This is a genomic window from Brevibacillus parabrevis (assembly GCF_003710905.1).
Taxonomy (GTDB): domain Bacteria; phylum Bacillota; class Bacilli; order Brevibacillales; family Brevibacillaceae; genus Brevibacillus; species Brevibacillus parabrevis.
Genome location: NZ_RHHV01000010.1, coordinates 1 through 112674 on the forward strand (window position 1 = coordinate 1; position 112674 = coordinate 112674).

General features: G+C 53.6%; 114 protein-coding genes and 1 riboswitch (1 of these 115 only partly in view). Of the genes, 88 read left to right on the forward strand and 26 right to left on the reverse strand.

Annotated features, from left to right (window positions below):
* Positions 1 to 73: 73 nt before the first annotated feature.
* A complete protein-coding gene (locus EDM60_RS12660) occupies positions 74 to 1207 on the reverse strand; it encodes an ABC transporter permease (protein ID WP_217365106.1) in 1134 nt (377 codons plus the stop codon).
* A 2-nt stretch (positions 1208 to 1209) separates the two neighbouring features.
* Positions 1210 to 1953 (reverse strand): ABC transporter ATP-binding protein, encoded by a 744-nt coding sequence (locus tag EDM60_RS12665; RefSeq protein WP_063230827.1) that lies wholly within the window; start codon positions 1951 to 1953, stop codon positions 1210 to 1212.
* A 224-nt stretch (positions 1954 to 2177) separates the two neighbouring features.
* Between EDM60_RS12665 and EDM60_RS12670 the strand changes: the two genes are divergently transcribed.
* The 6 genes from EDM60_RS12670 (at position 2178) to EDM60_RS12695 (ending at position 6862) form a co-directional block, all read left to right on the forward strand.
* Positions 2178 to 2564: a hypothetical protein gene (locus EDM60_RS12670; RefSeq protein WP_229049749.1), complete on the forward strand. Its 387-nt coding sequence runs from the start codon at positions 2178 to 2180 to the stop codon at positions 2562 to 2564.
* 144 nt (positions 2565 to 2708) lie between these two features.
* Positions 2709 to 3338 carry a SurA N-terminal domain-containing protein gene (locus EDM60_RS12675; protein WP_122964305.1) on the forward strand — a complete coding sequence of 210 codons (630 nt, stop codon included), beginning with the start codon at positions 2709 to 2711 and terminating at the stop codon, positions 3336 to 3338.
* A 127-nt stretch (positions 3339 to 3465) separates the two neighbouring features.
* Positions 3466 to 4974: a spore germination protein gene (locus tag EDM60_RS12680; RefSeq protein ID WP_122964306.1), complete on the forward strand. Its 1509-nt coding sequence runs from the start codon at positions 3466 to 3468 to the stop codon at positions 4972 to 4974.
* A gap of 26 nt (positions 4975 to 5000) precedes the next feature.
* On the forward strand, positions 5001 to 6182 hold the full coding sequence (locus EDM60_RS12685; RefSeq protein ID WP_122964307.1) for a Ger(x)C family spore germination protein: 1182 nt from the start codon (positions 5001 to 5003) through the stop codon (positions 6180 to 6182).
* A gap of 19 nt (positions 6183 to 6201) precedes the next feature.
* Positions 6202 to 6429, forward strand: a complete 228-nt coding sequence (locus EDM60_RS12690) for a hypothetical protein (RefSeq protein WP_122964308.1) — start codon at positions 6202 to 6204, stop codon at positions 6427 to 6429.
* Positions 6430 to 6511: 82 nt separating this feature from the next.
* Complete coding sequence (locus EDM60_RS12695; RefSeq protein WP_063230832.1) at positions 6512 to 6862, forward strand: DUF2512 family protein; 351 nt, start codon at positions 6512 to 6514, stop codon at positions 6860 to 6862.
* Here the strand turns inward: EDM60_RS12695 and EDM60_RS29135 are convergent.
* A complete protein-coding gene (locus EDM60_RS29135; protein ID WP_233454089.1) occupies positions 6796 to 7302 on the reverse strand; it encodes an SDR family NAD(P)-dependent oxidoreductase in 507 nt (168 codons plus the stop codon). The two genes, EDM60_RS12695 and EDM60_RS29135, sit on opposite strands and share 67 nt — an antisense overlap.
* Positions 7303 to 7641: 339 nt before the next feature.
* Here EDM60_RS29135 and coxB point away from each other — a divergent pair, with 339 nt between their 5' ends.
* The 32 genes from coxB (at position 7642) to EDM60_RS12860 (ending at position 36061) form a co-directional block, all read left to right on the forward strand.
* Positions 7642 to 8661, forward strand: coding sequence for a cytochrome c oxidase subunit II (gene coxB, locus EDM60_RS12705; protein WP_122964309.1), 1020 nt, complete (start codon positions 7642 to 7644; stop codon positions 8659 to 8661).
* Positions 8662 to 8720: 59 nt separating this feature from the next.
* A complete protein-coding gene (gene ctaD, locus EDM60_RS12710; RefSeq protein ID WP_122964310.1) occupies positions 8721 to 10568 on the forward strand; it encodes a cytochrome c oxidase subunit I in 1848 nt (615 codons plus the stop codon).
* Positions 10568 to 11194, forward strand: coding sequence for a cytochrome (ubi)quinol oxidase subunit III (locus EDM60_RS12715; protein ID WP_122964311.1), 627 nt, complete (start codon positions 10568 to 10570; stop codon positions 11192 to 11194). The genes ctaD and EDM60_RS12715 overlap by 1 nt, the downstream gene beginning before the upstream one ends.
* Positions 11195 to 11197: 3 nt before the next feature.
* Positions 11198 to 11515, forward strand: coding sequence for a cytochrome C oxidase subunit IV family protein (locus tag EDM60_RS12720; RefSeq protein ID WP_122964312.1), 318 nt, complete (start codon positions 11198 to 11200; stop codon positions 11513 to 11515).
* Between the two features lie 298 nt (positions 11516 to 11813).
* Positions 11814 to 12113: an EthD family reductase gene (locus EDM60_RS12725; RefSeq protein WP_122964313.1), complete on the forward strand. Its 300-nt coding sequence runs from the start codon at positions 11814 to 11816 to the stop codon at positions 12111 to 12113.
* 3 nt (positions 12114 to 12116) lie between these two features.
* Positions 12117 to 12578 carry a hotdog fold thioesterase gene (locus EDM60_RS12730; protein WP_063230839.1) on the forward strand — a complete coding sequence of 154 codons (462 nt, stop codon included), beginning with the start codon at positions 12117 to 12119 and terminating at the stop codon, positions 12576 to 12578.
* Positions 12579 to 12674: 96 nt separating this feature from the next.
* The gene (locus EDM60_RS12735; protein ID WP_063230840.1) at positions 12675 to 13067 is read left to right on the forward strand and encodes a PaaI family thioesterase; all 393 of its coding nucleotides are present in this window, start codon (positions 12675 to 12677) and stop codon (positions 13065 to 13067) included.
* 30 nt (positions 13068 to 13097) lie between these two features.
* Positions 13098 to 13880 (forward strand): enoyl-CoA hydratase-related protein, encoded by a 783-nt coding sequence (locus tag EDM60_RS12740; protein ID WP_063230841.1) that lies wholly within the window; start codon positions 13098 to 13100, stop codon positions 13878 to 13880.
* A gap of 44 nt (positions 13881 to 13924) precedes the next feature.
* Positions 13925 to 15253 carry a phenylacetate--CoA ligase PaaK gene (gene paaK / locus EDM60_RS12745; RefSeq protein WP_122964314.1) on the forward strand — a complete coding sequence of 443 codons (1329 nt, stop codon included), beginning with the start codon at positions 13925 to 13927 and terminating at the stop codon, positions 15251 to 15253.
* Between the two features lie 53 nt (positions 15254 to 15306).
* Positions 15307 to 16080 (forward strand): enoyl-CoA hydratase-related protein, encoded by a 774-nt coding sequence (locus EDM60_RS12750; RefSeq protein ID WP_122964315.1) that lies wholly within the window; start codon positions 15307 to 15309, stop codon positions 16078 to 16080.
* A gap of 9 nt (positions 16081 to 16089) precedes the next feature.
* A complete protein-coding gene (locus EDM60_RS12755; RefSeq protein WP_122964316.1) occupies positions 16090 to 16866 on the forward strand; it encodes an enoyl-CoA hydratase-related protein in 777 nt (258 codons plus the stop codon).
* A 21-nt stretch (positions 16867 to 16887) separates the two neighbouring features.
* Entirely contained in the window at positions 16888 to 17745 is an 858-nt protein-coding gene (locus EDM60_RS12760; protein WP_122964317.1) for a 3-hydroxyacyl-CoA dehydrogenase family protein, read from the forward strand.
* Positions 17729 to 18484, forward strand: a complete 756-nt coding sequence (locus EDM60_RS12765; protein WP_122964318.1) for a 3-hydroxyacyl-CoA dehydrogenase family protein — start codon at positions 17729 to 17731, stop codon at positions 18482 to 18484. Before EDM60_RS12760 ends, EDM60_RS12765 begins: the two co-directional genes overlap by 17 nt.
* The gene (locus tag EDM60_RS12770) at positions 18481 to 19680 is read left to right on the forward strand and encodes a thiolase family protein (RefSeq protein WP_122964319.1); all 1200 of its coding nucleotides are present in this window, start codon (positions 18481 to 18483) and stop codon (positions 19678 to 19680) included. Before EDM60_RS12765 ends, EDM60_RS12770 begins: the two co-directional genes overlap by 4 nt.
* A gap of 38 nt (positions 19681 to 19718) precedes the next feature.
* A complete protein-coding gene (locus EDM60_RS12775; RefSeq protein ID WP_122964320.1) occupies positions 19719 to 20918 on the forward strand; it encodes a thiolase family protein in 1200 nt (399 codons plus the stop codon).
* A gap of 33 nt (positions 20919 to 20951) precedes the next feature.
* Positions 20952 to 21377, forward strand: coding sequence for a thioesterase family protein (locus EDM60_RS12780; protein WP_122964321.1), 426 nt, complete (start codon positions 20952 to 20954; stop codon positions 21375 to 21377).
* 150 nt (positions 21378 to 21527) lie between these two features.
* On the forward strand, positions 21528 to 22355 hold the full coding sequence (paaX, locus tag EDM60_RS12785; RefSeq protein WP_122964322.1) for a phenylacetic acid degradation operon negative regulatory protein PaaX: 828 nt from the start codon (positions 21528 to 21530) through the stop codon (positions 22353 to 22355).
* 134 nt (positions 22356 to 22489) lie between these two features.
* Positions 22490 to 23368 carry a branched-chain amino acid ABC transporter permease gene (locus EDM60_RS12790; RefSeq protein ID WP_063230851.1) on the forward strand — a complete coding sequence of 293 codons (879 nt, stop codon included), beginning with the start codon at positions 22490 to 22492 and terminating at the stop codon, positions 23366 to 23368.
* Positions 23369 to 24397 (forward strand): branched-chain amino acid ABC transporter permease, encoded by a 1029-nt coding sequence (locus tag EDM60_RS12795; protein ID WP_122964323.1) that lies wholly within the window; start codon positions 23369 to 23371, stop codon positions 24395 to 24397. It abuts the gene before it with no gap.
* Positions 24394 to 25161 carry an ABC transporter ATP-binding protein gene (locus tag EDM60_RS12800; protein ID WP_122964324.1) on the forward strand — a complete coding sequence of 256 codons (768 nt, stop codon included), beginning with the start codon at positions 24394 to 24396 and terminating at the stop codon, positions 25159 to 25161. Before EDM60_RS12795 ends, EDM60_RS12800 begins: the two co-directional genes overlap by 4 nt.
* A gap of 11 nt (positions 25162 to 25172) precedes the next feature.
* Positions 25173 to 25916: an ABC transporter ATP-binding protein gene (locus EDM60_RS12805; protein ID WP_122964325.1), complete on the forward strand. Its 744-nt coding sequence runs from the start codon at positions 25173 to 25175 to the stop codon at positions 25914 to 25916.
* A gap of 37 nt (positions 25917 to 25953) precedes the next feature.
* Positions 25954 to 27159, forward strand: a complete 1206-nt coding sequence (locus tag EDM60_RS12810; RefSeq protein WP_122964326.1) for an ABC transporter substrate-binding protein — start codon at positions 25954 to 25956, stop codon at positions 27157 to 27159.
* A gap of 101 nt (positions 27160 to 27260) precedes the next feature.
* On the forward strand, positions 27261 to 28088 hold the full coding sequence (locus EDM60_RS12815) for a methyl-accepting chemotaxis protein (RefSeq protein WP_122964327.1): 828 nt from the start codon (positions 27261 to 27263) through the stop codon (positions 28086 to 28088).
* Positions 28089 to 28206: 118 nt separating this feature from the next.
* Positions 28207 to 29175 (forward strand): 1,2-phenylacetyl-CoA epoxidase subunit PaaA, encoded by a 969-nt coding sequence (paaA, locus tag EDM60_RS12820; RefSeq protein WP_122964328.1) that lies wholly within the window; start codon positions 28207 to 28209, stop codon positions 29173 to 29175.
* A 10-nt stretch (positions 29176 to 29185) separates the two neighbouring features.
* Positions 29186 to 29533: a 1,2-phenylacetyl-CoA epoxidase subunit PaaB gene (paaB, locus tag EDM60_RS12825; protein ID WP_063230858.1), complete on the forward strand. Its 348-nt coding sequence runs from the start codon at positions 29186 to 29188 to the stop codon at positions 29531 to 29533.
* Positions 29534 to 29551: 18 nt separating this feature from the next.
* Positions 29552 to 30385, forward strand: a complete 834-nt coding sequence (paaC, locus tag EDM60_RS12830) for a 1,2-phenylacetyl-CoA epoxidase subunit PaaC (RefSeq protein ID WP_122964329.1) — start codon at positions 29552 to 29554, stop codon at positions 30383 to 30385.
* Between the two features lie 14 nt (positions 30386 to 30399).
* Positions 30400 to 30903: a 1,2-phenylacetyl-CoA epoxidase subunit PaaD gene (gene paaD / locus EDM60_RS12835; protein WP_063230860.1), complete on the forward strand. Its 504-nt coding sequence runs from the start codon at positions 30400 to 30402 to the stop codon at positions 30901 to 30903.
* Positions 30904 to 30926: 23 nt separating this feature from the next.
* Positions 30927 to 32369 carry an NAD-dependent succinate-semialdehyde dehydrogenase gene (locus EDM60_RS12840; protein WP_122964330.1) on the forward strand — a complete coding sequence of 481 codons (1443 nt, stop codon included), beginning with the start codon at positions 30927 to 30929 and terminating at the stop codon, positions 32367 to 32369.
* A 208-nt stretch (positions 32370 to 32577) separates the two neighbouring features.
* Complete coding sequence (locus EDM60_RS12845; RefSeq protein ID WP_122964331.1) at positions 32578 to 33471, forward strand: cytochrome c oxidase assembly protein; 894 nt, start codon at positions 32578 to 32580, stop codon at positions 33469 to 33471.
* 34 nt (positions 33472 to 33505) lie between these two features.
* Entirely contained in the window at positions 33506 to 33964 is a 459-nt protein-coding gene (locus EDM60_RS12850) for a DUF420 domain-containing protein (protein ID WP_122964332.1), read from the forward strand.
* 110 nt (positions 33965 to 34074) lie between these two features.
* On the forward strand, positions 34075 to 35010 hold the full coding sequence (gene cyoE / locus EDM60_RS12855; protein ID WP_122964333.1) for a heme o synthase: 936 nt from the start codon (positions 34075 to 34077) through the stop codon (positions 35008 to 35010).
* Positions 35011 to 35146: 136 nt separating this feature from the next.
* Positions 35147 to 36061 (forward strand): COX15/CtaA family protein, encoded by a 915-nt coding sequence (locus EDM60_RS12860; protein ID WP_122964334.1) that lies wholly within the window; start codon positions 35147 to 35149, stop codon positions 36059 to 36061.
* A gap of 77 nt (positions 36062 to 36138) precedes the next feature.
* On the opposite strand, the gene EDM60_RS12865 is transcribed toward EDM60_RS12860, so the two are convergent.
* The gene (locus tag EDM60_RS12865) at positions 36139 to 36870 is read right to left on the reverse strand and encodes a hypothetical protein (RefSeq protein WP_122964335.1); all 732 of its coding nucleotides are present in this window, start codon (positions 36868 to 36870) and stop codon (positions 36139 to 36141) included.
* 169 nt (positions 36871 to 37039) lie between these two features.
* Between EDM60_RS12865 and EDM60_RS12870 the strand changes: the two genes are divergently transcribed.
* The 14 genes from EDM60_RS12870 to purU all read left to right on the forward strand — a co-directional run bounded on the left by EDM60_RS12870 (position 37040) and on the right by purU (position 60532).
* Complete coding sequence (locus tag EDM60_RS12870; RefSeq protein WP_122964336.1) at positions 37040 to 38281, forward strand: exonuclease SbcCD subunit D; 1242 nt, start codon at positions 37040 to 37042, stop codon at positions 38279 to 38281.
* Positions 38278 to 41928: an AAA family ATPase gene (locus EDM60_RS12875; RefSeq protein WP_122964337.1), complete on the forward strand. Its 3651-nt coding sequence runs from the start codon at positions 38278 to 38280 to the stop codon at positions 41926 to 41928. The genes EDM60_RS12870 and EDM60_RS12875 overlap by 4 nt, the downstream gene beginning before the upstream one ends.
* Before the next feature lie 15 nt (positions 41929 to 41943).
* Positions 41944 to 45441, forward strand: a complete 3498-nt coding sequence (gene addB / locus EDM60_RS12880; protein ID WP_122964338.1) for a helicase-exonuclease AddAB subunit AddB — start codon at positions 41944 to 41946, stop codon at positions 45439 to 45441.
* Positions 45410 to 49222, forward strand: coding sequence for a helicase-exonuclease AddAB subunit AddA (addA, locus tag EDM60_RS12885; protein ID WP_122964339.1), 3813 nt, complete (start codon positions 45410 to 45412; stop codon positions 49220 to 49222). The genes addB and addA overlap by 32 nt, the downstream gene beginning before the upstream one ends.
* Before the next feature lie 170 nt (positions 49223 to 49392).
* Positions 49393 to 49866, forward strand: a complete 474-nt coding sequence (locus EDM60_RS12890; protein WP_122964340.1) for a DinB family protein — start codon at positions 49393 to 49395, stop codon at positions 49864 to 49866.
* A gap of 110 nt (positions 49867 to 49976) precedes the next feature.
* Complete coding sequence (bcaP, locus tag EDM60_RS12895) at positions 49977 to 51383, forward strand: branched-chain amino acid transporter BcaP (RefSeq protein ID WP_122964341.1); 1407 nt, start codon at positions 49977 to 49979, stop codon at positions 51381 to 51383.
* 107 nt (positions 51384 to 51490) lie between these two features.
* Positions 51491 to 52009: a ribonuclease FAU-1 family protein gene (locus EDM60_RS12900; RefSeq protein WP_122964342.1), complete on the forward strand. Its 519-nt coding sequence runs from the start codon at positions 51491 to 51493 to the stop codon at positions 52007 to 52009.
* A gap of 249 nt (positions 52010 to 52258) precedes the next feature.
* The gene (gene pyrH / locus EDM60_RS12905) at positions 52259 to 52993 is read left to right on the forward strand and encodes a UMP kinase (protein ID WP_122964343.1); all 735 of its coding nucleotides are present in this window, start codon (positions 52259 to 52261) and stop codon (positions 52991 to 52993) included.
* A gap of 286 nt (positions 52994 to 53279) precedes the next feature.
* Positions 53280 to 55478, forward strand: coding sequence for a DNA topoisomerase III (locus tag EDM60_RS12910; protein ID WP_122964344.1), 2199 nt, complete (start codon positions 53280 to 53282; stop codon positions 55476 to 55478).
* Between the two features lie 274 nt (positions 55479 to 55752).
* Positions 55753 to 56943: an HlyD family secretion protein gene (locus EDM60_RS12915; protein ID WP_122964345.1), complete on the forward strand. Its 1191-nt coding sequence runs from the start codon at positions 55753 to 55755 to the stop codon at positions 56941 to 56943.
* A complete protein-coding gene (locus tag EDM60_RS12920; RefSeq protein ID WP_122964346.1) occupies positions 56940 to 57698 on the forward strand; it encodes an ABC transporter ATP-binding protein in 759 nt (252 codons plus the stop codon). Before EDM60_RS12915 ends, EDM60_RS12920 begins: the two co-directional genes overlap by 4 nt.
* Complete coding sequence (locus EDM60_RS12925; protein WP_122964347.1) at positions 57695 to 58834, forward strand: ABC transporter permease; 1140 nt, start codon at positions 57695 to 57697, stop codon at positions 58832 to 58834. The genes EDM60_RS12920 and EDM60_RS12925 overlap by 4 nt, the downstream gene beginning before the upstream one ends.
* Positions 58835 to 58851: 17 nt before the next feature.
* On the forward strand, positions 58852 to 59523 hold the full coding sequence (locus tag EDM60_RS12930) for a TetR/AcrR family transcriptional regulator (protein ID WP_122964348.1): 672 nt from the start codon (positions 58852 to 58854) through the stop codon (positions 59521 to 59523).
* 112 nt (positions 59524 to 59635) lie between these two features.
* Positions 59636 to 60532, forward strand: coding sequence for a formyltetrahydrofolate deformylase (gene purU, locus EDM60_RS12935; RefSeq protein ID WP_122964349.1), 897 nt, complete (start codon positions 59636 to 59638; stop codon positions 60530 to 60532).
* Positions 60533 to 60681: 149 nt separating this feature from the next.
* Here the strand turns inward: purU and EDM60_RS12940 are convergent, their stop codons facing one another.
* The 3 genes from EDM60_RS12940 to EDM60_RS12950 form a co-directional block, all read right to left on the reverse strand.
* Positions 60682 to 60996: a DMT family transporter gene (locus EDM60_RS12940; protein WP_122964350.1), complete on the reverse strand. Its 315-nt coding sequence runs from the start codon at positions 60994 to 60996 to the stop codon at positions 60682 to 60684.
* A complete protein-coding gene (locus EDM60_RS12945) occupies positions 60996 to 61334 on the reverse strand; it encodes a DMT family transporter (RefSeq protein ID WP_063230881.1) in 339 nt (112 codons plus the stop codon). Before EDM60_RS12945 ends, EDM60_RS12940 begins: the two co-directional genes overlap by 1 nt.
* A gap of 61 nt (positions 61335 to 61395) precedes the next feature.
* Positions 61396 to 61965 carry a TetR/AcrR family transcriptional regulator gene (locus tag EDM60_RS12950; RefSeq protein WP_122964351.1) on the reverse strand — a complete coding sequence of 190 codons (570 nt, stop codon included), beginning with the start codon at positions 61963 to 61965 and terminating at the stop codon, positions 61396 to 61398.
* Positions 61966 to 62286: 321 nt separating this feature from the next.
* Here EDM60_RS12950 and EDM60_RS12955 point away from each other — a divergent pair, with 321 nt between their 5' ends.
* Together EDM60_RS12955 and EDM60_RS12960 are read left to right on the forward strand one after the other, a co-directional pair.
* Positions 62287 to 62676 carry a hypothetical protein gene (locus EDM60_RS12955; protein WP_122964352.1) on the forward strand — a complete coding sequence of 130 codons (390 nt, stop codon included), beginning with the start codon at positions 62287 to 62289 and terminating at the stop codon, positions 62674 to 62676.
* A gap of 30 nt (positions 62677 to 62706) precedes the next feature.
* Positions 62707 to 63219 carry a hypothetical protein gene (locus EDM60_RS12960; protein WP_122964353.1) on the forward strand — a complete coding sequence of 171 codons (513 nt, stop codon included), beginning with the start codon at positions 62707 to 62709 and terminating at the stop codon, positions 63217 to 63219.
* A gap of 81 nt (positions 63220 to 63300) precedes the next feature.
* Here EDM60_RS12960 and EDM60_RS12965 read toward each other — a convergent pair whose 3' ends face one another.
* Positions 63301 to 64221 carry a LysR family transcriptional regulator gene (locus tag EDM60_RS12965; protein ID WP_122964354.1) on the reverse strand — a complete coding sequence of 307 codons (921 nt, stop codon included), beginning with the start codon at positions 64219 to 64221 and terminating at the stop codon, positions 63301 to 63303.
* A 125-nt stretch (positions 64222 to 64346) separates the two neighbouring features.
* On the opposite strand from EDM60_RS12965, the gene EDM60_RS12970 reads away from it, so the two are divergent.
* Positions 64347 to 65567: an MFS transporter gene (locus EDM60_RS12970; RefSeq protein WP_122964355.1), complete on the forward strand. Its 1221-nt coding sequence runs from the start codon at positions 64347 to 64349 to the stop codon at positions 65565 to 65567.
* Here EDM60_RS12970 and EDM60_RS12975 read toward each other — a convergent pair.
* The 3 genes from EDM60_RS12975 to EDM60_RS12985 form a co-directional block, all read right to left on the reverse strand.
* Positions 65530 to 66225 (reverse strand): alpha/beta hydrolase, encoded by a 696-nt coding sequence (locus EDM60_RS12975; RefSeq protein WP_122964356.1) that lies wholly within the window; start codon positions 66223 to 66225, stop codon positions 65530 to 65532. The two genes, EDM60_RS12970 and EDM60_RS12975, sit on opposite strands and share 38 nt — an antisense overlap.
* A 190-nt stretch (positions 66226 to 66415) precedes the next feature.
* Entirely contained in the window at positions 66416 to 67072 is a 657-nt protein-coding gene (locus tag EDM60_RS12980) for a CoA transferase subunit B (protein WP_063230888.1), read from the reverse strand.
* Positions 67073 to 67120: 48 nt separating this feature from the next.
* Entirely contained in the window at positions 67121 to 67813 is a 693-nt protein-coding gene (locus tag EDM60_RS12985; protein WP_122964357.1) for a CoA transferase subunit A, read from the reverse strand.
* A gap of 326 nt (positions 67814 to 68139) precedes the next feature.
* On the opposite strand from EDM60_RS12985, the gene EDM60_RS12990 reads away from it, so the two are divergent.
* From EDM60_RS12990 to EDM60_RS13010, 5 genes are all read left to right on the forward strand, one after another.
* Positions 68140 to 69378, forward strand: coding sequence for an efflux RND transporter periplasmic adaptor subunit (locus EDM60_RS12990; protein ID WP_122964358.1), 1239 nt, complete (start codon positions 68140 to 68142; stop codon positions 69376 to 69378).
* Positions 69371 to 72628 (forward strand): efflux RND transporter permease subunit, encoded by a 3258-nt coding sequence (locus tag EDM60_RS12995; RefSeq protein WP_122964359.1) that lies wholly within the window; start codon positions 69371 to 69373, stop codon positions 72626 to 72628. Before EDM60_RS12990 ends, EDM60_RS12995 begins: the two co-directional genes overlap by 8 nt.
* A gap of 245 nt (positions 72629 to 72873) precedes the next feature.
* Positions 72874 to 73380: a VanZ family protein gene (locus EDM60_RS13000; protein ID WP_122964360.1), complete on the forward strand. Its 507-nt coding sequence runs from the start codon at positions 72874 to 72876 to the stop codon at positions 73378 to 73380.
* 60 nt (positions 73381 to 73440) lie between these two features.
* On the forward strand, positions 73441 to 74559 hold the full coding sequence (locus tag EDM60_RS13005) for an acetate/propionate family kinase (protein ID WP_122964361.1): 1119 nt from the start codon (positions 73441 to 73443) through the stop codon (positions 74557 to 74559).
* A 128-nt stretch (positions 74560 to 74687) separates the two neighbouring features.
* Positions 74688 to 75101 (forward strand): S1 RNA-binding domain-containing protein, encoded by a 414-nt coding sequence (locus EDM60_RS13010; protein WP_063230894.1) that lies wholly within the window; start codon positions 74688 to 74690, stop codon positions 75099 to 75101.
* Between the two features lie 264 nt (positions 75102 to 75365).
* On the opposite strand, the gene EDM60_RS13015 is transcribed toward EDM60_RS13010, so the two are convergent.
* On the reverse strand, positions 75366 to 76400 hold the full coding sequence (locus EDM60_RS13015) for an aliphatic sulfonate ABC transporter substrate-binding protein (protein WP_233454090.1): 1035 nt from the start codon (positions 76398 to 76400) through the stop codon (positions 75366 to 75368).
* 41 nt (positions 76401 to 76441) lie between these two features.
* Positions 76442 to 77785 (reverse strand): LLM class flavin-dependent oxidoreductase, encoded by a 1344-nt coding sequence (locus EDM60_RS13020; protein WP_122964363.1) that lies wholly within the window; start codon positions 77783 to 77785, stop codon positions 76442 to 76444.
* A gap of 367 nt (positions 77786 to 78152) precedes the next feature.
* On the opposite strand from EDM60_RS13020, the gene EDM60_RS13025 reads away from it, so the two are divergent.
* From EDM60_RS13025 to ssuE, 5 genes are read left to right on the forward strand one after another with little or no spacing between them, the layout of a single operon-like run.
* On the forward strand, positions 78153 to 79331 hold the full coding sequence (locus tag EDM60_RS13025) for an LLM class flavin-dependent oxidoreductase (protein WP_122964364.1): 1179 nt from the start codon (positions 78153 to 78155) through the stop codon (positions 79329 to 79331).
* A complete protein-coding gene (locus tag EDM60_RS13030; RefSeq protein WP_122964365.1) occupies positions 79328 to 80101 on the forward strand; it encodes an ABC transporter ATP-binding protein in 774 nt (257 codons plus the stop codon). Before EDM60_RS13025 ends, EDM60_RS13030 begins: the two co-directional genes overlap by 4 nt.
* 15 nt (positions 80102 to 80116) lie before the next feature.
* Positions 80117 to 80971, forward strand: coding sequence for an ABC transporter permease (locus EDM60_RS13035; protein ID WP_122964366.1), 855 nt, complete (start codon positions 80117 to 80119; stop codon positions 80969 to 80971).
* Positions 80972 to 80988: 17 nt separating this feature from the next.
* Positions 80989 to 81147, forward strand: coding sequence for a hypothetical protein (locus EDM60_RS28590; RefSeq protein WP_167470291.1), 159 nt, complete (start codon positions 80989 to 80991; stop codon positions 81145 to 81147).
* A complete protein-coding gene (gene ssuE / locus EDM60_RS13045; RefSeq protein ID WP_122964368.1) occupies positions 81132 to 81704 on the forward strand; it encodes an NADPH-dependent FMN reductase in 573 nt (190 codons plus the stop codon). Before EDM60_RS28590 ends, ssuE begins: the two co-directional genes overlap by 16 nt.
* Before the next feature lie 155 nt (positions 81705 to 81859).
* Here the strand turns inward: ssuE and EDM60_RS13050 are convergent, their stop codons facing one another.
* Positions 81860 to 82294, reverse strand: a complete 435-nt coding sequence (locus EDM60_RS13050) for a rhodanese-like domain-containing protein (RefSeq protein ID WP_122964369.1) — start codon at positions 82292 to 82294, stop codon at positions 81860 to 81862.
* A gap of 118 nt (positions 82295 to 82412) precedes the next feature.
* Between EDM60_RS13050 and EDM60_RS13055 the strand changes: the two genes are divergently transcribed.
* Together EDM60_RS13055 and EDM60_RS13060 are read left to right on the forward strand one after the other, a co-directional pair.
* Positions 82413 to 83303, forward strand: a complete 891-nt coding sequence (locus EDM60_RS13055; RefSeq protein ID WP_122964370.1) for a LysR family transcriptional regulator — start codon at positions 82413 to 82415, stop codon at positions 83301 to 83303.
* Between the two features lie 5 nt (positions 83304 to 83308).
* On the forward strand, positions 83309 to 84136 hold the full coding sequence (locus tag EDM60_RS13060) for an alpha/beta hydrolase family protein (RefSeq protein ID WP_122964371.1): 828 nt from the start codon (positions 83309 to 83311) through the stop codon (positions 84134 to 84136).
* A 10-nt stretch (positions 84137 to 84146) separates the two neighbouring features.
* On the opposite strand, the gene EDM60_RS13065 is transcribed toward EDM60_RS13060, so the two are convergent.
* Positions 84147 to 85970 (reverse strand): sensor histidine kinase, encoded by a 1824-nt coding sequence (locus EDM60_RS13065; protein ID WP_122964372.1) that lies wholly within the window; start codon positions 85968 to 85970, stop codon positions 84147 to 84149.
* 5 nt (positions 85971 to 85975) lie between these two features.
* Entirely contained in the window at positions 85976 to 86986 is a 1011-nt protein-coding gene (locus EDM60_RS13070) for a BMP family ABC transporter substrate-binding protein (RefSeq protein WP_122964373.1), read from the reverse strand.
* A gap of 189 nt (positions 86987 to 87175) precedes the next feature.
* Here EDM60_RS13070 and EDM60_RS13075 point away from each other — a divergent pair, with 189 nt between their 5' ends.
* Positions 87176 to 87370 carry a hypothetical protein gene (locus EDM60_RS13075; protein WP_122964374.1) on the forward strand — a complete coding sequence of 65 codons (195 nt, stop codon included), beginning with the start codon at positions 87176 to 87178 and terminating at the stop codon, positions 87368 to 87370.
* 122 nt (positions 87371 to 87492) lie between these two features.
* Positions 87493 to 87846, forward strand: coding sequence for a response regulator (locus EDM60_RS13080; RefSeq protein ID WP_122964375.1), 354 nt, complete (start codon positions 87493 to 87495; stop codon positions 87844 to 87846).
* 48 nt (positions 87847 to 87894) lie between these two features.
* Here the strand turns inward: EDM60_RS13080 and EDM60_RS13085 are convergent, their stop codons facing one another.
* The gene (locus EDM60_RS13085) at positions 87895 to 88881 is read right to left on the reverse strand and encodes an ornithine cyclodeaminase family protein (protein ID WP_122964376.1); all 987 of its coding nucleotides are present in this window, start codon (positions 88879 to 88881) and stop codon (positions 87895 to 87897) included.
* Between the two features lie 505 nt (positions 88882 to 89386).
* On the opposite strand from EDM60_RS13085, the gene EDM60_RS13090 reads away from it, so the two are divergent.
* From EDM60_RS13090 to ald, 3 genes are all read left to right on the forward strand, one after another.
* Positions 89387 to 89941 carry a helix-turn-helix domain-containing protein gene (locus EDM60_RS13090; RefSeq protein ID WP_122964377.1) on the forward strand — a complete coding sequence of 185 codons (555 nt, stop codon included), beginning with the start codon at positions 89387 to 89389 and terminating at the stop codon, positions 89939 to 89941.
* A 94-nt stretch (positions 89942 to 90035) separates the two neighbouring features.
* Entirely contained in the window at positions 90036 to 91280 is a 1245-nt protein-coding gene (locus EDM60_RS13095; protein WP_122964378.1) for a PucR family transcriptional regulator, read from the forward strand.
* A 129-nt stretch (positions 91281 to 91409) separates the two neighbouring features.
* Positions 91410 to 92534 carry an alanine dehydrogenase gene (gene ald, locus EDM60_RS13100; RefSeq protein WP_122964379.1) on the forward strand — a complete coding sequence of 375 codons (1125 nt, stop codon included), beginning with the start codon at positions 91410 to 91412 and terminating at the stop codon, positions 92532 to 92534.
* Positions 92535 to 92604: 70 nt separating this feature from the next.
* On the opposite strand, the gene EDM60_RS13105 is transcribed toward ald, so the two are convergent.
* Genes EDM60_RS13105 through EDM60_RS13115 form a run of 3 tightly spaced genes read right to left on the reverse strand, consistent with a single transcriptional unit; the run spans position 92605 to position 96249 of the window.
* Positions 92605 to 93780, reverse strand: coding sequence for a Ger(x)C family spore germination protein (locus EDM60_RS13105; RefSeq protein ID WP_122964380.1), 1176 nt, complete (start codon positions 93778 to 93780; stop codon positions 92605 to 92607).
* Complete coding sequence (locus tag EDM60_RS13110) at positions 93777 to 95159, reverse strand: spore germination protein (RefSeq protein WP_122964381.1); 1383 nt, start codon at positions 95157 to 95159, stop codon at positions 93777 to 93779. The genes EDM60_RS13105 and EDM60_RS13110 overlap by 4 nt, the downstream gene beginning before the upstream one ends.
* Positions 95149 to 96249 carry a GerAB/ArcD/ProY family transporter gene (locus EDM60_RS13115; protein WP_122964382.1) on the reverse strand — a complete coding sequence of 367 codons (1101 nt, stop codon included), beginning with the start codon at positions 96247 to 96249 and terminating at the stop codon, positions 95149 to 95151. The genes EDM60_RS13110 and EDM60_RS13115 overlap by 11 nt, the downstream gene beginning before the upstream one ends.
* A gap of 147 nt (positions 96250 to 96396) precedes the next feature.
* On the opposite strand from EDM60_RS13115, the gene EDM60_RS13120 reads away from it, so the two are divergent.
* From EDM60_RS13120 to EDM60_RS28595, 6 genes are all read left to right on the forward strand, one after another.
* Positions 96397 to 97488 carry a quinone-dependent dihydroorotate dehydrogenase gene (locus EDM60_RS13120; protein WP_122964383.1) on the forward strand — a complete coding sequence of 364 codons (1092 nt, stop codon included), beginning with the start codon at positions 96397 to 96399 and terminating at the stop codon, positions 97486 to 97488.
* Between the two features lie 151 nt (positions 97489 to 97639).
* Positions 97640 to 97835: riboswitch (cobalamin riboswitch) on the forward strand.
* A gap of 148 nt (positions 97836 to 97983) precedes the next feature.
* Complete coding sequence (locus tag EDM60_RS13125) at positions 97984 to 98748, forward strand: energy-coupling factor ABC transporter permease (RefSeq protein WP_063230911.1); 765 nt, start codon at positions 97984 to 97986, stop codon at positions 98746 to 98748.
* Positions 98745 to 99029, forward strand: a complete 285-nt coding sequence (locus EDM60_RS13130) for an energy-coupling factor ABC transporter substrate-binding protein (RefSeq protein ID WP_063230912.1) — start codon at positions 98745 to 98747, stop codon at positions 99027 to 99029. The genes EDM60_RS13125 and EDM60_RS13130 overlap by 4 nt, the downstream gene beginning before the upstream one ends.
* Positions 99026 to 99817, forward strand: coding sequence for a cobalt ECF transporter T component CbiQ (gene cbiQ, locus EDM60_RS13135; RefSeq protein WP_122964384.1), 792 nt, complete (start codon positions 99026 to 99028; stop codon positions 99815 to 99817). The genes EDM60_RS13130 and cbiQ overlap by 4 nt, the downstream gene beginning before the upstream one ends.
* 4 nt (positions 99818 to 99821) lie before the next feature.
* The gene (locus EDM60_RS13140) at positions 99822 to 100676 is read left to right on the forward strand and encodes an energy-coupling factor ABC transporter ATP-binding protein (protein WP_122964385.1); all 855 of its coding nucleotides are present in this window, start codon (positions 99822 to 99824) and stop codon (positions 100674 to 100676) included.
* 114 nt (positions 100677 to 100790) lie between these two features.
* Positions 100791 to 100955, forward strand: coding sequence for a hypothetical protein (locus EDM60_RS28595; protein WP_167470292.1), 165 nt, complete (start codon positions 100791 to 100793; stop codon positions 100953 to 100955).
* A gap of 52 nt (positions 100956 to 101007) precedes the next feature.
* Here the strand turns inward: EDM60_RS28595 and EDM60_RS28600 are convergent, their stop codons facing one another.
* Positions 101008 to 101145, reverse strand: coding sequence for a hypothetical protein (locus EDM60_RS28600; RefSeq protein ID WP_167470293.1), 138 nt, complete (start codon positions 101143 to 101145; stop codon positions 101008 to 101010).
* Positions 101146 to 101328: 183 nt separating this feature from the next.
* Between EDM60_RS28600 and EDM60_RS13145 the strand changes: the two genes are divergently transcribed.
* Together EDM60_RS13145 and EDM60_RS28605 are read left to right on the forward strand one after the other, a co-directional pair.
* Positions 101329 to 101823 carry a hypothetical protein gene (locus EDM60_RS13145; protein ID WP_122964386.1) on the forward strand — a complete coding sequence of 165 codons (495 nt, stop codon included), beginning with the start codon at positions 101329 to 101331 and terminating at the stop codon, positions 101821 to 101823.
* Positions 101824 to 101835: 12 nt separating this feature from the next.
* Positions 101836 to 102018: a hypothetical protein gene (locus EDM60_RS28605; protein ID WP_167470294.1), complete on the forward strand. Its 183-nt coding sequence runs from the start codon at positions 101836 to 101838 to the stop codon at positions 102016 to 102018.
* 424 nt (positions 102019 to 102442) lie between these two features.
* Here EDM60_RS28605 and EDM60_RS13150 read toward each other — a convergent pair whose 3' ends face one another.
* The gene (locus EDM60_RS13150) at positions 102443 to 102643 is read right to left on the reverse strand and encodes a hypothetical protein (RefSeq protein WP_122964387.1); all 201 of its coding nucleotides are present in this window, start codon (positions 102641 to 102643) and stop codon (positions 102443 to 102445) included.
* Positions 102644 to 102979: 336 nt separating this feature from the next.
* Between EDM60_RS13150 and EDM60_RS13155 the strand changes: the two genes are divergently transcribed.
* Positions 102980 to 103708 (forward strand): helix-turn-helix domain-containing protein, encoded by a 729-nt coding sequence (locus EDM60_RS13155; protein ID WP_122964388.1) that lies wholly within the window; start codon positions 102980 to 102982, stop codon positions 103706 to 103708.
* On the forward strand, positions 103692 to 104141 hold the full coding sequence (locus tag EDM60_RS13160) for a toxin-antitoxin system TumE family protein (RefSeq protein ID WP_122964389.1): 450 nt from the start codon (positions 103692 to 103694) through the stop codon (positions 104139 to 104141). Before EDM60_RS13155 ends, EDM60_RS13160 begins: the two co-directional genes overlap by 17 nt.
* Before the next feature lie 221 nt (positions 104142 to 104362).
* Here EDM60_RS13160 and glnA read toward each other — a convergent pair whose 3' ends face one another.
* The gene (glnA, locus tag EDM60_RS13165) at positions 104363 to 105781 is read right to left on the reverse strand and encodes a type I glutamate--ammonia ligase (protein WP_063227267.1); all 1419 of its coding nucleotides are present in this window, start codon (positions 105779 to 105781) and stop codon (positions 104363 to 104365) included.
* Between the two features lie 224 nt (positions 105782 to 106005).
* Here glnA and panE point away from each other — a divergent pair, with 224 nt between their 5' ends.
* From panE to EDM60_RS13180, 3 genes are read left to right on the forward strand one after another with little or no spacing between them, the layout of a single operon-like run.
* Positions 106006 to 106935, forward strand: coding sequence for a 2-dehydropantoate 2-reductase (panE, locus tag EDM60_RS13170; protein WP_122964390.1), 930 nt, complete (start codon positions 106006 to 106008; stop codon positions 106933 to 106935).
* A 47-nt stretch (positions 106936 to 106982) separates the two neighbouring features.
* Complete coding sequence (locus tag EDM60_RS13175) at positions 106983 to 107918, forward strand: 4-hydroxy-3-methylbut-2-enyl diphosphate reductase (protein ID WP_122964391.1); 936 nt, start codon at positions 106983 to 106985, stop codon at positions 107916 to 107918.
* 9 nt (positions 107919 to 107927) lie between these two features.
* The gene (locus tag EDM60_RS13180; RefSeq protein ID WP_122964392.1) at positions 107928 to 109148 is read left to right on the forward strand and encodes an MFS transporter; all 1221 of its coding nucleotides are present in this window, start codon (positions 107928 to 107930) and stop codon (positions 109146 to 109148) included.
* Here the strand turns inward: EDM60_RS13180 and EDM60_RS13185 are convergent.
* On the reverse strand, positions 109138 to 109527 hold the full coding sequence (locus EDM60_RS13185) for a cupredoxin domain-containing protein (protein ID WP_122964393.1): 390 nt from the start codon (positions 109525 to 109527) through the stop codon (positions 109138 to 109140). The two genes, EDM60_RS13180 and EDM60_RS13185, sit on opposite strands and share 11 nt — an antisense overlap.
* Positions 109528 to 109813: 286 nt before the next feature.
* Here EDM60_RS13185 and EDM60_RS13190 point away from each other — a divergent pair, with 286 nt between their 5' ends.
* Genes EDM60_RS13190 through EDM60_RS13200 form a run of 3 tightly spaced genes read left to right on the forward strand, consistent with a single transcriptional unit; the run spans position 109814 to position 111394 of the window.
* The gene (locus EDM60_RS13190) at positions 109814 to 110161 is read left to right on the forward strand and encodes a PadR family transcriptional regulator (RefSeq protein ID WP_122964394.1); all 348 of its coding nucleotides are present in this window, start codon (positions 109814 to 109816) and stop codon (positions 110159 to 110161) included.
* Positions 110161 to 110838, forward strand: coding sequence for a permease prefix domain 1-containing protein (locus EDM60_RS13195; protein ID WP_122964395.1), 678 nt, complete (start codon positions 110161 to 110163; stop codon positions 110836 to 110838). Before EDM60_RS13190 ends, EDM60_RS13195 begins: the two co-directional genes overlap by 1 nt.
* Before the next feature lies 1 nt (position 110839).
* A complete protein-coding gene (locus EDM60_RS13200) occupies positions 110840 to 111394 on the forward strand; it encodes a DUF4825 domain-containing protein (RefSeq protein ID WP_122964396.1) in 555 nt (184 codons plus the stop codon).
* A 117-nt stretch (positions 111395 to 111511) separates the two neighbouring features.
* Here the strand turns inward: EDM60_RS13200 and EDM60_RS13205 are convergent, their stop codons facing one another.
* Complete coding sequence (locus EDM60_RS13205; RefSeq protein ID WP_122964397.1) at positions 111512 to 112039, reverse strand: GNAT family N-acetyltransferase; 528 nt, start codon at positions 112037 to 112039, stop codon at positions 111512 to 111514.
* A gap of 104 nt (positions 112040 to 112143) precedes the next feature.
* Positions 112144 to 112674, reverse strand: the 3' portion of a protein-coding gene (locus tag EDM60_RS13210; RefSeq protein WP_122964398.1) for an inorganic phosphate transporter. 477 nt of this gene lie beyond the right edge of the window; the window shows 531 of its 1008 coding nt (coding positions 478-1008); its start codon lies beyond the right edge, outside the window — the gene reads right to left on this strand; the stop codon is at positions 112144 to 112146.

Consider the following 112674-nt stretch of genomic DNA (forward strand, 5'->3'; position numbering starts at 1 on the left):
CTACGGACGGGGGTCAGTCCCGGCTTTCTTGCCAAGCGAAGGGCTGTTTTTGTTGGCAGCGAAAAGGTGCTGGTTACCACAAAAGTACGGCGATGTGCACGACGCCCTGAAACAGCAGCAAGGTCGAGCGCAGCCAGACAAATGCGCGCTTTTGCTCGGAAGGCGGAACAGGGAAAAGCTGGTGGCTGGCTCGCTTGCCTTGTTGTCGCCAGATGCCGCCGAGCTGACTTGCTGTCATCAGCAGCAAGAGAGCGGCAGCAATCGCTTTGGCGTACAGGTTCGGCAGGACGAGAATGACGATGATGCCCAGGCAGACGAGGCGGGCGTAAATCCCGGCGTAATCCCCGGAGCGAATGAACGTCCGGGCGTACAAATGACGCGCCGTATGAGCCGGACTGTAAGGCAGAAGCTGCGCCAGGCGGGTCAGCCAAAAGCGCGGCTTCACCTGATGCTGCAAGGCAGGAACGTCCCGGAAGTTGTTCATGATCTGATAAAACCGCTGACGCAACCCGTTTTCCATCGCCAGCAGCCGATACCATTTGAGCGGATGCTGGGCCTGCACTTTGCGCATTTGCCGATGGAGCCAGACAAGCAAAAGGGCGCTAAGGACGGCTCCGCAAGGCACATATCCAAAAGTGAGAAATTGCCCCGCGCTGAAAATCCAGGCAAGAATCAGATAGGACAGCAAAAAGCGGGCGGCAAAGAACAGGCGCTGTGCTTGGACGGCAGGCAGGCGCAAAAAAATCCAGCTGCTGTGAACATTCCAGCCCTTCAGCAAAAACGGAATCAGCCAGTACAGCCAGAGCTGTATTTTGTCCGCTCCCGCAGCATTTGTGTACATAGGGAAGAGCAAGAGAACCAGCACAAACAGTCCCACGCTTTGGACGAAAAAGTTATAGACCTGCGCCCGGCGAAAATAGCCAGCGAGCCGCGTCTCGTGCGGAGTGAGGAAAATCAGGTCTGCTTCCAGCAAAAAGGTGCGGTGCGGACTGCGCGTCACCACGATGGCCATAACCAGTGCCAGCGCGTGGACGAGTGGAAACCAGGCCGGAATCAGTTCGATTATGCTGCGGTAGTACATGGAGATCAATCCGGCAAGGAAAACGGCGACAAACAAGACACCGCCATTGGCCATGTATTGCGCGTATTTGATGAACTCTGTGGAAAAGGCGTGCAATCTTTTTTGAAACAGCTGCTCCATATCCATCTTCACTGTTTTTCATCCTCTACGATATGTAAGTAGATGTCATCCAACGAATGGTTGGTCAGACCTGTGAACTGGCGAAGCTCTGCAAGCGTGCCCTGGGCCTTGATTTGTCCTTTGTGGAGCAGGATAAAACGATCGCAATACTTCTCTGCGGTCGCCAAGATGTGTGTAGACATGAGGATGCCTGCCCCTTGCTCCTTGCAGCGCTCCAGCCAGGTGAGCAAAGAGCGTATCCCGAGCGGATCAAGACCAAGGATCGGTTCGTCGACGATATACAGAGGCGGCTGGACGAGAAGCGCCATCATGATCATCAATTTTTGCCGCATCCCTTTGGAGAACTGCTGCGGAAAACGGTTTTTCATTTCCTCCATGCGAAATTCTTTGAGCAGGACGGAAGCTCGCTGGTCAAGCTGCTCTTTTGTCAAACCGTGGCTCATCGCCATCAGCTCGATATGCTCCCAAAGTGTCAGTTCCTCGTAATAGATGGGAGATTCCGGGATGTAGCCGTAAGAGAGCCGATAGTGGTCGGGATCGGATTGAAAGGTTTGGCCTGCAATGTGGATAGAGCCTTCCAGCGGCTGCAAAAGACCCAAAATATGCTTAATCGTCGTGCTTTTCCCTGCTCCGTTCAGTCCGATCAAAGCGACGATTTCGTGAGCATGAATATCAAAGGAAATATTTTGGATGACGGCACGGCTCGGGGAGTAGCCGCCCGTTACGTTGTTGACTTCCAGCAAGGCTTTCATAAGTTCCTCCTTCTCGCCAAAGCAAATGGCAATCGGTCATCCCCCTATTGTAGCCGAAAACCCAGCTTTTTGGAAAAACGCTGTACACAGCCTTTTTTGCTTGCGGGTGAAGAGGAAAGGGATAACCGTACAAGCAATGGCTGACTGCTCAACATAAACCATTATTACAAAGGACGGAGGAGGTGGAACCTATGACGCCGGGGCAACAGGACAACCAAAGAGACATGGACTTGCAAATGCAGCGCATCTACCAGAAACTGGACAAATTCGAAGAGAGGATCGACCAGCTTGAGGGACAAATGACAGTCGCAACAAAGTGGTTGGAACGCATAGAACACAGATTAGAACGCATGGAAGACGTACGCATAGATTTGTTGCAAGCGATCGCGAAGCTACAGACGGAGCTGAAATTGAGAGAAGAAAAAGCAAACAAAGAGAAAGATATCATCATGCAGCTACTGAACAACGACAATCGGGACAAAGAAAATTTGGCACAGATGATCGAAGGAGACAGAAGCAGAAAGCAAGAGCGCTTTTTACAAATATGGGCGGTTTTAGGTCCCGTCCTTGCCTCCGTTCTCACCTCTCTTTTTGCACGGTTTTTCATGTAAGGTGACACTTTCCGTGAATGACGATCGCCAAATCGGCACATGATGATATAAAATGTGGAAAAGTTGTGTAAAGGCTTTTCCATTTTTCTACCGCATCTCCTGGCTATACTTGATGGGCAGAACATTGAAAGAGAGGATATCCACGTGAAGAAGTTTGATGTTTCCATACTCTCAGTTGCCATTTTACTGACCGGACTGGCTGTACTCGGTGTCTATCAGGCAGGAGAAGCGAAGAAAGATCCGGTTCTGGTAAAGGCCGGTGATACCTCGATTACGCAATACCAGCTGTACGATGAAATGAAAAGCACGTACGGCAAGCAAATGATACATGAGATGGTCGCTCAATCTTTGATTTCGCAGGAAGCCAAGGCACAGAAGATCCAGGTCACCAAAGAGGAAATGGACAAGGAAATCGCCTCGATGAAACAGCAAGTCGGCTCCGAGGAAGCTTTTCAAAGCTATCTTCAGGGAATGGGGCTAGACGAAAAGAAGCTTCGTGAAAAGATGTCTGTCCTGATGACCCGCGACAAGCTGCTCGACAAGGCATTCCCTGTCACAGATGAGCAAGTGAAACAATATTACGATGAAAACAAACAGCAGATGGGATCGCCAGCGCCGGAATTTGAAAAGGTGCGGGATCAGATCAAATCTGTTTTGGCCGATAAAAACCGCAGCGAGAACTACAACAACTGGCTGAATGACATCCAGAAAAACCACAAGGTAGAATGGTACGATCCGTCTTTTGACGAGCCGAACAAGCCCGCTGCCGGATAAACCAACTGAAAAGGCGTCTCTTCCCGATTGAACGGGGGAGGGCGCCTTTTCTTTTTGATGTTTTCGTTTAGTAACAGACTCGGGTGGAAAAACTGGATAAATAATTGCCAATGTAAGGAGCAATGAGATGGCTCAGATTGGCCCTCGCCTGGATGAGAATGTTCATTTTGTGAAAGAGTCGCTTGGGTACAGCAATGATATTGTAATTCGCGAACTGGTGCTGGATAGCCGGGAGCCTGTACGTGCTGCGATCCTCTACACGGATGGGATGGTCGACTCGCACATGGTACAGGGCGTTTTGATTAACAGTCTGCTCTACAAGACCCGGTTCAAAGAAATAGAGCTGGAACGAGAGGAAGATCTCGTCCCTTTTTTAAAGGATGCGGTTCTGACCGTTGGAGATATCGGAGACGTCAACAATTTTCCCGAGCTGTTTACAGCCATGCTTTCCGGCTGTGTCATCATCCTCATAGACGGCTATGAAAAAGCAATGGCCATCGGCTTGCAGGAGTGGAAAGACAGGGGAGTGACCGAGCCTACAGCGCAAACGGTCATTCGCGGGCCGAGGGAAGGCTTTACGGAAAGTTTGCGGACGAACATCACTCTTTTGCGCAGAAGGATCGCCAGCGAAAAGATGTGGGTGGAAACTAGGCGAATCGGGGAAGTGACGAAGACCGAGATCGCCGTCGTGTACATCAAAGGTCTGGTCGAGGAAGGCGTAATCGAGGAGGTTCGCAACAGGCTGGATCGGATTGATGTGGACGGCCTGATGGAGAGCGGGATGATCGAGGAACTGATACAGGATGCGGCGTACACTCCTTTTCCCACGATTTCCAATTCCGAGCGTCCCGATGTGGTTGCGGCGAATTTGCTGGAGGGGAGAGTTGCCATCATAGTCGATGGGACTCCGTTCGTTTTGACTGTCCCTTCTTTGTTTGTCGAGTTTTTTCATTCGGCTGAAGACTACTACCAGCGGGCTGATTTCAGTACGTTGATTCGGATGCTGCGCTTTGTCAGCTTTTTTATCGCCTTGCTCGCGCCGTCGCTCTATATTGCGATCACGACCTTCCATCAGGAGATGTTGCCGACACAGCTTTTGATCAGCTTGGCCGCGCAGCGTGAGGGCGTGCCTTTTCCCGCGCTGGTAGAGGCGCTGTTGATGGAGATCGCGTTCGAAATTTTGCGAGAGGCGGGCATCCGCATGCCGCGTGCGGTCGGTCAAGCGATCTCCGTTGTCGGAACGCTGGTCATCGGACAGGCGGCGGTAGAGGCGGGAATCGTCTCGGCAGCGATGGTTATCGTCGTGTCGATTACGGCGATCTCCAGCTTTATTTTTCCCGCGATCAACATGTCGATTCCCGTGCGGATTCTCCGGTTTCCGTTGATGATTTTGGCAGCTTCCTTTGGGATTTACGGGATTATCGTCGGAGTGCTTGGGCTGGTTCTGCATTTGTGCAGCCTGCGTTCGTTTGGCGTACCCTACATGAGTACATTCGCCCCGTTTTCCTTCAAAGAACAGCGTGATGCGATCTTGCGCGCGCCGCGCTGGATGATGGACAAACGCCCAGAGTCGATCACCAAACGAAACATGCGCCGTCAATCTCCGAATTTGAAGCCGAAGCCGCCAGAGCATTAAGGTAAAAAGGCAAGGAGTGAACTTCTATGAAAGTCATCAAAGTGCTTCTCTGCTTGACACTTGTCTTCCTGCTGGGCGGTTGCTGGAATCGCAAGGAGCTGAACGATCTGGCGATTTGCGTCGGCATCGGAATTGACAAGGTAAAGACCGGGTATAGCGTGTCTGTCCAGGTCGTGGACCCGGCTGAGGTGGTAGCCAACAAAGGCAAACCGGGGAGGGCTCCTGTTACGCTGTTTACGATGAGCGGTGCCACTGTATTTGAAGCTCTCCGCAAAATGACGACGATATCGCCGCGGAAAATTTATATGTCGCACACGAGGATGCTGATTTTGGGGGAGGAACTGGCGCGGGAGGGGATTGCGCCTGTGCTTGATTTTGTTTCGCGCGATCACGAGTTTCGGACGGATTTTTACATTGCTGTGGCTCGCGGTACGACAGCTCACAACATCTTGAAGGTCATTACGCCGTTGGAGCAGATTCCCGCCAATGAGCTGTTCGCTTCCTTGGAGACGTCGTCCAAAGCGTGGGCGCCAACCGCCGCGATTACCCTTGATCAACTGATTGCGGACTTGACGAATAAGGGCAAACAGGCGGTACTGACGGGCATAAAGCTGACAGGCTCGCCGGAGGAAGGGGATCAGCGCGAAAATGTGGAGCAGATTGATTCCAACGTGCTTTTGCAGTACACGACACTCGCTGCCTTTCGGGGAGACAAGCTGATTGGCTGGCTCAACGAGAAGGACAGCAAGGCGTACAACTACATAACCGGAAATGTCAAAAGTACGGCTGGCAGCCTTCCGTGTAAAGGGGGAGGGCGCCTGACGATGGAAATTATGAAGTCGAACTCCAAGGTGAAAGCCATCCTGAAAAATGGCAAGCCGGAAATCATGGTCGATATTCACCTAGAAAATGACATCGGCGAAGTGCAGTGCAAAATCGATCTGACCAAAATGGAGACGATCGAAGAAATCCAAAAAGAAGCCGAAAAAGGCATGGTTGCTACAGGAATGCGGGCGGTCACTTATGCGAAGCAGCATGAAGTGGACATTTTCGGATTCGGAGATGTCATCCACCGCCAGTATCCGAAGGTGTGGAAACAACTCGAAAAAAACTGGAACAAGGAATTTGCCAAGCTCCCGGTTCACATCAAGGCAGAAGTGAAAATCAGGCGACTGGGAACGATCAACAACGCTTTCAAGGAAAAATGAGTGATCAGGAGGGGGAGTCATGTCGGTATTGACGGTAGTCTTCATCTCCATCGTCGTCAGTCTGTACGAGCTGCCCAGGCTGATCCGCAAGAAACAGCGAAAAGAAACGATTGTGTTTATCGTCATGCTCGTGATCAGTGTCGGGATGTATGCCGCTACGCAATTTGGTCTTGTGCCCAACCCTGTCTATGCGATGGAAATCATCTACAAGCCGATGGATGACTGGATCAAGCAGTGGCTGCATTGAGGACGGAGGCTTGTTGCCGCGAGGATTGCCGCTGGAAAGCGGGGCATACTGAGAAGACCTCAGCAAAGGAGTGGAAACACACGTGGACGGTCTTTTGATGAAGCTTCTGGTAAGCCCGATCTTGGTTGTTTTGGCTGATGCCCTCTTTCCCGAGGTGAATTTTGCGAACCTGTACCAGTCTGTCGGTGTCGGCTTTGTCCTTGCTCTTGCCGGATTTTTTCTGGACAGGGCCATTCTGGCTCCAGGCAGTCTGTGGCTTACAACCGCCATTGATTTTATCATCGGTTTTCTGATTGTATACGGCAGCATCGTCTTTTTGCCTGATGCCCAAATCTCGGCAATGGGAGCGGGATTTGTCGCCATCTTTTACGGTGTGGCCGAATACTTGCAGCATACATGGCTGCTTCGTGCGATCCGCTCGGAAAACACATAGAGGTGCCATTGTTGCCGGGACAGCCCCGTCCATTTGCGAAAAGACGGGGGCTGTCCTTTTTGCTGCGCACGCGTCAATCGTTTTTCGAAGGAGCCAGCTTTTGGGTTGCGATCCGTTCGATCCAGCTCCAGGCGCAACGATTCGCTGAAGCCTCCGTATGCGCATCCGGCATTGTTGAGCAACAGGTCGATTCGCCCGTGTCGATCCACGATGTCGGCGATCGCCTGTTCGATCTGGGGAGGGCTGGTGACATCCAAGGAAATCACTTCCATATGTTCGGTTGCTATATGCAAGTTTGCGAGTTTGTCAAGTGGGCCTCTTTTTTGCGGGTCGCGCATGGAAGCAATTACGTAAAATCCAGCCTTGACTAATGCCACAGAAGCGTGCATGCCGAAGCCGCTGGAGGAGCCAGTGATTAGTGCAATTGGTCTTTTTTTCATATATTTCTCCTTTAAGTTGCCTAAACTGGTTACATTTATCTTAAAAGTTCACAAATTTGTTCATAAATTTGTTAACAAAATGATAACAAATAGCCTTTAGATTAAGGAAAATTTATGTATACTTAAATGGTTACCACGCATTGGCAGGAGTCTGCAATCTCGGCCCTTTTGCTCCTTCTGTTTGTTTTTGGGATGACTGCTAATACTTTTCCTGATTGGGTATGATAGTTGGGGAAGGAATAGATAGCCATCCTTGTGCAAAATTGAAAGAGCAAAAAGCTTCTAGTTTGTATGCGTGGCTAGAACGTTACCAACACGAAGAAAGAGGGGTTCATTGGTATGAAGGGTTGGCAACAGTTTTGGCGTCAGCTTTCTCTGTTTGGTCTGCTGGCGCTGGTGTTAACCGGGTGTGGCAAAGATGAGCTCTCAGCGCTCAAGCCTTCCGGCCCGGTTGCTTCGATGCAGTATGACCTGATGAAGCTGTCCTCCGCTATCATGATCGGCGTCTTCATTGTCGTTATGCTGATCTTTACGTACGTCCTTATCCGATACCGTAAGCGTCCAGGACAGCAAGGCGTTCCAAAGCAGGTCGAAGGCAATCATGCACTTGAGATTCTTTGGACAGTAATTCCTTTCCTGCTCCTGATTGTGATGGCGATTCCAACCGTTACAACCGGTTTCGCCCTGCACAAGGAATTTCCAAAAGAGGAAGCGCTTCAAGTGAAGGTAACCGCTCACCAGTTCTGGTGGGAGTTCGAGTATCCGGATCTGGGAGTAGCAACCGCACAAGACCTGGTTCTGCCAGTTGGCAAAAAGGTTCAGTTCCAAGTGACCTCTGCTGACGTTATGCACGCATTCTGGATTCCTGCTCTGGGCGGTAAAATCGATACCAACCCGGGACAAGAAAACAAGATTTGGCTGCAAGCAGACAAAACAGGTATTTTCTACGGAAAATGCGCGGAGCTCTGTGGAGCGTCCCATGCCTTGATGGACTTCAAGGTAGAAGTAATGGACCAGACTGCATTTGACAGCTGGGCAAACGGCATGAAGGGCGTTCAGTCCAAAGAGCCGGTAGCCGCTACAGCTCCAAGTGCTGCACAAGGTCAAGAAATCTTCAACAAAAGCTGTCTCGGCTGTCACGCCATCGCTGGAAAAGGCGGAAAACTGGGTCCAAACCTGACCAACTTCGCAGATCGCGAACGCGTAGCAGGTATTCTTGCCCACACGCCTGAAAATCTGGCAGAGTGGCTCAAAGATCCGCAAAAGGTAAAACCGGGCAACAACATGCCTAACCTCAACCTCGACGATGCACAAGTGAAAGCGCTTGTAGAGTACATGTCTACACTCAGCGTGAAGTAACTACCGTAATGAAATGACATTTCGTCATAGGCAGTGACGCTTAAAAAGGAGGTAAACCTGTGTCTGCACATGCTTCTCACGCACCCGCACCAAAACGTTCAGGGCTGTGGGACTGGCTCACGACAGTGGATCACAAGAAGATCGCGATCCTGTACTTGATTGCCGGTGGTATTTTCTTTCTCGCCGGTGGTTATGAGGCCCTGTTGATCCGTTTGCAGTTGATGTATCCAGAAGCTTCTGTAGTTGGTGCCAAGACGTTTAACGAATTGATTACCATGCACGGCACGACGATGATTTTCTTGGCGGTCATGCCAGTCATTTTCGCGCTGATGAACGCAGTCGTTCCGCTTCAAATCGGAGCGCGCGACGTAGCATTCCCTTTTGTTAACGCTCTCGGCTTCTGGTTGTTCTTCTTCGGAGGAGTGCTCCTGAACACCAGCTGGTTCCTTGGCGGAGCACCAGATGCCGGATGGACATCTTATACCACTTTGGCTTTGAACCAATATAGCGGCCGCGGAGTAGACTTCTATGTTCTCGGTTTGCAAATTGCCGGTCTCGGTACGCTGATCGGTGGTATCAACTTCCTTGTTACCATCATCAACATGCGTGCTCCAGGGATGACATTCATGCGCATGCCAATGTTCACCTGGGCGTCTTTTATTACATCCGGTCTGATTCTGTTCGCTTTCCCGGCGATTACAGTAGGTCTGGTTCTCTTGATGTTCGACCGTTTGTTTGGCGGTAACTTCTTCAACCCGGATGCGGGTGGTAACGTTGTCATTTGGGAGCACTTGTTCTGGATCTTCGGTCACCCCGAAGTATACATCCTGATTCTCCCGGCATTCGGTGTTATTTCTGAAATTATCTCCACCTTTGCAAGAAAGCGCCTGTTCGGTTACAGCTCCATGGTATTCGCAACTGCGCTGATCGGCTTCCTCGGCTTCATGGTGTGGGCTCACCACATGTTCACAACTGGTTTGGGCGCCATTGCCAACACGCTGTTCGGTCTGGCTACGATGCTGATTGCGGTACCTACGGGTATTAAAATCTTTAACTGGCTTTTGACCATGTGGGGCGGACAAATTCGCTTCCCTACCGCAAACTTGTTTGCAGTAGGCTTCATTCCGACATTTACGATCGGTGGTATGACAGGGGTTATGCTCGCGGTTCCGCCAGCTGACTACCAATACCATGACAGCTACTTCGTAGTAGCTCACTTCCACTACGTTATCGTAGGGGGTCTCGTCTTCGGTCTGTTCGCCGGTCTTTACTACTGGTGGCCGAAAATGTTCGGTAAAATGCTGAATGAAACAATCGGTAAATGGAACTTCTGGACGTTCTTCATCGGTTTCCATCTTACCTTCTTCCCGCAACACTTCCTTGGTCTGATGGGGATGCCGCGCCGCGTCTTCACATACCTGAAAGGTCAGGACCTGGATGTAGGGAACTTTATCAGTACCATCGGTGTATTCGGTATGACGATCGGTACAATCCTGTTCCTCATCAACGTTGTCGTTGCAGCAAAAGGCAAACGCGCACCTGCGGACCCGTGGGATGGACGCTCGCTGGAGTGGACAATTCCGTCGCCGCCGCCTGAGTACAACTTTGCCCAAACACCTCTGGTGCGTGGTCTGGATGCATTCTGGATCGAGAAAATGGCTGGCAACAAAGGCATGACACCTGCTGAACCGCTCGGTGACATCCACATGCCATCGCCATCGTTCCTGCCGTTCCTGATGTCCGTCGGTCTGTTCATTGCAGGCTATGGCTTCATGTACCACAACTACGTTGTAGTAGCGATCGGCTTGATTTTGACTTTCGGATGTATGTTCGCACGTTCTGTAAAAGACGATCCTGGTTATCATATTCATGAGGATGAAATCGAAGAGAAAGGGGTTAAGGCTTAATGGCTACACATCACGCAAATGCAGTTTTACCTGATGAACCGGAAAAAGCCACCCTTGAAGGCAAGAACAAGATTCTTGGCTTCTGGCTCTTCCTTGGTGGAGAGACTGTTCTTTTCGGTTCGTTGTTCGCAACTTTTATCGCGCTGCGTGATCAAGCAAACGGCGGACCGACGTCCCAGCAACTGTTTGACATGCCGCTGGTTGCAGCTGCAACACTTCTTTTGCTTACCAGTTCGATGACAAGTGTTATGGCTACACTCGCTCTGCACAAGAAAAACTTGAAAATGATTCAAGTTTGGCTGACCATCACTGTATTGCTCGGTCTCGGATTCCTTGCCCTGGAGATTTATGAGTTTGTGCATTATGTGCATGAAGGACATAAAATCTCGACAAGTGCGTTCGGCTCTGCGTTCTACACATTGGTTGGCTTCCACGGGGGTCACGTAGCGTTCGGGATTCTCTGGATCACTTTGTTGCAGTTGTCGGCAGTGAAGAAAGGCTTGACGGTAGTAACGGCTCCTAAGTTCTACCTGGCCTGCTTGTACTGGCACTTTATCGACGTAGTATGGGTATTCATCTTTACCGTGGTATATCTCATGGGTATGATCGGTGGAAAGGTGGGATAATCTATGGGAGCACACGCTCATAATGAAGAGGTACGCAAGCCGAAAGTAAAACACGACGGTCCAAAAAGACACGTTGTAGCTTTCATCGGATCTCTCGTATTGACCGCACTTGCATTTATTGCTGTTGCGTATGAAGTGATTCCGGTAGGTTTTACCGTACCGTTCATCGTCGTCTTGGCTTTCATCCAGGCGTTCTTCCAACTGTTTGTTTGGATGCACATGGATCAAAAAGGCCACGAGTTCGCACGGATCAGCATTTTCGCCGGGCTGTTCGTGATCCTGCTTGCAGTAATCGTCTTCGTTTACTGGGTGTGGATCTAGAACGCTTGGCAAGGGCAAGAGGGCAGACCAAAAGTCTGTCCTCTTTTTTTCGGGCTGTCAGAAGTCATTTCTGGCAGCCATTTTTTTGTACTATCGAGCGGGAATTGAGATAAGCATGGGATAGGAGCGGCTTTTCGGGAAGGGAGGGAGCAGACAGAGTTTTCTCGCTTTTTGAAAAATACTTGCACCTATCTACAAGGCTTTATATAATAAAAATATCAACATGCGTTAAAATAACGTTATATTATTAAGTCGTCACATATTTTGTGAAAATAAATGAATGAAAGCAGGGATCGCAATGGTGAAATTGGTGGCAATTTATCGCAAGCCGGAAGATATCGAGGCTTTTGACAAGCACTATTTTGAAGTGCACGCTGCACTCGCTGAGAAAATGCCTGGCTTGATCAAGATGGAGGTAAGCAAAGTATACGGCACGCCGATGGGCGAATCCGATCTGCATCTGCTCGCAGAAATGTACTTTGAAACGAAGGAAGCCTTGTTGGAAGCGTTGTCATCTCCAGAGGGGCGTGCAGCAGGAAAAGACTTGCGCGGTTTTGCAGGCCAAGTAGTGTCCATGCATTTTGCCGAAGTGGTTTAACGTATGGGAACAAAATCGTTTGTTGACGAGCGCGAGCTGCATCATAAACATTACGACGAGATTTGCGAAAAGCTGAAACAAGACCAGTTCGCCCAGTTTTTGGGAGTCAAGCTGATCGAGCTTGGCGAGGGGACTGCGACAGCAGAGGTGACGGTGGCCGATCATATGTTGAATGCGCACGGTACAGCGCACGGCGCCATCATTTTCTCCCTGGCTGATTTTGTTTTTGCCGCAGCCTGTAACTCCTACGGAAAAACATCTGTTGCGCTCTCGATGAACATCGGATTTTTGGCCGCAGCAATGAAAGGAAACCGGCTTGTGGCAACGGCTACGGAAGAGAAGAAGAACAACCGGACAGCCTGGTACCGCATCCGCGTAGAATCCGAGCACGGCCTGGTAGCGACATTGGACGCACTGGCTTATCGGAAAAATGAATACTTCATTTCGCTGGACGACAAGGAATAACCAAATGCACACACAAAACGGAGAAAGGAAGCCGAATGCCGCGTGCACAGGCTCCTTTCCCTGTTTCACGAGGATACCAGACACGGGGGCGAGAGGATGACAGTGGAAATCCGCAATCGATTCAATCACTACCTGGGCATAGAAGTCGTACACCGAGATGAGCAGGGCTGCAAGGTAGCACTGAAAATTCGCCCTGAACTGTTCAACAGCATAGATGGGGTCGTACATGGTGGCGTGACGGCGACGTTGGCTGACGTAGCGATGGGACATGGAGCTGCGCCACATGTAGACGGCGTGCAGCAATGCGTTACGGTAGAGAGCAAAATTCAATATTTGTACCCTGCCCGCGGGGAGAGGCTGGAAGCTGAGTCTCGCGTTTTGAAGCAGGGCAAGAGCCTGATCATTATGGAGGCGCGCGTCACCTGTGACGGCAAGCTCGTTGCTTTTGCCACGGGAACGTATGCGCGGGTCAATCCGAATCGAAGCTAAAGAGAATGGTTGCACGAGGAGGGGATAGAAGTGGAAGAAACGGTTCGCTTTGAACGAGACGGCCATGTGGCGATCATCACGCTCAACCGTCCGGATGAGCTGAATGCACTGAACTACGCTACATTGGAGCGGCTGGGTGATCTGATTGAACAAGTGCGGCTTGATTCAAAAGACATTCGGGTGCTGCTGATAAAAGGCGAAGGCCGGGCGTTTTGCGCAGGAGCTGATTTGAAAGAGCGGCGCACGCTGAACGAACAGCAAGTCCGCAGAAACGTCCGCAAAATTCGCGATGTGTTCACTGCGCTGGAACGATTGCCGCAGCCGACGATCGCGTTGATCAACGGCTTCGCTTTCGGTGGTGGATTTGAACTAGCGCTCGCTTGTGATTTCCGCTACGCCGTGGAGGAAGCGAAAATGGGGCTGACCGAGGTCAGTCTGGGCATCATTCCCGGAGCGGGCGGAACGCAGCGTCTGTCGCGTTTGATCAGTCCGGCGAAGGCGAAGGAACTGATTTTGACAGCCCGGCGCATTCAGGCGAACGAAGCTTGCCGCTTGGGGATATTGAATGGAGTTGCGCAAGACGGGGAACAATTGCTGGAGCTGGCAATGGGGCTGGCCCAAGAGATTCTCGGCAACGCACCGCTCGCCGTCTATCAGGCAAAGGCGGCCATCGACCGCGGAAGCAGCGTCGATTTGCAAACAGGGCTGGACGTGGAAACGATGTGCTATGAAGTCATTATCCCAACGAAAGACCGCCTGGAAGCGCTGGAAGCTTTCCGCGAAAAAAGAAAGCCTGTATTCAAGGGAGAATAGGCGATAGCTACAAAGACATAACGTGACGGAATGAGGGAAACGGCATGATCTTTAATACAGAAATGGAAACGTTGTCAAGAGAAGAGCTGACAAAGCTTCAAGTGGAGCGTTTGAAAGAAACGGTGGCGCGCGTCTACGAACGAGTGCCTTTTCATCAAAAAGCTTTTGACGAAGCAGGCGTAAAACCGGAAGATATCCAGTCCATCGAAGACATTCAGAAGCTGCCGTTCATGAAAAAAACCGATCTGCGAGAAAATTATCCGTTCAAGCTGTTCGCTGTGGACATGAAGGAAGTAGCGCGCATTCACGGTTCGTCCGGCACAAAAGGCAAGCCGACTGTTGTAGGCTACACGAAGAAAGACCTGGAAAACTGGGCGGAAATCGTCGCTCGCGCCATTTGCTGTGCGGGCGGCCAGCCAGGGGATATTTTCCACAACGCTTACGGTTATGGCCTGTTTACGGGCGGTCTTGGCCTGCATAACGGAATCGAGCACATGGGCGCGGTAGCGGTTCCTGTATCCGGGGGCAATACTTCCCGGCAAATTACACTAATTGAGGACTTCCAGCCACGCGGGATTGCAGCCACTCCGTCTTACGTGCTCAACATCGTCGAAGAAATGAAAAAGCAAGGCATAAACCCGCGGGAGACAAGCGTGAAGTACGGCATTTTCGGGGCCGAGCCATGGTCGGAGGAAATGCGCGTTCAGCTCGAAGAAGCGCTCGACATCAAGGCGGTGGACATTTACGGATTGAGCGAGGTCATGGGACCGGGCGTATCGATCGAATGCCACGAGGCCCAGGATGGCTTGCACATTGCGGAAGATCATTTCTACGCAGAAATCATCGACCCGAATACAGGTGAAGTGCTGCCGCATGGACAAGAAGGTGAGCTTGTCTTCACTTCCCTGACGAAAGAAGCATTCCCTGTCATTCGTTATCGCACAGGAGATATCGCATCGCTCAACCCGGAACCCTGTAAGTGTGGCCGCACCACCATGCGCATGTCCCGCATCAAAGGCCGTGTAGACGATATGCTCATCATTCGCGGCGTCAATGTGTTCCCGACCGAGATCGAGTCTGTTTTGCTGACCTTCAACCAGTTGGCTCCGCACTATCAGGTAGTGATCGAGCGCGATGGTGCATTGGATCGCTTTGAGGTGCACTGCGAGCTGACCGAGAAGTACGCCAGTGAAATCAACGGAAATGAAAGCGCTGCGTTGTCGCATCTTGTAAAAGAGATCGGGCATATGATCAAAAATACATTGGGTGTGTCTGTCGTGCTGCGGATTCAACAACCAAATTCCTTGACGCGCAGCGAAGGAAAGGCGATTCGCATTGTGGACAATCGGGGCAAAGCCCAGGCAGCGATCTAGCTGGCGAGTTTCCTAACGACTCGACTACCTGCGAAAAAGGGTGTGAACAGCGCATGGCTTACGAATATATCAAAACGGCCAGCGAAGACGGTATCGGTATTATTACCTTGAATCGACCGAAGATTCTTAACGCACTGAATTTGCAGTTGATTGATGAGCTGGTCGCCGAGCTGGAACGGCTGGATCGGGACCCGGACATTCGCGTGATCGTGCTCACTGGCAATGACAAAGCGTTCGCAGCGGGAGCGGACATCAACGAAATGGCAGAGGCATCGGCAATCGAGATCATGAAGCGCGACCAGTTTGCCGTCTGGGATCGCATGTCGCTTATTTCCAAGCCGATCATCGGCGCTGTCAGCGGCTTCGTGCTGGGCGGCGGCTGTGAACTGATGATGAACTGCGATATCGTCATCGCTTCGGAGACAGCCGTCATCGGCCAGCCGGAAATCAAGCTTGGCGTCATGCCGGGAGCGGGCGGAACGCAGCGGCTGACCCGTGCGGTGGGAATGCGCAAGGCAATGGAAATGCTGCTGACGGGAGAACCGATATCGGCCAAAGAAGCGTTGCGCTACGGGCTGGTCAATCGCGTCGTGCCAGTGGAGGCGTATTTTCAGGAAGCGCTCAAGCTGGCGAAGCAAATTGCCGTCCAGCCTCCGCTCGCTGTACAGGTGATCAAAAAGGCGGTGCACAAAGCCGAGGATTTGCCGCTTGCCGAGGGCATGGACTATGAACGCAACGGCTTTTATTTGCTGCTCGCCAGCGAGGATCGCAAGGAAGGAATGCAAGCTTTCCTGAACAAGCGCAAACCCCGGTTTACGGGTAATTAGGAGGCGGCCATGTACGAAACGATTCTGTATGAAGTGTCAGAAGGCGTAGCGATTGTCACCTTGAATCGACCGGATAAATTCAACGCTTTTACAGAAGTCATGCACAAGGAAATCATTGCGGCGCTTAAACAGGCGCAAAAGGATGACGCTGTTCGCTGCATTTTGCTCACAGGCGCAGGCCGGGCTTTCAATGCCGGACAGGACCTGAGCGAAGTTTCTGGCGGAGACGTGGATTTCGGCGGATTTTTACGCGAGCGTTACAATCCGATGATTTTGCAGATGCACAAAACGGAGAAGCCGATTGTTGCGGCAGTTAACGGCGTGGCAGCAGGAGCGGGCATGAGTGTGGCGCTCGCTTGCGATATTCGCTTGGCTTCGGAAAAAGCATCTTTTGTCAATGCGTTCGTGGGCATCGGACTTGTTCCAGACTCGGGCGGTTGCTACTTCCTGCCGCGCATCGTCGGAATCGGCAAGGCGCTGGAACTGGCGATGACCGGAGAAAAAGTATCGGCACAAGAGGCTCTCGGCATCGGACTCGTCAATCAGGTGTATCCGGCAGAGAGCTTTATGGAAGATGCCCTCGCCTATGCGCGCAAGCTGGCTGCCTTGCCGACGAGAGCCATCGGGCTGATCAAGCGCGCGATGTACAAAGGGCTGGAAATGGGACTGGAAGAGACGTTGGCCTACGAAGCCTACGCACAAGAGGCTGCGGGCAGCACAGCCGATCACAAGGAAGGGGTAGCGGCCTTCATGGAAAAACGCGCTCCCCGTTTTACGGGTCGTTAGGCGAAGGGAGGCACAAGTCTAGTGAATACAAAAACAGTAGGCGTTATCGGTGCGGGCACGATGGGAGCGGGGATCGCTCTCGTCTGCATTCGCAAAGGACATCAGGTCGTGCTTTTGGATGCCAATCAGGCGGTTTTGGACAAAGCGCTGACCTACTTGCAATCGATCACGGGAAAAGATGTGGAAAAAGGCAAAATCAGCGAGCAGGAAAAAGCGGACATGCTGGACAGGGCAAAGCTCGTATCAGAGATGGAACAACTGGCGGCGTGCGATATTGTCATCGAAGCCGTGCCGGAGCGGCTCGATTTGAAAAAGGGCATTTTCAGCGAGCTAAGCCGCATTTGCAGACCGGACGCGCTTTTGCTGACCAATACTTCCTCCATTTCCATTACGCAAATTGCTGGAGGGCTTCCTCATCCCGAGCGCATTCTCGGGTTTCATTTTTTCAATCCTGCGCCAGTCATGCCGCTCGTCGAAGTAATCCGCGGCAAAAAATCGAGCGAAGACAACGTGCAGGCGGCGTATCGCTTCGCAACAGAACTGGGCAAGGTGCCCGTGCTGGTGACAGACACGCCCGGATTTATCGTCAATCGCATCGCGCGTCCGTACTATAACGAGGCGTTGCGCATTTTGGGCGACCATGTGGCAGAGGTAGAGCAGATCGACCGAATCATGAAACGCGCAGGCGGCTTCAAAATGGGTCCGTTTGAGTTGCAGGACATGATCGGCATCGACATCAATTTTGCCACAACGGAATCGGTGTACACCGACTTCTTCCATGAAGGACGATTTAAGCCCAGCCGGATTCAGCAGCGGATGGTTCAGGCCGGCAGCTTGGGCAGAAAGACGGGGGAAGGCTTCTATGACTATGACAAATAAGGCGGTCGTGCTGACGGGCACAAGCCCGCTTTTTGCAGAGCTGCACCAACTTTTTGCAGAAAAAGGATATCAAGTGCTGTCCCTGGCGCAAGCCGCCACAAATTCTGCGGCGGTGGCGTTCGCAGTGGAGGTCAGCAATCTCGATTTAGAGCAAAAGGCTGAGGAGATTCGCCAGTTGGACAGCTTGCTTGCCCCTGATGTGCCGATTCTCACGACTTCGCTTGCGATCACGGCGACAGAGGTCGCTTCCTGGACGAAGCATCCCGAGCGGGTGTGCGGGTTCGGCACGCTGGTTCCGCTGGTGGAGCGGGAGCTGATTGAGCTTGCTCCGGCGCTGCAAACAGAAGCGAAGACGCTGCAAGCAGCGGAAGCTTTTTTCCAGTCGCTTGGCAAAGAAACGGAAGCCGTCAACGACGAGGTCGGGCTGGTTTTCCCGCGCATTCTTTCCCTGATTATTAATGAAGCGGCTTTTACGCTGATGGAAAAGGCGGCGACTGCCCGCGATATTGATATTGCCATGAAAAAAGGCACCAACTATCCGTATGGTCCGCTGGAATGGGCGGATCGCATCGGATTGGACGAGATTTATGCGATTTCCAGAGGCTTGCAGCGCGACCTCGCGGAAGAGCGCTACCGTACAGCTCCGCTGCTGCGCAAGCTCGTGCTGGCGGGGCGAGTCGGCGTACGCAGCGGGCAAGGTTTTTACGCATACGAAAGCAAGGCGGAGGCGAAGGCATGACGATGAACAGAAACGACGTATACGTAGCTGCCGCCGTTCGCACGCCGATCGGCAAGCTCGGGGGCAGTCTGAAGCATACGCCTATGGATGATTTGACTGCGCTCGTGCTGAATGGCGCCTTGGCGCAGGCAGGGCAAACAGGCGATGCTATCGACGGAGTCATTATGGGGAACGTCATTTCCGCGGGGCCGTTCATCAATATCGCGCGCGTAGGTCTGTTGAAAGCAGGGTTGCCGGAGAGCGTGCCGGGACTGACAGTGAACCGGGTCTGCGCCTCCGGATTGGAAGCGCTCAATCTGGCTGCACAGTCCATCCAGACCGGACACAGCCAGGCGATGCTTGCGGGCGGAGTAGAAAATTTGACGCGCTCGCCGTACATCATGGAGAAATTCGAGCAGCCGTACCAGCGCGGGGCACAGACGCTGATGGAATCGTTCGGCGGCCCGCGCTCTGCGCCTGTGTCGCTCTACGGAGATTTGACCATGGGCGATACGGCGGAAAACGTTGCCGAAAAGTTCGGCATCAGCCGCGAGGATCAAGATTTGTTTGCTGCCGAAAGCCAGAGACGTGCTATCGCGGCGATCGATGCCGGCTTGTTCAAGGAAGAAATCATCCCGGTAGTTTTGCGAGGAAAAAAAGGCGAAGAAACGCTGTTTGATACAGATGAGTTCCCGCGCCGCGATTCCAGTGTGGAGTCGCTTGCCAAGCTGCGCCCTGCTTTTCGCAAAAACGGCAGCGTGACCGCAGGCAACTCCTCCGGGATCAACGATGGCGCGGCGGCTCTTTTGCTCATGAATGAGGAAATGTTGAAGCGTTCGGGTACCGCGCCTTTGGGACGCATCGTGCATTTTGCTTGCGCTGGCGTCGACCCGCGCATTATGGGCATAGGACCAGTCGCAGCCATCCGCAAGCTGCTCGCCGAGGTCAAGCTGTCTGTCGAAGACATTGATCTGTTTGAACTGAATGAAGCTTTTGCCTCCCAGTCGCTCGCCTGCATGCGCGAGCTGGGGCTTGACCCAGAGAAGACCAATGTGAACGGCGGTGCCATCGCCTTGGGCCACCCGCTCGGCATGAGCGGCGCTCGTCTGGCAGGCACGCTCCTGTACGAGCTGCGCCGCCGCAAAAAGAAATACGGAATCGTTTCGCTGTGCATCGGGGGCGGACAGGGACTGGCTACGCTGGTCGAAGCGTTGTAGATGAATCGGGATGTCCTACTGTACTGGAGGAGTGGAAGATGAATACACCTGTCATTATCGATGCGATACGCACACCGATCGGACGGATTGGCGGAGCATTGAAAGAGGTGCGCCCGGATGATCTGGGCGCTTTGGTTATCCAAAAATTGCTGGAACGAAATCCGCTTGATGTAGGAACGATTGACGATGTCATGATGGGGTGCGCCAATCAGGCGGGCGAGGATAACCGCAACGTGGCGCGGATGTCGCTGCTTTTGGCTGGCTTGCCTGTCGAAGTGTCTGGCGTGACTGTCAACCGTTTGTGCGGCTCTGGGCTGGAAGCCGTGAACCAAAGCGCGAACGCGATCAAGGCAGGCGCTGGCGAAGTGTACATTGCCGGCGGACTGGAGAGCATGACGCGCGCACCTTTGGTCATGATGAAGCCTGGAGCGGCTTTTCAGCGCGGAAATCAGCAACTGGTGGACACGACGCTCGGCTGGCGGCTGGTGAACGATAAAATGAACGAGCTGTATCCGCCGATCAGCTTGGGCGAAACAGCCGAAAAGGTTGCCGAGCAATACGGGATCAGCCGCGAAGCGCAGGACGAGTTTGCGCTGCGAAGCCAGCAAAACTACGCGAGAGCACTGGCGGAAGGAAAATGGGCAGCAGAGATTGTGCCTGTCGAGCTGAGAGGGCGCAAAGGGGATGTCACGCTGTTTGACCGCGACGAACACGCTCGCCCGGAGACGACGATAGAGCAACTGCAAAAGCTCAAGCCAGCTTTTCAGGCAAACGGCACCGTTACGGCGGGCAATTCCAGCGGTTTGAACGATGGGGCAAGCGCCCTGCTTATCATGGAGCAAAAGGCGGCTTTGGCTGCTGGGCTTAAACCGCGCGCCCGCATCGTCGCTTCCGCAGTGGCAGGCGTTGATCCTTCTGTCATGGGGATTGGGCCGATTCCGGCTACGCACAAGGCGTTGAAGCAGGCGGGACTGTCGCTTGCCGATATCGACCTGTTTGAATTTAACGAAGCTTTTGCCGCACAAGCGGTAGCTTGCGTGCAAGAGCTGGGAGTCAATCCTGATCTGGTCAATGTCAATGGCGGCGCGATTGCTTTGGGGCATCCGCTCGGAGCTAGTGGCGCACGTATCCTGACCACGCTTTTGTACGAGATGGAGCGCAGGGAAGCTCGCTATGGTCTGGCTGCCATGTGTATCGGCGTGGGCCAGGGAATCGCGACGATTATTGAGCGCGTGTAGAAAGCAATCACGCGTGACGAGAGGTGCATGTGCGTGAAGGAAGGACTGAAGCCAGGGACGACTGCCGAATTTACGGTGGTCGTCACAGAGGACATGCTGCCCAAGTTTGCAGGGGAGGTTGTGCATCCGGTCATGTCGACGGTCAGCATGATCTACTACATGGAATGGGCAGGGCGTCAGGTGATTTTGCCTTATTTGGAAGCGGATGAGGAAGGCTCCGGCTTCGCTGTGGATATCCGCCATGTCGGTCCGGCGGTAGCGGGTCAAGTGGTGACCTTCAAAGCCGTGTGCCAGGAAGTCACGAAAAATCGGGTGGTGTGCGAGGTGACAGCCGACACCGCCCGGAATCGCGTCGGGGTCGGTTCGTTTACCCAGGCGATTTTCAACAAGCACGAAATCAGGCGGCGCTTTGAAGCGCTCCAGGCAGAAATCGCTGCGGAAAATAATTGTACAGAATAAATTGACTCTTTTAAAATGTTTTAATATAATAACGTTAAAATTACGTTATACGATTTTATCGTCATACTCTCAAACGATTCACGCACCTTCTAGAGAATATGGTACAATTTCACAGCATAAAGGTATGAATCGATTTGGGGGTTGAAGAACGTGAAGCCACAATCCATGCTTTTTACGATTTATGGAGAATATGTTCGCCATTACGGGAGCGAGATCTGGATCGGCAGCCTGACACGGCTCATGGGAGAATTTGGTCTGTCCGAACCGGCTGTTCGCGCCGCCATTTCCAGGATGCTCCGCCAAGGCTGGCTGGAATCCAGGAAAGTAGGAAACAAGAGCTACTACTCGGTATCCGAACGTGGGAAAAAACGGCTGGAGGAAGCGGCAGCCCGCATTTATAAAGTCGAGACAGATGTCTGGGACGGAAAATGGTGCATCGCCAGCTACAACATACCGGAGGAACGCCGCGCGTTGCGGGATCAGCTGCGCAAGGAACTGGGGTGGATGGGCTTCGGGATGCTGACGACGAGCACGTGGATCAGCCCGAACAATCTCGCAGACCGGGTGAAAGAGTTGACCGAGGCGCATGAAATCACCGACCATGTAGAAATTTTCAGCGCGCAGCATCTGGGCTGGAGCGATCCGAAGCAATTGGTGCAAAAGTGCTGGAACATCGCTGAAATCAACGAGAAGTACAAAGAGTTCATTGACAACTACCGCGAACAATTCGAGCAGCTATCCGCGAAAATAGACAGTGGCGAGGAAGTGCCAGACAGCCACTGCTTTGTGGAAAAGACGAAGCTCGTCCATGAATATCGCAAGTTTTTGTTTATCGACCCGGACTTGCCGCAGGAGCTGCTTCCGGAACTGTGGCTAGGCAAAGAGGCGGATCAATTGTTCCAAAACTATTATCAACGATTAAATCCAGGGGCAGTTCGATTCTTCGAGACGGTGTATGAAGTTGCACCTGTGCATTAAGCGGTTGCTACGAAGAAAGCGCCCTAGTGACAAGCTAGGGCATTTCTTCTTCAATAATATTTCCATTAATTAAAATGTAAGCGTTTTAGATGGTAGCGGTTAAGGCGCGAAACAAGAGGGGGTACAGCACGAATATGACGGAACTGTTGCAGTATGTCGCAAACGGCCTCGTCAGTGGCGGCATTTATGCGATTGTTGCCGTAGGCTTCATCACGATTTACAACGTGAGCAAGGTCATCAATCTCGCACAGGGTGAGTTTTTGATGCTCGGCGGAATGGTTACGGTAGCTTTGATCGGGATGAATTTGCCTTACGGACTCGCAGCATTGCTTGCCATTCTGGCAGTAACGGCAATCGGAATCATCATGCAGAAATATGTCATTGATTATGTGAAAAAAGCTAGTCCTATTAGTTTGATAATTTTGACAATAGGAATTTCCACCTTAATCCGCGGGATCGCCAGCTTTATTTGGGGCAAGGATGCTTTTGCGCTGGAGCCGATTACAAGCAACGAACCCCTCTCGTTCGGGGGCGTGACGATCGCGACGCAAAGCGTTTGGATTTTGGCTGCTGTCCTTATCATTTTGTTTCTCCTCTGGTATTTGATGGAAAAGACGATTCTCGGGAAAAAAATCAACGCCTGTTCGGTCAATCCGATGGCAGCCCGCCTGATGGGGATTTCTCCAACGAAGATGAGCATGCTCGCCTTCGCCATCAGCGGAGCCACCGGAGCTGTTGCCGGAATCGTCATCGCACCGCTGAGCGTGACCTCCTACGACATCGGTGTGCTGCTTGGAATCAAAGGCTTTTCCGCCGCGATTCTCGGCGGGTTGGGCAATCCGCTTGGCGCGGCTGTGGCTGCCTTTTTGCTCGGGATTGTCGAGTCGCTTGGAGCCGGATACGTCAGCTCCGGGATGAAGGACGCCATCGCGTTTCTGGTCTTGATCGGCATGCTCCTGGTGAAGCCATCCGGACTCTTCGGAGAGCGCAGCGTGGGGAAAGGAGGGCTATAGATGAAGCAGTTGTTGCAAAAATGGGGAAAAGGCTTCGGAATTTACGTCGCTTTGATGATCGTTTTCCCGTTTGTGATGCCAGATGAGTATTACCGTTCCGTCGGCATTATTATCGGGCTGCATGCCATCGTGACGATCGGGCTGTGCCTGGTGATGGGGCTGGCTGGACAAATTTCGCTCGGACAAGCAGCCTTTTGGGGAATCGGCGCTTACACTTCCGCGGTGTTGACGACCAAATACGGGCTGTCGCCATTCGTCGGCCTCATCGCCTCGGCAATTGTTCCTGGGTTGTTTGCCTTCATTCTCGGACGAGCGATAGCGGGGTTGCAAGGCTACTATCTCGCGATGGCGACGCTGGCATTCGGCTATATCGTCCAGATCGGGATTACCGAATGGGAGCCAGTCACCGGGGGCGCGAGCGGGATGATCAGCATCCCGCAGGTTCCGTTCTTCGGAGGCAGCGAGCTGTCCATGTACTATCTGATCTGGGCGGTCGTTACTTGTGTGCTCCTGTTCTCGCTCAACCTGCTGCATTCGCGGGTAGGCAGAGCGTTTCGGGCGATTCACAAGAGTGAGATTGCCGCAACCTCAATGGGAATTGACGTGAGCAAGTTCAAGCTGAACGCTTTCGTCGTCAGCGGCATGTTCGCCGGAATTTCCGGCGGTCTGTACGCTCACTACATGGGGATACTCGATCCGCAGCCTTTTGGACTGCACGAGTCGATCAAATTTCTCACGATGGTTGTCATCGGCGGGATGACGAGCATATGGGGAGCGTTGATTGGCACGGTACTGATCGGCTTTATCAGCGAGGGACTGATTTTGCTCAGCGAAGTCATCCCGGGCTTGCAGGGCGATGTCGATACGATTGTTTTCGGCGGCATACTCGTCTTGATTGTCATGTTTATGCCGGAAGGTCTGGTGCCGCGTATTCGTTCCGTCTATGAAAAAGCGCAAGCCAAAAAGGCAAAGGAAGCTGCTGTCAAAGCACAGTCTGGTGAGCGAGTGGAAAGGAAGGCGGCAACATGACGACCCTTTTGGAAGTACAAGAGCTGTCCCGCGATTTCGGCGGGGTGCGTGCAGTCAATCAGGTTGATTTTCAAGTGCGCGAAGGCGAAATTTTGGCGCTGATCGGCCCGAACGGAGCAGGCAAAAGCACGGTGCTCAACATGGTGTCCGGCGTCATTCCTCCGTCCGCTGGCGAAATTCGCTTTGCGAGCAAGCCGATGACGAAGGTGCCGGGCTATGAATACGCCGGGCTGGGCATTACCCGAACTTTTCAAAATCTCCAGACGTTTGACGACATGACAGTATTGGAGAACGTCATGGTCGGGATGCATACGAAGACAAGCTCCAGCCTGTTCTCCTGCGGCATGAATTTGGGCAAGGCCAAAAAAGAAGAGAAGCTGATGGAGCAAAAGGCACATGCCTGGCTCGGGCAAGTGGGGCTGGCGACGGAATCCCAGCGGCTGGCGGGAAGTTTGCCCTACGGCAAGCTGAGGCTGATGGAAATTGCCCGGGCGATGGTCGCAGGGCCAAGGCTGTTGCTCCTCGATGAGCCTGCGGCTGGCTTGAACCATACGGAGACAGCGGAAATGAGCCGGATGTTTTGCGAGATTCGCGACAGCGGAACGGCGATTTTGCTGGTGGAGCACGACATGGACATGATTATGACCATCGCCGACCGCATCGTGGTTCTCGATCAGGGAACGAAAATTGCGGAAGGAACCCCGCGTGAAATCCAGGAAAATCCTCGCGTCATCGCGGCTTATCTGGGAACGGAAGAGGAGTAGGGGGGAAAACGATGGGAAAAACGATCTTGAAAGTGGACGGCGTCACGGCTCGCTACGGTCCTGTAGAAGTGCTGCACGGAATTACGATGCAAGTGAACGAAGGAGAGATCGTCTCGCTGCTCGGGGCAAACGGCGCTGGCAAAACGACGCTGTTGAATTGCATCTGCGGTCTGCACGGAGCGAAAGAAGGGAAGATCTGGTTTCGCGATGCCGACATCACCGGAATCCCGGCCGAGCTTGTCGTGCCGCGCGGGATGGCGCATGTGCCGGAGCGCCGACAAATTTTCTCCACGCTCACCGTCGAGGACAATTTGTGGCTGGGCGCTTCCCACCGCATGCCCAAAACGAGCAAAAAAGAGATCGCCAAAGAAATGCAGACCGTTTACGAGCGCTTTCCGATTTTGGCAGAGCGGAAATGGCAACTGGGGGGAACGCTATCTGGCGGACAGCAGCAAATGCTGGCGATCGGACGGGCGCTTTTATCCAGGCCGCAATTGTTGCTCCTGGACGAGCCTTCGCTTGGCTTGGCACCGCTGATTGCCAAGGAAATATTGACGATCGTTCAGGAGATTCGCTCCGAGTGGGGTACAACCGTGTTGTTGGTTGAGCAAAACGCTCGCGCCGCACTGGCGATTTCCGACAGGGCTTATGTGTTGAGTACAGGCGAAGTGATGCTGGAAGGCAGTGCTGAGGAAATCAGCAACGATCCGCGTGTGCAATCTGCTTATCTGGGACACTCCCACGAAGCGGTTTGACATTGATAAAAAGATAGATACTCAAGGGGGCTTAACCATGAAAAAAGGAACGTTTCGCAAGTGGCTGTATCCGGTAGCGATTGCTTCACTCGTCTTGCTCAGCGCCTGTGGCGGCGGCGCGAAGCCAGCGGCAGAAGCAGGGGGCGGACAGACGGCGGCAACAGGTGGCGCCAGCGGGGAACCAATCAAAGTCGGGGCGATTTTCTCTCTGACTGGCCCGAACAGCCCGCTTGGGGTACCGGAGAAGCAAGCCGTTGAGCTGCTCGTCAAAGAAATCAACGGAGCAGGCGGAGTGAATGGCCGCCCGGTCGAAGTCGTGTTTGAGGACGACAAGTCGGATAACACGGAAGCTGTGAAAGCGATCAAGAAGCTGGTTTCCAAAGAAAAAGTAGTCGCTGTCCTCGGCTCCTCCGGCAGCGGACCATCTCTCGGCATGGCCGAATTTGCCGCAACAGAGAAGCTGCCGCTGATTTCGATGGCAGCAGCGGATCAGATTACCAATCCGGTGCGCGCAGGCATTTTCAAAACACCGCATACCGATGTACACGGCACGAAGCGCATTTTCAAATACTTGAAAGAAAAAGGCATTACCAAAATCGCGACGCTCAACGACAGCAATCCGTACGGAAGCGGCTGGACAACGCAATTGCAAAAGTACGCGCCTGAATACGGCATTACGATCGTAGCGGAAGAGAAGTACGGCACGAAGGACCCGTCCATGAGCTCCCAGCTGACCAAGATCAAAGGAACGGATGCACAGGCGCTGATCGTCGCAGGAACGAACCCTGGCCCGGCTACGATTGTGAAGGAAGCGAAACAGCTCAATATGACGATTCCGATCATCAGCAGCCACGGTTCAGCCAACAGCAAGTTTTTGGAGCTGGTGGGCGATGCGGGTGAAGGCGTCCTGATGGTAGCAGGCAAACTGCTGGTGCCGGATCAGGTAGATGCAAACGACCCGCAAGCAGCGGTCATCAAAAAGTTCGCAGAAGGCTATCAAGCAGCGTACAGCTCGCAGCCGGACGGTTTTGCCGGATACGGTTACGACGGTCTGAACTTGCTCGTGGAAGGGTTGAAGCAAGCAGGCGGCGACGCTTCCAAGCTGGGCGAAGTTTTGGAAAAAGTGAAGTACGTGGGAGTTACCGGGGAATTTACCTTCTCGAATGACGATCACAACGGACTGACGGAAGACAGCATGATCATGGTCGAAGTGAAGGGCGGCAAATTCCAGATTGTGAAGTAATTCAATCGATGATGCAGGTGGAGACGATGGCTGTTCTTTTCGCAAACGTGACGGATGCGAAGAGAATAGCCGTTTTCGTCCCTTGGTCAGGAGGTAAATACATGTCTCAACTGTTAAACAGCGTGCTGATGGTTGCCCCCATTTTGCAAAAGGCTTTTTTGTTCGATTGCATGGTCGGAGTGACCGACCGGGAGAAGTTTCTCGCTTACTATCCGGCGCATGGACTCAATCTGGGCATCAAAGTCGGGGACCCGCTGCGCCAGGGGAGCATCAATGCCACGGCGATTGCGGAAAACAAGCGGGTGGTGAAGAAGATCTCCAAGGAGCTTTACGGCATTCCGTATATTGCCGTCGGTTATCCAATCGTGGAAAAGGGGCAAGTAGTGGGCTGTCTGGCTACAGGGGTCACGACCGATCAGGAGGACAGGCTGCGCGGCTTGGCGGAAAATTTGACGAACGCCTTGGAAAACATTGCGGTACATACGGAAAGCCTGGCAAAAGACGCCGATCATCTCGCGCAGGCCAGCCATACGCTGAGCGATGCGGCAGGACAAATGGAAGTGAAAATCGCGGAGACGACGCAGATCAATGAGCTGATTCGCAACATTTCCACCCGTTCCAATGTGCTTGGGTTGAATGCCGTCCTGGAGGCAGCGCGAGCCGGAGCGGCAGGCCGGGGCTTTTCTGTCGTCGCCGAAGAGATTCGCCAGTTGTCGCAGACGACCTCGACGTCGGCAAAGGACATTTTTCGCATTCTCGACGAGATGAACGCCCTTGTCGGCACCGTGTCAGGCGAGATGGAAAAGACGCTGAATCACAGCCTGCAACAATCTACGCGCATTCAGGAGCTGGACGCTGTCATGCAAGAGCTGCGGCATATGGCAGAACAGCTGAAAAAGGCGGCCGTCCTGTCCGGGCGGATGGAATAAGCAAAGGTTCCAGGCGGAATGATATTGCTAAAACGTATGACGTTATGTTATTATAACGTTATAAAAACGTAGTATGATTTTAATATAATGGACAACGGCTAATAAGGAGGTATTCTCCATGCAAACACAGATGGAACGTTCTGATCTGACCGAAAACGAAAAAATGGAAGCGTTTTTAGCGAAAATCGACCGCGGAGGAAAAATCGAAGCGGACGACTGGATGCCAGACGACTACCGCAACCAGCTGATCAAGCTGATTTCGATGCACGGCATCAGCGAAATCATGGGGGCTTTGCCGGAAAAGGAATGGGTACCCAAGGCACCGACGTTGCGCCGCAAGCTGGCGATCATGGCGAAGGTGCAGGATGAGATGGGACACGGGCAGCTTTTGCTGCGGGTAGCGGAAGATTTGCTGGCGCCGCTTGGCAAGACGCGGGAAGACTTGATGAATGACTTGTTTGCAAAAAGACTGAAATTTCACAATGTGTTCCACATGGAAGCGCCAACCTGGGCAGATGCAGGGGTAATCGGCTGGCTGGTGGACGGAGCGGCTATCATTACCCAGTCCATGTCGCTCGATACATCTTATGCGCCGTATGCGCGGGCGCTGCACCGGATTTGCGCCGAGGAGAAATTCCATGCGCAGCACGGCGAGAGCATCGTCCTGGAGCTGGCAGAGGGCACGGAGGAACAGCGCCAGATGCTGCAAGAAGCGATTACGCGCTGGTGGCCATCGCTTTTGATGTTCTTCGGACCGCCTGAGAACGGTACGATTACGAGCAACCAATCCGCCAACATGCGTTACAAGATTCGCACGCAGACGAATGAGGAACTGCGGCAAGTGTTTTTGAAAAAGTATTTGCCACGCATTTTCCACCTCGGCTTCACTGTGCCGGATGAGACGATTCACTTCGATGAAGAAAAAGACCAATGGGTGTATCAGCAGCCGGATTGGGAACAGTTCAAGCAGATCGTCAAGGGGAACGGCCCGCGCTCTGCTCATCGTCTGAATCTTAGGGAAACATCGTACGAAGAAACAAAATGGGTGCGCGACGCAATCATGTCGTACGGCCGCCACGTAGGGTAGGTGAATGGATATGAACAAGGAAACAGAAGTCAGAGACGACTTTTTCATTTACGAAGTATTCAGTCAAAGAAGTGTCAGCTCATCATTTGTCCATCAGTTCAGCCTCTTGGCTCCAAACAAGGAAGTTGCGCTCGCGATGGCGAGAGAAAACTTCCTGCGCCGCGAGACTTGTTTTAACATCTGGGTGGTGAAGCGCGACGATATTTACGGCTTGTCGCCGGAAGAGCGTCCGTTTTTGGAGCGGCTCGACAACAAGAGCTACCGGGAGACGCGAGGCTATGGCGACTTGCAGGCGAGATGGCGCCATCACAGAGAGCAGTACGAAGAAAAACAAAAGCATGCGGAAAGCGGCAGCTAAGCAGGAGGGGATACAATCATGGGCGACTTTTCACAAGTAGAAACAACAGAAGCGGCAAAACAAAACCCGGAATACGCGCAAGCCTTGACTGATTTGCTGTTTCAGCTTGCTGACGACGATTTCATTCTCGCCTATCGCGGTTCGGAATGGCTCGGGCTGGCTCCGCACATCGAGGAGGACGTCGCGTTTTCTTCGATGTCGCAGGACATGATGGGTCATGCCGTGATGTTTTACGAGATGCTGGAACAGCTCGGCGTAGGCAAGGCGGACGATCTCGCACAGCTTCGGGAAGCAGATGCGTTCCGCAATGGGATTTTGGTCGAGCGAAAAAACGGGGAAGGCGACTACAACACCGACCCTCACTATGACTGGGCGTATGCGATTGTCCGCAGCTATGTGTACGGACTGTACAAACAGGTTCGCCTGGAGTCTTTGCTCCAATCATCGTACACACCGCTGGCACTGGTCAGCCGCAAAATGATGACGGAGCATCGCTACCATCTGATGCACTGGCAAGTTTGGCTCACGCAGTTGGCCAACAGTACAGACGAAGCGCGGAAAAGACTGGAAGCCGCGATTGAGAAAGTATGGAAGGATGCAGGCGAGCTTTATCAGCTCGGTGCGAACGCCGACGCGATCGTCCGCTGTGGGCTGATTGCCGGCGAAGGCGAGTTGAAACAGAAGTGGCTCACATTGACCCAGGGCATTTTTGAAAAAGCGGGCCTCGTGTGGGCGGGTGAGCCGGGAGTGCCTGAGCAGCGCGGTCGTCACGGTCAGCATACGCCGGAGCTTGCACAAGCTTTGGCTACCTTGTCGGAAGTATATCGCATCGATCCGGCCGCGGGCTGGTAGAAAGGGTGATCTGCATGGCGCAAGAAGGAATGCATGTACATGACGGGCTGGAAGCGACATGCTGGGAACTGCTACAGCAAGTGACTGATCCGGAGATTCCGGTCATAAGCATGGTAGAGATGGGGATGATCCACAAGGTGCGGGTAGAGGACGATGTCGCGCATGTCGACGTGCTCCCTACTTTTGTCGGATGTCCTGCGCTGGAAATCATGAAAAAAAATATCGCAGCGAAGCTGGTAGAGGCGGACGGAATCAGCAAGGTGGAAGTTCAGTTTGTCTACGATCCCGCCTGGACGTCCGATCGCATCGTGCCAGAGGCGAGAGGGAAGCTAAAGAGCTTCGGCATTGCTCCTCCGCCAATCGATTTCAAACCGGGAGATACATGGGAAGTGTCCTGTCCTTACTGTGACTCCCCTTATACGCAAATTGACAACTTGTTTGGCCCTGCCGCATGCCGCAGCATTTTGTATTGCCGGCATTGCAAAAATCCGTTTGAGGCGCTAAAGCCAATTTATTGAAGAGAGTGAGAGGAGCGATAGTCATGGGAGAGTACAAGCAAATGTATATCAATGGAGAGTGGGTTTCTGCCGAGAGCGGCGAATCGATTCAAATCGTGAACCCGGCGACGGGCGAAGTCGTGGGAAGCGCTGCTTTTGGAGATTCCCGCGATGCCCAAAAAGCGATTGACGCTGCACATGAGGCTTTTGGAAGCTGGTCCCGTTTGACTGCTCGCGAGCGCTCCAAGTATTTGTACAACTTGTCCGAACTGGTCAAACAGAGCCGTGACGAGCTGGCAGGCATCATTTCTGCGGAAATGGGCAAACCGCTTGGCGAAGCAAAAGGCGAAGTGCTGGGTGCAGCGGACAACTTCGTCTGGTATGCGGAAGAAGCGAAGCGCGTTTACGGAGAGACGATCCCTTCGTCCGTGCCGAACAAGCGCATCATGGTGCTCCGTCAGCCTGTAGGTGTGGTCGGCGCGATTACACCGTGGAACTTCCCGGTGAACATGGTCGCACGCAAGATCGCTCCTGCACTGGCAGCCGGTTGCACAGTAGTCTTGAAGCCGGCGGAAGCGACGCCGCTGTCTGCCATTCGCTTGTTTGAACTGATCGAGAAGGCTGGTTTTCCAAAAGGGGTCGTCAACCTCGTCATCGGCAAGCCGGAGTCGATCGGCCAAGAGTTTATCGAGAATCCAAAGCTGAGCAAAATCGGCTTCACAGGTTCCACTCGCGTCGGCAAGCTGCTGATGGAAGGAGCGGCGAAGCAAGTGAAGCGCGTCAGCATGGAGCTGGGCGGCCACGCGCCATTTATCGTCTTCCCTGACGCCGATCTGGATGCGGCAGTAAAAGGACTGTTTGAGAGCAAGTTCCGCAACTCCGGCCAAATGTGCATTTGCACGAATCGCCTGTATGTTCACGAAGATGTAGCCGACGCCTTTACCGAGAAATTGGTCGAGCGTCTGAAGCGGGCCAAAGTGGGAGACGGACGACTGAAGGAAACCGAAATCGGACCGTTGGTGAACGAGCGCGCGCTTTCCAAAGTGCTGGAGCACATTGAGGACGCGAAAGGAAAAGGCGGCCAAGTCGTATACGGCGGCAACCGCCTGACAGAAGGCGACTACGCAAATGGCTTCTATTGCGAGCCTACCGTTATCTCCGGTGTGACCGAAGAGATGAAAATCGCAAACGAAGAAACGTTTGGACCAGTTGTTCCGCTCGTTCGTTTCTCAGACGAAGCAGACGTCGTGCGCCAGGCAAACGATACGCGCTACGGTCTGGCTGCTTACGTGTACACGCGTGACAACCAGCGCTGCTTCCGGATGGCAGAGCAGCTGGAGTACGGCATCGTCGGCATCAACGACGGATCGCCGACCCAGACGCAAGCTCCGTTTGGCGGATTCAAGGAAAGCGGCATCGGACGCGAAGGTGGACGCTACGGTATGGATGAGTATTTGGAGACGAAATTCGTTTCTTTCGGAGTGTAGTCCAGACCGCGTTTTACAAGGGGACCAGAGGAGATCTGGTCTTCTTTTTTTTGCCAAAGCATTTGTCAACACTTTGTTCATTTTTCTTATCAAAGAAGCAGGCAATCAACGGTATAATGGAGATTGTATAGAGGGCACCCTTATTAGGTAGATTAGAATGTAAAAAAATTCAAATCGAGATAAAGCTCAGCTCGAAGGGAGGATATGAATGGGTCAGCATCAACACGAGCTGTCAGCGATGAACACGGGGGCATCCTTTTCAGATTTGTGGAGTCCCGACGTGATGCTCTTCACTCTTTTAATTGCCACGGTATATTTCCTGGTAACGGGTCCCATGCACAAGCGTTTTGAACATGCCACCACGGCGACAGCAAAGCAAAAGCTGCTGTTTGTCTTTGGCTTGCTGCTGTTTTACGCGGCACAAGGAAGCCCGATCAGCTATTATGGCCATCATTACTTGTTCAGCCTGCACATGCTGCAGCAGTCCATTTTGTATTTTGCCCTGCCTCCGATTGTGCTCTTGGCGATGCCGGAGTGGCTTTTGGAAAAAATCTTTCAGCCGCGGCCGCTTAAAGCGATTCTTCGCGCGGTTACTCACCCGCTGGTAGCGGCATTATTGTTCAACACGCTGTTTTCGTTCTACCATATACCGTTTATATTTGATGCAGCGGCTCTTAATCACGAGTGGATGACAGTCTACCATGTCGTCTTGATTTTCGCTGCTTTCGCTATGTGGTGGCCGATTGTCAGTCCATTGTCCGACAGCAAGAGACAGTTGGCGGGATTAAAAAAATTGACGTACATTTTTGCCAACGGGGTGCTGATTACCCCTGCCTGTGCGTTGATTATTTTCGCGTCCGATCCTTTGTATGCGACGTACATCTCGGCTCCGCAACTGTTCCCGAGCCTCGACACGTTCAGTGACCAGCGACTTGGTGGAATCATCATGAAACTGGTGCAGGAGCTTGTGTATGGTTCCGTGCTCGCCTACGTTTTCTACCACTGGTATAAGCAGGAGAAGCAGGAAGACCTGCCGATGGATGAGCAGCCCGCGGTTGCCCTGCTGAGAAAAACGCCGACGATGGATGAAGGCCGGGTATAAAAATATAGATAGATTATTTGAATGAGGTGTAGAAATGTCCATCTTGCTGCCTACGATAAGCACGTCGTTTATCGTCATCAGCGGTATTCTTGTCGCTTGTGGCTGGTATGCGGTCGCGAAGAAACAAATTGATAAGCACATGAAGATCATGAAGTGGGCCGCCATCTGTGCGACGATCTTCTTCATCACGTATGTATCCAGAACGGCTTTTGTCGGGAATACTCATTTCGGCGGGCCGGACAGCTTGAAGCCAATCTATCAGACGTTTCTCGTCTTTCACATCGTGCTGGCAACCGTAGGGGGAGTCATGGGGCTGATCACGCTCAGACACGCCTACAAGAACAACATTGCCGCCCACCGCAAAATCGGGCCGTGGACGTCGATCGTCTGGTTTGTGACCGCCATTACCGGAGCTACGGTGTACACGCTGCTGTATATCATCTATCCGGGCGGGGAAACGGCTGGCGTTCTGGATGTTATTTTTGGAAAGTAGCTTGGGCGCTTTTCAAGTTGACTAGCTTCTTTTGCTTTCGATACAATGGAAGTTAGTTCTTCATTCGGATATTCGCATGTTCAGATAGATTCAGACAGGAGGTACAAAACGTGGACCAGCAAGTGACAATGCAGGAATCGCTTAACAGCGAGACACCCCTGCACGCACAACCGGGAGAGCCGGCGACTTTTCGGGACTACGTAGAACTGACAAAGCCTGGGATTACCATGTCCAACCTGATGACTACCTTTGCTGCCCTATGGATGGCATCTTACGGTTTTCCAGACTGGAAACTAGCGATTTTCACCATGATTGGTACAGCTTTGGTGATCATGTCGGGTGCGACGTTAAACAACTACTACGACCGTGATTTGGACAAAAAAATGAAGCGTACCAAAGGGCGTGCTCTTGCAGCAGGGCGCATCGCGCCACGCACGGCCATCCTCTTGGGGATCGGCTTGCTGCTCGCAGGTCTTGCGGTGCTCGCCGTATTCGCCAATCCGCTGGCTGCTGTTTGGGGATTGATCGGTCATATTTTCTACGTGTTGATTTACACTCCGCTCAAACGCGTGACCACATTGAACACGGTCATTGGCGGGATTTCCGGTGCGGCTCCGCCTGTAATCGGCTGGGTTGCTGTAACGAACAGCATGGACCCGGCAGCGTGGCTGCTTTTCCTGATTTTGTTCCTGTGGCAGCCGCCGCACTTCCTTGCGCTGGCGATGCTGAAAACCGAGGAATACCGCGCAGGCAATCTGCCTATGCTGCCAGTTGTCAAAGGCTTCGCAGAAACGAAGCGGCAAATGGTTTTGTGGGGATCTGTCCTGTTCCCGGCTTCGTTGCTGCTCTTTATCCATGGAAGCGTCGGTTATGTTTACCTGGCTGTCATGGGCTTGATGGGAATCGTGTACATGGTGCTGCTGTTCCAAGGCTTCAAAGCCAAGGATGATCTGGCGTGGGCGCGCAAGCTTTTCGGCTACTCGATTCTGTATTTGACAGTCTTTTGCGCCGTCATTGTCATCAGCACAATGGTGTACCATTATTGACACGAAACACTCACCAAATGTTCACGGAACATCCCTTGCTTAGCAGGGGATGTTTCATTAATGTTAGAGAGGGCAACAGTTAAGAGGCTGCTTCACCGAGAGTCTCAAACATCACAAGAAATAGGGTGTATTCACTATGGAAAAATGGCTGAAACCTCTAGCCGTTCTTGCTACTCTCGTCATGTTTATCGTCATGATCGCCGGGTCGCTTGTGACCAAAACGGATTCGGGCCTGGGCTGTGGAAACGACTGGCCGCTCTGTAATGGGAAATGGGTTCCGGAGTATACCTTGGCTTCAATCATTGAATACATGCATCGGCTGATTACAGGCGTGGCAGGCATTGTGGTAATCGTTTTCTCCGTACTTTGCTGGCGTCATTACCGGGGCAATCAGGAAGTGCGCAATCTCGCCCTGTTCGGTTTGTTTTTTATCGTGCTGGAGTCGATTCTTGGCGCTTCCGCGGTGATCTGGCCGCAGTCGTCGTCCGTCCTGGCTCTGCACTTCGGATTTTCGCTTCTGGCCTTCACGGGCGTGTTCCTTTTGACCGGGTTCGTGTTGCAGCGCGACAAAATGGCGAGCATGGTGCAGGCAAAAGCCCCGAGAGGATTCCGCAACTGGATTTGGGCTGTGGCAGCCTACACGTACGGAGTGGTCTACCTGGGAGCGTACGTCAGACATACCGGCTCCAGCATGGCTTGTAGTGACTGGCCACTGTGCGAGGGGCAAATCATTCCCGAGCTGTCCGGGCAGATCGGCATTCAATTCGCACACAGGCTGGGGGCGCTGGTGCTGGCGATTGTGCTGTTGGCAACGATGATCTACGCTATCCGTCATTTCAAACAAACGCGTCGCGATCTGTACGGGGCGAGCATCCTCGCTTTTGTGCTGGTCATCGCTCAAGTGTTCAGCGGCGGCTTCGTCGTCTTGTTCCAACTCCACCTCTACGCGACGTTGCTTCACTCGATGATCATCACGATTTTGTTTGGCGTCATTTGTTACATGTGCTTGCAGTCGCTCAAATCACCGCGGCCGGACAAGCTGAAACGATAAGCAGTAAGATGAAAAAAAGAGCCGCATTCCCTTTGATCGACAGGGAGTGCGGCTTTGTGCATCTGTGGCGAAAAGCGTCAGGGCGCGAGAGTGAATGCGCCGTTTTCAAAGCGGTATACTTGCAGCTTGGTTGACGATTTGCCAGAGAGCGGGCTGCCTGTATCCGGGTCAAGCTCCTGTTCCGTCGTCCAATAGTAGAGTGCAGGGTGCTGCTCGTCGTCAGTAAACAGCTGGTAGTTGCCAAGCGTCTGGAAAAGTTGACCGCCTGGCACGGATGAGGTTTGCTTCAAAACACCGCTCCAGGCTTCGACCAGCTTGCCTTTTTCCATGTACCAGAGATGGGCTTCATAGGCAGATATTCCGGTTCCGCCTGTATGGTCAACCGTTTCAAACAAGCGTTTTCCCGCCACTTCCGCAGGGTCGTCTGAAGCGTGCGGATCAAGCTGCGGGTGGTTGCGTTCGCTGGAAAAGTCCCATCGTTCCAGTTGCAGGTGCGGGACGTTCCACGGTTTTTCCGCGACGAGCGAATAGGTGCGATCCGCTTTTTGATCGAGGATGTAAAACGTTCCGAGGTGTACCGTAGAATTTTGTTTGGCGACGATCTCCCAATCCGCGTCATCGTCCAGATTCGCCAGTTGAAAATCAAAATTTGGCAAGGCGACAAGATTTTTTGCGCTCGCATTGATCCAGCCGATGACCTGCTCCGGGTTGGGAGTGGCGGGTTTGGCAGATTGGGGAGTAGCAGCGTGTACAAAGTTAGGCAAAACAAGTGCGACCAAGGCGAAAAACAACAGGCGGCGCGTCCACAAAATAAGCGTGCTCCTTTCTTTCATGTACCAGGGAATAGGTGATTCTAGTAAAAAGACGTCGAGAACGCGCAAAAGTAACCGGGAAGTACCGTAAATTTCAATCACGAACAGCGCTGTCTTTTGTTACAATGAAAAGCAAACACATGATCGTGAGGAAAGGATGGAAGTCATGCGCATTTTACATACGGCAGACTGGCATTTCGGCCGCCAGCTCGAAGGCCGGGACCGACGCGTGGAGCAGACGGCGTTTGTGGACGAGCTTTGCCGGATTGCGGAGGAACGCGAAGTCGATTTGGTACTGGTGGCAGGCGATGTGTACGATTCGGTTAACCCTCCGGCATGGGCAGAGGAGCTGTTTTACGAAGCGCTGGAACGGTTGTCCGCGGAAGGGCGGAGAGGTGTCGTTGTGATTGCGGGCAATCACGATCAGCCGGAACGGGTCAGGGCAGCAGCACCGCTCGCTACGAAGCAAGGGATTGTCTTGCTCGGCTTGCCGAAGGAAGCGCCGTTGATCGCCCAGGAAGTGTCGGCGGATCGCGTGCAGATCGTTCAGGGCGGGCCTTCCTGGCTGGAGTTGAAGGTACCCGGCTGCGAGCACCATGCCGTAGTGCTTGCGCTGCCTTATCCATCGGAGTCGCGCTTGAAGGAGTTGCTCAGCGAGAGCTTTACCCAGGAGCAGATGCAGCTCGCCTTTTCCGAGCGGATTGCCCAGTTGTTTGCGGATTTGTCCGTGCATTTTCGCGAAGATACGGTGAATCTCGTCACCAGTCACTTGTTTGTCATGGGCGGCATGGAGACAGATTCGGAACGGCCGATTCAGATAGGCGGCGCCTTGACGGTGTCGCCGCAGGCGTTCCCGAAAAACGCCGATTACGTGGCGCTCGGTCACCTGCATCGGCTGCAAAAGCTCAGTGACAAGCCGCTCGTTCGCTACAGTGGCTCGCCGCTTTCCTACAGCTTTTCCGAAGCGGGACAGAGCAAGGCGGTCGTACTGGTCGAGGTGCAGCCGGGGCAGTCGGTGCAAGAAGAGATCATTTACTTGACGAGCGGTCGACCGTTGGCTCGCTGGAAGGCGACGGAAGGAATCGCCCAGGTCGAGCGCTGGCTGGCAGAAGGGCGGGATGCAGGCTCTTGGATTGATCTGGAGCTGCATGTTTCGGATGTCATCGACCCTGCCGAGTTCCAGCGTGTGCGCAAGCTATCGGATGACTTTTTGAAAATCCAGCGGGTCGTCGTACGCGAGCAGCGCGAGGAAGAAGAGGCGCAACGGGTGGAGTTGACCGAGCTGACAGCGGATCAGCTGTTCCGGCGATTTTATGAGCGCAAGCGGGGAGCGGCCCCGGACGATCGGCTTGTTGCCTTGTTTCAGCGTTTGCTCCAAGAAACCGGAGGAGAGGAGGAAGAAGCGTGAGACCGATACGATTGAAGTTGGCGGGAATGCACAGCTATCGAGAAATGCAGGAGGTTGACTTCGAAATTTTGTGCCAGGCGGGATTGTTTGGGATTTTCGGGCCGACGGGAAGCGGAAAATCGACGATCCTCGATGCGATTACACTGGCGCTTTACGGTCAGGTCGTTCGTCTGGGCGGAGGAAATCATCCGAAAGAAGTGCTGAACCAGTTGGAGCAGCGCGTCTTCGTTTCTTTTACTTTCGAGCTGGGCACAGGGGATGAGCGCAAGCGATATACGATCGAGCGGGAATTTGGCCTGGATAAAAAGGGAAACAAGCGACAGCCGGAAGTGCGGCTGATTCAGTCAGGCGCTTTGACCGGAGAGCCGGACGTTGTGCTGGAGTCGAAGGCGACGGCTGCCACTGCGGCGGTGGAGGACTTGATTGGCTTGACGCTGCAAGACTTTACCCGTGCCGTTGTGTTGCCGCAGGGGCAATTTTCGCGATTCCTGACATTGAAAGGCAGCGAGCGCAACGAAATGCTGCAACGGATGTTCCGGCTGCATATTTACGGGGAAAAGCTGAGCGAACGGGTACGGTACGCCCTTGATCAGGTAAAAGAGCAAATGCATCAGTTACAGCTTGCGACAGCGGCTTTGGGAGATGCGGGGCCAGAGGCTTTGGAGCAGGCGAGACAAACTTTCGCAGAGGCAGCCAGCATCGAGCGGGAATTTACGGAGCAAAAGCAGGAGCTGACGGGCAAGCTCAAGGAGCTGGAACAGCTGCACCAGTGGCAGGCAGAGCTTGCGGGCGTTCAGCAGCAGTTGCAACAGCAGACGGCAAAGGAAGCGGAAATGGCTGCTTTGACTTCGCGAATGGGCGAGTGGGAGGCGAGCATCCGCTTGTGGCCGCTGGTGCAGCAATACGAGCGGCTCGACCAAGAGTGGGTCAAGACCGGGCAGGCATTGGAACAAAGCCGCGGACAACAGGAAGCGGCGCGGCTTGCTCTGGAAGAGGCAGAAGCTCAATATGCGCAGGCTCAGGCGGAGCTGGCCGCTCAGGAACCGCAGTTGATCGAGCAAAAAGGCAGACTGGTGCAAGCGCAGGAATGGGAAGCCGAGCTAAAAGCGATTCGCGAGGAACAGACCGCTTTGGAGCGGGAGTGGCAGGAAGTCTCGCGTGGCTTTTTGCAAACAGAACAGCAGCTACAGCAAGACGAAGCGGCCTTGGAGAACTGGCAACAGGAGTGGAACAGGCTGGAGGAAACAAGCCAAAAGGCCATGGTTGCTCCGGAGTGGCGAGATCGGATCACGCAGGCGAGAGAAGCGAAACAGCAGTGGGAACGGGAGCAAGCGAAGCTGCGTGAGCAAGAAGCAGAGCAGAAGACGCTTGTGCAGCGTTTGCAGGTGTTGACCGAAAAGGCCGCTGCGGATAAGCGCGACTGGGAGCAGGCAGAGAGCCACCTGGCAGCGCACAAGGAGCAGATGGCGAAAGCAGCGGACAAGCCGGTCATGAGCGATGCAGAGTGGGAGCAGTCCCGCAATGTGCTGGGCGAAATGAAGCAGATCGGCCGCCAATGGCGGGAAGGTTTGCAGGCTGTGGAAGGCTGGCAGGAAAAGCGGCAAAAGATCGAGCAGGAGCACATACAGGTGCAAAAGCGCTGCCAAGAGTTGGCGCTGGCCGCTCAATCGAGCGAGGCGATTGTTCTTGCGCGCCAGACCGAGCGGGAGGAGCTTAGGCAGGCGTGGGAGCAGTGGCAGCAGGAAAACATGGCGCGCTATTTGCGAGAGCGTCTGGAACAGGGCAAAGAATGCCCAGTGTGTGGCTCCGTGCACCATTCGCTGGATCATCAGGACCAATTGGCGGACGGGGAAGCCAAAGTCGCTGGCGATGAGCTTCGTACACGCATCAAAGCCGCAGAGGAAGCAGGGAAGGCTGCCGAACAGAAAGCAGCCGGAGACAAAGAAGCGTGGGTCGTTGCCAAAGGGGCGTTGGCAGCCGTCGAGGAGCGGCTTGCCGCGATACAGGCAGAGCACAAAGAGCTGGCGGCGCGGCTAACCGCCATCAAGGCGGAGTGTCACGGGCATGGACAGCCTTGGACAGTCGACACTTTTGAAGAGCTGATCAGTGTGTACCAGCGCGAGGAAAAAGCGTTGGCAGCCAAGCATGCCGAACGGGAACAGGCAAAAGCCGAGCGGGAGCAGCAGCAAAAGCAGCTGGAAGTGCTCCGCGAGGCAGAGGCCGACAAGAAGCGGCAAATGGAAAAAAGCGCGCTGTTGCTCGAACAGGCGCAGCAGTCAGCAGCGGAAATACAAGCCCGCCTTGCTGTGGTGCAGCAAGCTGCCAACCAGGCATGGCAAGCGCTGAATGAGGTGCGCCAAGACGTTCCTGTTGAGGACATTGACCAGCAGTATGAGGAAATCGGCCGTCTGGATCGGCTGCTGGCACAGTTGCAGCGCACGCGTGCCGAGCAGGAAGCGCTGAAGAGCCAGCTTTTGACACAGGTGGAGACAGCCAAGACTCGCAGAGCCGACTGGAAAAACCGTGAAGCTGCTCTCGGAGAACGCCTGGCAGACAGGAAGCGCATGTGGGAGCAAAAGCACGCCCAGTGGCTGGAGCGGACAGGCGGCACTCCCGCGAGCGAAGGGCTGGCTCGGACGGAGCAGGCGCTGTCGCTTTTGCGTCAAGCGTTGGCACAGGCAGAAGACAAACGAAAAACGGCTGCCGAGGCAAGACAATTGGTTCAAAACGATTTGGTCAAGCATTCCGAGGCGCTGGCTGTCTTGACGAGACAGCGGTCAGAGGCGCACGAGGCTTTGTATCAAGGGTTGCAGGAGACGGGCTTCGCCAACGTGGAACGGGTACAAGAAAGGTACGCAGAGCGCGGGCAATTGCCCCAAGCAAGGGAGCAGGTCGAAGCGTATACGCGTGCTTTGACACAGCTGCGTTACGAGGAAGACAGGCTGCTGCAAGCCATTGCAGGGCGCACGGTCAGCACGGAAGAACTGCTCGCTGCCAAAGAGGCGTGGGGCACATGGGAGCAGTCTTTTGCCGAGGCGCAAAAGCAAGTCGCCGTAGCGAAAGAGCACGTCGATCGCATGGAAAAAAACCATAGCAAGTGGCAGGAGCTGCACCAGCAAATTGTCGAGCAGCAAGATGAGCAAAGCCGTCTGGAAGAACTGAAAAAGCTGTTTGAAGCCAAGGCGTTTGTCCAGTTCATTGCCGAGGAAAAGCTGGTGACGATTGCGAGAGATGCTTCCTACCATCTGAAGCGGATGACGGCCAATCGCTACGGATTGGAAATCGGCGACGAGGGAGAGTTTGTCCTGCGCGACGAGGGCGCAGGCGGTATGCGCCGTCCAGTCAGCACCTTGTCCGGCGGAGAAACGTTCCTGACCTCGCTGTCGCTGGCGTTAGCCTTGTCGATGGAGATTCAGATGCGCGGCGGCAGACTGGAATTTTTCTTTTTGGACGAAGGCTTTGGAACGCTCGATCCTGAACTGCTGGAGGTCGTCATGGATGCGCTTGAGCGGCTGCGCATGGACGATTTTACGATTGGCGTCATCAGTCACGTTCCGGAAATACGTGTGCGCATGCCGCGCCGTCTGGTAGTGACTCCGGCAGAGCCGATGGGCAAAGGCAGCAAGCTGCTGCTGGAAATGGAGTAGGGAAGGGGAAACAACATGGCAGTCCAATTCATACTGGGACGGGCAGGAACGGGCAAGACAGAAGCGATTCGTCAGCAGATGCAACAGCGACTGCGTGAACAGCCGCTGGGTACGCCGATGATTTTGCTTGTGCCGGAACAGGCCAGCTTTCAGGAAGAATACGCCCTCGCCACCTTGCCCGGGCTGAGTGGCGTGATTGGCTCGCAAGTTTTGAGCTTCGGACGGCTGGCTCATCGGCTGCTACAAGAACTAGGGGATTTAACGACGGTAGCGGTTGACGATCTCGGAAAGCACATGGTGCTGCGCATGCTTTTGGAGCGGCATAAAGAGGAGCTGCAAGTATTCGGGCGGTCTGCGATGCAGCCGGGCTTCGCCTCCCAGCTCGGCCGTCTGATCAGCGAGTGCAAGTCGTATGGCGTTTCTTTTACCCAATCGGAAAATGTGGATTGGGGGGGAGCGAACCTCAATCAAAAAATAAGCGACTTGCGGCTGATCATGAACGCCTATGAAGGATACATGGCAGAGGGCTACTGCGATGCGGACGATATTTTGAACCGGGTAGCGGTCATGGTGCCTGACTCCGCGTACATCCGACAAGCAGAAATTTTTATCGACGGCTTCACCGGCTTTACCAACCAGGAGTTGAGAGTCATCGAGCAACTGATGCTGCATGCCAGACAGGTGACGATTGCCCTGACGTTGGACCCGGACGAACGGGATGCTTCTGTCGATGAGCTTGGATTGTTCCATCCGACGTTGCGCACGTATCAGGCGCTGTCGCTTATGGCGCGAGAAGCGGGCGTTTCCATCGCCAAACCGCTGCTTTTGAACGAGACAAGGCGCTTTGTGACCAGTCCGTGGCTGCGCCAGCTTGAGCAGGCTTATTTCCAATGGGGAGCGCCGCCGCCTGTCGGTGAGGCTGGGCGCACGGATGAGGTAGCTCTGCTCTCTGCCGTGAACAGGCGGGCCGAAGTGGAAGCCGTCGCGCTGAAAATTGTCGCGCTTGCCAGGGAAGAAGGATACCGCTGGAGAGACATGGCGATCTTGCTGCGGGAAATCGGCACGTATGCCGATGAAATCTCGGCTGTATTTACCGACTACGGCATCCCGCACTTTTTGGACAAGAAGCGTACAGTGATGAATCATCCGTTGGTGGAGCTTGTGCGGTCGGCTTTGGAGGTCGTCACAACGAAATGGCGGTATGACGCGGTTTTTCGCTGTTTGAAAACAGACTTGCTCGTAATGGACATTACGGACGAACGCACGGCTCGCAAGGAAATCGACCGATTGGAAAACTATGTGCTGGCACACGGCGTATTCGGCTACCAATGGGCGGAGGAGTCTGCGTGGCGTTTTCGCGGACAAGCCGGGGCTGCGGAAGATGCGCAGGCTGATGAGCTGAGGCGCAAGTACGCTGCTCCGCTGCTTGCCTTTGAACGGGAGATGAAGCAGGCCACGGGCAAAAGCGTTCGGGACATGACGCTTGCCCTGTACAACTTGCTGATCGCTCTCGATGTGCCAAACAAGCTGGAATATTGGCAGCGAAAAGCTGAAAAAGAGGGCGATCTCGATGCGGCGCAGGTGCATGGTCAGGTGTGGACCGGGCTTGTCGAGCTGATGGATCAAGTCGTAGAGGTCATGGGCGACGAAAGCATGGATTTGGCTACTTATGCGCGTGTCCTCGACAGCGGACTGGAGTCGATTGAGCTTGGACTTGTACCGCCCGCGCTGGATCAAGTGCTGGTCGGGGCCATGGAGCGTTCCCGCCAGCCTGACGTCAAGGCGCTGTTTATTCTCGGAGTGAATGAAGGGATTATTCCTTTGCGCCCGAAAGAAGAAGGCATTTTGGATGAAGCTGAGCGCGAACGGCTGGCAGAAATGGGACAATCGCTTGCGCCAAGTGCCAAGCAAAAGCTGATGGCAGAGCCGTATCTTTTGTACCAGGCGATGACGCGGCCGTCCGAGCGGCTGACGATGAGCTGTGCCCTGGCCGATGAAGAGGGCAAGGCACTATTGCCGTCCGCGGTGTTCTCGCGCATCAGGGAAGTGCTGCCGGGTTTGTCGCACGAAGTGTTTTACAATGAGCCGACTGGCGAAGCGGATACAGACGCCTTTTTGCTTGGGCAGCCGAGAAGGGTGTTTCGCCACCTGCTTACCCTTTTGCGCTCGATGAAAAAGACGGGCGAGCTGCCTGTCTTCTGGTGGGAAGTGTACGACTGGTACCTTCGTTCCTCGACAGAGGAGCTGCGGGAAAAATGGCTGCTGGGCGGCTTGCGCTACCGCAATCTCCCGGAAGAGCTGGACAGGCAGACGAGCGCGACTTTGTACGGAAAGCAGTTGAAAATGAGCGTGTCGCGTCTGGAACGCTTTCAGGCGTGTCCGTTTTCCCACTTTTCCTCGCACGGCTTGCGGCTGTCCGAACGGACGATGTACAAGCTGGAGCGGTTCGATGTAGGGGAATTGTTCCACGCCTCGCTCAAACGCGCCGTGGAAAAAATGAATCAGGAAAATCTGGAGTGGAGCAGGCTGACGGAAGATCACAGCATGCAGCTGGCCAGCGAAGTCGTGTCTGAGCTGGTGCCGCAGACGAGAAGCAGCATCCTCACCCGGACAGCTCGCTATCGCTATTTGTCCGGCAAGCTGATGCGAGCGGTCGGCCGCGCCATTTACGTGCTCGGGGAGCATGCGAAGCGCAGCCGTTTTGCTCCGGTAGGGCTGGAAGTTTCCTTCGGGCCGGGTTCGGATTTGCCAGGCTTGGTGCTGACGCTTGATAACGGCGTGGAGTTGCAGTTGATCGGACGCATCGACCGTGTGGACCAGTCGCTGGACAGTGAGGTTCCGTATTTGCGCGTCATCGACTACAAATCAAGTCCCAAGCAGCTATCGCTTTCAGACGTGTGGAACGGGCTGAACTTGCAACTGCTCGTCTACCTGGATGTCGTCGTGGAAAATGCAGAGGCATGGCTGGGCAAAAAGGCGGAGATGGGCGGCGTCTTCTACTACCAGGTGGCGGACCCGTTTGTAACGGCGAAGCGGTTGCTGACAGCCGACGAAGCAGCCAAGGAGCGGGCCAAGCGTTTGCGCATGAAAGGGCTGATGCTGGCTGATCCGGAGCTGGCCAGGATGATGGACGGATATGTCGAGCAAGGCCCGTCCGAGTTGGTTCCTTTTGAACTGAAAAAAGACGGGACGCTTTCTTCGCGTTCTTCTGTGGCTACAGCCGAGCAATTCCAGGCATTGACGACATACGTGCGCGATACGGTGAAGCAAATCAGCACGCGGATGACGGACGGGGAAATACAAATCCAGCCTTATTCCAACGGGACGATGACGGCGTGCGATTACTGTTCGTACAAGCCTGTGTGCCAGTTTGACGGGGAGACGGGCGGCAATGAGCACAGGCAGCTGTCCAAATGGAACAACAAACAAATCTGGAGCATGCTGGCCGAACAGCAACTGACGGGAGAGGGGGATGCCACGGATGGCGGAGCAAGCGATGCAGGCCAAGCCTGAGCAGTGGACGGACGAACAATGGCAAGCGATCATTCAGCGCGGGAGCAATCTGCTCGTCGCGGCGGCGGCAGGCTCGGGGAAGACGTCCGTGCTGGTCGAGCGGATTATCCGGCGCATCATGGATGAGCACGACCCTGTCGGCGTCGACCAGCTTTTGGTTGTGACTTTTACCAATGCTGCGGCGGCCGAGATGCGTCACCGGATTGGCGATGCGCTGCAAAAGGCGCTCAAGGAGCAGCCGCATTCCGCGCATTTGCGCAGACAGCTGGCGCTCTTGCAGCGGGCCACGATTACGACGCTGCACTCCTTTTGCCTTGGCATTCTGCGGCAGTATTACTATTTGCTTGAGCTTGACCCGGATTTTCGCATCGCCGACCAGATGGAAGGCGAGCTGCTCCGGCAAGACGTTCTGGAGGAACAGCTGGAGAACTGGTATGAAACCGACCCGGATTTTCACGCGCTGGCAGATATCATGCTGGACGGGCAGGACGATCAGTCACTGGCTGTGCTGCTGTTGCGATTGTACGAGTTTTCCCGCAGCCATCCTTCCCCCGAGCAATGGCTTGCCGAGGCAGCCGCTATGTTTGACATCCCGCCAGGAAAAGGGCTGGACGGGCTAGTCTGGGCCAACAGCGTGCTGCAATCTGTGCAGCTGCAACTCGTCGGCATGGCGGGGAAAATGAGCAGGGCGCAGGAACTGGCGGCGTCGCCAGAAGGTCCGGCGGCGTACTTGCCGCTTTTGCAGGCGGAGGCTCAGGCGCTAAGAGAAGCTGCGGCTTCGTGCAAGCAAGGCTGGGAAGCAGCGAGCCAGGCTGTTTGCGGGGTGACGTTTGCCAAGCTGCCACCCGTGAAGGGAACGGACCCGGATACGAAGGAGCAGGTTCAGGGGCTGCGCAACGGCGTGAAAAAGGAGCTTTCCGAGCTGATCGAGCAGTATTTTTCGATGACAGCCGAGCAGTATGCTGCCGATTTGCAGCGGATTGCTCCGCACATGAAGACGCTGGCGCGACTCGTTACCGAGTTTTCCGACGCTTTCCAAATGGAAAAGCGCTCGCGCGGCTTGGTGGACTTCGGCGATCTGGAGCATCTTGCCTTGAGCATTTTAATGACGACCGATGACGCTGGTGAGCTTGTTGCTTCTTCCATATCCGAGCAGCTGCGCGATCAGTTCGCGGAAGTGCTCGTCGACGAATATCAGGATATCAATCTCGTGCAGGAAACGATCTTGCGCATGGTTTCGCGCGACGGAACAAACGAGTCTGTGGCAAATCGCTTTATGGTAGGTGATGTCAAGCAGAGCATTTACCGCTTTCGCTTGGCTGAGCCGAAGCTGTTTCTGGAAAAGTATTTGACTTACCGTCAAGCAGGCGAAGCCGATCCGGGACGACGAATCGATCTGGCAGCCAACTTCCGGAGCAGACGCGAGGTTGTCGATGCGGTCAACTTTTTGTTTCGGCAAATCATGTCTCCGGGCGTCGGGGAGATTGACTACGATCAGTCAGCCGAGCTGATCAACCGCGCATCGTATCCCGAAGCGGAGCCAGGCAGGCTGCAGGCGGAAGTGCATCTGATCAATCGCAGCGCGGCCGAGCCAGAGCAGGGACAGACGTGGTCGGCAGAGGCGAGCGATGAGGGCGAGACGGCAGGCGTTCCCGACACGGCGGGTGAGACGGTGGAAGAAGCGAGCGTCGCCCAACTGGAGGCGCGGCTGATCGCCAGCCGCATTCGCCGCTGGATGGAACCGGGAGAGGGAGAGTCTCCCCTGCTTGTCTTTGATAAAAAAGCAGGCGGAATGCGTCCGCTTGCGTACCGGGATATCGTCATCCTGCTGCGTGCGACCTCTGGCTGGGGGCAGACGATGCAGGACGAGTTGCACGCTGCGGGGATTCCTGTCTACGCCGAACAGACGGCAGGGTATTTCGCTGCGACAGAAGTAGAGACGATGCTGTCGCTTCTGCGCGTGATTGACAATCCTTTGCAGGACATTCCGCTCGCGGCCGTTTTGCGTTCGCCGATTGTCGGCCTGCGCGAGGAACAGCTTGCGCACATCCGCATCGAGTATCCAACGGGGCCGTTTCACCTGGCTGTCATTCAGTATGCAGAGGAGCGGGCGGCGCAAGAAGCGTGGGAAAAACGGCTGCGCCACTTTTTCTACAAGCTGGAAGGCTGGCGGACGCATGCCCGCAGAGGGGCGCTGTCCGAGCTGTTGTCCGTCTTGTATCGCGAGACAGGCTACCTCGACTATGTGGCAGCGCTGGAAAACGGGCAGCAGCGGCAGGCCAATTTGCGTGCGCTTTACGATCGGGCACGCCAGTACGAAGCGGGCTCTTATCGCGGCTTGTTCCGCTTTTTGCGCTTCGTGGACAGGCTTCAGGAAGCAGGCAATGACATGGGCGAGGCGCGCACGATCGGAGAAAACGAGGATGTCGTGCGGATCATGACGATCCATAAGAGCAAAGGGCTGGAGTTCCCTGTCGTGTTCGTGGCAGGCATGGGCAAGCAGTTCAACACGATGGATTTGAAAAGCGCCTTTTTGCTGCACAAGGACTTGGGCTTTGGCCCGATGGCCGTAGAGCCGTCCATGCAGCTTCGCTACCCGAGCATCTCGGCATTGGGTATTCGCCAGCAACTGCGCCGGGATATGCTCGCGGAAGAAATGCGCGTGCTGTACGTCGCTTTGACGCGCGCCCGCGAAAAGCTGATTCTCGTCGGCTCGGCGAAAGACTTGGCCAAAAGCGTGACGGATTGGGGCAGGCAAGGCGACGGGGAGCGGCTCAGCGATGAAGATTTGATCCAGGCCAAAGGATATTTTGACTGGGTCGGCCGTGCCTTGCTGCGGCATCCGTCAGCGGGAGACTTGCGCGCTTATCCGCAGACGCAAGGAGCAGGAGAAGCAGTACGGGTCAGAACGATTATCGACGACTCCGACTGGTCTTTTCATTTTTACCAGGCAGACGAGCTAAAGGCACAACAGGAAGCTGCCAGCGACGACATGAACTTGTGGGAGCGAGTGACGAGACGGGAAGCAATCGCGGAGCGGCCTCGCGACGAAGCGTTGCGAGAGTTGGTACAGTCCAGGCTCGGCTGGTCTGACCCGCACCCGGTCACTCCCGGAGTAGCAGCCAAGTGGAGCGTCAGCGAGCTTACGCGGATGGCCAAGGTCACGAAAAATGGTCAGCCGTTCGCCTTGCCTTCCATTACGGAAAAGCCGAAGTTTTTGGCTGAACAAAAGTCGAATCGTTTGACGGCGGCTGAAAAAGGGACGATCACGCACCTGGTCTTCCAGCATCTTGACTTGCAGCGAGCGCTGGATGAGGCGGATATTCGCGAGCAAGTCGCGGAGCTGGCGGCGCGCCGCTTTTTGACGGAGGAGCAGGTACAGGCGGTAGACGTTGCCCAGATTGCCCGATTTTTTGCCGATCCGCTTGGACAGCGCATGAAAGCGGCCAAGGCTGTCCACCGCGAGCTGCCATTTACCTTGGCGCTTCCAGCCCATGAGGTAGAGCCACAGCTTGCCGAAGCTGCTGCTGAGAGAATCATCGTCCAAGGGGTGATCGACTGTCTGTTGGAGGAAGAGGACGGCGGTCTTGTTTTGATCGACTTCAAGACAGACTGGATGGCGAAGGAAGCTTCAGCGAACGCGATGGAAGAAATGAAACGAAGATACAATGGGCAAATCAGTCTCTACATTCGGGCGATCAAACAAATTATCAACCCTTCCCGGGAAGTGGAAAGCCATCTGTATTTGCTGTCAGGAGGCTACTCGATCCGTTTTACTTAGCCGCAGGATGAAGGACCAGAGGCTCAAAGGCTCAGAGGTTCAAAGGAAAAGCACCGTTTTCAGTCGAAAGCGGTGCTTTTTTGCAGGCTTATCCGTTACCGATAGCACAGATGCGAACGTATGTGCTAATATGAGTGAAATGGAAACTTTTCTTGCGGGAGGTATCGGGGATGAAAGAGCTGTTTGCCTACAACTGGCTGGTGCGGGATGAATGGTTTGCATGGTGTGCCAAGCTGCCGGACGAAGAATTGCTGCAAAAAAGAGTCGGCGGAGCAGGGAGCATCCTGTACACGCTGTTTCATGTAGCTGATGTGGAGTACAGCTGGCTGCGCGGTGTACAAGGGAAGCCCGATGTCCAGTTGTCCTACGAGGAGCATCAATCGCTTGGGCAAATCAAAGCGCTGTCAGACGAGTGGCGAGAAGAGCTGCGCGAGTTTCTGGACAGTTGGACACAAGCCAGCGAGACGGAGCCTGTGCGTGTGGAATGGAGCGCAGAGGAATACGTCAAAGGTGAAATCTTGCGCCATGTGATCGCTCACGAAATTCACCATATGGGGCAGTTGTCTGTTTGGGCAAGAGAGCTTGGACGTCCTCCCGTCTCTGCTAATTTCATCGGCAGAGGGCTTATGCGCAGCAACGGCTAAGCGCTGAGCGCAATCCCGCTTGGGAAAGCATGCATAATTTTCCTCCTGCCTGCTCATACTCCAACTGTTTCGATTGCAACTGGAATGTCCGGGCGGGAGGTACGCACAATATGGCGTTAAAAGAACAGTTATTGAGGAAAAAGTCGATTGAAAGCTTGCTCGCGCAGGTAGAGAGCAAGCATGGAGCGCTGAAAAAATCGCTGGGCGCGTTTGATTTGACCATGCTTGGCATCGGGGCGATTGTCGGTACAGGCATTTTTGTGCTTACAGGAGTGGCGGCGGCTGAGCACGCTGGCCCTGCACTGGTCTTGTCCTTTGTCTTGTCCGGGCTTGCCTGCGTGTTTGCCGCTTTGTGCTACGCCGAGTTCGCCTCGACGGTTCCTGTATCGGGGAGCGCCTATACTTACAGCTATACGGCTTTTGGCGAACTGGTAGCCTGGATGATCGGCTGGGACCTGATCTTGGAGTACGGGGTAGCTTCGGCTGCGGTGGCGAGCGGCTGGTCGGGATATGCGCAAGGACTGCTTGCCGGTTTTGGCATTCATTTGCCTGTAGCCTTGACCAATGCATTCGACACTTCCAAAGGCACGATCATCGATTTGCCAGCGGTCGTCATTATTTTTGTCATTACGCTTTTGCTTATGAAGGGGACGCGAGAGTCAGCCAAGTTCAACACGGTCATGGTGCTGATCAAGGTGGCGGTCATTCTCCTGTTTCTCATTGTCGGGATCGGCTACGTCAAGCCGGAAAACTGGAGTCCGTTCATGCCGTTTGGCTTTGCCGGGGTAGCGACGGGCGCTGCTACTGTCTTCTTTGCTTTTATCGGATTCGACGCAGTTTCTACGGCTGCCGAGGAAGTGCGCAACCCGCAGCGCGACATGCCGATCGGAATCATTACTTCGCTTCTGGTGTGCACCTTGCTCTATATCGCCGTCTCCCTGACGCTGACAGGCATCGTGCCTTATGACATGCTGAACGTGAAAAATCCGGTAGCTTTTGCTTTGAATTACGTCAAGCAGGACTGGGTGGCTGGCTTCATTTCACTCGGGGCGATTGTCGGCATTACGACGGTACTGCTGGTGATGATGTACGGGCAGACCCGGCTATTTTTTGCCATGAGCCGTGACGGCTTGTTGCCCGCTGTGTTTTCACGGGTGAACCCAGAGACGCAAGTGCCGCAAAAAAGCACAATCATCGTCGGCATTCTCGTCGCCATTTTCAGCGGATTGTTGCCGCTTAACAAGCTGGCTGAACTGACGAACATCGGAACGCTGTTCGCGTTTATTCTCGTTTCCATCGGTGTGGTTGTGCTGCGGAGGACGAATCCGGAATTGCGGCGCTCGTTTCGCACGCCGCTTGTTCCGCTCGTTCCGATTTTGGCAGTGCTGTTCTGCGGCTATTTGGTGTATAGCTTGCCGTCTATTACCAAAATCGGCTTCATCGCCTGGCTGATTGCTGGCGCGATCGTCTATTTTTTGTACGGACGCAGGCACAGCCATTTGCGGGATGGCAAATAGCGACAGATGAGGCATGTTCTTGCGGGAACATGTCTTTGTTTGCATCTGACAAAACCATCCAATTCGTGGTAGAGTAAAAGGAACCAAAATGACGAGGAGCACTGGCCATGAAGCGAAAACGAGCAGACCGACCTGGATGGAGACGCGTCAAGCGAATGGGCTATCAGGAAAAGTGGGTAGAGGCTTTGTCTTTTTCCGGGTATGCTGTTCGTTTGACTCTGGACGAAGTAACGGAGCCTGCCTACATGCCTGTTGGGGAAAAGCTGCTGTGCGTAGGCGACAGAGGGTATGTGTACCTGCAATACTTTCCACATGAAAAGCCTTATGCCGTCACGAAGATGATGGACGAGCTGGGAAATACCGTCCAGTGGTACATCGACATCTGCAAGGCGCATGGCAAGGATGAGAGCGGTCATATCTGGTATGACGATCTTTACCTCGACATTGTGGTGCTGCCGCAGGGCGAAGTGTATTTGCTCGACCAGGATGAACTGGATGAAGCGCTGCAAAAAGGTGTGATTGACAGCGACGAGCACAGCTTCGCTACCGAGGTTGCCGATCAGCTCCTGCGGGATATTTTGGCTGGTAAGCGAGATGCTTTTGATTTTCCGAATTTCTTTGCATAATGGGCAAGACGTGCATAAAATGAGGATGAGTTCCAGACCATTTTACGATGAAGATGAAGGAGGGGGAATCCGAATGACAATGCCAATGCAAAGCAAGCAAGTCCAATTCCCCTGTATTTTGTGAAGAACGAAGGCTGCCATTGCTTTCGTTCTTTTTTTGAGCCGTAAAAGGGGATGGAGGCGAGCAGGGCATCTATCGCTATCGCTTGTTTGGAAGCAAAAGAAAAAGCGGATTGAGGAGGAGACGCCATGAGGTATAAGCGGGTGTTGGTCAAATTGAGCGGTGGAGCGGTTGCGCAGGAGAACGGGTTTGGTTTTGATCCGGTTCAGTTGGAGCATATCGCGGGGGAAATTTATTCTTTGCTGGACATGGGCGTCGAGGTCGCAATCGTCATTGGCGGCGGCAACATTTTCCGGGGAAACATGGCGGACCAGTGGGGGATCGAGCGGGTCGAGGCAGACAACATCGGAACGTTGGCAACCGTGATCAACAGCCTGATGCTTCGCGGGGTGTTAAAGGCTCGCGTCAATACGGAAGTCCGGGTCATGACAGCTGTGCCGATCAATGCGGTCGCGGAACCGTATATCCGCCTGCGCGCCGTGCATCATCTGGAAAAGGGCTACGTAATCATTTTTGCTGGCGGAAACGGTCAGCCGTACGTGACGACAGACTATCCAGCGGTGCAACGCGCCCTGGAGGTGGAAGCAGATGCGTTGCTGGTGGCAAAGCATGGAGTAGATGGCGTGTACACGGCCGATCCGCGCAAAGATGCGACCGCACGCCAATATGTGGAAGTATCGTTTGACGAGGTAGTCCGGGAAGACCTGCGCGTCATGGACCAGTCCGCGATGATTTTGGCGAGAGATTACGGCTTGCCGCTGCACGTCTTCAATTTCAACGAGCCTGGAGCGATGGCGCAAATCTGTCGCGGAGAGCAGGTCGGAACGTTTATCAGCAAAGACGGCAGAGCCGTTTACAAGTGATAGGCAATATAGGGCAAAACGAAGTAAGGCCGCTCCTTTTTAAAAAAGGGCGGTTTTTTTTAGTGAGGCAGTTTCTTTTGTTTTGCGAATGAACAGGAAGCATGGAAGGTGATGACGTGGAGAAAAGCACTTTTTACTACTGAAAATTGAGCTTAGCGAACTATCAGATGAAGAAGAAAGCACCGGAAATGACCCCCTTAGGAAAAATAACCAGCAGATAAAGTCCTCTCGGGACGGTTTTTTGTTTAGAATGGAAAGATAGCGACTGATTGAAAGGGTGTCACAGATGAGCAAAACACTTGTGCTGGCGGAAAAGCCGTCCGTCGGGCGAGATATCGCGAAAGTATTGCAATGCCAGAAAAAAGGGAACGGTTTTCTGGAAGGTGATAAATATATTGTGACGTGGGCGTTGGGGCATCTGGTGACGCTGGCCGATCCGGAGGTTTACGGGCAGCAGTTCAGCTCCTGGCGCATCGAAGATTTGCCGATCATGCCGTCGCCTTTGAAGCTTGTCGTCATCAGGGAGAGCAACAAGCAGTTCCAGACTGTGAAGCAGCAAATGCGGCGCAGCGACGTCTCGCAAATCGTCATTGCAACCGATGCCGGGCGCGAAGGCGAGCTTGTCGCCCGCTGGATCATCGAGATGGCCCATGTGCAAAAGCCGATCAAGCGTCTGTGGATTTCTTCCGTGACCGACAAGGCGATTCGCGATGGGTTTCGCAATCTGAAGGACGGCAAGCAGTATGAAAATCTGTACGCCTCCGCAGCCGCTCGCGCAGAAGCGGACTGGCTCGTCGGCATCAATGCGACCCGCGCCTTGACAACCAAGCACAACGCCCAGCTGTCGTGCGGCCGCGTCCAGACGCCTACGCTTGCGATCGTGGCTTCCCGAGAGGAAGAAATTCGCCGCTTTACGCCCAAGCCTTTTTACGGCCTGAGAGCTGTAACAGACCAGGCGATCTCGCTCCAATGGCAAGATCAGAAGACGAAAGACATCAAAACGTTTTCCAAAGAGAAGGCAGACCAGCTGCTCGCCTCCTTGAAGCAGGAAAAAAGCGCGGAAGTAAGCGAAGTCACCCGCGCACACAAAAAGACGTACGCTCCACAGTTGTACGATTTGACTGAACTGCAAAGGGACGCCAACCGGATGTTCGGCTATTCGCCAAAAGAGACGCTGTCCATCATGCAGAGCCTTTATGAGCATCATAAAGCCGTCACTTATCCGCGCACCGATTCCCGCTATCTCTCGGCAGATATCGTAGAGACGCTGCCAGACAGGGTCAAGGCGGTGCAGATGAAGCCGTACGCGCCACTCGCAGCCAGAATTTTGCGGTCGCCGATCAAAGCGGCGAAGTCGTTTGTCGATGACAGCAAAGTATCTGACCACCATGCGATCATCCCGACAGAGCAAGCGGTGTTTCTCGGGGATTTGAGCGACAAGGAGCGCAAAATTTTCGACCTGGTCGTCAAGCGCTTCCTTGCCGTGCTTTTGCCGCCGTTTGAGTACGAACAAACCACGATCCAGGCAAAAATCGGCGGAGAGTGGTTTGTCGCCAAAGGAAAAACGGTGCTGGCCCAAGGCTGGAAAGAAGCGTACGACCACGATGTGGCAGACGAAGAAGGTCAGGATGAACTGAAAGAGCAATGGCTGCCCAAGATAGAAAAAGGCGATCGCTTTCAGATTCAAAATGTGGCGCAAACAAAAGGCGAGACGAAGCCGCCGGAGCCGTTCACAGAGGCAAGCCTGCTGTCCGCGATGGAAAATCCGGCCAAATACATGGCAAACGAGAGCAAAGAGCTGATCAAGACGATCGGAGAAACGGGCGGGCTTGGTACGGTCGCCACGCGCGCAGATATTATCGAAAAGCTGTTTAACAGCTTCCTGTTGGAAAAGCGGGGCAAGCATGTGTTTGTGACGGCGAAAGCCAAGCAGCTACTGGAGCTTGTTCCCGACGAGATGCAATCGCCTACTTTGACCGCCCAGTGGGAGCAAAAGCTTGCCGCAATCGCCAAAGGCAGCTTGAACAAGCGAGCGTTTATCGAGGAAATGCGAACGTACGCCAAAGAAGTGGTGCAGGAAATCAAAAACAGCGACAAAGCCTTCCGCCACGACAACCTGACGAGAAGCAAATGCCCGGAGTGCAGCAAGCTTTTGCTGGAAGTCAACGGAAAGCGCGGCAAAATGCTCGTCTGCCAGGACAGGGAGTGCGGCTATCGCAAAAACATTTCCAAGCAGACAAACGCGAGATGCCCGAAATGCCACAAGCGGCTGGAGATGCGCGGCGAGGGAGAAGGGCAAATGTTTGTATGCGCGTGCGGGCACAAAGAGAAGCTGTCTACTTTCAAGGATCGCCGGGACAAGGAAAAGGGCAGCAAGCTGTCCAAAAAGGAAGTGGCCAACTACTTGAAAAAGCAGGAGCATACCGACGACGATGGCATCAACTCTGCGCTGAAAGACGCTTTGTCCAAATTCAAGTTCGAGTAATCGCAGCACAACTCGCAAACGCCCAGGTCGCATATGGACCGGGGCGTTTTTTCTTTGAGTAGCGAAAAAAAGCGATTGCATGTCGGGCGGAAGGGGCATATACTCAGAGTATAAAAGTGAGTAATCACTCGCTTTTATGTTTTACAAAATGATAACCAGCCATCATGGATAAACGAATCCCCCATGAACATGCAAAAGCAAGCGAAAACGCGCTCTTTTTTTACACATCAGCAAAAGTGAGCGCTCACTATTATACGAAACGAGGAGATGTTGCATGAAGCGTATTTTGCGCACGGTATGGATCGGCAGTCTGGCTCTTGCCTTGTCAGGCTGCGGGTTGTTCGGCGAAAAGCAGCCGTCTTTGTCCGGAACGATTGAAGCAGATGAATGGCCTGTCGTGGCAGAAGTAGGCGGGACGGTGACGAGGGTGATCGCCGAGGAAGGAAGCACGGTGAAAAAAGGCGAAGTGCTGGCGGAAATCGATCAGCGCAGCTACCAGATCAGCGTCGCAGAAGCGAAAGCAGCATTGGAACAGGCGAAAGCCAAACTGGAGGAAGCGAAGGCAGGCTCCCGCGACCAGACGATTCAGAAGGGAGTGGCAGCCGTCCAGCAAGCGAACGCCAACATCCGCTTGGCACAGGCCAGAAGCAGTCAGGCCGAAGCGGGGATTGCCAGAGCGAGACAGCAGTTGGCGCAGGTCGAGGCGCAGCGCGAGGGAGCGGAGGAGACGCTGCATTTTCAGCAAAAACGGCTTCAGGAAGTGACGGCTCTGTACGAAAAAGGCGCGATCTCGCAAAAAGACCTGGACATGCAAAAAGAAGCGGTGAACCAGGCGACGACGCAGCTGAACCAGTGGACGGCCCAGGTGGCGCAAGTCAAAGCGGCGTACAGCTCGGCAGAGGAGGAGGCAGCTGCGGCGGCAGCCCAGATCGGCACAGCCAAGGCGCAGGAGCAAGGGGCGCAGGCAGAGCTTGATTTGGCCCGGGAAGGCAGCACGGTCTATACGATCCGCGCTTTGCTTGCCGCGCAGGAGCAGGCTCAGGCCAGGCTCGACCAGGCGATGCTGCAACTGGACAAGACCCGGGTAGTCGCAGCAGAGGACGGCGTGTTGTTGCGGTCCTCCGTCGAGCAGGGCGAAGTGGCGAAAACCGGAGCTACGCTGTTCACGATGATGAAGGCCGATCAGCTCAAACTCGTCGTCTACATCCCGGAAGCGCAGCTGAATCGCGTGCAAAAAGGGCAGGAAGTCGGCATACAGGTGGACGCGTATCCGAACGAGACGTTTAAAGGGACGATCAGCCGGATTTCGGAAAAGGCGGAATTTACCCCGAAAAATGTGCAGACGCAAGATGAGCGGACGAAGCTCGTTTTTGCGGTGACGATTGACGTGGCAAAAGGGCAGGAGAAAATCAAGCCGGGGATGCCAGCAGACGTGCTGTTGCCAGAAGGAGAGAACGCCCAATGAACGTCGCCATTGAGTGCCAGCAACTGACAAAGCGTTTCGGAGAGCGCACCGCCGTCAACCAGCTGACTTTGACAGTGCCAAAAGGTTCGATCTACGGCTTCCTCGGCCCGAACGGCTCGGGCAAGTCGACGACGATTCGCATGCTGTGCGGGCTGATGACGCCCACGACTGGCAGCGGCACGGTGCTTGGCTACGACGTGATGACACAGAGCGAGGAGATCAAGCAGCGAATCGGCTACATGTCGCAAAAGTTCAGCCTGTATGAAGATTTGACAGTGGAAGAAAATCTCGATTTTTACGCGGGCGTGTATCAGCTTGGCGCAGCAGAGCGCAAGCAGCGAAAAGCCGAGCTGATCGAGATGGCTGGTTTGACAGGACGCGAGAAGCAGCTGGCAGGCTCGTTGTCCGGCGGCTGGAAGCAGCGTCTTGCCTTGTCCTGCGCTTTGCTGCACAAGCCGGAGCTGTTGATTTTGGATGAGCCGACCGCGGGAGTCGATCCGGTGTCCCGGCGCATTTTTTGGGACGTCATTCACGAGCTGGCGAAGCAAGGAATTACTGTGCTCGTGACCACGCACTACATGGATGAGGCCCAGACGTGCGACTGGATCGGCTTCATTTTCTTTGGCAATTTGCTTGCCGAAGGAACTCCCGGGGAATTGATTGAGCGCATGGAAGCGAACAATCTGGAGGACGTGTTTATCGAGCTGGTACGGCGGGAGGAAGCGAGGCAGGCAGCAGAGGGGGGAGCGCGATGAAGCGGTTCGTCTGGGAGCGCTACTGGTCCGTCGTCAAAAAAGAAGTGATCCAGATCAAGCGCGATCGGCCCAGTCTGGCGATTGCCCTGGTCATGCCGCTAATGCTGCTGTTTTTGTTCGGCTACGCCGTCAATACAGACGTGAGCGACATCAAGATGGCAGTTTGGAACCAAAGTCCTTCTGCGGCAAGCCGGGAGTTGGTCGAGCAGTTTGTCCACACGGAAATTTTTCAGGCAACAGCCAGTGTCAGCGGGTACCGCGAGCTGGAAGCGATGCTCGACGAAGGCACGGTGGACGTAGGCTTGGTGATCGGGCCGGACTACACGCGCAAAAAAGATCGGGGCGAGCCAGCCCACATCCAGCTGCTCATTAACGGCTCTGATCCGAATATCGCGCGCACCGCCATGTCCAACGCCCAACTGATCGTGCAGCATCAGGCGATCGCGCTCCAGGAAAAAAATCTGCAAAAACAAGGGCTGGGCGAGCTGCAACTGCCGCTTGAGCTGGATACACGGGTGCTGTTCAACCCGAATATGGAAAGCATCGTCTTCAACATCCCGGGCTTGATCGGGCTGATTATGCAAAATGTCACGATGATCTTGACCGCCTTTTCACTCGTGCGCGAAAAAGAACGGGGAACGATGGAGCAGCTCGTGGTGACGCCGATTCGTCCGTTGGAGCTGATGCTGGGCAAAATTACGCCGTACGTCGGTGTCGGCCTGTTCTCCTTTTGCCTCGTGCTCCTGGTCGGAACAGCCTGGTTCGGGGTGCCTGTCAAAGGCAGCATCGGCCTGTTGGTCGCCTTGTCAGTCCTGTTTCTCGTGACGACGCTGCTCCTCGGGATTTTTATCTCTACGGTAGCAAAGACGCAACTGCAAGCGATGCAGATGGCTTTCGCACTCATTCTGCCCAGCGTGCTTTTGTCCGGCTTCATGTTCCCGCGCGATTCGATGCCTGTCGTGATACAATGGTTGGGCGGGCTGGTCCCGTTGACTTATTTTCTGGAAATTCTGCGCGGAATCTTTTTGAAAGGCGTGGGCGCCGAGGCGCTCTGGAAAGACATCGTCGGGATGGGAGCATTCAGTCTGCTGATTTTGGCTGTCGCCATCGGAAGGTTCCGCAAGAAGATTGAATAGAGGAGCGTACGTGACGTATGAACAAGCCGCCATCGTTTGAAGAGGGCCTGTTGCAATATGTGGAGGAGCTGAAGGACGAGAGCGAGATGACGGAGAAGCAGCGCAATATTTTGCGAGCCTCTGTCAAGCTGTTTGCGGAAAAAGGATTTCACGCCAGCTCAACCGCGGAGATCGCCAAAGAGGCAGGAGTGGCCGAAGGAACGATTTTCCGTCATTACAAATCGAAAAAAGACATCTTGCTTGCGGTTGTCGCCCCTGTTCTGGTGAAGTTCGCGGCACCGTTCATCTTGAAGGACTTGCGCGAGATTTTCCGGGAGCAGGCGCAAAAGCCGTTCGGAGAAATCGTGGCGGAGCTGTACCGCAATCGCTTGAATCTGGTCGGTGCCAACGAGAAGCACATCCGCATCTTGCTGCAGGAGGCGTTTTTCCATCCGGAGATTCGGGAAGCGCTGATCGCGACCGTATTTGAAGACGCAAAAGCAATGGTGCAAAAGCTGATCGAAGCCAAAATCGACGCGGGCGAGCTGCGTCCACTGCCGAGCCAGGCTGTGTTTCGGGTCGTGCTGTCTTCCTTGATCGGAATGGTGCTGTTCCGCCAGGTGCTGGACAAGGAAGATTACGCCTATTATAGCGATGAAGAACAGATCGCTTTGACCGTAGATATTTTGTTGAACGGAATTGGCAAATGAGATTTTATCGATAAGGGAACGTTTTCTCTCTAATTGGCTGTAACAGAAAGGCCGCAAAGTGGTATAATTGCAAACAACTTTTTGCTGTTTGCTTTTGGAGGAGAGAGAAACCATGCATTTGTTATCAGAGAGAGACTGGCTCGCGTATCGGGAAAAAAACAAAGACCGTGCGCGCATGCTCATTTCCTGCCCGGACCGCGCGGGAATCGTGGCGGCTGTATCGAACTTTTTGTTTCAGCAAGGCGCGAATATCGTTCAGTCTGACCAGTACACGACAGACCCGGAAACAGGCCGCTTTTTCATGCGGATCGAATTTGATCTGATCAACCTGGAGGAGCGCTTTGAAGCGATCAAGGCCGAGTTCAGTCAAGTAGCGGAAAGCTTCAGCATGGACTGGTCGCTGGTGGAAGCGAACAAGCGCAAAAAAGTCGCGCTGTTTGTTTCCAAGGAAGATCACTGTTTGCTGGAGCTGCTCTGGCGCTGGAAGTCCGGCGAGCTGCACGCAGACATTTCGGTGGTTGTCAGCAATCACCCGGACATGCAGGAGACGGTGGAGTCTTTTGGCATCCCGTACCGCTGCATCCCGGTGACGAAGGACAACAAGCCGCAGGCTGAGCAAGAGCAGCTTGAGGCGGCAGAGGGCGTCGATCTGATCGTCCTGGCCCGCTATATGCAGATCTTGTCTCCGCGTTTTCTCACAGACTACGCGATGCGGATCATCAACATCCATCATTCGTTCCTCCCGGCCTTCGTGGGAGCGAAGCCGTACGAGCAGGCGTACCGCCGCGGCGTGAAGCTGATCGGGGCGACGGCGCATTACGTCACCGAGGAGCTGGATGCGGGGCCGATTATCGAGCAGGACGTGCAACGCGTATCGCACCAGGAAGATGTAGAAGCGCTGAAGCAGCTCGGACGCCAGGTAGAGCGCACCGTATTGGCGCGGGCTGTCCGCTGGCATCTGGAAGATCGCGTACTGGTTTACGGCAACAAGACGATCGTTTTCCCGTAACAGGTTGAATCGATTAGGCGTTCAGCAGGATCAACAGGAAAAAGCTTCCCCAGGCAGGGAAGCTTTTTTGTTTGGCGCGTTAAAGGCGATGTCCAAAGGGGGAAGAAGTCTCGCTTCGACGACCGTTTCTTTTAGGCTTAGGACTTAGGTCAGGACACAAGCTTCAAGCCAGTCACGCCGACGATAATCAGGAGCAAACTGGCGATACGGGCCACGCTTCGCGATTCGCCGAAGAAAATCATATTGAGCAAAACAGCGCCCGCCGTACCGATCCCGATCCAGACGGCATAGGCCACGCTCAGTTGCAGGTAGTTGAACGCCTGGTACAGAAAAGCGAAGGACAGGGCGAACCCGCCTGCAAACAAAGCGGTATGGAGCGCGTTCTTCTTTTGACTGAACAGCTTCAAGCCTACCACTCCGACGATTTCACAACTAGCAGCGAGAAAGACAAACAGCCAACCCATTATTGATGCACCTCTTTTTCTCCTCGATTGTCAGCCAGCTTCAAGCCGATGACTCCCAGCACGAGCAGCGCGATGAAGAGCAGTTTCAGCACGTTCATGCTGCCGCCGAACAAAAAGAAGTCCATGAGCACGGTTCCGACAGAGCCAGCGCCTGCAAAGATCGCGTATACGGTACCTGTCGGCAAGCCTTCACACGACTTGGTCAAAAAGTAGAAGTCGACAATAATCACGGCCACCAGCAGTGCCCACTGCCACAAAAACTGGGCGGTACTGAAGCCGTACACCCAGACCATTTCCAGCAAACACGTCATCATCACATACATCCAGTATTTTCTCATCTTCTATACACCTCGAAAAATGAATGATATTCAGTCATTTTCCCTCAAAAGAAAACATACTTTACGGCCGCAAAGCATGTTCCAGGAGGGTCAGCAATTCAGCTTTTTGTTTGGCCTCGTTATCAGCGTCGTACCCCGCGTACAGGTAGACTTGCTCGGCCGCAGACTCGATCAGTCCGATCAGCAGCTTCGCGGCAAGAGCCGGATTCAGCGTGTCGCGGACAAGCTTGCGCTTTTTGTCCGCTTCCAGCATGGAAGCCACCAGATCGTACAGGGGAGTGTAGATCGTCTCCCACTGGCTGATGTGTTCCGTCGTAGACAGGCCCGCGTAAATTAGGACGGAAACGTCGCGGTATTCAGCGGTAACCTGGAAAATGGCATCTACGAGTTGGCTCAGCTGCTCTTGCAAGGGAGCTTCGGGAGCAATCGCCGCCTCGATCTTTTTCATGAATTGCACGACCATCTGCTCGGCGATGGCAGGCATGACAGACAGTTTGGAAGGGAAGTAAAGATAAAACGTTCCATGCGCGATGCCCGCTTTTTGGGCAATGTCGGCGATCTTGGTTTTTTCGATGCCTTTTTCCTTGAACGCTTCGATGGACGCTTGAATGATCTTTTCCTTTTTATCCATGAGTCCGACTCTCCAATCGAAAATGACTGATTATCATTCATTTTAGCGGAAGTGCTTTTTGAAAGTCAAGTATCTGAAAACAGATAATCGGGAGAAAGAACCTAATCATAAAGAAGTAAGCTACTCTCTAATTTTCAATATTAGTTAAGTATTTGATGAAACAAAATTTTAAAAAAGGGCGTCAACTAATTTAGAAGGAGTATTTAAATCTGGGAAAAGATTGAAAAATACAAAATTAATATTTTTATTGATTTGATGCTAAATTGACAATAAAATTTACATATAAAACCATTTTTGTAACAATAAGAGGTGTGAAGTCTAATGAAAAAGATAGCAGCTTGGGTATTGAGTTTAGTTTTTATTTTCTCAGCTACTTCAGCTTTTGCTTCGTGGGGAAGTGACACTAGAACAAAGTGTGGAAAGACAGGTGGATACCCAGAATTTTATTGCAAGGGAATAACTGACTCTGAAGACGATGATTTGTGGGGGAAATCATATATTGAAGTTTATCGTGATGGGAAATATATTGACAATGACTCTTCAGCGAAAGTTAGCATGAAATATGGAAACGAAGCTGAGGCAATGGTTGAAGCAGCGAAATCTTCCAAAGGTGATAACTTTATCGAAGGATATACCACGCATAAATGGTATAGATCTAAAACTGAAGGAGCATTCGATCAACTTGACACTCGGGATTACTATCCGCATTAATAAAATTTTGAAAAAAGGTGATGATACGAAATGAAAAGAAAAGCAATTGTTTCTTTGTTAGTTGTGGCGGGGATTGCTGGCGCTCTTGGATCTTTTGCTCTGGCTGGTGAAAAAGCTACTCCCAGCAAGCCGCAAAAATTTGTAGCTGCAGAAAGCACCCGACCTGCTGAATTGAATGAAAAACTTCAGAAATCATGGGAAGTATCGATTAACAAGTTTGATATTGATACCGACCAATATACTGCTTACGATTATTTCGATAGAAAAGTCATTTTAGAGCAATTACCGGCAGAAGAGAGAATGAGTTACTCTGATGCTATTCTCCAAGCTGTTAACAGTGTGCGAAAAGAAGGCGACTTGATGCCCATGCTTCTAGTTAAAGATGATTTAAGCGAAACGATTATCGTCTTTCAACGAAATGATGGAACGGGAACTTCTGTTGAATTAGTCTTGAAAGAGCAGGACAGCAATAAAAATAAAAGCCTGAGGTCAGAAAGTGAACAGCAGCGATCTTGGGCTTTAACATCTGTGGAGGAAAAGTAGACCAGAATCCTCAATAAAGGAACGTTTAAGCCACAGCAATAGCCTTAATCCAATCAAAAGCTGATCCATTACAGTAGCTTTTTACTGAGGATCAGCTTTTTTATTTGAAACGGCGCCCTTCCCCAATACCATCTCCAAAAACCGCTCCACCACAGGACGATGGCTGCTTTCCCCTGCACGCGTGCAGATGTAGACCGGGCGCTTGATCTCGACGCCGGGCACGGTTACGCGCCCGATTTCGTTGCGCTCGACCATTTCCTCGACAGCAAGCGCCGGGGCCAGCATCGTTCCGTACCCTGCACGTACAGATTGGATCGACTCGATCAGTCCGTGGTATTGCAGCCCGACCCGCGGGCGTCTGACGCCGTGCTCGCGGCAGAGGGAGAACAGCCATTCGCGCGTGGAACTGCCTTGTTCGCGGAGCAAAAAAGGTTCCTGGACGAGCTGCTCGATGCTGATTTCTTTGCCTGCCAACGGATGGGCTGCGGGGAGGATGAACCAGTAGAGCACATCTGTCATGTGGACGCGATCGATGGGCAGATCATCCTCCCACGCTTCTTTGATGACGATGGCGAGGTCGACCTGGCAGCTCAGCAGTAGCTCAATCGATTGCAGCGAATTGCGGGTGCGGATTTCCACGTCGACATGCTCGTAGTGCTGTTTAAATTCAGCCAGCCACTTCGGGACGAGGTAGTTCGAGGGCAAGTAGGTGGAAGCGATGCGCAGCTTGCCTTTTTCGCCCTGTCTGATCTCGGCCAGCTGGGATTCGATTTCCCGTTCCCAGTCGTAGATGCGGCGCGCTTTTTCAAACAGAAACCGCCCTTCATCGGTGAGCGAAATTCCCCGCCCGTCGGGAGCGAGCAGCGATAAGCCCAGCTCGTTCTCCAGTTTGCGGATTTGGGCGCTTACGGCAGGCTGGCTGATCGCGAGCGCTTCTGCCGCGGCAGTGACACTTTGGCGTGAGGCGACTTCGACAAAAATGCGCAAGGCATGCAGGTTCATTTGGCTGCTCGCTCCTTCATTCATAATCATTACTTATGAATCGTGTATGAATATGTATTAGATCGGATGAATGATTCCTTGTATGGTAAGCGATAGAAGGCAAGGAGTAAAGGAGCAAACAAAAGATGAGAGAAATCAGCGGGAGAAGGCAAGTCATCGCTGTGGCTTTGATCACAGCGCTTTGCATGCTGGGGGATTCCATGCTGTACGTGGTTTTGCCGCTCTATTGGAAGGAGGCCGGGCTGGACTCGCTGTGGGAAGTAGGCGTGCTGTTGTCGATCAACCGCTTGATCCGTGTTCCGCTCGGCCCGCTGGTCGGAAAATGGTACGAACGGACAGGCGGGCGTGCCGGGCTGGTGGTGGCGGTCATTTTGGCTTTTGTGACGACTTTGTCGTACGGCTTTCAAGGTTTTTGGCTGTGGCTGGCGATGCGCTCCTTGTGGGGTGTCGCCTGGACGTTTTTGCGGCTGGGGGCTTACTCGTTGATTGTGACGGTGGCGGAAAGACATAACCGTGGACAACTGATGGGGTTGTACAACGGCTTGTATCGTCTGGGCAGCCTTGGCGGGATGCTCGCCGGAGCGCTGTTCGCCACCTGGTACGGCCTGTTGCCTGCTGCGCTCGTGCTCGCCTGCTGTTCGCTTGTTGCCCTTGTGCTCGTCTTCCTGTTTATTCGCCCGAGCTTCACCAACCAAACGGCGGTAGATGTGGAGGAGACAGGGGCGTCACCGTCACGAAGTTTGTGGCGGCAGGCAAGCATACAAAAGACCATGCTGACCGCGCTTTTGGTCACCATGGTGTATCAAGGGATGTTTGCCTCGACATTGAGCAGGCTCATCGAGCAGCGAACACCGCTGCTTGTGCTTGGGGGCTTGGTACTGGGAGCCGCTGTTCTTTCCAGTCTGGCCCAAGGCGTTCGCTGGTGCTGGGAACCGTGGGCAGCCCCGGTAGTCGGCAGGCTGGCGGACCGATACGGCCGGAGAAAAATGTTCGTCGCGACCCTTTTGACAGGCTCGCTCCTGTTTGCCTGCATTCAGGGCGGTCTGCCTCTGGAGGCGTGGCTCGCGGTTTTGCTCGGCATCCAGTTGACGGCGACGATCATCACGACCGTAATGGATACGCTGGCGGCCGACGAAGCAGCCGGACAGACAAACAGCACGGCCGTGATGACCTGCTACTCCGTCATTACCGATCTCGGAGCGGCGTTGGGCCCGCTGATTGCGTTTTGGCTGGATGAGCACGCGGGCCTGCCCGTCATGTACCTCGGACTCTCGATTGCGCTCTTCCTGATCGCGCTGTCTTGGAGCGTCAGACGAGGGCAGGGGAGTCAGGGAAGCGTTCCTTGAGCGTCGCGAGCACATCGTGAATCGCCGCTTCCTTGTCCGGGCCGTGCAAAAGCATGTGATTCGAATGCTCGTACCAGGTGATTTGCGGCGAAGCGGATTGGTCCACGCTGGTTGCGAGCAGTTGCGCGCTGACGGCGTGGACCGTATCGTCGCGCATCGCTTGCAACAAGTAATACGGCGTCTTCACCTGGCGCAAAAGCGGCTTTGTTTCGGACAACAGTCGGCGAAACTGGAGCATGCTGCTGACCGGGATGCGGCCGATGCTTCTTATGTAGCGGCGCGAATGGGTGGGGAAGTCTTCGCGCAAATAGTGCAAGGCTTCTTTTACATCCCAGTATTTATATGGTGTGTTGATGGTGATTAACAGCTCGACAGGGTAGCGGGTCGTCAGATGAAAAGCGAGCAGGCCGCCCATGGAAAAGCCGATGATGACGATCGTCTCGGCGCGCATGGACAGGCGCTTGTAGCCTTCTTCGGCAGAGCGAAGCCAGTCGTTGCGCGTGCTCCGTGCCATTTGGCGGCGAGTCGTCCCGTGTCCTTCCAGAGTAGGGCATTCCACCTGGTAGCCAGCCTCGCGCAGCACTTTGGCGAGCGGCAAAATGTCGTTGATGTCTCCTGCGAATCCGTGGATGAGAAGACAACCGACTGTTCCTGACATCTTGATCTCTTCCTCTCAAATGTTGGGAATTTGGTTTTGTGTACGTATTATATACCGAATGAGGGAAGGAAGCGACTGCGCGGGTGCAGCTCTCAAAGAAAAGACCCCGTCACCTGTGCGGTAGCCGGGGCCGAGGGTATGGCGATGATTCATCTGCGCTTCATTTTCCGGCGCAGGAGAGCAGACAAAGTTACAGACCGATCGTTTTCAGCTCAGGCGAGATGATCAGCTTCGGCTCGGTGCATGCCTGGATGTCTTCCGCGGTGTAGCCTTCCGCGACTTCGACCAGAACGAGTCCATCCGGTGTGACATCGAGGACGGCTCTGTCCGTGATGATGCGGTTGATCACTTTTTTGCCTGTAAGCGGGAGCGCGCATTGGTTCAAAATTTTTGTCTCGCCATGCTTGTTGACATGGTCCATGATGACGACGATTTTTTTCGCCCCATGCACCAGATCCATGGCTCCGCCCATGCCCTTGACCATTTTGCCCGGAATCATCCAGTTTGCCAGGTCACCCTCGGCGGAAACTTCCATCGCTCCCAAAATGGCGAGGTCGATGTGGCCGCCGCGGATCATCGCAAAAGATTCCGCGCTGGAAAAGTAAGCAGCGCCCGGTATCGCCGTAACGGTTTCTTTTCCGGCATTGATCAGATCAGGATCAAGTTCGTCTTCGGTCGGATAAGGCCCGATGCCGAGCAACCCGTTTTCCGATTGCAGGACGACAGTTTTTCCTTCCGGGATGTAGTTGGCAACCAGTGTAGGCATCCCGATTCCCAAGTTTACGTAAAAGCCATCCTCGATTTCTTGTGCAGCACGAGTGGCGATTTGCTCACGAGTAAGCGACATAATGGTTTCCTCCCTAAAAATGAGCTTGTATGTGATCCGATCGTCAGGTCAGGAGCGGACCGTGCGGCGCTCGATCCGTTTTTCAAACGAAGGAGCGAGAATCAGACGCTGGACGTACACGCTTGGCGTATGGATGTGATCCGGGTCCAGCTCGCCTGTTTCCACGATTTCTTCCACTTCGACAATCGTGATTTTTCCGGCGGCAGCCATCATCGGATTGAAGTTTTGCGCCGTTTTGCGGAAGACGAGATTCCCCATCTTGTCAGCTTTCCACGCTTTGATCAGCGCAAAATCGCCCGTAATCCCATGCTCAAGCAAATACTCCTTGCCGTTGAAGGAACGCGTTTCCCGTCCTTCGGCAATCGGGGTGCCGACGCCAGCAGGAGTGTAGAAAGCAGGGATGCCTGCGCCGCCAGCCCGGATGCGCTCTGCCAGCGTGCCTTGCGGGGTCAGTTCTACTTCAAGCTCTCCCGAGAGGAATTGACGTTCAAATTCCTTGTTTTCCCCGACGTAGGAGGAAACCATTTTTTTGATTTGCTTTTCGCGCAGGAGCAGGCCGAGGCCCCAATCATCCACGCCGCAGTTGTTGGAGACGACAGTCAAATTTTTAACGGCCTTGTCGCGAAGCGCGATGATCAGATTTTCTGGAATGCCGACCAGCCCGAAGCCGCCTACCAGCAGTGTAGCTCCATCGTGAATATCAGCCACGATGTCCGCATAAGAAGAGTAAATTTTTGCCATGACGATCACTCCCACCATGAAAAAATGTCGTTGACGCGAGAAAAAGATTTTGTAAGCGCTCACAAGCAAGTGGACAGTTGCTTGAATATTTCCGCCCTTTCATCATACAGGATACGAGTTACAAACAAGTGACGAAAGTTCGGCCGATAATAAAAAAATATAAAAAATGACAGAAAAGTGATACAACTGTTTTTATTTTCTGTAAAATATATTTTGTCAATTATTTTTCTTAATGATTGCTCAGAACCGTTGATTTTTGCCGAAGGGTCAGCAGGGGCTACGCTGCCACCAGGAGGCGCATTACGCAAGGGTGCAGGAGTGAAAGTATGAAAAAATGGATTAGCCTCTCGATCATTGTCCTGCTTTTGACAGGCTGCGAAAAGCTGGATCAAAGAACCGGAGAACTTAAACGGATGGAAGAAGAGACTGTAATCAAGGTGAAAACGGTAAGTGCTTACACAGTGGTAGAGAACCAGGAAGCGCGAATGCTGGAGACAGCAGGCGTGGTCATGCCGAAGCAGGAGCTGGGGCTTTCGTTTGGCACCTCCGGGAAAATCGCGAGCATTCTCGTCCAGAAAGGGGCGAGCGTGAAAGCGGGCCAAACTTTGGCGACCTTGGATCAATCCAGTTTGCAAGCGGGGATTCAGGCGGCAGCCGGGCAAGTAGCCAGTGCGAATATCCGGCGCAGCAAGGCACTGTCAGGCCCGGAGAGCCACGAGATTCAGACGAGAAAGCTCCAGGTGGAAAAGGCGAAGGAGCTTGCGGCGAAGGCGGAGCGGGAGTATGCGCAAGCGACTGTTCTGTTTGCAAACGGGGCGATCGCCAAAGACGAGCTGGACAGGCTGGCTCTGGCACAGAAGCAAGCCAAGCTCAGCCTGGAGGAAGAGGAGATCGCGTACAACAAACTGATGAAGGGCGCAGACCGACTGGATGTCGAAGAGGCACAGGTCGGTGTGAGCCAGGCCAACGTTCAGCTCAGCCGCGCGAAGCAAGAGGCTGCCGATGCTGTACTGAAAGCGCCTTTTTCCGGTGTCGTCGCAGCCGTCTCGCAGCTTTCGTCCGAACAAACCGGACCGGGCAGCGAGGTTATTCGCCTCGTCGATACGAGCAGTTGGATCGTCAAGCTTCAGGTAGATAGCGAGCAGATCGGCTTGTGGCAAACCGGAGCAACGGTGCAGGTCAAATCGGCAGATGGCAGCGAGGCGGAAGGGAAAGTGACTTTTGTTTCACCTGTCATGGATCAAAATGTGGGGGCTTATCCGGTTGAAGTGACCGTCGACGGAAGCGCCGCGAACTGGAAAGGCGGCATGACCGTGACTTGCCACTACCCGGTAGCCGGAAAAAATGCGCCGATCGTTCCGGTCGCAAGCATCGGCATCTCCGATGAAGAATATTACGTAATGAAAATCAAGGAAAACACAGTGGAAAAGACGCCTGTAAAAGTAGGGGCGCTGCACGGTACGTTTTATGAAGTTCTGGAGGGACTTGAGCCGGGCGACCAAATTGTAGGGGCGGGTCTTTCCTATGTGGTGGACGGCGAGGCGGTGAAGGTGGCGGATGAATAACAAAACGTTTTTAGCCATTGCGCCTGCTCTGGCCCGCTGGAAGGCCGTGCTTCTCTGTCTGCTCGCGATTGGCGCCTTGTTCAGACTGGATGTGGCGACGTTTCCCGACAGGGGATTGCCGGAGTATACGATTCACCTGACTGCGTCAGGACTGACAGCGGATCAGGTAGAGTCATCCGTAACGCGGAAGGTAGAGGAGGCGGTACGCGCGCTGGGCAGTGCTGTGCAGATTTCCTCTGATTCTCGTGCCGGATCGGGAACGATTACGGTCAAAACGACAGAAAATCTCGGCTCTGACTACAAGGACCGCCTGGAGCAGAAGGTGTCCGAGATCATGAAGACACTGCCTGTCAAGGAATACAGCATTAGCCAGGAGAAGCTCGGAGACAATTTGGTCGGGTTTTACTTGCTTCACGGCAGCGATGTTCAGACGCTCTCCGATGTGGCGCGGTATACCGTCTATGAAAAGTTGATCCAGGCGCAGGGCATTGCTCGCGTCGAGATCGACGGTCAAGCCGTCCGGGAGCAGATCGAGATCGTTTTTCGCCCGTCGATGCTGCTGGCGTACGGTTTGACTCCTGAGGATGTGCTGGGCCAGCTTCCGCAGGATGTGATTCGCGAACAAATCGGGACGGTTGGCAAGACGGGGGATCGCACAGCTTTTACCTGGACGAGCCAGACAGAAGGGCCGCAGGGGCTGGGCAAGCAACTGATTTCTACAGGCAAAGGGTATGTGCCGCTGAAAACGCTCGCTGATATTCGCGACACAAGAGGAAGCAAAGGCGAGGAGATAAGCGTTTATCAAGGTTCTCCGGCAGTCGGCATATCGGTTTACGCTTCGGAAGTGGGGCAAGTTCCTGCCATCCGGCAAGAGACTGCGAAGATGATGGCGGAGCTGAATACCGATGCAGGCGGCAAATACGAGCTGACATTGTTCGACGATCGGGCGCAGCCGATCTCTGCGGCGATTGCTCAGCTGACATTGCTTGGTGGCGTGGCGGCTGTTCTCATCGCGCTTTATCTGCTCGCTTCCTTGAAAAGGATCGGCCCTGCCGCCTTGTCGCTTTTGGCTGTATTCATGGCAAGCGGAACCGTTTTGGGGGCGCTGTGGCTCTTTGGAATGAAGTTTACCTTTTCCGCGTTGGGGCCGCTGCTTGTGTTTGTGCTTGTCTACCTCGTCGCAGGCGCGACTTTCTTTTCCCGCCTGGACAGGCTTGGCGCCTATTCGCTCCCGGGAAGCCTGAAAACAGCCTGGACGGTCGTGAAGCCGCTGCTGCTCGCGCTCGTGGTGATGGCAGCGGCCTGGTTCACCATCGTCATGACAGACATGCTCAAAGCGGAGGATAAAGCCGTCCTGTTTGACGCCTGGCCTGTCATCGTTCTCGGCGCAGCGAGCTTTGCCCTGGTGTATGGCTGGATCATCCCGGTACTGACAGCGACATGGCTGGCGGAACCGGAGCCAGCTGACGCAGGAGAGAACATCCCTCGAACGCCGGGAAAAGTGACGCGTGCTCTGACGGTCCGCTGGGAGAAAATGGTGCAGCAAGGCTACTTGCCGTTTGGACTCACACTCGTCGCATCGGTTGTTTTTGTTTTGCTTTTGCAATCGTTTGTGCTAGTCGATCCTTTTGCGCAAGTGGCGCCAAAAGAGAAGACACTGTCGCTGCCGATGGTTCAGGAAAGCAACATCGACGATGCCATCAAAGCGGCGAAAAGTGCGGAGGAACGGCTGCGCCAACTGCCGGAAGTAGCTGATCTGTATACGGATGCCTCCCGCGAGCGCTTGACCATGCATGTCAAGCTGACAGACAAATCCAAGTGGACTCGCTCCGTATACGATCTGGAAAAGGAGCTGGACAAGCAGCTCCGCGACATTCCGCAGACAGACCCGTTCGCGCTCGTCGTCAACAGCGAGCAAAAGACGCGCCTGGAGTTCACGGTCAAGGGACCTTCCATGGAGACGACGCAGCATATTGCCAAGGAAATTCTCGTTTACTTGCAAAAAATGAGCTGGCGGGACAGAGACAATCGGGAAATCGTCACAGATGAGCGGATCGGTCCGGCGCAAAATACCGCGTTTATCGATATTCGCCCGAAACCGGACATGCTGGCGCGCTATCGTGTGAGTGAGGAAGAAATCAAACGCCAGCTGCAAAGCTATCTCGGCGAAAAACAGGCGGGCAGCATTTTCGTCAACGACCGCAATATTTCAGTCATTGCCCGCTTTCCCGACAAGTGGATGGACCATTCCGAACAAGTCAGACATATTTTGATTCGCACGCAGCAAGGGGCGGTTCGCCTGTCTGATCTGGTCGACTGGTCGAGCGGGGAGCAGCCGCAGGTTTATCAGCGGGAGGATGGCATGTACGTGTTCAAGGTCAGCAGCGCCATCGCAGATGCAAGATGGATTGACAGCATGGCGTACAATTTGCCGCTGGCCATGCAAGAAAAAATCACGGTTCCAAAAGGCTACACCATACTGAACGAGGATGAGCTGAAGAAACTGCGTGAAGAGCAGTCCGATGACAAAGACTGGAGCGGACGTCTGATCGTCATGCTCGCCATGGTCGCGCTTGTGCTCTTGACCAGCCTTCTGGTGCAACGACGGGCGCGGGATGGCTGGTTTGCTCTCCTCTTGCTGCCTGTGTTGTCGGGCGGCGTCACGCTGGGACTGCTTTTGCTGGATCATCCGATGAATTTGATGGGCTTTTACGGAGTGGCTGCGGCTTGCGCTGTGCTTCTCTCGCTGGCCTTGGTTCAGCTCGATGACATGTTTGCAGCAAGTAGCGAGCAGTCGAGTATTTGGAACGGAGTGCGCAGCGGCATGCAGCGCTCGTGGGCCACATCCGCAGCGATAGCGATCGCCATCGTGCTGGCAAGCTTGCCGATTGCCGCAGGCTCGCTCGCGGATGGGCAAACATTCGTATCGTTCGCCAGTGCCTTGTTGTTCGGGACAGTGTTCGCGCTGTTTGCCACTCTTGTGCTTGTGCCTGGCATGCAGCATGCGGCTGAATGGCGAGAGGCCGCCCAGTCGGATGTGTCGATTCCCGTCCTGGTGCGCCGCATTCGGGACTGGCAGGAAAATGAGCGGATTCGCCGCAGTGACGCACGAGCGCGGAAAAAGAGACAGCAGCAACTGGCGCAAGAAATGCGCAAGGAAGCGCAGGATGGTTCCGCAAACAAGAAAAGAGAGTTGGCAAAAGAGGACTTCTTGCCGTTGCCAACGGGAACAGACGACGCCAAGCCGTAACGGCTGGCGTCTTTTTTTGCTGTGAAAACAGCTCAGCGGCATTCGTAAAGCAGCTGCGTCTGCTTGCGGTCAACGCTTTTGCTACCGAAGAGAGGGAAAGCCGCCGCGACCGCCTGCGCCCACCACTTTTGCTCCCGAAAAGAGGAAAAACCGCCGCGACGGTTTTGTTCACAGGCTCGGCAAGGACTTTTCGGGAAATCTCGGGTAAGATGAGAGGAGAAACGAGTGTAGGAGGGAAACCTGGCTTGCGCCGATTGAAAAAGCTTTTGGATTATCTGCTGTTGGCTGCGATTTTGGTGGGACTGTTCCTGTCGTCCTCCCAGCCATACTACAAACAAGATTTGCGGGGTACGATATCCAAGGTAGTCGATGAACAAAGCTGGAATGAGCGGATGGAAGGGGTATCCGTTCCGTATGCCGGCAAGGAAATCAGCGTCGAGAACAAGGGAGCGGCGGGCTTTATCGAGTTTTTTATTCGCAAGGGAACGCATTTTACCGTGTTCGCGCTGTTGGCTTTCAGCTTCTATCGCGTTTTTTCCCACCGTCTTTCGTTTGCGGTCGCCCTGCCATGGAGCGCCTTTTGCAGCCTGCTTGTGGCTGTTCTGGACGAGTGGCATCAGACTTTTACCCCGGATCGGACAGGTATGGTGAATGACGTCTTGCTGGATTTAGCCGGATCTGTCACGATGTTGTTGATAATTCTTCTCAATTACATGTATTCACGAAGAACATATCATTATAAAATGAAGTGAGCGGCAGCCATCCTGACCGGGGCAGCTGCTTATTGAACGATTAGGGAGTGGATGAGATTCGTGTCAGACAAAAAGAACGTGCTCGTACTGAACTGCGGCAGCTCCTCGGTTAAGTACAAGCTTTACTCCATGCCGGGCAAAGAACTGATTGCCCAGGATTACTTGCAGCAAATCCAACGCGACGAATACGAGGATGCGATTCGCAGCGTGTTTGAAACATTAAAGCAACATCAAATTGATATTATCTCCCACCGGGTCGTGCACGGCGGAGAAGCATTTAAACAGTCTGTCGTCGTGGACGATCGCGTGAAAGCGGAGATTCGCAGCCTGTCCCGCTTTGCACCGTTGCACAATCCGATCAACCTGCTCGGGATCGAAGTCGCCCAAAGCATCTATCCCGACGTGAAACACGTAGCTGTTTTCGATACAGCGTTCCACCAGACCATGCCTCCATCCTCCTATCTATACGCGCTGCCATACGAGTATTACGAGCATTACGGAATCCGCAAATACGGCTTCCACGGCACGTCTCACCGCTATGTCATGAGCCGCGCCGAAGAGATGTTGAACCGTCCGAAAGAACAGCTGCGACTGATCAGTTGCCACATCGGCAGCGGGGTCAGCATTACCGCGATTCGCTACGGAGAATCGTTTGATACGTCGATGGGAATGACGCCTTTGGCGGGACTGTCCATGGGAACCCGCAGCGGCAACATCGATCCGGGGATCATTCCGTACATTGAGGAAATCGAAAAAACGGATACAGCCGGAGCCATTACGATTTTGAACAACAAGAGCGGATTGATGGGCGTATCCGGTGTGTCCAACGATTTGCGCGACGTTATGGAAAAGGCAGAAGCGGGACATTATCGCAGCCAGCTTGCCCTGGAATTGTTCACAACGATTTTGCATAAACATATTGGGCTGTATTTGGCGCGACTGAATGGCGTAGACGGGATTATTTTTACAGCAGGTGTTGGAGAAAATAGTTCTACCGTACGCGAAATGGTTTGCACCGGACTGGAATTTGCCGGGGTCAATCTGGATCGCGAAGCCAATCGCAGCAGCAAAGGTGAAGCATTTATCAGTACGGAATATTCTCCGGTCAAAGTCATGGTAATTCCTACCAACGAAGAGCTTGTAATGGCTACAGACGCGTACCAGCTGTCTTTTCACTAGCATGAAGTGCGTCATCTAGAAAGAATAGGCTTTTCAGTATTGGAATTTCTCTGCTATACTAGGAGAATGAGGCTTCTGGTTTGAGGTTCTCACCATTTTTCTGAAATAATAAAAGGAGTGCAAACTGGATGGCAGTACAAGTGGGAAGCATCATCGAAGGAAAAGTGACAGCGATTAAACCGTTTGGGATGTTCGTAGCAGTCAGCGAAACCGAGCAGGGGCTGGTCCACATTTCCCAAGTAGCAAACGGTTTTGTAAAAGATATCAATGATCACTTTACCGTGGGGGCACAAGTAAAGGTAAAAGTTCTCTCCATTGATGATGCAGGTAAAATCTCGCTTTCGGTTCGCGCCGCACTCCCAGCGCCTGAGCGTCCGGAGCGTGAAGAGCGCCGTGGTGGTGGATATCGTGGAGGCGATCGCGGAGGAAATGCAAAACGCGACAACGCAGCTTCCTTCGAGGACAAATTGAAAAAATGGTTGAAGCACAGCGAAGAGAACCTTGCGACTATCAACAAAAAGAACGCAAAACGTGGCTACTAAGCCTTGTGATAACAGAAAAAGGACGGGACATCCCGTCCTTTTTTTTACGAGGTTGACACTAGAGCAAAAAGACAGGGAGCTTCCCTGTCTTTTTTGCGCATTTTTGAACGAACAAATTGCGAGAGATTCATCTTATGCGCATCACCACGCTCGATGACGAAGTGCCTCCGTCTCATCTCCCTTCCCGCTGAAAATCCCTAAAGTCATTTTGCATCGTAACGTGTTTGGAACTCCAATCTCGCCTAGCATTGCACGGCAGCAGGGTTAGTTCCCGACTTCCTTCAACGCCTGCTCGACGAATTTGCTCTCCAATACTTGGGAAGTGTCGAGCTTCTTTTTGATCGCGCCCACGGAGAAGAGAAAATCGGCCTGCTCCTGATGCGCTTTGGCAAATTCCGGCGTGATCGGGGAGAGGATGGGACTTGAATTTTGCAAAACCTTGCTGATGATCTCCCGCTCCAGCTTCTTGGTTTTGACAAATTCGTCCGTTACTTCGTCGAGGTGGCTGACGTAGTAGCGGCGCACTTCTTCGTACGTTTTGAGAAACAGGACCGTCAGCTCGGGGTGGTCTGCGGTAAAGCCAGTGCGCGCGATCAAAAATCCGGGAGCGAAAATGTTCAGATCGTCGCCTGTCACGAGCGTCTTGGCCTGCGTCTGCACGACAGCGGTCGTCACGTAAGGCTCCCAAGTCGACCACGCATCGATAGCTCCGGTGTCAAGGGCGGGTCGCGCTTCATCCGGCTGAAGGTGAATGATTTCCACGTCCTTGTCGTTCAGCCCGGCCCGATTCAGCACCATGTACAGGAAGTTGTAGGCGCTGCTGCCTTTGGCGACGGCGATCTTCTTGCCCTTGAGCTGTTTAATGTCGGCGATCGGGCTGCCTTTCGGAATGACGATCGCGTTGTTGCGCTTGCCGTCGCTCGTTACGGCGATCGCTTTGAAATCGACACCTCCGGTTTGTGCAGAGACGACCGGAGTGCCGCCTGTCGCGCCGAAGTCGAGCCGCCCGGAGGCAATCGCTTCGAAATGGGGAGGACCGCTGGCAAATTCATGCCATTTCACTTCGGCTCCGGCTTGGGCAAAAGCTTTTTCAAAAATGCCCTTGTCCCTGGCGTAGGAGAAAATCCCGGTGCTGCCTTGAATGCCGATGTTTACGACGACTTTTTCTTTTGCCTCTGCACTGGCGGCAACGGTCTGCTGTTGCTCGGGTGCTGCTGTTTTGCCGCAAGCGCTCAGCAACAGCAGGGACAGGACGACGATCAGGCGGAGCCAGCCGATTGTTTTCGGGGAAGACTGCATATGTTTGTTCATCCTTTCTTTTCTGTGGGTCTATGGGTGTCCTAATGGACTTGTGGCGCACTGGCAAACTGGTTGGCTGGAACATCCAGCCCGTAATGCTCGCGCAAGGTGTGCCCGGTGTACTCTGTGCGGAACAGCCCCCTCTGTTGCAGCTTCGGCACGACCTGGTCGATGAAGTCCTCCAGCCCTCCGTTCGTCAACTGCGGCATGATGTTGAAGCCGTCTGCCGCGCCTTGGGTAAACCACGCCTCCAACTCGTCCGCCACTTGCTCGGCAGTGCCTGCGATCGTCCGATGGCCGCGACCTCCGGCGAGACGAAGCAGCAGTTGGCGAAGCGTCAAGTTTTCCCGCTCGGCCAAGTTCCGGATCAGCTGGGCGCGGCTCTGATGCCCGGCGATTTGTTCCGTTGCGGGAAGCTCGGGCAGCGGGCCGTCCAATGGGTAGGAGGACAGATCGTAGCCGATGCGATTGGATAGTTGCAGCAGGCTGTAGGCGGGATGCGTCAACTCGTGCAACTGCGCCTCTTTTTCTTTTGCCTCTGCCTCGCTCTCGCCGATGATCGGGCAAATGCCAGGCAGGATGACGACTTGTTCAGGGGAGCGTCCGTAGCGGGCGACGCGCGATTTGACGTCCGCGTAAAACGCCTGGGCGTCCGCCAGCGATTGCTGTGCAGTGAAAATGGCTTCGGCATACCGGGCGGCGAAATCTTTTCCGTCCTCGGAAGATCCGGCCTGGACGAGCAGTGGCCGTCCCTGGGGAGAGCGCGGCAAGTTCAGCGGGCCGCGCACGGCAAAATGCTTGCCTTTGTGGTTGAACTCGTGCACCTTGCTGTTGTCTGCGTAAATGCCCGAGGCTTTGTCCTGGATTAGCGCGTCTGTCTCCCAGCTGTCCCACAGCTTGAGAGTGACATCGAGAAATTCTGCCGCCCGTTCGTAGCGAAGGTGATGCTCGGGGATTCGCTCGTAGTTGAAATTTTGCGCCTCGCCATCTGTTCCGGACGTGATGATGTTCCAGCCCGCCCGGCCTTTGCTGAGATGGTCGAGGGAAGCAAAGCGGCGGGCGAGGTTGAACGGTTCGTTGAAGCTCGTGGAGACCGTAGCGATCAACCCGATCCGGCTGGTCACGACGGCGAGAGCGGACAGGAGGGTGAGCGGTTCCAGTCCGCTGATCGCCCCGTACTTGACGGCTTTGCGCGAGGTGGCGTAGCGGTCGGCCAAAAAGAGGGAATCCAGCTTGGCTTGCTCCGCTTTTTGCGCCAGCCGCTGAAAGCGGGAAAAGTCGATGATGTCCTCCACGCGGGAGGAAGGATGGCGCCATGCCGCCTCATGATGACCCAAGCTCGACAAAAACAAGTTCAGGTGGAGCGTGCGTTTTTGGTTGCCCATGTGTATCAGGACGCACAAAAGGCCTCGTCCCAAACAGCAGTCGTTCGCTGTTGGAAGGAGACCTCCAGTGGTCTGGTCGGTAAAAGGATAATTCCGAGTTGCAAAGTATGAAATGGATGATAGCAACAAATGGGAGAAGAGTCAATCCCAATATGCAATATAGTAAGAATAGCCGGAATAGCGGAGCAAATTTCTTGTTGACCCTATTGACAGCCGCTGGAAGCCGATGATACGATTGCGCACAATACCGACTAATCAAGTGTGAATTATTGAGTTTTGCCAACCAGAAAACTGGAGGCACAGTTGCGGAGATGACCGCGGCTGTGCCTTCTTTTTCATTCCAAATCAATTCAAAGGAGTGGAGCAGATGGGGAAATCAAAGCAACAAGCCGAATTTGGCTGGTTTATTCCAACGACGGGAGACGGCAAGTATATCGGCGTCGAGCCGGAGCGCGAGTCGACTGCTGACTACATGGTTCAGGTGGCGCAAACAGCCGAGCGGGCAGGCTTTACTTTTGCCTTGATTCCGACTGGCGGAGCTTGCATCGATTCCTGGATCGTCGGGGCTACGATCGCTGCCCATACACAGGTGCTCAAGCCGCTGGTCGCCATGCGTCCCGGGCTGATCGCCCCTGTGCTGGCTGCGCGGATGGCTGCTTCGCTCGATCAGCTGTCCGGCGGCAGGGCACTGATTAATGTCGTGACAGGCGGCAGCCCGCAAGATTTGCTCGCCACGGGTGACCCGCTCGCCCACAATCACGACGGCCGCTATGAGCGCACGCGGGAGTTTCTGGAGATTGTCAAAAGCGTCTGGACAAATTCGCACGCCCAGCCGGAGCGATTTTTGGCGAGCAACCAGACCGCTCAGCAGGGAGCGCAGCCGCTTCACTATTCCGGTCGCTTTTATGAGATCAAGGGAGGGGCGAGCTTGCCTGCTCCCGTGCAGCAGCCGCACCCGCCGCTCTACTACGGGGGAAGCTCGCCCACAGGCAAACGGGTTGCGGTTCAGACAGCCGATGTCTACTTGATGTGGGCGGAACCGCTGGAGTGGATTCGCCAGCAGATTGCCGAGGTGGAGGAGCTGAAGCGAGAGCTTGGCCGCGACCGCGAGCTGCGCTACGGACTTCGCGCCCAGGTGCTGGTGCGCAAGACGGAGGAAGAGGCGTGGAAAGAAGCGTGGGAAATCATCAGCAAGGTAGATCCGCAGGCGCTCCAGCAGTCCGGTCAGCGGTTCAGCCACACCGATGCCATCGGACAAAAACGGCAAAATGAGCTGCGGGAAGGCTCCAAAAAAGACAACTACGTGATTGGGCCCAATCTGTGGTCTGGCTTGTCGACCGTGCGCGGCGGCGGTGCCGTCCTGCTGGTAGGTACCCCTGAGCAAGTGTCCGACCGCATTTTGGAATACATCGATCTGGGCATCTCGTCTTTTATTTTGTCCGGGTACCCCCATCTGGAGGAAGCGGCGATTACTGGCGAGCTGTTGCTGCCTGTCGTCAAACAGAAGCTGGAGCAACGACAGCAGGCAAAAGGAGTCGGCGTATGACCGCGCTGCTGGAGATCACCCGACTCGACAAGACATTCGAGACGTCCAAAGGAGCGACGCAGGCGCTCCGCGACATTCGGCTGACTGTAAAGGAAGGCGAGTTCCTCACCGTCATCGGGCCGAGCGGCTGCGGGAAGAGCACACTGCTGAAAATCGTCGCGGGACTGGACACGGAATACGCCGGGAGCGTCCAGCTTGCCGGACAGCCAGTGAGCGGTCCCGGTATCGACAAAGGCTTCATTTTTCAGGAGCCGCGGCTTTTTCCCTGGCTGACGGTGGAAAAAAACATCGCCGCCAACCTGTCGCTCAAAAATCCGGCGATTCGCGAGCGCGTAGATGAGCTGATCCAGCTCGTCCGGCTCGGGGGATTTGCCAAATCGTATCCGCGCGAGCTGTCTGGCGGCATGGCGCAGCGGGTGGCGATCGCCCGTGCGCTCTTGCGCAATCCCCGGGTGCTTTTGCTGGACGAACCGTTCGGGGCGCTGGATGCCTTTACCCGCTCACACATGCAGGAAGTCCTGCTCGACATTTGGCAGGAAAACAAGACGACGATGATCTTCGTGACACACGATATCGACGAAGCGATCTACTTGGCCAACCGGGTCGTGATCATGAACGCACACCCGGGCTCCATCAAGCGCATCGTTCCTGTCGATCTGCCTTTTCCCCGGAAAAAGGCAAACCGTTCCTTTCAGGAGCTGCGCCATCTCGTCTTGAACGAGTTCGAAAAGGTGGACGAACTCGAATTAGTTGATAGCTCAGGGATTTGACGGAGGTGAAAGAGAATGAGCAATCAAGCAGAGGGAATCTCGGTCGCCGCGACCGCTTCGGCCAAACCCGTCCTGCCGACGAAAGCAAAAGCTAGGGCAGGCAACAGCACCAAACTGGCGATCTGGTTAAAAGGCTTGATCCTGCCCGTCGTTGTCCTGATCGTCTGGCAGACGGCAGGCGAATTGGGAATGGTGTCGGCGACCATGCTGCCGACGCCGCTGCAAATTTTGACTGCGGCGGGCGAGCTTTTGGCGAGCGGGGAGCTGCTTGGACATTTGCAAATCAGCATCATGCGGGCGGCGACAGGCTTTTTGCTCGGCGGAGCGATCGGACTGCTGGCAGGACTGGCGGTAGGCTTTTCCAATCGGGTGGAGCATTCGCTCGATCCATCGGTGCAAATGCTCAGGACGATTCCGCATCTGGCGGTGATTCCGCTGTTTATTTTGTGGTTTGGCTTCGGCGAGCTGTCCAAGGTGCTGTTGATTGCCAAAGGAGCATTTTTTCCGCTCTACGTAAATACGTTCCTCGGGATACGCAGTGTTGACGCCAAGCTGTTTGACGTCGCCCGAGTGTTGCAGTTCAGCCGCTGGAAGCAAATTACCAAGCTGATTATCCCGGCGGCGCTGCCGAATATTTTGCTCGGTGTCCGGCTGTCTCTGGGTGCTGCCTGGCTGGGACTGGTCGTGGCAGAATTGATGGGTTCGAGCGAAGGGGTCGGCTACTTGATTATGGATGCGCGCCAATTTTCGCAAACGTCCATTGTGTTTGTAGGAATCGTGATCTTTGCGCTGGTCGGCAAGGCGACGGATTCGCTGGTGCGCTACCTGGAGAAAAAATGGCTCAAATGGCGGGAGCATTACAGCGGGTAAAAAGCCGCAGGGCTGGCATGGATTCAGCGCAACAAGAACGGATCGGGGAAAAGGAAGCGGGCCAAACGCCCGATGCGGCACAGGAACTGAGGGAATCGACAAACTTGCGCGGCAGGCAGGGACATCGCTGCTTGCCAAATAAAAAAGGAGAGATCAAGCTATGGCAAAACTCGTGATTGTATCAGGAAGTCCCTATGCAGGCTCCAGGCTGGACACCGTCCTGACCTACATAGATCGATTGTTGCAGGAAGCTGGACACGAAACAGACTGGGTTCATGTGCGCGACTTGCCTGCGGACGATTTGCTGCACGTTCGTTTTGACAGTCCCGCTATCGTACAGGCCAACGAGCGGATCGCCGAGGCAGACGCGCTCGTCATCGCGACCCCGATTTACAAAGCGGCGTATTCCGGTGTGCTGAAAGTGTATTTGGATCTGCTGCCGCAAAAAGCTTTGGAGAACAAGGTGATTTTGCCCGTGGCAATCGGCGGGACGATCGCCCATCTGCTGGCGATCGATTACGCTCTCAAGCCAGTCTTTTCCGCACTGGGCGCAAGACATTTGCTGGCGGGTGCCTTTATCCTCGATTCGCTGGTGAAAAAAGGCGAGGACGGGGCAAACTCGTTGGAGGAGGAAGCGGCGCAGCGGCTGCAAGATTCTGTGGCGCAGCTCGTGCAGGAGCGTTCCTGGCAAGCGGAGCGCAGCAAAGTCCCCAACGTCGCCAACGTCAACTAAAACCAAAGCCAAAGCCTAAACAAAGCAAGGAGCCCTTCGTGCAGGAGGGCTCTTTTGCGCTGTCACTTGTCCGCTTCCACGCTTTGCACCTGTAGCTCTTAGACAAGGTGACAAAGGTAACGATTCTCGGCGTGTGATGCAAAATGCTTGCTCGCCTATTCACTAAAAAGCGGACGGGGAGGATTTTTTTCCTGCAAAATGCTTCCTTCTATCCGATTCCCTTCACGCTGCCAATATTCCATCCCGCCGAGCATCTCCTTGACGGAAAAGCCAAGCTCCGCAAGCTTGGCGCACGCTTTTGCCGCACCGTTGCACGCAGGGCTCCAGCAGTAGACGACCAACAGCTTGGAGCGATCCAAAAACGCAGTGGTTTCCCCGCTGATAAGCGCGTGAGGCAACGAGATGGCGCCAGGTACGTGGCACTCCTGGTACGCTTTTTCGCTGCGGGCATCGACGATGATATAATTCGCCACGCCGTTTTGCAGGTCATTCCAGACATCTGATACGTCTGTTTCCAAAGAGAGCTTGGCGAGAAAATGGCGATGGGCTTGCGCCGGGGGCGCGGCCGGAATTTGCAATACGACAGACACGTTCATTCCTCCTTGATTCGGGATGACTTCAGCTTAGCATTGATCGAATCATCACAGTTATCTATACTATTTGATAATAAACATCAGTGATTTCTATGATTGAACAGGAGGTGTGCCGATGGAGCTGGTGTATTTGCATACGTTTCGCGAGGTAGCCAGATGGGGCAGCTTTACGAGGGCGGCGGAGGAGCTTGGCTATGCGCAGCCGACAGTGACTGCCCAGATGCAAAAGCTGGAACAATCCTATGGAGTGCCGCTGTTTGAGCGCTACGGACGCAGGCTGCGCATGACTCAGGCGGGAGAAGCACTGTTGCCGTATGCGAGGGAAATGATCCGGCTATATGGGGAATCTAAAGACATCGTGAACCGTCAGGCGAGCGGCCCGCTTGCGATTGGCACGATTGATACGCTTGCTGCTTTCTTTTTGCCCCCGTACTTGCAAAGCTTCCGTGAGCAATATCCGGCGGTCGATCTCGTGCTGCGGACGGCGAGTGAAGAGGTGATTTTGCAGCAGCTTCGCGATGGTTACCTGGACATCGGGATCATTTTCGATCGCCGCTGTACAGACAAGGAGCTGGTAGCAGAGGTCGTTCGTCAGGAGGAGCTGGTGATCGTCATGCCTCCCGAGCATCGGCTTGCGAGCTTGCCTGTGCTGACAGCCCGCGATTTGGCGAGCGAATCGCTTATCCTCACCGAAGAAGGCTGCACGTACAGAGGGATGCTTACGGAGGTGCTTGGCGAGCAAGGAATAACGCCGCGAATCGCCTGCCAGTTCAGCAACCCGGAAGCGATCAAGCAGTGCGTGCGCTGCGGTCTGGGGGTGGCGCTTTTGCCGTCCATGGCTGTGAAAAGAGAACAGGCGGAAGGCTTGCTGGCTGGCGTGCCTTTTCGCAGCGACAAGCCTTCGTTTTTCATTCAGGTGGTGCATCATAAAAAGAAATGGCTGTCGCCGTCCATGCAGTTCCTTGTGGAAAAGCTGGCGCCGGGGCAGCAGAGAGAGGAATCGTGAGCAGGATGCAGGTTGATTTTGCCCCCTTTGTCGCTTTTGCGCCGGAAGAGAGCGTCGTCTCAGGGGTCGCGCTCTATACGGTCAGCTATTATAGCGACGATCTGCTGGTCAAAGCGCTTTTGGCGGTGCCGGAGCATTTTCTGGCGGAAGAGACAAGGCTTCCCGCGCTGCTTTATTGCCGCGGCGGGATCAAAGGAATCGGACGGGTCAGACCGGAGCGGATCAGCCAGATGGCTGCCTTTGGCTATGTCGTTCTCGCCCCGCACTATCGGGGGAATGAAGGCTGTGCGGGACGGGACGAATTTGGCGGGGCAGATCGGCAGGACGTCTTTTCAGCCTACGAGCTGCTGCGCAAGCTGAACATCGTCGATTCCCGGCGGATCAGCGCGTACGGCTTTTCCCGCGGCGGGGTCATGGCTTTGTTTGCGGCGATGGAATGCAAGGGCTTGCTGTCTGCTGTCGTTTGGAGCGGGGTCAGCGACATGTTTTTGACGTACGAAGAGCGGGTGGACATGCGCAGAATGTTGCGCAGACTGATTGGCCATCCCGCCAAGCAGGAAGCAGCGTACCGCGATCGCACCCCGCTGTATCGCGCAGGCGAGATCGCTTGTCCGGTGTTGATCATCCACGGCACAGAAGATGAAAATGTGAGCGTCGAGCATGCCCACAGGCTGGCAGCCGAGTTGCAAAAGGCTGGCGTCTGGCACGAAAAATGGCTGGCGGAAGGGGCCAGCCATCTGTTCGTCGGAGAAGAAATCGAAAAGTATACACGAAACATGTTCGCCTGGCTGGACGAGCGCGGTCAGGAGCGGATCGCGCCAGCTAACGCGTAAACAGCGTAACTCAGTCCACTTTTGGGTCGAGGGGCAGCGTGATGATGATTTCTGTTCCTTGCCCCAGCTTGCTTTTTACTTGCAGGTCGCCGCCGTGGTTTTCCACCATGCGGCGCGAGATCGGCAAGCCAAGTCCGGTGCCGTCTTCTTTCAGCGAGAAGAACGGATCAAAAATCCGCACGAGAAACTCCGCCGGAATCCCTTCACCCGTATCTTTCACATGAATATGCACGGCTTTATCGTCCAGGTGGCTTTCGATCAAAAGAATGCCGCCTTCTTTCATGGCCTCAATACTGTTTTTCATCAGATTCAGCAAAATTTGTTTCAGCTGCTCCACATCGACGTGCAGGCGAATATTGGGCGCACAGCGGTCGACAATCTGGATGCCGTGCAGCATGGCTTCGGCATTCATCAGCGGCAGAATCGAGTGGACGACACCTGCGAGATTCACTTCGCGATAGTCCGGCTTGGACGGCTTGGACAGCATCAACAACTCCGTCACAATCCGGTTGACCCGCTCAATTTCCTGCAAGATCAGCGGCAGGTAGTAGCGATCCCGCTCCTGATCGGACAAGCGCTGTTCGAGCAATTGAATGAAGCCGTAAATAACGGTGAGCGGGTTGCGGATTTCGTGCGCTGCTCCGGCTGCAAGCTGCCCGACCATCGCCAGTTTTTCCGATTGGTTCAAGTATTCTTGAAGTTGTTCTTGCTCCGTAATATCGAGAAAAGCGACCATCCAGCCCGAGTCTTGATCGTGCTTTTGGTTGTGCAGCGGCACATACGAGACGAGAGCGGTAAACGGCGAGTCATCCTGCTTGTACAGCGTCATTTTGCGATTGACGAACCAGGGGGCATCCTCGCTGTCTGTTGACGCCGTGAACGAAGCGGCTTTGGACATCGGATACCCGGCCTCGTCGACTTTGACCAGATGCTGTGCCAGTTTGTTGACGTGGATGCTCGCCCCGGCGTGCGGTTGCGTGATGATCCCGACAGGAAGCGAGTTGAGAATCTGCTCGCGAATATTTTTTTCTTCCGTCAAAATTTGACGCTGCATGGCGTCCTGGGCGAACAAATTGGCGATATTGCTCGACATTTTGTTGAACTCCTGGGCCAACTCGCTAAATTCGTCATGATGGGTATAAATAATTTGCTGGCCAAACGTCCCTTTGGACACCTCGCGTACTTGTTTCATGAGCGACTCGATGGGACGAAGCAGCTCGTTGCGGAAGTAAAAGGTGCAGAAAAACCCGAACAAAATCGCAGCTACGGAAACCGTGTAAGTAAGAATCAGCGATACGCGAATGCTTTCGTTTGTATGCTGAAACTCTTTGTTTGTCTTGTACTCCAGTTGATTGAGCGAGAACGACAATTCACGTTCCAGTTGGTTGATCAACGGCTGGACTTCCTGGCTGAGCACATAGCTGACAGCGGGCACATTGTTTGCCTTGAGCAGCGGATTGATTTTGTTCAAAAACAGAAAATCCAGCTTGGAAATCGATTCAATAATGGAGAACAAGCCGCTGTTTTCCTCTGTTTTCGTCAGCGAGGCGAAACGGGATGTGTCGATCAAATTGGTGTAATACTGGTCGAGATAAGACTCGTCGCGGGTCAAAGTGTACATGTTCAGGGCGAATGTCTTGGTGTATATCTGGTTTTTGACCTCTAAAAGAGCGCTCGTTTGCGGCAAAACGTTTTGAGTCAGGTGCACTTCGTCGGAAGTAACCTTTGTCATATGGTAACTGAACAGGGTAGTGACGCAGCCGATCAGCAGCATCATGACGAGATAGCTGAGCATCATTTTTTTCTGAAATCCAAGATTGCTGAACAGGGACATGCCAATTAACCTCCAAACGAGCCACGGGAAGAAATAAAGTGCTGCAATTCCCGTTCAATATCTGCGCGAACCTCCGGGGGCACCATCGGGCCAAACGGACTGAAGTGGTTCACGCCTTCGGCCAGACCGTAGACAACCTTGCCGCTCGGGAGTCTGTCTGCCATGTACTGCTCGAAAATAATGCGATAACATTGCCGCACGTCTTGCACCAGGGAAGCGAGCACATAGTCCGGCGCGATGTAGCGCTGGTCGGCGATATAGCCGATCGTATACACCTTGGAGCGCTGTGCTTCGGTAATGACGGCGAGATTGAAGCTGTCTCCGGTGGTGTAGATGACATCGACACCGTGAGCGATCATCTCGCGCGTTTTTTGTACGGCATTTTCAATGTCATTGAAGTCGGATACTTTCCCGATCACGATTTCCGCGTTGGGCGCAGCTTTTTTGACTCCTGCGCGAAAGCCTTCCGCCTGAGCCATTTCCGGCGGCTTGTCGACCAGAATATAGCCGACTTTGCCCGTGCGGGACATTTTCGCCGCCAGCATGCCGACGAGCTGACCGGCAGGCTTCATGTCGTAGCGAATCGTCGTCTGGTTGGAATGCGGGGCTTCACCGTTGAAGGAGACGAAGCGGGTCTGCGGATACTTGCGTGCGACACTGGTAAACGGCTCGGAGAAAATCACCCCATGCCCCAAAATGAGATCATAGTCGTTTGCTGCGTATTTTTGCGCCACATTCGTGATTTGATCGGCTTTGATATTGTTGGCAATCTCCAGTGAAAAGCCGAACCTTTTCTGCATCTCCGTAATGCTTTCCATCGCGCTGCTGTTCCAGCCCTGATCGTAGGTTGGCCCTTCCAGCAACAAGGCAACGCGCAATATTTCAGAAGAAGGCCCGCGGTCATTGATCACTTCGTCCAAATGTTTCATGCTGGTAAAAAACTGACTGGTAATGAGCAGAAGCAGCCCGACAACCAGGAAGGTAAACAGGGCGAAAAAAGGCTTCAGCTTTGGCATGGAAAAATTTCCCCTTTTAAAAAACAAGCGTTCGATCGTGAGACGGTAAACAAGTGCACTCCTATTATATCGGAAAAGTAGCGCGATGAAAAAATGAGGAAAATAATGACGGGAGTGGGGGTGCATGGAAAGGCAAGATCAGGACAGCCTATTAAGGCAAAAAGCAGAGAAAAAGGGAGGCGTTTTCGCATGGAGAAGGATTTCGTGGAAATCCCGCAGCCGGATATACCGGATGAAGTACGGCAAGTCGATTTGCCAGAGATCACAGAGACTACTCCTCATCCCAAGCCCGAGAGTCCGCAGGCAGCGAAAGTAGTAGCGGGGCAAGCAACAGGTGAACAAGGCTCAGGCGAAACCACGGAGCCGATCGGTTTTCGTCCGTAAACGTCGAAAACGCCGAATGTTCATTTCGACAAAAGAAGTCATTTTCTCTCGTGGACAAGGCTTGCGATTTCTGCAAAAGTAATAGAGAGAAATGCGAGCGAGATGTGAGGGGATAGGACACCATGGCCCGGTTGCTGATTGTAGACGACGCAGCCTTCACGAGAAGGATGTTGACAGATATGCTAGGCGAGCAACACGAGATTTGCGGAGAAGCGTGCAATGGTTTGGAGGCTGTTGAGAAATACAAGGAACTGAAGCCGGACATTGTGACGATGGACATCACGATGCCGCACATGCATGGAATTGAGGCCATGCGCGAGATTCTCGATTACGATCAGGATGCCAAAGTGTTGATCTGTTCGGCAGTCGGGCATCGGCAAAAGGTTTTGGAGGCCATGAAGACTGGCGCGAGCGACTTTGTCGTCAAGCCTTTTCAGAAAGAGCAAATACTCGATGCCATCACCCGCCTGCTGTAAGCAAAAAAGCAGCCGCCAAGCTTGAAGCGCTTTGGCGGCTGTACGGTTCTATAACGAGACTGCAGTGCCGATTCCGGCAGCTTTTGCCCGCTCGTACACGGTCTTGGCTACCGCTGTATCCAGGTAAGCGACTCCGACCGATTTGTAGAGCGTGATTTCTGCGTTATTTTCCCGCCCCGGCTTTTGCCCGATCAAAATTTCTCCCAGTTCAGCGTGCAATTGAGCAAAGCTCCACTCTTGTTCCGCGATTGGAATGAGCAAATCGCCAGCTTCGTGCTCGGCACCTTCCAGCGTATCGACGACGACTTTGCTGGTTTGTACGGTGGCCGAATCGACTTCCCGCATGTGCGGCAGGAACGCGCCGATTGCGTTGATATGGGTACCAGGACGCAGGCTGGAAGCGGCAAACAGCGGCTCGGTCGCCTTGGTGCTGCAAATGACGATCCGGGCAAGCGAGACGGCTTCGTCGGCGTTTTCCACCACCGTGATCTCTCCGTGCCAATCCGGATAGAGCGCCAGCAGGCTTTGTTTCATTTCATCAGCTTTGGCTCGCGTCCGGTTGTACAAGTAAATATGGCGCAGCGCCCGTACTTCCATGACAGCCTGGATTTGCCCGAGCGACTGGGCACCGCAGCCAAGCACCGCGCAGCTGTCCGCATCCTCTGCGGCTAAATACTTGGTGGCGACACCGCTGCTCGCCCCGGTCCGCATGACGGTCAGCAGGCTGGCATCCATCATGGCGACGTGCTGCCCCGTTTTGGCTTCCGTCAGCACAATGACGCTTTGCAAAGACTTGATGTTGTGTTTATGGTTTTGCGGAAAAATGCTGATGATTTTCACCGCGACGTAATCATCGCTCGCCAAGTAAGACGGCATGTACAAGCTGGTCGCATCGTATTTGGGATGGTCAACCGCGGTGCGCACCGGAGTCGTTACGTTTCCTTGCATATGCTCGCGAAAAACGTGTTCCACGTCTTCCAGGCAATCTTTCATCGTGTAGATTTGCTCGATATTTTCCCGGCTCAAAATGAGCATGACTCTCATCCTTTCGGTCAGGATTTGTCAAAATCCAAATCCTTTGTTTCATCAATGCCGTTGCGAATCCACAGTCCCACAAACACGAGTGCAACGCTCAAAATGAACGGAACGCGCCAGCCCCAGGCCAAAAACTGCTCTTCAGGAAGCGTGCTACCATTCGATGGAGCTGCCCATCAAACTGGCGATCAACGCCTTGTTTTGAACCTGTTTGGAAACTCCCGCTTGTGGTTGAAGTGCCATCAGTTGCAGATCCTCCCTTGGTGTGTAAATGACGATGCTTTGCAGAATGGCGTTGGAGTGCGAGTAGCAGCGGGCGGGGGATACCTTCGCTTCGTGAATTGAAGCGTCACTTCAATTTCCGCTCATAAAAAAAGTGAAAACGCTTTTTGTCTGATAATAGTAAAGATTATAAAAGATAAAAGGATTCATCGCAACAGCGTTTTGCACCATTTTCCCGCAAGCGGTATGATAGACCTATCTTGCGAGATTTGAGGTATAGCGGATGAAACCAACGATTGGCGTCTTGATCAAGTCACTGCGGCTTGGCAAAAAAAAGACACTGAAACAAATATCTGAAAAAACGGAACTCTCGATAAGCTTTTTGTCCCAGGTGGAGCGGGGAAAATCGTCGATTACGCTGGAATCGCTGAAAAAAATCTCCGAGGCGTTGGAAGTGAGTCCGAGCTATTTCTTTTCGGAAAAGCCTTCGGCGCAGAGCGATCGCGTGCGCAGAGGCGGGCAAAAGCCTGCGATGCCGAGCGGCTTTCCTTTCGTGTATGAGGACTTGTCTGGCGATTTGGCGAACCGCTTGCTGGAACCGATCCTCGTCACATTGCAGCCCCACGAAGACAGCGGAACGCCTTTTGTCCACAAAGGGCAGGAGTTCGTCTACGTGCTGGAAGGGGTATTGACGCTGTTGCTGGGAGAGGAAGAGCACGATTTGCATCCGGGCGACAGCATTCACATGGACTCGACTACACCGCACAACTGGCTGAATCGTACCGGGGAAGTCGTCCGTTTTTTGTGCGTCAATTCCGCTGCGGAAAAAGACCAGTAGCGCGAGCGTCCGGCAAGCGGAAAAAGTGCGCCCTGCTTACGCTTTCTTGTATAATAAAAGGACACGTACGAATGCGCGGTAAAGAGGTGGAAATGTGTCCGTTGAGCCTAACTATTTTCAACAGTATCAGCATGCCGATATAGACGAACTAGCCGATGTGATTGGAGAGCTTTTGCAAAACCCGATTACGGTTGAAGATGCGGATCACAAACTGATTGCCTACAGCTCCCACGGAGACAGCACCGATCAGGCGCGCTGGTCGACCATCATGGGCAGGCGGGTGCCGGAAAAGGTGTTGACCCGCCTGTGGAAGGACGGCGTGTTCCAGGAGCTGTTGACGCAAGACGACCCTGTACATATTCCGGCCAAGGATGAGGTCGGCCTGGGCAAGCGTGTGGCGATCGCGATCAGGCGCGGCAGTGACGTGCTCGGGTACATATGGGCGCAGGAAGTGAATCGGCCGATCACGCGCGAGGATGACGAGATTTTGCGTCAGGCGGCACGGGTAGCCGTCTCAAGGCTCATGCAGCGGCAAGGGAAGCGCAAGGCGGAGGAGCAGCGGCGCAAGGAGTTTTTGTGGGAGCTGTTGCTCGGCAACCACAAAAGCGAAAGCACGATCCGGCAAAAAGCTGACAGCCTGCAAATGCAGCTTCCGACCGCTTATTTGATTTGCATTATTGAAGCGGCAGGTGCGCGGCTCGACCAGTATTTGTACCCGTTGCTCATGCGCGACAAGCTGTTGTGGGTTGTCGACGGTTCGCAGATCATTTTGCTGATCGGCCTTGACGGCAGTGTCAAAAAAGACGTGCGTGAAGTCCTCGTCCGCAAAGTCGAGCAGTTTCTGGCCGACTCGCTCGGCAAGCTGGAAGCCCATGTCACAGAAGGACGACAGGTGATTGCAGGCTACGGACTCGGCTATCAGTCGACGTATACAGAGATTGTGAAAAGCTACAGGGAGGCGCTGCACGCGCTCAAGATCAAGAAGCTGTTTCCCCAGGAAAACGAAGGCATTTACGGCTATCACGAGCTGGGCATTTACCGTTATCTCCTGCAACTGAAGCAGTGGGAGGCGGAGCAAGGCTATGAAAACGAGCGCTTGGAAAAGCTCAGGCAATACGACCGGGACAATCAGACGGCGATGTTGCAGACGCTGGAGACGTTTCTGGACGCGGCAGGCAAGGTGAACGTGACCGCCTCGCGCCTGCACATCCACATCAACACATTGAGCTACCGATTGCGGCGGATTGAGGAGATCATGCGGGTCGATCTGGAGAACATGAACCAGCGGGCCGCCCTCTACCTGGAGTTGAAAATGGCGAAGCTCGATCAGGAACAGTAGTTCGTTTGTGGATTTTCACAAACAGAAGGATGGCAAAATTAAAGGAATCCCCAAGGAAACGCCCCGTGTAAACGCTGTACAATGTTAGTATTCTCATTAAATCGGCGTTTCCAAGGAGGACTACCTATCATGATCGTTGGCATTCCAAAAGAGATTAAAAATAACGAGAATCGCGTTGCCATCACGCCAGCAGGCGTAGCAGCCCTCGTACAAAACGGACACTCTGTTCGCGTAGAGACAGGTGCAGGACTTGGCAGCGGTTTCACCAACGAAGACTACACAGCAGTAGGCGCTGAGATTGTCGCGACCGCAGCAGATGCGTGGGCCGCTGACATGGTCATGAAAGTAAAAGAACCACTTCCTGCCGAGTACGGCTACTTCCGTGAAGGTCTGATCTTGTTCACGTACCTCCACCTGGCTCCAGAGCCTGAATTGACTCGTGAGCTGCTCGATAAAAAAGTAATCGCAATCGCGTACGAAACTATCCAGCTCGACAACGGCGCATTGCCGCTCTTGATGCCGATGTCCGAAGTTGCGGGCCGCATGTCCGTACAAATCGGTGCGCAATTCCTGGAAAAACAATACGGCGGCAAAGGCGTGCTGCTCGGTGGCGTACCTGGCGTGCCAAAAGGCGAAGTCGTTGTCATCGGTGGCGGTATCGTAGGTACGAACGCTGCGAAAATGGCGCTTGGTCTCGGTGCAAACGTAACGATCATCGACGTGAACGCAGATCGTCTGCGCCAATTGGATGACCTGTTCCAAGGCCGCGTACAAACTTTGATCTCCAACTCTTTCAACATCGCAAGCGCAGTGAAAAAAGCAGACCTGCTCGTAGGCGCTGTTCTGATCCCTGGCGCACGCGCTCCTCGCCTGGTAACAGAAGCGATGGTAAAAGAAATGACGCCTGGTTCCGTGATCGTAGACGTGGCAATCGACCAAGGCGGTTCCATCGAAACGATCGACCGCATCACAACGCATGACAACCCGACTTATGAAAAACACGGCGTGATCCATTACGCAGTAGCGAATATGCCTGGTGCGGTAGCTCGCACTTCCACTCTGGCGCTGACGAACGTAACGGTTCCATACGCTGTTCAACTGGCGAACAAAGGCTACGCACAAGCGATCCGCGACAACCACGCTCTGGCGAAAGGCGTAAACGTCATCGACGGAAAAGTGGCTTACAAAGCGGTTGCAGATGCTCACAACCTGCCATACGCTTCTGTAGAAGAAGTATTGCTGGTGAAAAACTAATCGCGCTTCCATAAACGAAACTGCTTGCCAGAAATTTTGGCAAGCAGTTTTTTTGTGGGCAAATCCTTACTCACTCAGGGCCGAGCGGGTCGGGGTATTTGGAGGAGTTCATCTTCATTTTGCCTGAGTCGCTCAAATGCACCTGTATATGAATCGAGGCAATCGAATCTGCGGTCGGCGCCGTACGATGCTCTTTTTCATACGCCCGCCAGGCCCGGTAGTCTTTTTTGAACAACTCTTTTTCCAGGCCGTACAAGTCAGTGCCCTTTTTCAATCCTTTTAAAAAGGTGTCCCTGATTTGCTCCCGGACCTGTTCTTCCGAGTTTTTCTGAATGTGCGCAGGGCTGACCGGACTCATTAGCTCGCGAACAAAGCCTAGCAGATGCACCTTCAATTTATAGCGGGGAATCGGCCCGGTGGTGAGCGGGACGATTTGCAGTCCTACGTGCTTGATGCGGATTGTCGCTTTGGGAGTGTTGTTTTCGCGGATGATCAGGCCGGCAAACTCGGTGTCTTTGTTCATCCAGCGCAAGCCCATCAGATCGCGGCTGGGAAAATAGCCTTTCCAATTGCCGCGATGCAGCGCGTGCACCCCGTCGATGGACAGGCGCGAGGTGTAGTGATTGTTCTCCTTCCACGAGTGGGTGTAGATGGTGACATTGGGCAGCAGCACGGTATTCGAAGGGTCCCAAAAGTTGCTGATGAAGCGGTAAAACTGGGTCGGCTCGATAAAGGAGCGCTGCTGATACACGTCTTTTGGCTGATGCAAAAGGGACGTCAGCGGAGAGAAGCCAGTCAGGGCGTGATTGCCAAGAATTTTGTCGACCGGCTCCCTCGTCGCGAACACCCATTTTGTATAGCGGATCAAACCGTAGCGGTTCAAGATGTCATGCGTCGTGATTATGCCTTTTTGCAGGATGCGCTCGTGAAATACGAGAGACGAGACGAATCCGAGGAACAGCGGCACTTGCGAGTTTTTTTGCAGGTTGTCAAAAGCGGACATCAGCGTCTTACCTCTCCCGATGGAAATAGCAGCGGGAGGCGAATCCGGTTGACTTCCCGTTTCCTGTTTGGCGACGCTGGACAGGTCGACAGACTGGGCGTAGAGGACGTATTCGTCGTTGATAAAGTCAACGCCAAAAGCAGACAAATAGCTCAAATCCTGAATCGATTTCTGATCCCAGCAGCCGCTCAAAAGCGTTGTGGCAAGCAGCAGCAAAGCGCAAGCGATGCGGGCGTATTTCATTTGGTGTTCCCGTCCTTTTCAGGCTTTTTGCGGAAAAAGTAAATCAGCGGCTGGAACAAGACCAGATACAGATTGGACAGCACGTTGGACGAGCCCATCAACACGTAGGGACGGCCAAACGAGGTCAAAGTGGACAAGTAGTAAATAATCGCAATCATTCCGATGACGAATCCGTACATGCCGATCGTCGACGACAGGAGGAAGACAACAAAACGGGTGACCGTGACAGCACCGCTCAGCGCCTGGTTGACGAGAGTGAACGAAGCGACGACTGTCAGCGAGCCTACGAACAGCATCGAGGGCGAAGTCAACCCGGCGCGAATGGAGGCGTCTCCGATGATCAACGCGCCGACAAGCGCCAGCGTTTGCCCGACGTTTTTCGGCAGACGTGCTCCCGCTTCCCGCAGAAACTCAAAAATGAACAAAATCACGAAAAGCTCCATCGGGGCGGAAAAGGGCAAGCCTTTGCGTCCTTGGGTAATCGTGGCGAGCAGCTGGAACGGAAACTGCTCGACATTGTAGGCAGACAAGGCAATCCAGAACCCGGGCAGAAAAGCGGCAATCCAAAAACCGCCGAGACGCAGCAGGCGCTCCAGCCAGACGTACGTGATCGGATACTGATCGTCCTCCGGAGACTTGATCAGCTCCAATAGCGACACGGGAGCGATCAGGGCGAGCGGAGAGCCGTCCACCATGATGACCGCTTTTCCTTGCAGCAACAAATAAATCGCAAAGTCGGGACGCCCTGTATAGTCGACTAGCGGGAACAACGAATTGCGATTGTCGCTCAGCATTTTTTCCAGCAGCGCACTGTTGATTATTTTTTTGTTTTCGCAGGCAATCAGCCGATCGCGAATCATCTCAAGCAGGTCGGGAGGGACCGTGTCTGTCAAATACAACAGGGCAATCCGGCTGCGGGAACGGGTGCCGAGAATAAAAGGCTCATAAGCGAGTGTGATCGTTCGCATGCGTTTGCGGATGAGGGCCACATTGGTCGACAAATCCTCCACGAAGCCGTCTCGCGGGCCTTTGATGGAAATTTCCGTGTTGGCTTCTTCTGTACCCCGTTGCGGCCGATTGGAAATGTCCCAGGAAAAAGGCGGCGAATCCCCCAAAAAAATCAGCAAGTCTCCCGCGAAGAGCCGTTCAGTCCACAGCTCCGGATTGGTGAACAAAGGGACGAGCGGAAGCGAGCGCAGATCGCCAGAATTTACGCAGTGCTCCAATTGAGGCAAAGCCGTCTCCTGCAAATGCCGTACGTCCGCCAAACCTTCGCAGTACAGCATGAGCACAGACTGATCGTTCGGGGTGACAGCCCGCAGGAAGACGACATCAGCACAATGCGCAAATCTATCACGCAGCTCCTCTTCAAGGGTCATGGCTCACATCCTCCAATCTGGTTGGTTTTCGCAGCGACAGCAGGAACAAGATGAGTGTGACGACTACCATAACCAGCAAGTAAAAAGGATAGTAAATCTTCGAGAGAAACGTCACGAATTGCATGTCGCTGTAAGGAAGACTGGTCAGGGCGATCATGCTGGCGCCAAGGACGAACATGACGTATTTTCTTTGCTTTTTCGTGCGCAGGACGAGCAGCTCCCCGAGCAGCAGCAAGCAAAGCGTAATGCGGATAAACGACCCGGACAGCCACTGGAAAATCGAGAAAAACTCCATGTTCTCGATGTCTTTGCCGATCGTCAAAAGCCGCCATTGCTCAAAGGCGGGAAACCGCTGGCGCGTCGATTCCACAGGCCCGAACTCGGCGATGGCTCCTGTAAGCGGACTGAGGGTCAGTACCAGGACGATCGCGATCATGATGATATAGTGGACGGCGCGAAGCGGTTTGCGAATGTGGTGTTGCAGCAAAAGCAACAGGAACAGCTCGGTAAATCCTCCTCCTACAAACACCATGGCGTGCAGGGTGGGCATAAGCCCGTTCTGGAACAGCGGCAAAAGCTGGGTATAATCTTTTTTGGGAATGTTGCCAAACGCGACGAACATGCCCAATAACGAAACGGCAGGCAGCAGGATGCCGGAAGTAATGGCGACAGAGGCTATGCCGCCGTAAGAGGCGAACACGCACAAAATGATCAGGGCAAGCGCTGTCACCCATTCCGGTGTCTGCGGCAAATAGTTGACGGTAGTCCATGTTTGCGTATCGATTAAATTGACGAGGGCCATCAAGTACAGGCAAAGGATGATCGGGGCGAGGAGCAGATGCCGGACGGTTTTTCCAGATCGCAAAAGAAGCCACTGGGACAGCGACATCTGCTTGATCCGTCTATTGATGAAAAACAGGGCGTATGCCCAAACGGCAAAGGGGATGGCGCCAATAATGACGCTCAGCCAGGCATCGCGCCCAGCTTTGCTGAGCAGCAGAGGAATAAGGGTAACATGGTTGGTTATTCCGATTGAGAGCATCATGACCATGATCGCTTGGCCAATCCCGATTTTTCCGTCTGCTTTCATGAAACATACGTCCCCTTTTAAATCGCTGGTTTTGTTATAGTTTGTCTGCTCGACTGGAAATATGTATCGCGTATAAAGGTTAGCCCACGAGAAACAAAGTGTGGTATTCTACAATGAGGTAAAAATGGAGTAAGGAGTGCAGCCGGGATGTATAAGCTCATAAGAAAATATCTGTTCCAGATGGATACGGAAGAGATTCATGAAAAAACGGTTGGTGCCTTGAAGCTGATGGAAGATTCTGCTCCGGGAAAAAGCTTGCTCAGAATGATGTTCCAGTTGAAGGACGAGCGTCTGGCGACAAAGCTGTGGGGAATGACTTTTCCCAATCCGGTAGGACTCGCCGCCGGTTTTGACAAAAATGCCGAAGTGTATCATGCGCTCGGTGCGCTCGGGTTCGGCTTTGTGGAAATCGGGACTTTGACGCCGCAGGGACAGCCTGGCAATCCGAGGCCCCGCTTGTTCCGTTTGCCTGAACACGAAGCAGTGATCAACCGAATGGGCTTCAACAACCACGGTGCGTATTTGGCTTCGCAGCATCTGGTAGATTACGCTTATTCCGATGTTCCGATCGGGATCAATATTGGCAAAAACAAAGTCACTCCTAATGAGGAAGCGGCTTCTGACTATATCAAGTGTCTGGACATGCTCTATGCGTACGGCCATTATTTCGTCATTAACATCAGCTCGCCGAACACGCCGAATTTGCGCGACTTGCAGGAGACAGAAAGCATGCGCCAGCTGGTGCGGGCGATACGCGAGAAAGCGGCTGAGCTGGAAGCGCGCGGCATTCAGAAAAAACCGATTTTGCTCAAAGTAGCTCCAGACATGTCTGACGAGCATATGCGCGATGTCGTGCAAGGGGCTGTGGCGGAAGGCATTTCCGGGATTATTGCCACCAATACGACACTGTCGCGGGAAGCTGTTCAAGGGCATCGGTACGCCGAGGAAGCGGGCGGTTTGAGCGGAAAGCCGCTGACAGAGCGATCGACAGCGTGGGTGAAAGAGATTTATCAGGAAGTCGGAGGCAAAGTGCCGATTATCGGTGTCGGAGGCATTTTTACCGGAGAAGACGCCTATCAGAAAATACGCGCGGGCGCCAGCCTGGTCCAGGTTTATACTGGCATGATTTATCAAGGGCCTGGCATTTCGAAGCAGATCAACAAGCAATTGCTCAAGCTGATGCAGCGGGACGGTTTTTCCCACATCAGCGAAGCGGTTGGCGTGGACGCGAAAGCGTAGAATCAAAAACGTAGAACCAAAAACAAGGCTCGTGCAGTCAATGACATTCGCCAAAAGGTCATCGGTTGCAGGAGCCTTTTGATAATAAGCTTTACGCTGGATTGGGCGATTGAGTATAATAATGTAGGACAAGCAAGAACTGTCAAACAATTGGATATTGTCGGCAATAGGTGCCTTTGTGTGCATGAGCACGAAGGGTAACAGGGAATCGGGTGAAAGTCCCGAGCGGTCCCGCCACTGTAATCAGGGAGTTCTCTTTGATGAAGTTCCACTCATATTCATATGGGGAAGGACAAAGAGCGCATCGATCTGAAAGCCAGGAGACCTACCTACTTGCCACACCCTGGAGACCTTCGCGGAAAGGAGCGGTGAATACGGAGCAATTGGACAGAAGTTCATGTCTATTGTTTTGTGCGCATACCTCGTCTGCTATCGGATGGGGCTTTTTTGATTGGAAAAAACGGTAAAAAGAACAGCAAAGGAGGAGAAGTTGCCTTGAATCGATCACGCTTTGTCTCGACCTGTTTATTGATTGCGGGCTTTGTTCTTTATTTTCTCGTAAATGAACCGCAAACTTCTTACGCGATGCACATTATGGAAGGGTATTTGCCGCTGTCGTGGGCGTTGTTCTGGTGGGTAGTATTTATTCCGTTCTTCATTCTTGGCATTCGTTCGTTAAACAAAATCGTCAAAGAACACCCGCAAATGAAGTTGCTTATTGGCGTATCAGGTGCCTTTGCTTTCGTGCTGTCTGCTTTGAAAATTCCTTCGGTGACGGGAAGCAGCTCCCATCCTACCGGAACAGGACTTGGGGCGATCATGTTCGGCCCGTGGGTGATGTCTGTGCTGGGCAGTCTGGTGCTGTTGTTCCAAGCCTTGCTGTTGGCGCATGGCGGATTGACCACGCTTGGCGCCAACGCCGTTTCGATGGCGGTTGTCGGGCCGATGGTGGCTTACGGGGTGTACCGCCTGATTGTCCGTGCCAACGGAGGACAACGTTTGGCTGTCTTCGCTGCGGCAGCTCTTGCTGACCTGGCGACTTATGTAGTGACATCTGTTCAGTTGGCGCTGGCTTTTCCGGCTGAGTCTGGCGGGGTATTGGCTTCTTTCGCCAAGTTCGCTGGCATTTTTGCCATCACACAAATTCCGTTGGCGATCAGCGAGGGGCTTCTGACCGTGCTCGTCTGGAACTGGCTTCAATCTTACAATGCAAAAGAGCTGGCGGAGCTGCGCTTGCTGAAACGGGAGGAATCGCTGTGAAAAAAGGAATGAACTGGCTGCTGCTCCTGGGTGTCGTCGTGCTTGCGATCGTGCCGTTGCTTTTGGTGCAGGACTCGGAGTTCGGCGGAGCGGACGGAGCGGCAGAGGAAGCGATCAAGGAGATTGCCCCTGCGTACGAGCCGTGGTTCCAGCCGCTGCTTGAACCGCCAGGAGGCGAGACAGAGAGCTTGCTGTTTGCCGTGCAAGCGGCATTGGGAGCGGGCATTGTCGGCTATGCGATGGGCTTGTACAAAGGTCGGCTGGATAAAAACAAAAAATGAACTGGCAGCAGCTTGACTCTCTTTCGTATCAAAACCGTCTGAGATTTTTGCCGCCGGAACACAAGCTTCTGTTTGCGAGCGCGTTGATTTTGCTCGTTTTGACAGGACATGAGTGGTTGCAAATGGCGATTTGCATTTGGATGGGAGTATGGGTGATCGGATATGCCCGTATTCCCGTCCGTTTCTATTTCGGATTTCTTCTTTTGTCTCTCTCGTTCTTTGTTTTGGGTTTGCCTGCACTTCTGTTGGAAGCGACAAGGGCGGAGACAGCTCCTGTGACTCAGATGGCAGTGGCGTGGCATGTCGGCCCTTATTTGATTTACGTTCCAGCGAGCGCCATCAGCAAGGTGTGGGTGCTGTTTTGGCGAACGATGGCCAGCCTTGCCTGCTTTTCCTTTATTTTGTTTACGGTGCCGTTTGCCGAGATTTTGCAGGTGTTGCGCAAGCTGCGGCTTCCGGTCATCGTTACGGATTTGCTGATGATTATGTACCGCTTTATTTTCGTGTTGCTCGGCGTCTCCCATCAGTTGTGGATTGCTCAGCGCTCGCGTGGCGGGCACCGGGGATTTCGCGCGACGATGCGCGACATCGGCGGTCTGGCTGCCCAGCTGTTCGTCAGGGCGATGCGCAAATACGATGCGTTGTACAAAGGGATGGCAGCCAGAGGCTTCGGGGAAAGCTTGCAAGTGCTTTCTTTGCACAGTCATTCCCGCTCCAGACGATATGAATGGGAGTCGATAGCAGGCTGTGTTCTGCTGATTTTGCTGGAGTGGTGGACAGGGGGATAATGCTTTGACATCATGGCTGTTGGAATTTGCTGACGTGCACTACGCCTATCCGGGTGGCCGCGGCCCTGTGCTGCGCGGACTGTCCCTGGGCATTCCAGAAGGGAAAAAATGCGCGCTGCTCGGACGAAACGGTTGCGGCAAATCTACTTTGTTTTTGCACGGGAACGGGATCATCCAGCCGCAGCAAGGGCAAGTGAGCTGGAAAGGGACGCCGCTCAGCTACAAACGCGCTGCCTTGCAGGAGATGACGCAAAAAGTCGGTCTTGTCTTCCAGGACCCGGAGCACCAACTGATCGCCAGTACCGTAGCGGAGGATGTATCCTACGGGCTGTGCAACCGGAACCTGCCGGCGGACGTGATTCGCCAAAAGGTACAGGCGATTCTTCAGGCGTTCGGGATGACCGAGCTTGCTGACGTGCCGATTCATCACCTGAGCCTGGGGCAAAAGCGTCGACTGGCTTTGGCCGGGGTCATGGTGCTGGAACCGGAGCTGTTGCTTTTGGATGAGCCTACGGCGTATCTCGACCGCTATCAGACGCGAAATCTTTTGCGCGAGCTTGATGCGATTCACCAAAACGGGACGACGGTGCTAATGGCGACGCATGACATGGATATCGCGTTTGAGTGGGCGGAATGGATTTGCGTGATGGATGCGGGCAAACTCGTATTTGCCGGGGAGCCGCAAGAGGCATTGGCACAAAGGGAGCTGCTGGAAAGCCTGCATCTCGGCATGCCGCTCATCGCTGACGTGTGGGAAGCTTTGCCGCAGGAATGGCGACAAGAAGCTGGAGAGCGCGTCCCTTGTTCGCTGGAGGAATTGAAAAAGCGTCTGCTGACTGGACAGGTTGCTGTCCGTTAGCGACGGAGAAGCGGTCGCGCTGGCGGCCGTTTTTGTTGTGCGCGATTTCTTGACGCATGGCAAGAACAATCCAAGGGTATTCTATCCGTAAAATTCCTTTTGGAGGTATCCCTGATGGAGCACGATTCGTTGATGAGTTCTTCGCTTGCTGGCGAGGAGCAACAAGAGTTTCCCGAGAAGGTCAAAGATCAGCTCATGTTCAACGTGTTGGAAAAGGAAATGACGACCGAAGAAAAGGAAAAGAAAGCGAAAGACGAATATTTGACAGGAAAATCGTAGTCATTACCGAAAGGTCCTTCTCGGCTAACAAGAACGAGAGGGGCTTTTTTGCTCAGTTGTTGTTCCCTTTGTCTTCTTTTTCTTGCCGTTCTTTCAAAATGGACAAGAAGGCCAAGAAATCGCCCAGCAGAACCACAACGGCCGCCATCAACGCCAGGTCTTCCGCAGAAAAACCACTGTTCTGCTTCATGGTTCAGCCTCACTTCCATAGGTTATCTGTCCCTTGTATCATATGCGGAGCCGTTCGGACGGAAATGGGTATACGCACAACTTTGCCATCTTGAGAAATGTCGGCCGGATTTTGTAGGGAAATGTCTGTTTTTAGCGAATAAAAGAGAATGGACCTACTTAAAACGGGAGAAGTGGTGAGATTGTGATTTCAGCTTTGAATAAGACGCTCTGTGTTCAGCAGCTTGTGGAGAAATTGAGAGAAAAAGAGCTTGTCCACGTTTCCGGCTTTGACTTGAAGGAAACGAACAAAGCTTTGTATGAATATGTGCATCAGTTGAGCAGCTCCATCGCGATCATTCCAACCACGATCGATTCTGTGATTACAGGTGTCATCCGCTTCAAGGAGGGCTATTTCATCACGCTCGGCATGCTGATCTGGAAGGACGCAACCCAGAAAGGCCCGTTCAAGGAAGGGACTTTTCTGTTTTACAAGCGCGACGACAGCGATTCGCTGGACGAGTGTATCCATATCACCAACTCCATTGAAAACCACAACCTGATGGAAAGCTTGTTTTTCGCGTGCTGTGAGAGCAAGGGCGACGATCTGGTGCTGAAATATTCGCATATCGAGCATGCCATCCAATATGGAGAGACGTATCGGGAACTGAAGGAGCAGTGGAAAAAGGGATTTGCTTGATCATGGAGGTTAATGGAAATGTTGGACTTTGGTGCTGTCACTTTTGACTGGGTATCTTTTTTCTTGGATTTGATTTTGATTGGGGTGCCAGTTGGAATTGTTACTTATTTTGTCGTTTGGTCTAGTTTTCGCAAGAAGCTGGCTGAGCTGGAGAAACGGGTCGGAAGCTTGGAAAAAGCAGGGAAGAGTAACTGAGCAAAAGGCGAATGCGAGGAGCGAGCGTCAAAAAGTTTCTCTTGGATCAGGCGGAGGGACTTCCGCTGCGGTGTGTATTTTCCATTATTTATATATAAACGCCAGTTTTTGCGCAACCGATAAACATAATGTCATCTAGTATAAGTTCGCAATTGGGGATAGGCGTTCGACTAATCGTGCAGAATAGTCGGCGCCATTTTTTTTGCCGCGATAAGCTGGGTGGTCCGTTGGCAGATGAGGGCAGCGTTACTTCTTTCGTCCTCGCCTGTATGGGGTCGCGGTGTGAAAAGCAGCAGACAATCCTTTCTTTGTTGTTTGAGAGGCGAGGCGTCAGGATAAGGCATCCTATGCCCGAAAAATGGCGGATGTGTGTGGACGAATAGGGACTGCTGCCCTGATAAAAGAGCAGCAGTCGGATGCTAGTCTAGATGTGAGGGGACACGCCATCTGCACCGAAGAAACGCCTCAGGATGATGCGGTTGTGGGTCGAAGTCCGTTCGAAAACAAATGCGACCTGATTGCCGCGGGGCACGAGATAATAGTGGGTAAATCCTAGTCGCGTAAGCCCGTGGCTAAATTGCAACGCATCCTGAAGGTTGACGATGAAGTACAGATGCTGGGTCATGAAAATCACCTCCTTCCGCACTTAAAGGTAGCAGAAGGAGGTGGGTTTTTTGTCTAAATTTTCCATATGGAAGTGCTTGTGAATGCTGTGCTCGGAAATGGAAAAATGGCGTGGGGGTTGAGGGGGAAGTGGGGGGGTTCTTGCTCTCGTTTGCGGATCGAGTCTGTTTTCGTCAATGCCAAAAAGCCCTTCCTGTTTTGTTGGGAAGGGCATTCTATTTGTAGCTTATCTACTATCAAAAGGTATTAATCGTGAATTTAGCAATAATAATGGTAACAGATGATTTTAGTTGGTTGCAGTTAGTTTCAGTTCTCGATAGAATGGGAGTGAGAGGTGATGTTTGTGTCATTAACAATGTTGGATGAAAGGCGAATAGAGACAAAACTTGAAGAACTGAAATCACCAGATGTGAATGTATCTGAGTGGTACAAACGCAGTTTGGTTGATGATGTGGAGTTTCGCACTTTGTTTATCAAAATGCTTATTCAACTTTTACCGAACACCGAAGAGATCAGGGCAAAATGGGACGATTTTCAATTCCTTTCAGATAATCCAGCAGCAAACGAAGTATTGTATTCCATTTATATGAAAGCGCTAAGAACCGCAAGAAGTAATGATGCCGTACTTTCGATTTCATCCAGAAGGTCGATGACGAAGGAATATTCGACTGGGGAACTTGCTACATTTTTTGGTGTTTCGCAAACCACGATTAACAAATGGATTGCTGCTGGACATTTTAACGGCATATTACGTGCAGGAGAAAACAAGCATGTGAAGGTTCCAGAAGATACTTGGTACCATAATCCAGCATCAGGCGTACGTTTTCAAGTAAAAGATGCTGTAGAGTCCTGGAAAAGGGAGCAAGAAGAATGGGATTCTAGAGAAAAAGTCTCTGAATCTGAGCTTTATCAAAGATATGTGGACCACTTTGAACATAAGTACGGCGGAAAGTTCGCAGACACCCTAGGAAAAAAAGAATGGAACCAACTATCGGACGAGGAAGATACGGACAAGTCGATGTGGGCTTTCTTTTTAGAAAGGACACGCGATGTCGCTGGGGATTAGTAAAAGTAACTTCCACTTGATTGAGAATCTACTCTTTAAGGATATCATTGAGGAAATTCGCCCTGGAAGTGCAAAGGATTTGCCTTATTACAATTCAAATGTCATTTCCGTTGTATCAAAAGTTATTGTGTTTCGAGATGACATGAGTAAGATGTACTGCGTAGAATTTGTAAACGCCAGACAGGAGCTCGAAGCCTATTATTACGACTGGGCAGACAGTCAGAACAGGATGTTTTTGAAGTTCCATGCCCATTATCATCCAGAAGAAACGGACCCGAGTGTTGCACAATTTGACCCGTTTCATTTGCACAAGAAGGCGAACGATGCGGACGATAAGTTAACATTAAGAGTCAAAGATGAGAGATACATGGAGCTCAATAACGTCCTTGAATTCATTCGAGATTCCGTTTATGTAAAAAAGAATCGCAAATAGACGGTATGACAGTATCTCCTTTGAGTAGACAGTGTAAAAAGCCCACCCGCTTAGCGAGGGACGGCACACTCTACTTGGAGGGGATTTTTCATGACCCAAAAAGGTCAAACATTCAAGCGAAGCAATGTAAAAAAAGCCTTCCATTCAGGAAGGCTTAATCATTAATCGGGAGCATGTGTTCTTTATTTGCAGTATTTGTCCGTGAATTGTCCCCTTAAATCTTACAGATCGTAATACAACTCAAACTCTTTCGGATTCACCGTGCGCTCGACTTGTTGGATGTCGGCGCGTTTCAGGGCGATCCAGCTTTCGATGACTTCCTTCGTGAACACGTCGCCTTCGAGCAGGAAAGCGTGGTCTTGCTCCAGAGCAGTCAATGCTTCCTCCAAAGAGCCAGGGGCGCGCTTGATCTCGTGTTTTTCGGCGTCGGTCAAGTCATAGATGTTTTTGTCCAGCGGGCCGTAGCCAAGCTCGCGCGGGTCGATTTTGCGCTTGATGCCGTCCAGACCAGCCATCAGCATGGCAGCGAAGGCCAGGTATGGGTTGGCGGTAGAGTCTGGCGTGCGAAATTCGATCCGGGACGCTTTCGGAGTCACGGCTGCTACCGGAATCCGTACAGCGGCGGAGCGGTTTCCTTTGGAGAATACGAGATTGACTGGCGCTTCGTAGCCAGGAACGAGACGTTTGAACGAGTTGGTGCTCGGGTTAGTCAAGGCGATCAGGGCAGGCGCGTGGTGCAAAATGCCGCCGATGTAGTGGAGTGCAGTCTCGCTCAGGTTTGCATAGCCGCCTTGCTCGTAGAACAGCGGAGTGTCGCCGTCGAACAAGCTTTGGTGGACGTGCATGCCGGAGCCGTTGTCGCCGACGATTGGTTTCGGCATGAAAGTCGCTGTCTTGCCGTGCTTTGCCGCTACGTTGCGCACGATGTATTTGAACAGCAGCAAGTTGTCGGCAGTGCGAGTCAAGGTGTCGAAACGGAAGTTGATCTCGCCTTGACCGGCAGTAGCTACTTCGTGGTGATGACGCTCCACGTAAAGTCCAGCCTGAGTCATCAAGGTGCACATTTCGTTGCGGATATCCATTTGGGAATCAGTCGGCTGCACAGGGAAGTATCCGCCTTTGTTGCGAACTTTGTATCCCAGGTTTTGGCCTTCTTTTCCGGTGTTCCAGAACGCTTCCTCGGAATCGATATGGAAGTAGGAGCCGGATGGGCCGGAGTCGTAGCGCACGCTGTCGAACAGGAAAAACTCGGATTCCGGGCCGAAGTAGGCTGCGGTAGCCAGACCAGTTTGTTGCAAGTACGCTTCTGCCTTGAGGGCGATGCCGCGCGGGTCGCGAGTGTATGTGGTGTTGTCCGGATTGGCAATGTTACAGACGATGTTCATTGTTTTTGCTTCTACAAAAGGATCGATAAAAGCGGTGGACGGGTCCGGCATGGCAACCATGTCGCTTTCCTCGATGGATTTGTAGCCGACGAGACTGGAACCATCGAAGGCAACGCCATTGCGGAAGGTGCCTTCATCTACGGCGTAAGCAGGAACGGTAACGTGGTGTTGACGGCCAAGCAGATCGACGATACGGAAATCTACATATTCCACTTTCTCTGCATCAATGGTGGACAAAACAGTTTTCATATCCAAAACAACCCACTCCAATCGCGAAATATTTTCGTATTTGGTAAATTATTGTTCGTGTTTTCGTGAATTTCTATATCTCGAATTATAGCGATAACAAACAATGTTCGTCAAGAGGTTTTCTAACTTTATATGTTAGTTTTTCTAACATGATATTGCGGGGTTTTGAAATTGGTTCCGGTTTTGTAGAATATAGACGAACTATTACGAATAAATGGAGGCGAACGGCGATGAAAGTATTGGTACTGGGAGCGGGCGGAATTGGCGGTTACTTTGGCGGCAGATTGGCGGAGTCAGGGGTGGATGTAACGTTTCTGGTGCGCGAACGTAGATACAAGCAAATGCAAGAGCGGGGATTGCGGGTGCAAAGCATTCACGGCGACTTGCATCTGGAACAGCCGCAGATGATTCAGGCGGGGGAAGCTGCGGGGCCTTTTGACGTCGTATTGTTGTCCAACAAAGCGTACACGCTAACAGAAAGCATCGACGCGATTGCTCCCTACGTCAGTGAACATACGGTCGTCATCCCGTTGCTGAACGGAATCGCTCACATGGAGCTGCTGTGGGATCGCTTCGGGCGCGAGCGTGTGCTGGGAGGGCTTTGTTTTATTGAAACAACGCTGAATGCAGAGGGCGATGTCGTGCAAACCAGCCCGATCCACGATGCGGTGTTCGGGGAATGGGAGGGCGGAAAAAGCGAGCGTGTCGAGAAGATCGAGCAAGCTTTTGCCAATATTAACGGAACGATGCGGGCCAGCAACAACATCCAGCGAGAGGCTTGGCACAAATACTTGTTCATTGCGACGTTCTCCGGGATCACCACGCTCATGAACTCCGCTGTCGGTCCGATTCGCGAAGCGGCGTACGGTGTAGAGCTGACAAGACAGCTGGCTGAGGAAATCGTTTCGGTCATGCAAGCTCTGGAAGCACCGATCAAGCCGGACATCGTCGAAAAGCAAATGGAGACTTTCCAAAACCAGCGCCCGCAGACGAAGTCCTCCATGCTCCGCGATATGGAAAAAGGGCTTCCGGTCGAAGCCGACCATCTGCAAGGCTACCTTTTGGAGCGAGCCGAGCAAAGCGGCTTGTCCACTCCGCTTTTGAAAGTTGTCTACAATAATCTGAAGGTTTACGAACTGAAGCGGGAAGAAGGCAAATAAGGTATAATAGTGGGCGAACATCATTAGAAATTTAGGAGGGGTTATAGATGGAAGTCATCAAGATTTCCCCCCGCGGATATTGCTATGGTGTTGTCGAGGCCATGGTCTTGGCAGCGCGTACAGCCAACAATCTCGACTTTCCCCGCCCGATTCACATATTGGGCATGATCGTACACAATGCCCACATCGTTGAGGCGTTTGAAAAACAAGGCGTCAAAACGTTGGACGGAGAAGACCGGATGGCTCTCTTGGATCAGATCGACGAAGGAACCGTCATCTTCACCGCGCACGGCGTCTCTCCCGAGGTGCGGAAAAAAGCAAGGGACAAAGGGCTGACAGTAGTCGATGCGACCTGCCCGGACGTGACCAAGACACACGATCTGATCCGTGAAAAAATCGCGGACGGCTATCATGTGATTTACATCGGGAAAAAGGGGCATCCAGAGCCGGAGGGCGCTGTCGGCATTGCGCCGGATCGCGTGCATCTCGTGCAAAAAATCGAAGAGCTGGAGCAGCTCGACGTACCGACTGACAAACTCATCGTGACCAATCAGACGACGATGAGCCAGTGGGATGTCAAGCATTTGATGGACGCCATTCTGGAGCGCTTCCCGGGGGTGGAAGTGCACAACGAGATTTGTCTGGCAACGCAAGTTCGTCAAGAAGCGGTGGCTGGCCAGGCAGGAGAAGCCGATCTGTGTCTCGTCGTGGGCGATCCGCGAAGCAACAACTCGAACCGATTGGCCCAAGTGTCGGAGGAGATCGCGAATGTGCCGTCCTATCGGATTGCCGATTTGTCCGAGCTGGACATCGAATGGCTGCGCGGAAAGAAAAACGTGGCGGTTACGTCCGGGGCGTCTACGCCAACTCCTTTGACCAAGGAAGTCATTTCGTTCCTGGAGCAATTTGATGAGTTCAACCCGGCTACATGGGAAAAGAAACGGACTGTCGACATGACGAAAATTTTGCCGAGGGTGAAATAGGAGAGCCATATGCCAGGATCACAGGTCGGTATCGGATTATCGGGCGCTGGCGGGAGATACTTCAGTCTCAGCGCCCTTTACCTTTTTATTTATTACGGGTTTGGGGCATTTTCTCCGCTCATTACCCAGTATTACAATTCCATTTCGCTCACAGGCACCCAGATTGGATTGATCAGTGCCGTAGCCCCAGTCGTTTCGATTATCGCTCAGCCGATGTGGGGCCTTTTTTGTGACCGCTTTCAAATTCGCAAAACTGTGTTGATTCTGACACTTGTTGTCTCGGGATTGGTAGGATTGTTTTTCATCGGGACGTCTGCCTTTGCTTTTGTCTTTTTGCTTTACCTGATCCTGTCGTTTTTTCAAAGCGCGATTATCCCGGTCTCCGACAGTCTGGCGTTGGGATATGCGAAAAAAAACGGGCTGCAATTCGGCGACATCCGCTTATGGGGAGCGGTAGGGTTTGCGCTTGCGGCATTGGTCACAGGGCTGCTGGTTGAGAAGCTGGGGCCGTCCGTGCTCTTTTATTCTTACTGTTTCGCGCTGTTGATCGCCGTGCTGCTTGTGTTGCGCGTACCGGATGAGTCGCAGGAGACGCCGCGCTTTCGGGTTGGCATGCTGACTGGCATGCGCGATCTGCTGCGGATGCCGCGCTATTTGTTGTTTCTTTTGGCGTCGTTTTGCGTGCTCGGAGCTGTGAACGCGAACAACATCTGGTTTTCGCTGTTTTATCAGGAGATTGGCGGCACTGTGGCGGGAGTAGGGCTGGCTTTTCTGTTGTTCGCAGGCAGTGAAGCGCCGTTCATGAAGCTGGCAGGCATGATCGTGCGGAGGTGGGGGCTGGAGCTGACGCTTTTGCTCGCCGCTGTATTCGGAGCGGCACGCTGGCTTTGGTACAGCTCGGCTCCAAGCACGACGCTAGTCATCGCCATGTTTTTCGTCCAAGGAATTTCGGTCGGATTTTACTTGGCGACATCCGCCCAATTTGTGCGCGAAAATACGCCCGCTTCCCTCCAGGTGACGGCGCTGGCCATCTTCTTTTCCGTGGGAGGCGGGCTGGGAACGATGCTGTGCAATCTGGCGGCTGGCTGGATCAAAGATTCCTATTCCACGCTAGGCATTTATTTATTTTTCGGGATCATCACGGTAATCGGGATCATTCCGTTGGTGATGATCAAATTCGGGCCGTGGAAGCAGCGTTCGTTCGACGAGGACGCGGAGGTTACTCAATAATGAGCATGCCCTGATAGCCGCTTTCCGGATAGCCAGGTGCATCCGAAACGAAGAAGAACCGCCCTTTTTTAGCGGCGGAAAACTGCAACATGGTCGACTGGGTAGGCTTCAGCTCCATGGAAGCCAGGTTCAGCTCGCGTATGGACAGATTGTGCGGCCGGGTGTCTGTGTTGACGATCATGAGGGAGACTCGCTCGCCTTCTTTGGCAGACAGCTGGCTGGGGAGAAAGCCGGCGCCGGAAATCGTGACGGTGTGCGTCCGCGTTGTGGCGGCGTAGGAAGTAAGCATGTGTTGATGATGATGCGTCCAAAGCAGCGTTAATGTCACGGCAAGTGCGAGGAGTGGATAGCGAAGCTGCCGGAACCATTGACGAGACATTTTGCATTCAGCTCCTTTGCGGCAATAACATGGTGGTTGTAGATTGTACTATTATCCTGTCCTCAGTCATTGCCCAATAAACACATTTTTCCTCAGCCCCCGACGCAAGGCGAAATGCTGCCATCGCGGGCGAATGGTCTGTGTCTTGCAGGAGTGAATAGTGAAAAGCTCTCTTGAAAAAGAGGGCTTTTTCTTTTTGCGGAACAGAGCGATTCAATCTATCTCACGCATATTACTTTGTCATACATAGTAATATGTGCTATGCTGTACTTATGAGGTGAGCCGGATGAGTGACAAAGGCATTAGCAGCGATTTGATCCGCGGACACATCGATACGATCATTCTGCGGGTTTTGTGTGAAAAAGACAGTTACGGATATGAGATCATCAAAACGATTTTTCAAAACAGCGAGCAGCAATATGAATTGAAGGAGCCTTCCCTGTACACCAGTCTGAAAAGATTGGAGGGGCAAAAGCTCATTTCGTCATATTGGGGCGATGAAAGTCAGGGCGGCAGGCGCAAATATTATCAGATCACCGCAGAAGGCAGGGCGGCATATGCAAGCGCGCTCGCTTCGTGGCAGGTCGCCAAACGGTTGATAGACAAGCTGATCGCCAGACAGGAGGAAGCGTGATGGAACATTTGCAAGCTCATGTGGAAAAGCTGTTTTACAAATACAAAAAGAGCAGCCAGATAGAAGAGTTGAAGTGGGAAGTGCTGAGCAATCTGGAAGCGCGAGTCGCGGATTTGGTCGCAGACGGGATGGAGCTGGAAGAAGCGATGCGTGTCGCCATCGAGCAGCTTCCTTCGGCGGATCAGCTCGTCGGGGAAAAGCGCAAGGTATACGCCGCGGTTTTCATGCAGGAGCTGGTACAGCGCGTGCTTTTGTACACCTTGGTCGCCTGGGTGCTGACGATGCCGCTGCGGATATGGGGAATGGGCATTTTGCTGAATCACAGTTTGCTTGCCCTTTGTTTGCTGGAAGGAGCTGTGTTTGCTGCTTTGCTCGGGATAAATCGGAAGACTGGCAAGCGAAAAGCTGTCGAGCTGAGCCTTCGCTCTGCTTTTACCTTGCGAAAAACGGCCTGGTTGCTGTGGGGATTGTACATGGCTGTATCGGTTGCGTATACGACAGCGCTGCATTTTGGCAGCGATATTTGGTTCGCCAGGGAGATCAGCCTGTCCGGGCCGTATCAGTTCGCCACGGTCGCCGTAGAGTATGTGTTGCCCCTCGTCTCTATCATCGTGCCGCTGTTGTTGCACGTCGTCCCAGATGTGATGATGCAGTGCGAAGCGAGGGAGGAAGATTGAGATGAGAACGAAGCTGATTGTTTTGCTCGCGGTAATCGGTTTGGGCATGTTTGCCTTGATTCAGGGCGTCATCATTCCTGACAGAGAGCTTGCTGCCAAACAGTATTTGGAAGACCAGCAAAATCCGCTGACACACGATTTGCAAACGATTTTGCCGTACAAGCACAAATACATGGGGGCGGTTTCCAACCTGAATTTGTTCAACCATTTGCCGTTGAGCAATGAGCGGCGCTCGTTTCAGCTGCGTCCCGAGCAATTTGCGATTGAGGTCAAGTACGAAGCCAGCGAGTTGCGTTCCGACGAGAAAAAGATCAGGCAAGCTCTGCTGTACAATTCTGTTGCGGCTTTTGCCCTGATTGACAATTTGCAAATCATCGAGTACCAGTTCGTGGACGAGACGCTGACGATTGCCCGCGCCGACATTCAAAAAGCGTTTGGAGACGATTTGGAGTCGCTGTTGACGACAGACAAGTGGCGGTCCGAAGTGCAGGAGAAGTGGAGAGACGAGGCGTTTTTGGCAGAGAGTGTGAAGTTGCTGCGAGAAAAGCGGCAGTAGAGGTAGGAAAAGCAAGAAGTCTTCTGTTTGGGGGTCAGTCCCGTCTCCCGGCAAGCAGGGGAAGGCTTGCTTTTTCTGTTTGGCCGGGAGCAGGCTTGAGGGCCGCTTGCGCTTGCCTTAGGCAAAAAACGCTGGAGAATAGCGAACCGTTCCATGGACGCCATCCAGACCGCCAGGAACAAGCTCCAGCGCCATGAATGCTTCGTCCGGCACTTCAAAAGGAGCGCGGATATCCCATTGCGAAGCGGGACGGAAGCCGAACTTGGGGTAGTATTTCGCATGTCCGAGCACGACGATCGCTGTATACCCAAGCTCTTTGGCGATCTCGATCGACTTGTTGATCAGCGCAGTCCCGATTCCTTTTCCTTGCTGGGAGGGGAGGACGGAGACGGGAGCCAGGGCGAGCGCCTGATGGCAAGAGCCGCCAGCGTGAACGATCTCGATTTTGCTCAGCAACAAATGTCCGATGATGCTGTCGTGCTCTTCATAGACGAGTGACAGGGCAGGGATGAATGCGTCGGATGCTCGCAAGCGCGAAACCAAAAGATGCTCGCTGTGATCACTGAAAGGCTCATCGGCAAAGGCGGCTTGTACTACTTGCTCGGTTGCGAGATAATCGCTCGGTTTTTCTGCACGAATCGGCATGATCTATTCCTCCGAATGTCTTTTCCCCATTGTACATCAAGCTGATTCAGATGGCGTACTGGCGATCACATTCGCGAAGGCGGCTTTGAATACAGCACCCCCCATTAAAAAAACAGGCTTAACACGTAGTAAAAGAAAGCAGCAAGCAGCGCGGAGATGGGGAGGGTGATAAACCACGTAATGATGATTCGCTTGGCGACGCCCCAGTTGACCCCTTTCAGCCGTTTTGCCGCCCCGACGCCCATAATTCCCGACGAAATCACATGGGTGGAGCTGACCGGAAGCCCCAGCTGTGTAAAGGTAAAAATGATCGTGGAGGAGCTTAAATCGGCGGTAGCGCCGTTGATCGGCTCGATTTTCGTAATTTTGCCGCCGACGGTCTTGATAATTTTCCAGCCGCCGACAGAGGTGCCAAGCCCCATCGATATCGCGCAAATCAGCTGGACCCAAAACGGAATGGTCGCCGTATCAGTATGCAAGCCAGCAGCTACCAGAGCAAAGACGATAATGCCCATCGCTTTTTGTGCATCGTTCGTTCCCTGTGTAAAAGATTGCAGGGCGGCGGTGACGATCTGAAAGTAACGAAAGCCCCGGTTCACTTTGGCGGGCGGGATGTGGATGCTGCGAAACACGGC

What these genes read in the sequence shown, in the direction of transcription:
- EDM60_RS13180 (WP_122964392.1), top strand. Translation starts at nt 107,928, where the DNA reads ATGCCAGGATCACAGGTCGGTATCGGATTATCGGGCGCTGGCGGGAGA.
- EDM60_RS13175 (WP_122964391.1), top strand. Translation starts at nt 106,983, where the DNA reads ATGGAAGTCATCAAGATTTCCCCCCGCGGATATTGCTATGGTGTTGTC.
- EDM60_RS13190 (WP_122964394.1), top strand. Translation starts at nt 109,814, where the DNA reads ATGAGTGACAAAGGCATTAGCAGCGATTTGATCCGCGGACACATCGAT.
- EDM60_RS28605 (WP_167470294.1), top strand. Translation starts at nt 101,836, where the DNA reads ATGGAAATGTTGGACTTTGGTGCTGTCACTTTTGACTGGGTATCTTTT.
- EDM60_RS12990 (WP_122964358.1), top strand. Translation starts at nt 68,140, where the DNA reads ATGAAAAAATGGATTAGCCTCTCGATCATTGTCCTGCTTTTGACAGGC.
- addA (WP_122964339.1), top strand. Translation starts at nt 45,410, where the DNA reads ATGGCGGAGCAAGCGATGCAGGCCAAGCCTGAGCAGTGGACGGACGAA.
- EDM60_RS13205 (WP_122964397.1), bottom strand. Translation starts at nt 112,039, where the DNA reads ATGCCGATTCGTGCAGAAAAACCGAGCGATTATCTCGCAACCGAGCAA.
- EDM60_RS12975 (WP_122964356.1), bottom strand. Translation starts at nt 66,225, where the DNA reads ATGTCAGGAACAGTCGGTTGTCTTCTCATCCACGGATTCGCAGGAGAC.
- EDM60_RS12800 (WP_122964324.1), top strand. Translation starts at nt 24,394, where the DNA reads ATGACGACCCTTTTGGAAGTACAAGAGCTGTCCCGCGATTTCGGCGGG.
- EDM60_RS13120 (WP_122964383.1), top strand. Translation starts at nt 96,397, where the DNA reads ATGTATAAGCTCATAAGAAAATATCTGTTCCAGATGGATACGGAAGAG.
- EDM60_RS12795 (WP_122964323.1), top strand. Translation starts at nt 23,369, where the DNA reads ATGAAGCAGTTGTTGCAAAAATGGGGAAAAGGCTTCGGAATTTACGTC.
- EDM60_RS13200 (WP_122964396.1), top strand. Translation starts at nt 110,840, where the DNA reads ATGAGAACGAAGCTGATTGTTTTGCTCGCGGTAATCGGTTTGGGCATG.
- EDM60_RS13030 (WP_122964365.1), top strand. Translation starts at nt 79,328, where the DNA reads ATGACCGCGCTGCTGGAGATCACCCGACTCGACAAGACATTCGAGACG.
- EDM60_RS12725 (WP_122964313.1), top strand. Translation starts at nt 11,814, where the DNA reads ATGGTGAAATTGGTGGCAATTTATCGCAAGCCGGAAGATATCGAGGCT.
- EDM60_RS13015 (WP_233454090.1), bottom strand. Translation starts at nt 76,400, where the DNA reads ATGCAGTCTTCCCCGAAAACAATCGGCTGGCTCCGCCTGATCGTCGTC.
- EDM60_RS12735 (WP_063230840.1), top strand. Translation starts at nt 12,675, where the DNA reads ATGACAGTGGAAATCCGCAATCGATTCAATCACTACCTGGGCATAGAA.
- EDM60_RS12755 (WP_122964316.1), top strand. Translation starts at nt 16,090, where the DNA reads ATGTACGAAACGATTCTGTATGAAGTGTCAGAAGGCGTAGCGATTGTC.
- EDM60_RS12790 (WP_063230851.1), top strand. Translation starts at nt 22,490, where the DNA reads ATGACGGAACTGTTGCAGTATGTCGCAAACGGCCTCGTCAGTGGCGGC.
- EDM60_RS13060 (WP_122964371.1), top strand. Translation starts at nt 83,309, where the DNA reads ATGCAGGTTGATTTTGCCCCCTTTGTCGCTTTTGCGCCGGAAGAGAGC.
- EDM60_RS12945 (WP_063230881.1), bottom strand. Translation starts at nt 61,334, where the DNA reads ATGAGAAAATACTGGATGTATGTGATGATGACGTGTTTGCTGGAAATG.
- EDM60_RS12960 (WP_122964353.1), top strand. Translation starts at nt 62,707, where the DNA reads ATGAAAAGAAAAGCAATTGTTTCTTTGTTAGTTGTGGCGGGGATTGCT.
- EDM60_RS12765 (WP_122964318.1), top strand. Translation starts at nt 17,729, where the DNA reads ATGACTATGACAAATAAGGCGGTCGTGCTGACGGGCACAAGCCCGCTT.
- purU (WP_122964349.1), top strand. Translation starts at nt 59,636, where the DNA reads ATGCATTTGTTATCAGAGAGAGACTGGCTCGCGTATCGGGAAAAAAAC.
- EDM60_RS13115 (WP_122964382.1), bottom strand. Translation starts at nt 96,249, where the DNA reads ATGAAAGCAGACGGAAAAATCGGGATTGGCCAAGCGATCATGGTCATG.
- cbiQ (WP_122964384.1), top strand. Translation starts at nt 99,026, where the DNA reads ATGAACTGGCAGCAGCTTGACTCTCTTTCGTATCAAAACCGTCTGAGA.
- ald (WP_122964379.1), top strand. Translation starts at nt 91,410, where the DNA reads ATGATCGTTGGCATTCCAAAAGAGATTAAAAATAACGAGAATCGCGTT.
- EDM60_RS12970 (WP_122964355.1), top strand. Translation starts at nt 64,347, where the DNA reads ATGAGAGAAATCAGCGGGAGAAGGCAAGTCATCGCTGTGGCTTTGATC.
- EDM60_RS13025 (WP_122964364.1), top strand. Translation starts at nt 78,153, where the DNA reads ATGGGGAAATCAAAGCAACAAGCCGAATTTGGCTGGTTTATTCCAACG.
- EDM60_RS12815 (WP_122964327.1), top strand. Translation starts at nt 27,261, where the DNA reads ATGTCTCAACTGTTAAACAGCGTGCTGATGGTTGCCCCCATTTTGCAA.
- ssuE (WP_122964368.1), top strand. Translation starts at nt 81,132, where the DNA reads ATGGCAAAACTCGTGATTGTATCAGGAAGTCCCTATGCAGGCTCCAGG.
- EDM60_RS12750 (WP_122964315.1), top strand. Translation starts at nt 15,307, where the DNA reads ATGGCTTACGAATATATCAAAACGGCCAGCGAAGACGGTATCGGTATT.
- EDM60_RS12965 (WP_122964354.1), bottom strand. Translation starts at nt 64,221, where the DNA reads ATGAACCTGCATGCCTTGCGCATTTTTGTCGAAGTCGCCTCACGCCAA.
- EDM60_RS12810 (WP_122964326.1), top strand. Translation starts at nt 25,954, where the DNA reads ATGAAAAAAGGAACGTTTCGCAAGTGGCTGTATCCGGTAGCGATTGCT.
- EDM60_RS13195 (WP_122964395.1), top strand. Translation starts at nt 110,161, where the DNA reads ATGGAACATTTGCAAGCTCATGTGGAAAAGCTGTTTTACAAATACAAA.
- EDM60_RS13110 (WP_122964381.1), bottom strand. Translation starts at nt 95,159, where the DNA reads ATGACCCTTGAAGAGGAGCTGCGTGATAGATTTGCGCATTGTGCTGAT.
- paaK (WP_122964314.1), top strand. Translation starts at nt 13,925, where the DNA reads ATGATCTTTAATACAGAAATGGAAACGTTGTCAAGAGAAGAGCTGACA.
- EDM60_RS12900 (WP_122964342.1), top strand. Translation starts at nt 51,491, where the DNA reads ATGAAGCGAAAACGAGCAGACCGACCTGGATGGAGACGCGTCAAGCGA.
- EDM60_RS13055 (WP_122964370.1), top strand. Translation starts at nt 82,413, where the DNA reads ATGGAGCTGGTGTATTTGCATACGTTTCGCGAGGTAGCCAGATGGGGC.
- EDM60_RS12925 (WP_122964347.1), top strand. Translation starts at nt 57,695, where the DNA reads ATGAAGCGGTTCGTCTGGGAGCGCTACTGGTCCGTCGTCAAAAAAGAA.
- EDM60_RS13075 (WP_122964374.1), top strand. Translation starts at nt 87,176, where the DNA reads ATGGAGAAGGATTTCGTGGAAATCCCGCAGCCGGATATACCGGATGAA.
- bcaP (WP_122964341.1), top strand. Translation starts at nt 49,977, where the DNA reads ATGGCGTTAAAAGAACAGTTATTGAGGAAAAAGTCGATTGAAAGCTTG.
- EDM60_RS12685 (WP_122964307.1), top strand. Translation starts at nt 5,001, where the DNA reads ATGAAAGTCATCAAAGTGCTTCTCTGCTTGACACTTGTCTTCCTGCTG.
- pyrH (WP_122964343.1), top strand. Translation starts at nt 52,259, where the DNA reads ATGAGGTATAAGCGGGTGTTGGTCAAATTGAGCGGTGGAGCGGTTGCG.
- coxB (WP_122964309.1), top strand. Translation starts at nt 7,642, where the DNA reads ATGAAGGGTTGGCAACAGTTTTGGCGTCAGCTTTCTCTGTTTGGTCTG.
- EDM60_RS12730 (WP_063230839.1), top strand. Translation starts at nt 12,117, where the DNA reads ATGGGAACAAAATCGTTTGTTGACGAGCGCGAGCTGCATCATAAACAT.
- EDM60_RS12670 (WP_229049749.1), top strand. Translation starts at nt 2,178, where the DNA reads ATGGACTTGCAAATGCAGCGCATCTACCAGAAACTGGACAAATTCGAA.
- EDM60_RS13070 (WP_122964373.1), bottom strand. Translation starts at nt 86,986, where the DNA reads ATGCCAAAGCTGAAGCCTTTTTTCGCCCTGTTTACCTTCCTGGTTGTC.
- EDM60_RS12860 (WP_122964334.1), top strand. Translation starts at nt 35,147, where the DNA reads ATGGAAAAATGGCTGAAACCTCTAGCCGTTCTTGCTACTCTCGTCATG.
- EDM60_RS13010 (WP_063230894.1), top strand. Translation starts at nt 74,688, where the DNA reads ATGGCAGTACAAGTGGGAAGCATCATCGAAGGAAAAGTGACAGCGATT.
- EDM60_RS12890 (WP_122964340.1), top strand. Translation starts at nt 49,393, where the DNA reads ATGAAAGAGCTGTTTGCCTACAACTGGCTGGTGCGGGATGAATGGTTT.
- EDM60_RS12680 (WP_122964306.1), top strand. Translation starts at nt 3,466, where the DNA reads ATGGCTCAGATTGGCCCTCGCCTGGATGAGAATGTTCATTTTGTGAAA.
- EDM60_RS12775 (WP_122964320.1), top strand. Translation starts at nt 19,719, where the DNA reads ATGAATACACCTGTCATTATCGATGCGATACGCACACCGATCGGACGG.
- EDM60_RS12920 (WP_122964346.1), top strand. Translation starts at nt 56,940, where the DNA reads ATGAACGTCGCCATTGAGTGCCAGCAACTGACAAAGCGTTTCGGAGAG.
- EDM60_RS12690 (WP_122964308.1), top strand. Translation starts at nt 6,202, where the DNA reads ATGTCGGTATTGACGGTAGTCTTCATCTCCATCGTCGTCAGTCTGTAC.
- EDM60_RS28595 (WP_167470292.1), top strand. Translation starts at nt 100,791, where the DNA reads ATGGAGCACGATTCGTTGATGAGTTCTTCGCTTGCTGGCGAGGAGCAA.
- EDM60_RS13155 (WP_122964388.1), top strand. Translation starts at nt 102,980, where the DNA reads ATGTTTGTGTCATTAACAATGTTGGATGAAAGGCGAATAGAGACAAAA.
- EDM60_RS13185 (WP_122964393.1), bottom strand. Translation starts at nt 109,527, where the DNA reads ATGTCTCGTCAATGGTTCCGGCAGCTTCGCTATCCACTCCTCGCACTT.
- EDM60_RS12910 (WP_122964344.1), top strand. Translation starts at nt 53,280, where the DNA reads ATGAGCAAAACACTTGTGCTGGCGGAAAAGCCGTCCGTCGGGCGAGAT.
- EDM60_RS13150 (WP_122964387.1), bottom strand. Translation starts at nt 102,643, where the DNA reads ATGACCCAGCATCTGTACTTCATCGTCAACCTTCAGGATGCGTTGCAA.
- EDM60_RS12845 (WP_122964331.1), top strand. Translation starts at nt 32,578, where the DNA reads ATGGGTCAGCATCAACACGAGCTGTCAGCGATGAACACGGGGGCATCC.
- EDM60_RS12930 (WP_122964348.1), top strand. Translation starts at nt 58,852, where the DNA reads ATGAACAAGCCGCCATCGTTTGAAGAGGGCCTGTTGCAATATGTGGAG.
- EDM60_RS13065 (WP_122964372.1), bottom strand. Translation starts at nt 85,970, where the DNA reads ATGTCCCTGTTCAGCAATCTTGGATTTCAGAAAAAAATGATGCTCAGC.
- EDM60_RS13080 (WP_122964375.1), top strand. Translation starts at nt 87,493, where the DNA reads ATGGCCCGGTTGCTGATTGTAGACGACGCAGCCTTCACGAGAAGGATG.
- EDM60_RS13160 (WP_122964389.1), top strand. Translation starts at nt 103,692, where the DNA reads ATGTCGCTGGGGATTAGTAAAAGTAACTTCCACTTGATTGAGAATCTA.
- EDM60_RS29135 (WP_233454089.1), bottom strand. Translation starts at nt 7,302, where the DNA reads ATGAAAAAAAGACCAATTGCACTAATCACTGGCTCCTCCAGCGGCTTC.
- EDM60_RS12665 (WP_063230827.1), bottom strand. Translation starts at nt 1,953, where the DNA reads ATGAAAGCCTTGCTGGAAGTCAACAACGTAACGGGCGGCTACTCCCCG.
- paaB (WP_063230858.1), top strand. Translation starts at nt 29,186, where the DNA reads ATGAACAAGGAAACAGAAGTCAGAGACGACTTTTTCATTTACGAAGTA.
- EDM60_RS13020 (WP_122964363.1), bottom strand. Translation starts at nt 77,785, where the DNA reads ATGGGCAACCAAAAACGCACGCTCCACCTGAACTTGTTTTTGTCGAGC.
- EDM60_RS12840 (WP_122964330.1), top strand. Translation starts at nt 30,927, where the DNA reads ATGGGAGAGTACAAGCAAATGTATATCAATGGAGAGTGGGTTTCTGCC.
- EDM60_RS13090 (WP_122964377.1), top strand. Translation starts at nt 89,387, where the DNA reads ATGAAACCAACGATTGGCGTCTTGATCAAGTCACTGCGGCTTGGCAAA.
- EDM60_RS12720 (WP_122964312.1), top strand. Translation starts at nt 11,198, where the DNA reads ATGGGAGCACACGCTCATAATGAAGAGGTACGCAAGCCGAAAGTAAAA.
- panE (WP_122964390.1), top strand. Translation starts at nt 106,006, where the DNA reads ATGAAAGTATTGGTACTGGGAGCGGGCGGAATTGGCGGTTACTTTGGC.
- EDM60_RS12995 (WP_122964359.1), top strand. Translation starts at nt 69,371, where the DNA reads ATGAATAACAAAACGTTTTTAGCCATTGCGCCTGCTCTGGCCCGCTGG.
- EDM60_RS13105 (WP_122964380.1), bottom strand. Translation starts at nt 93,780, where the DNA reads ATGAAATACGCCCGCATCGCTTGCGCTTTGCTGCTGCTTGCCACAACG.
- EDM60_RS12980 (WP_063230888.1), bottom strand. Translation starts at nt 67,072, where the DNA reads ATGTCGCTTACTCGTGAGCAAATCGCCACTCGTGCTGCACAAGAAATC.
- EDM60_RS12955 (WP_122964352.1), top strand. Translation starts at nt 62,287, where the DNA reads ATGAAAAAGATAGCAGCTTGGGTATTGAGTTTAGTTTTTATTTTCTCA.
- EDM60_RS12660 (WP_217365106.1), bottom strand. Translation starts at nt 1,207, where the DNA reads ATGGATATGGAGCAGCTGTTTCAAAAAAGATTGCACGCCTTTTCCACA.
- paaA (WP_122964328.1), top strand. Translation starts at nt 28,207, where the DNA reads ATGCAAACACAGATGGAACGTTCTGATCTGACCGAAAACGAAAAAATG.
- EDM60_RS12940 (WP_122964350.1), bottom strand. Translation starts at nt 60,996, where the DNA reads ATGGGTTGGCTGTTTGTCTTTCTCGCTGCTAGTTGTGAAATCGTCGGA.
- addB (WP_122964338.1), top strand. Translation starts at nt 41,944, where the DNA reads ATGGCAGTCCAATTCATACTGGGACGGGCAGGAACGGGCAAGACAGAA.
- EDM60_RS28590 (WP_167470291.1), top strand. Translation starts at nt 80,989, where the DNA reads ATGGATTCAGCGCAACAAGAACGGATCGGGGAAAAGGAAGCGGGCCAA.
- EDM60_RS12850 (WP_122964332.1), top strand. Translation starts at nt 33,506, where the DNA reads ATGTCCATCTTGCTGCCTACGATAAGCACGTCGTTTATCGTCATCAGC.
- EDM60_RS13035 (WP_122964366.1), top strand. Translation starts at nt 80,117, where the DNA reads ATGAGCAATCAAGCAGAGGGAATCTCGGTCGCCGCGACCGCTTCGGCC.
- EDM60_RS12985 (WP_122964357.1), bottom strand. Translation starts at nt 67,813, where the DNA reads ATGGCAAAAATTTACTCTTCTTATGCGGACATCGTGGCTGATATTCAC.
- EDM60_RS12870 (WP_122964336.1), top strand. Translation starts at nt 37,040, where the DNA reads ATGCGCATTTTACATACGGCAGACTGGCATTTCGGCCGCCAGCTCGAA.
- paaD (WP_063230860.1), top strand. Translation starts at nt 30,400, where the DNA reads ATGGCGCAAGAAGGAATGCATGTACATGACGGGCTGGAAGCGACATGC.
- EDM60_RS13085 (WP_122964376.1), bottom strand. Translation starts at nt 88,881, where the DNA reads ATGCTCATTTTGAGCCGGGAAAATATCGAGCAAATCTACACGATGAAA.
- EDM60_RS12950 (WP_122964351.1), bottom strand. Translation starts at nt 61,965, where the DNA reads ATGGATAAAAAGGAAAAGATCATTCAAGCGTCCATCGAAGCGTTCAAG.
- EDM60_RS12805 (WP_122964325.1), top strand. Translation starts at nt 25,173, where the DNA reads ATGGGAAAAACGATCTTGAAAGTGGACGGCGTCACGGCTCGCTACGGT.
- paaC (WP_122964329.1), top strand. Translation starts at nt 29,552, where the DNA reads ATGGGCGACTTTTCACAAGTAGAAACAACAGAAGCGGCAAAACAAAAC.
- EDM60_RS12770 (WP_122964319.1), top strand. Translation starts at nt 18,481, where the DNA reads ATGACGATGAACAGAAACGACGTATACGTAGCTGCCGCCGTTCGCACG.
- EDM60_RS12915 (WP_122964345.1), top strand. Translation starts at nt 55,753, where the DNA reads ATGAAGCGTATTTTGCGCACGGTATGGATCGGCAGTCTGGCTCTTGCC.
- EDM60_RS28600 (WP_167470293.1), bottom strand. Translation starts at nt 101,145, where the DNA reads ATGAAGCAGAACAGTGGTTTTTCTGCGGAAGACCTGGCGTTGATGGCG.
- EDM60_RS12715 (WP_122964311.1), top strand. Translation starts at nt 10,568, where the DNA reads ATGGCTACACATCACGCAAATGCAGTTTTACCTGATGAACCGGAAAAA.